Source organism: Lederbergia graminis, from assembly GCF_042655485.1.
Lineage (GTDB): Bacteria > Bacillota > Bacilli > Bacillales > Bacillaceae_C > Lederbergia > Lederbergia graminis.
The window spans coordinates 1-108,557 of sequence record NZ_JBHSMC010000015.1 but is presented as its reverse complement, the minus strand read 5'-3'; the positions used below and the strand labels follow the sequence as shown (position 1 = coordinate 108,557).

The 108,557-nt window shown below is 35.9% G+C and carries 100 protein-coding genes; 72 read left to right on the top strand and 28 right to left on the bottom strand.

What is annotated here, in order from left to right; all coding sequences use genetic code 11:
* Positions 1 to 99: 99 nt before the first annotated feature.
* A complete protein-coding gene (locus ACFPM4_RS12945; RefSeq protein WP_382352394.1) occupies positions 100 to 294 on the bottom strand; it encodes a hypothetical protein in 195 nt (64 codons plus the stop codon).
* A 643-nt stretch (positions 295 to 937) separates the two neighbouring features.
* On the opposite strand from ACFPM4_RS12945, the gene ACFPM4_RS12940 reads away from it, so the two are divergent.
* The 4 genes from ACFPM4_RS12940 (at position 938) to ACFPM4_RS12925 (ending at position 4,997) form a co-directional block, all read left to right on the top strand.
* Positions 938 to 1,939, top strand: a complete 1,002-nt coding sequence (locus ACFPM4_RS12940) for a nuclease-related domain-containing protein (RefSeq protein WP_382352391.1) — start codon at positions 938 to 940, stop codon at positions 1,937 to 1,939.
* Positions 1,940 to 2,569: 630 nt separating this feature from the next.
* Positions 2,570 to 2,794, top strand: coding sequence for a hypothetical protein (locus tag ACFPM4_RS12935; RefSeq protein ID WP_382352388.1), 225 nt, complete (start codon positions 2,570 to 2,572; stop codon positions 2,792 to 2,794).
* A 166-nt stretch (positions 2,795 to 2,960) separates the two neighbouring features.
* Positions 2,961 to 3,686, top strand: coding sequence for a WecB/TagA/CpsF family glycosyltransferase (locus ACFPM4_RS12930; protein WP_382352385.1), 726 nt, complete (start codon positions 2,961 to 2,963; stop codon positions 3,684 to 3,686).
* A 225-nt stretch (positions 3,687 to 3,911) separates the two neighbouring features.
* Entirely contained in the window at positions 3,912 to 4,997 is a 1,086-nt protein-coding gene (locus tag ACFPM4_RS12925) for a glycosyltransferase family 4 protein (RefSeq protein WP_382352382.1), read from the top strand.
* A gap of 198 nt (positions 4,998 to 5,195) precedes the next feature.
* Here ACFPM4_RS12925 and ACFPM4_RS12920 read toward each other — a convergent pair whose 3' ends face one another.
* The 7 genes from ACFPM4_RS12920 to tagD all read right to left on the bottom strand — a co-directional run bounded on the left by ACFPM4_RS12920 (position 5,196) and on the right by tagD (position 9,015).
* Positions 5,196 to 5,501: a hypothetical protein gene (locus tag ACFPM4_RS12920; RefSeq protein WP_382352379.1), complete on the bottom strand. Its 306-nt coding sequence runs from the start codon at positions 5,499 to 5,501 to the stop codon at positions 5,196 to 5,198.
* Complete coding sequence (locus ACFPM4_RS12915) at positions 5,464 to 5,604, bottom strand: hypothetical protein (RefSeq protein ID WP_382352376.1); 141 nt, start codon at positions 5,602 to 5,604, stop codon at positions 5,464 to 5,466. The genes ACFPM4_RS12920 and ACFPM4_RS12915 overlap by 38 nt, the downstream gene beginning before the upstream one ends.
* The gene (locus ACFPM4_RS12910) at positions 5,588 to 5,749 is read right to left on the bottom strand and encodes a hypothetical protein (protein ID WP_382352373.1); all 162 of its coding nucleotides are present in this window, start codon (positions 5,747 to 5,749) and stop codon (positions 5,588 to 5,590) included. Before ACFPM4_RS12910 ends, ACFPM4_RS12915 begins: the two co-directional genes overlap by 17 nt.
* An 86-nt stretch (positions 5,750 to 5,835) precedes the next feature.
* On the bottom strand, positions 5,836 to 5,976 hold the full coding sequence (locus ACFPM4_RS12905) for a hypothetical protein (RefSeq protein WP_382352370.1): 141 nt from the start codon (positions 5,974 to 5,976) through the stop codon (positions 5,836 to 5,838).
* 290 nt (positions 5,977 to 6,266) lie between these two features.
* Complete coding sequence (locus ACFPM4_RS12900) at positions 6,267 to 7,307, bottom strand: LCP family protein (protein WP_382352367.1); 1,041 nt, start codon at positions 7,305 to 7,307, stop codon at positions 6,267 to 6,269.
* Between the two features lie 132 nt (positions 7,308 to 7,439).
* The gene (locus ACFPM4_RS12895) at positions 7,440 to 8,624 is read right to left on the bottom strand and encodes a CDP-glycerol glycerophosphotransferase family protein (protein ID WP_382352364.1); all 1,185 of its coding nucleotides are present in this window, start codon (positions 8,622 to 8,624) and stop codon (positions 7,440 to 7,442) included.
* Positions 8,617 to 9,015: a glycerol-3-phosphate cytidylyltransferase gene (gene tagD / locus ACFPM4_RS12890; RefSeq protein ID WP_382352361.1), complete on the bottom strand. Its 399-nt coding sequence runs from the start codon at positions 9,013 to 9,015 to the stop codon at positions 8,617 to 8,619. Before tagD ends, ACFPM4_RS12895 begins: the two co-directional genes overlap by 8 nt.
* A gap of 270 nt (positions 9,016 to 9,285) precedes the next feature.
* Between tagD and ACFPM4_RS12885 the strand changes: the two genes are divergently transcribed.
* From ACFPM4_RS12885 to galE (ACFPM4_RS12860), 6 genes are all read left to right on the top strand, one after another.
* Positions 9,286 to 11,820 (top strand): CDP-glycerol glycerophosphotransferase family protein, encoded by a 2,535-nt coding sequence (locus ACFPM4_RS12885; protein ID WP_382352358.1) that lies wholly within the window; start codon positions 9,286 to 9,288, stop codon positions 11,818 to 11,820.
* A gap of 81 nt (positions 11,821 to 11,901) precedes the next feature.
* Positions 11,902 to 13,080 (top strand): CDP-glycerol glycerophosphotransferase family protein, encoded by a 1,179-nt coding sequence (locus ACFPM4_RS12880; protein WP_382352355.1) that lies wholly within the window; start codon positions 11,902 to 11,904, stop codon positions 13,078 to 13,080.
* Positions 13,081 to 13,198: 118 nt separating this feature from the next.
* Complete coding sequence (locus tag ACFPM4_RS12875) at positions 13,199 to 14,023, top strand: ABC transporter permease (protein WP_382352352.1); 825 nt, start codon at positions 13,199 to 13,201, stop codon at positions 14,021 to 14,023.
* Positions 14,024 to 14,038: 15 nt separating this feature from the next.
* Positions 14,039 to 14,842 (top strand): teichoic acids export ABC transporter ATP-binding subunit TagH, encoded by an 804-nt coding sequence (gene tagH / locus ACFPM4_RS12870; RefSeq protein ID WP_382352349.1) that lies wholly within the window; start codon positions 14,039 to 14,041, stop codon positions 14,840 to 14,842.
* A gap of 564 nt (positions 14,843 to 15,406) precedes the next feature.
* Positions 15,407 to 18,022 (top strand): N-acetylglucosaminidase, encoded by a 2,616-nt coding sequence (locus ACFPM4_RS12865; RefSeq protein ID WP_382352346.1) that lies wholly within the window; start codon positions 15,407 to 15,409, stop codon positions 18,020 to 18,022.
* A gap of 148 nt (positions 18,023 to 18,170) precedes the next feature.
* On the top strand, positions 18,171 to 19,184 hold the full coding sequence (gene galE, locus ACFPM4_RS12860; protein ID WP_382352343.1) for a UDP-glucose 4-epimerase GalE: 1,014 nt from the start codon (positions 18,171 to 18,173) through the stop codon (positions 19,182 to 19,184).
* 401 nt (positions 19,185 to 19,585) lie between these two features.
* On the opposite strand, the gene ACFPM4_RS12855 is transcribed toward galE (ACFPM4_RS12860), so the two are convergent.
* Positions 19,586 to 20,683, bottom strand: coding sequence for an acyltransferase (locus tag ACFPM4_RS12855; RefSeq protein ID WP_382352340.1), 1,098 nt, complete (start codon positions 20,681 to 20,683; stop codon positions 19,586 to 19,588).
* 441 nt (positions 20,684 to 21,124) lie between these two features.
* Here ACFPM4_RS12855 and ACFPM4_RS12850 point away from each other — a divergent pair, with 441 nt between their 5' ends.
* The 7 genes from ACFPM4_RS12850 to ACFPM4_RS12820 all read left to right on the top strand — a co-directional run bounded on the left by ACFPM4_RS12850 (position 21,125) and on the right by ACFPM4_RS12820 (position 28,131).
* Positions 21,125 to 22,747 carry a C39 family peptidase gene (locus tag ACFPM4_RS12850; RefSeq protein ID WP_382352337.1) on the top strand — a complete coding sequence of 541 codons (1,623 nt, stop codon included), beginning with the start codon at positions 21,125 to 21,127 and terminating at the stop codon, positions 22,745 to 22,747.
* Positions 22,748 to 22,887: 140 nt separating this feature from the next.
* Positions 22,888 to 23,574: an IspD/TarI family cytidylyltransferase gene (locus tag ACFPM4_RS12845; protein ID WP_382352334.1), complete on the top strand. Its 687-nt coding sequence runs from the start codon at positions 22,888 to 22,890 to the stop codon at positions 23,572 to 23,574.
* A 2-nt stretch (positions 23,575 to 23,576) separates the two neighbouring features.
* A complete protein-coding gene (locus tag ACFPM4_RS12840; protein ID WP_382352331.1) occupies positions 23,577 to 24,317 on the top strand; it encodes an SDR family oxidoreductase in 741 nt (246 codons plus the stop codon).
* 13 nt (positions 24,318 to 24,330) lie between these two features.
* Entirely contained in the window at positions 24,331 to 25,656 is a 1,326-nt protein-coding gene (locus ACFPM4_RS12835; protein ID WP_382352328.1) for a CDP-glycerol glycerophosphotransferase family protein, read from the top strand.
* A 174-nt stretch (positions 25,657 to 25,830) separates the two neighbouring features.
* On the top strand, positions 25,831 to 27,030 hold the full coding sequence (locus ACFPM4_RS12830) for a CDP-glycerol glycerophosphotransferase family protein (RefSeq protein ID WP_382352325.1): 1,200 nt from the start codon (positions 25,831 to 25,833) through the stop codon (positions 27,028 to 27,030).
* A 133-nt stretch (positions 27,031 to 27,163) separates the two neighbouring features.
* On the top strand, positions 27,164 to 27,637 hold the full coding sequence (locus ACFPM4_RS12825; protein WP_382352322.1) for a hypothetical protein: 474 nt from the start codon (positions 27,164 to 27,166) through the stop codon (positions 27,635 to 27,637).
* Positions 27,637 to 28,131, top strand: a complete 495-nt coding sequence (locus ACFPM4_RS12820; RefSeq protein ID WP_382352319.1) for a hypothetical protein — start codon at positions 27,637 to 27,639, stop codon at positions 28,129 to 28,131. Before ACFPM4_RS12825 ends, ACFPM4_RS12820 begins: the two co-directional genes overlap by 1 nt.
* A gap of 254 nt (positions 28,132 to 28,385) precedes the next feature.
* Here ACFPM4_RS12820 and ACFPM4_RS12815 read toward each other — a convergent pair whose 3' ends face one another.
* Positions 28,386 to 29,885, bottom strand: coding sequence for a glycosyltransferase family 2 protein (locus tag ACFPM4_RS12815; RefSeq protein ID WP_382352316.1), 1,500 nt, complete (start codon positions 29,883 to 29,885; stop codon positions 28,386 to 28,388).
* A 282-nt stretch (positions 29,886 to 30,167) separates the two neighbouring features.
* On the opposite strand from ACFPM4_RS12815, the gene ACFPM4_RS12810 reads away from it, so the two are divergent.
* Positions 30,168 to 33,560 (top strand): CDP-glycerol glycerophosphotransferase family protein, encoded by a 3,393-nt coding sequence (locus tag ACFPM4_RS12810; protein WP_382352313.1) that lies wholly within the window; start codon positions 30,168 to 30,170, stop codon positions 33,558 to 33,560.
* Positions 33,561 to 34,136: 576 nt separating this feature from the next.
* Positions 34,137 to 35,147, top strand: a complete 1,011-nt coding sequence (gene galE, locus ACFPM4_RS12805) for a UDP-glucose 4-epimerase GalE (protein WP_382352310.1) — start codon at positions 34,137 to 34,139, stop codon at positions 35,145 to 35,147.
* Positions 35,148 to 35,191: 44 nt separating this feature from the next.
* Here the strand turns inward: galE (ACFPM4_RS12805) and ACFPM4_RS12800 are convergent, their stop codons facing one another.
* Positions 35,192 to 35,836, bottom strand: coding sequence for an HAD family hydrolase (locus ACFPM4_RS12800; RefSeq protein WP_382352307.1), 645 nt, complete (start codon positions 35,834 to 35,836; stop codon positions 35,192 to 35,194).
* Positions 35,837 to 36,079: 243 nt separating this feature from the next.
* Here ACFPM4_RS12800 and ACFPM4_RS12795 point away from each other — a divergent pair, with 243 nt between their 5' ends.
* From ACFPM4_RS12795 to ACFPM4_RS12780, 4 genes are all read left to right on the top strand, one after another.
* On the top strand, positions 36,080 to 37,039 hold the full coding sequence (locus ACFPM4_RS12795; protein ID WP_382352304.1) for a DnaA ATPase domain-containing protein: 960 nt from the start codon (positions 36,080 to 36,082) through the stop codon (positions 37,037 to 37,039).
* Positions 37,040 to 37,115: 76 nt separating this feature from the next.
* Positions 37,116 to 37,523: a hypothetical protein gene (locus ACFPM4_RS12790; RefSeq protein ID WP_382352301.1), complete on the top strand. Its 408-nt coding sequence runs from the start codon at positions 37,116 to 37,118 to the stop codon at positions 37,521 to 37,523.
* A gap of 34 nt (positions 37,524 to 37,557) precedes the next feature.
* Positions 37,558 to 37,911, top strand: coding sequence for an RpnC/YadD family protein (locus tag ACFPM4_RS12785; protein ID WP_382352298.1), 354 nt, complete (start codon positions 37,558 to 37,560; stop codon positions 37,909 to 37,911).
* 258 nt (positions 37,912 to 38,169) lie between these two features.
* Positions 38,170 to 39,552: a DUF4309 domain-containing protein gene (locus ACFPM4_RS12780; protein WP_382352295.1), complete on the top strand. Its 1,383-nt coding sequence runs from the start codon at positions 38,170 to 38,172 to the stop codon at positions 39,550 to 39,552.
* Positions 39,553 to 39,985: 433 nt separating this feature from the next.
* Here the strand turns inward: ACFPM4_RS12780 and ACFPM4_RS12775 are convergent, their stop codons facing one another.
* Complete coding sequence (locus ACFPM4_RS12775) at positions 39,986 to 40,204, bottom strand: hypothetical protein (RefSeq protein ID WP_382352292.1); 219 nt, start codon at positions 40,202 to 40,204, stop codon at positions 39,986 to 39,988.
* Between the two features lie 184 nt (positions 40,205 to 40,388).
* Between ACFPM4_RS12775 and modA the strand changes: the two genes are divergently transcribed.
* From modA to modB, 3 genes are read left to right on the top strand one after another with little or no spacing between them, the layout of a single operon-like run.
* Positions 40,389 to 41,138: a molybdate ABC transporter substrate-binding protein gene (gene modA, locus ACFPM4_RS12770; protein ID WP_382352289.1), complete on the top strand. Its 750-nt coding sequence runs from the start codon at positions 40,389 to 40,391 to the stop codon at positions 41,136 to 41,138.
* A 3-nt stretch (positions 41,139 to 41,141) separates the two neighbouring features.
* Complete coding sequence (locus ACFPM4_RS12765; protein WP_382352286.1) at positions 41,142 to 41,963, top strand: GNAT family N-acetyltransferase; 822 nt, start codon at positions 41,142 to 41,144, stop codon at positions 41,961 to 41,963.
* A gap of 17 nt (positions 41,964 to 41,980) precedes the next feature.
* The gene (gene modB / locus ACFPM4_RS12760) at positions 41,981 to 42,637 is read left to right on the top strand and encodes a molybdate ABC transporter permease subunit (RefSeq protein WP_382352283.1); all 657 of its coding nucleotides are present in this window, start codon (positions 41,981 to 41,983) and stop codon (positions 42,635 to 42,637) included.
* 25 nt (positions 42,638 to 42,662) lie between these two features.
* On the opposite strand, the gene ACFPM4_RS12755 is transcribed toward modB, so the two are convergent.
* Entirely contained in the window at positions 42,663 to 42,848 is a 186-nt protein-coding gene (locus ACFPM4_RS12755) for a hypothetical protein (RefSeq protein WP_382352280.1), read from the bottom strand.
* Between the two features lie 970 nt (positions 42,849 to 43,818).
* On the opposite strand from ACFPM4_RS12755, the gene ACFPM4_RS12750 reads away from it, so the two are divergent.
* Genes ACFPM4_RS12750 through ACFPM4_RS12740 form a run of 3 tightly spaced genes read left to right on the top strand, consistent with a single transcriptional unit; the run spans position 43,819 to position 45,337 of the window.
* Complete coding sequence (locus ACFPM4_RS12750; protein WP_382352277.1) at positions 43,819 to 44,310, top strand: DUF2975 domain-containing protein; 492 nt, start codon at positions 43,819 to 43,821, stop codon at positions 44,308 to 44,310.
* An 11-nt stretch (positions 44,311 to 44,321) separates the two neighbouring features.
* Complete coding sequence (locus tag ACFPM4_RS12745) at positions 44,322 to 44,534, top strand: helix-turn-helix domain-containing protein (protein WP_382352274.1); 213 nt, start codon at positions 44,322 to 44,324, stop codon at positions 44,532 to 44,534.
* A 41-nt stretch (positions 44,535 to 44,575) separates the two neighbouring features.
* Positions 44,576 to 45,337 (top strand): isoprenyl transferase, encoded by a 762-nt coding sequence (locus ACFPM4_RS12740; RefSeq protein ID WP_382352400.1) that lies wholly within the window; start codon positions 44,576 to 44,578, stop codon positions 45,335 to 45,337.
* A 71-nt stretch (positions 45,338 to 45,408) separates the two neighbouring features.
* On the opposite strand, the gene ACFPM4_RS12735 is transcribed toward ACFPM4_RS12740, so the two are convergent.
* The 3 genes from ACFPM4_RS12735 to ACFPM4_RS12725 all read right to left on the bottom strand — a co-directional run bounded on the left by ACFPM4_RS12735 (position 45,409) and on the right by ACFPM4_RS12725 (position 46,680).
* The gene (locus ACFPM4_RS12735; RefSeq protein WP_144920604.1) at positions 45,409 to 45,771 is read right to left on the bottom strand and encodes an aspartyl-phosphate phosphatase Spo0E family protein; all 363 of its coding nucleotides are present in this window, start codon (positions 45,769 to 45,771) and stop codon (positions 45,409 to 45,411) included.
* Between the two features lie 263 nt (positions 45,772 to 46,034).
* Positions 46,035 to 46,529, bottom strand: coding sequence for a hypothetical protein (locus ACFPM4_RS12730; protein ID WP_382352271.1), 495 nt, complete (start codon positions 46,527 to 46,529; stop codon positions 46,035 to 46,037).
* Positions 46,530 to 46,533: 4 nt separating this feature from the next.
* Entirely contained in the window at positions 46,534 to 46,680 is a 147-nt protein-coding gene (locus tag ACFPM4_RS12725; RefSeq protein ID WP_186324624.1) for a hypothetical protein, read from the bottom strand.
* A 519-nt stretch (positions 46,681 to 47,199) separates the two neighbouring features.
* On the opposite strand from ACFPM4_RS12725, the gene ACFPM4_RS12720 reads away from it, so the two are divergent.
* The 5 genes from ACFPM4_RS12720 (at position 47,200) to ACFPM4_RS12700 (ending at position 50,721) form a co-directional block, all read left to right on the top strand.
* Entirely contained in the window at positions 47,200 to 47,430 is a 231-nt protein-coding gene (locus ACFPM4_RS12720; protein WP_382352268.1) for a hypothetical protein, read from the top strand.
* A gap of 174 nt (positions 47,431 to 47,604) precedes the next feature.
* Entirely contained in the window at positions 47,605 to 48,852 is a 1,248-nt protein-coding gene (locus ACFPM4_RS12715; RefSeq protein WP_382352265.1) for an ABC transporter substrate-binding protein, read from the top strand.
* Between the two features lie 48 nt (positions 48,853 to 48,900).
* A complete protein-coding gene (locus ACFPM4_RS12710) occupies positions 48,901 to 49,650 on the top strand; it encodes a hypothetical protein (protein ID WP_382352263.1) in 750 nt (249 codons plus the stop codon).
* Between the two features lie 395 nt (positions 49,651 to 50,045).
* Positions 50,046 to 50,414: an AbrB/MazE/SpoVT family DNA-binding domain-containing protein gene (locus ACFPM4_RS12705; RefSeq protein ID WP_382352260.1), complete on the top strand. Its 369-nt coding sequence runs from the start codon at positions 50,046 to 50,048 to the stop codon at positions 50,412 to 50,414.
* The gene (locus tag ACFPM4_RS12700) at positions 50,404 to 50,721 is read left to right on the top strand and encodes a type II toxin-antitoxin system RelE/ParE family toxin (protein ID WP_382352257.1); all 318 of its coding nucleotides are present in this window, start codon (positions 50,404 to 50,406) and stop codon (positions 50,719 to 50,721) included. The genes ACFPM4_RS12705 and ACFPM4_RS12700 overlap by 11 nt, the downstream gene beginning before the upstream one ends.
* 125 nt (positions 50,722 to 50,846) lie before the next feature.
* On the opposite strand, the gene ACFPM4_RS12695 is transcribed toward ACFPM4_RS12700, so the two are convergent.
* On the bottom strand, positions 50,847 to 51,056 hold the full coding sequence (locus ACFPM4_RS12695) for a hypothetical protein (protein WP_382352254.1): 210 nt from the start codon (positions 51,054 to 51,056) through the stop codon (positions 50,847 to 50,849).
* A 544-nt stretch (positions 51,057 to 51,600) separates the two neighbouring features.
* Here ACFPM4_RS12695 and ACFPM4_RS12690 point away from each other — a divergent pair.
* Together ACFPM4_RS12690 and ACFPM4_RS12685 are read left to right on the top strand one after the other, a co-directional pair.
* Entirely contained in the window at positions 51,601 to 52,452 is an 852-nt protein-coding gene (locus ACFPM4_RS12690) for a hypothetical protein (RefSeq protein WP_382352251.1), read from the top strand.
* 1,274 nt (positions 52,453 to 53,726) lie between these two features.
* On the top strand, positions 53,727 to 54,302 hold the full coding sequence (locus ACFPM4_RS12685) for a hypothetical protein (RefSeq protein WP_382352248.1): 576 nt from the start codon (positions 53,727 to 53,729) through the stop codon (positions 54,300 to 54,302).
* A gap of 329 nt (positions 54,303 to 54,631) precedes the next feature.
* Here the strand turns inward: ACFPM4_RS12685 and ACFPM4_RS12680 are convergent, their stop codons facing one another.
* Positions 54,632 to 55,486: a GDSL-type esterase/lipase family protein gene (locus tag ACFPM4_RS12680; protein ID WP_382352245.1), complete on the bottom strand. Its 855-nt coding sequence runs from the start codon at positions 55,484 to 55,486 to the stop codon at positions 54,632 to 54,634.
* Between the two features lie 306 nt (positions 55,487 to 55,792).
* On the opposite strand from ACFPM4_RS12680, the gene ACFPM4_RS12675 reads away from it, so the two are divergent.
* The 19 genes from ACFPM4_RS12675 to ACFPM4_RS12585 all read left to right on the top strand — a co-directional run bounded on the left by ACFPM4_RS12675 (position 55,793) and on the right by ACFPM4_RS12585 (position 76,948).
* Positions 55,793 to 56,533 carry a YveK family protein gene (locus ACFPM4_RS12675; RefSeq protein WP_382352242.1) on the top strand — a complete coding sequence of 247 codons (741 nt, stop codon included), beginning with the start codon at positions 55,793 to 55,795 and terminating at the stop codon, positions 56,531 to 56,533.
* Positions 56,526 to 57,227 carry a CpsD/CapB family tyrosine-protein kinase gene (locus ACFPM4_RS12670; protein WP_382352239.1) on the top strand — a complete coding sequence of 234 codons (702 nt, stop codon included), beginning with the start codon at positions 56,526 to 56,528 and terminating at the stop codon, positions 57,225 to 57,227. Before ACFPM4_RS12675 ends, ACFPM4_RS12670 begins: the two co-directional genes overlap by 8 nt.
* A gap of 122 nt (positions 57,228 to 57,349) precedes the next feature.
* The gene (locus ACFPM4_RS12665; protein ID WP_382352236.1) at positions 57,350 to 58,117 is read left to right on the top strand and encodes a tyrosine-protein phosphatase; all 768 of its coding nucleotides are present in this window, start codon (positions 57,350 to 57,352) and stop codon (positions 58,115 to 58,117) included.
* 696 nt (positions 58,118 to 58,813) lie between these two features.
* Positions 58,814 to 59,710 carry a UTP--glucose-1-phosphate uridylyltransferase GalU gene (gene galU, locus ACFPM4_RS12660; RefSeq protein ID WP_382352233.1) on the top strand — a complete coding sequence of 299 codons (897 nt, stop codon included), beginning with the start codon at positions 58,814 to 58,816 and terminating at the stop codon, positions 59,708 to 59,710.
* A 247-nt stretch (positions 59,711 to 59,957) separates the two neighbouring features.
* A complete protein-coding gene (locus ACFPM4_RS12655) occupies positions 59,958 to 60,626 on the top strand; it encodes a sugar transferase (protein WP_382352230.1) in 669 nt (222 codons plus the stop codon).
* Positions 60,627 to 60,796: 170 nt separating this feature from the next.
* A complete protein-coding gene (locus tag ACFPM4_RS12650) occupies positions 60,797 to 61,711 on the top strand; it encodes a glycosyltransferase family 2 protein (RefSeq protein WP_382352227.1) in 915 nt (304 codons plus the stop codon).
* 50 nt (positions 61,712 to 61,761) lie between these two features.
* Positions 61,762 to 62,820: a glycosyltransferase gene (locus ACFPM4_RS12645; RefSeq protein ID WP_382352224.1), complete on the top strand. Its 1,059-nt coding sequence runs from the start codon at positions 61,762 to 61,764 to the stop codon at positions 62,818 to 62,820.
* Between the two features lie 40 nt (positions 62,821 to 62,860).
* The gene (locus ACFPM4_RS12640; RefSeq protein ID WP_382352221.1) at positions 62,861 to 63,805 is read left to right on the top strand and encodes a glycosyltransferase family 2 protein; all 945 of its coding nucleotides are present in this window, start codon (positions 62,861 to 62,863) and stop codon (positions 63,803 to 63,805) included.
* A gap of 147 nt (positions 63,806 to 63,952) precedes the next feature.
* On the top strand, positions 63,953 to 65,092 hold the full coding sequence (locus tag ACFPM4_RS12635) for an EpsG family protein (protein ID WP_382352218.1): 1,140 nt from the start codon (positions 63,953 to 63,955) through the stop codon (positions 65,090 to 65,092).
* A gap of 126 nt (positions 65,093 to 65,218) precedes the next feature.
* Complete coding sequence (locus ACFPM4_RS12630) at positions 65,219 to 66,292, top strand: TDP-N-acetylfucosamine:lipid II N-acetylfucosaminyltransferase family protein (protein WP_382352215.1); 1,074 nt, start codon at positions 65,219 to 65,221, stop codon at positions 66,290 to 66,292.
* Positions 66,293 to 66,313: 21 nt separating this feature from the next.
* Positions 66,314 to 67,774: a lipopolysaccharide biosynthesis protein gene (locus ACFPM4_RS12625; RefSeq protein ID WP_382352211.1), complete on the top strand. Its 1,461-nt coding sequence runs from the start codon at positions 66,314 to 66,316 to the stop codon at positions 67,772 to 67,774.
* Positions 67,775 to 67,802: 28 nt separating this feature from the next.
* Complete coding sequence (locus ACFPM4_RS12620) at positions 67,803 to 68,750, top strand: 1-aminocyclopropane-1-carboxylate deaminase/D-cysteine desulfhydrase (protein WP_382352208.1); 948 nt, start codon at positions 67,803 to 67,805, stop codon at positions 68,748 to 68,750.
* 27 nt (positions 68,751 to 68,777) lie between these two features.
* Positions 68,778 to 70,232, top strand: coding sequence for a GNAT family N-acetyltransferase (locus tag ACFPM4_RS12615; RefSeq protein WP_382352205.1), 1,455 nt, complete (start codon positions 68,778 to 68,780; stop codon positions 70,230 to 70,232).
* 28 nt (positions 70,233 to 70,260) lie between these two features.
* Entirely contained in the window at positions 70,261 to 71,349 is a 1,089-nt protein-coding gene (locus ACFPM4_RS12610; protein ID WP_382352202.1) for a DegT/DnrJ/EryC1/StrS family aminotransferase, read from the top strand.
* A gap of 10 nt (positions 71,350 to 71,359) precedes the next feature.
* Positions 71,360 to 72,253: a glucose-1-phosphate thymidylyltransferase RfbA gene (gene rfbA / locus ACFPM4_RS12605; RefSeq protein ID WP_382352397.1), complete on the top strand. Its 894-nt coding sequence runs from the start codon at positions 71,360 to 71,362 to the stop codon at positions 72,251 to 72,253.
* A gap of 31 nt (positions 72,254 to 72,284) precedes the next feature.
* Entirely contained in the window at positions 72,285 to 73,304 is a 1,020-nt protein-coding gene (gene rfbB, locus ACFPM4_RS12600) for a dTDP-glucose 4,6-dehydratase (protein ID WP_382352199.1), read from the top strand.
* Positions 73,305 to 73,327: 23 nt separating this feature from the next.
* Positions 73,328 to 74,494, top strand: a complete 1,167-nt coding sequence (locus tag ACFPM4_RS12595) for a nucleotide sugar dehydrogenase (RefSeq protein WP_382352196.1) — start codon at positions 73,328 to 73,330, stop codon at positions 74,492 to 74,494.
* Positions 74,495 to 74,623: 129 nt separating this feature from the next.
* Positions 74,624 to 76,165 carry an HD domain-containing protein gene (locus ACFPM4_RS12590; protein WP_382352193.1) on the top strand — a complete coding sequence of 514 codons (1,542 nt, stop codon included), beginning with the start codon at positions 74,624 to 74,626 and terminating at the stop codon, positions 76,163 to 76,165.
* A gap of 393 nt (positions 76,166 to 76,558) precedes the next feature.
* Entirely contained in the window at positions 76,559 to 76,948 is a 390-nt protein-coding gene (locus ACFPM4_RS12585; protein WP_382352190.1) for a hypothetical protein, read from the top strand.
* A 221-nt stretch (positions 76,949 to 77,169) separates the two neighbouring features.
* Here the strand turns inward: ACFPM4_RS12585 and ACFPM4_RS12580 are convergent, their stop codons facing one another.
* Positions 77,170 to 77,535: a hypothetical protein gene (locus ACFPM4_RS12580; protein ID WP_382352187.1), complete on the bottom strand. Its 366-nt coding sequence runs from the start codon at positions 77,533 to 77,535 to the stop codon at positions 77,170 to 77,172.
* Positions 77,536 to 77,863: 328 nt separating this feature from the next.
* Here ACFPM4_RS12580 and ACFPM4_RS12575 point away from each other — a divergent pair, with 328 nt between their 5' ends.
* The 3 genes from ACFPM4_RS12575 to ACFPM4_RS12565 all read left to right on the top strand — a co-directional run bounded on the left by ACFPM4_RS12575 (position 77,864) and on the right by ACFPM4_RS12565 (position 80,544).
* On the top strand, positions 77,864 to 78,448 hold the full coding sequence (locus ACFPM4_RS12575) for a hypothetical protein (protein WP_382352184.1): 585 nt from the start codon (positions 77,864 to 77,866) through the stop codon (positions 78,446 to 78,448).
* A gap of 13 nt (positions 78,449 to 78,461) precedes the next feature.
* Entirely contained in the window at positions 78,462 to 79,136 is a 675-nt protein-coding gene (locus ACFPM4_RS12570) for a hypothetical protein (protein WP_382352181.1), read from the top strand.
* A gap of 427 nt (positions 79,137 to 79,563) precedes the next feature.
* A complete protein-coding gene (locus ACFPM4_RS12565) occupies positions 79,564 to 80,544 on the top strand; it encodes an NAD-dependent epimerase/dehydratase family protein (protein WP_382352178.1) in 981 nt (326 codons plus the stop codon).
* A 151-nt stretch (positions 80,545 to 80,695) separates the two neighbouring features.
* Here the strand turns inward: ACFPM4_RS12565 and dnaB are convergent, their stop codons facing one another.
* From dnaB to ACFPM4_RS12550, 3 genes are read right to left on the bottom strand one after another with little or no spacing between them, the layout of a single operon-like run.
* Positions 80,696 to 82,015: a replicative DNA helicase gene (gene dnaB / locus ACFPM4_RS12560; RefSeq protein WP_382352175.1), complete on the bottom strand. Its 1,320-nt coding sequence runs from the start codon at positions 82,013 to 82,015 to the stop codon at positions 80,696 to 80,698.
* A gap of 4 nt (positions 82,016 to 82,019) precedes the next feature.
* Positions 82,020 to 82,355: a replicative helicase loader/inhibitor gene (locus ACFPM4_RS12555; RefSeq protein ID WP_382352172.1), complete on the bottom strand. Its 336-nt coding sequence runs from the start codon at positions 82,353 to 82,355 to the stop codon at positions 82,020 to 82,022.
* Positions 82,342 to 83,091 (bottom strand): conserved phage C-terminal domain-containing protein, encoded by a 750-nt coding sequence (locus tag ACFPM4_RS12550; protein ID WP_382352169.1) that lies wholly within the window; start codon positions 83,089 to 83,091, stop codon positions 82,342 to 82,344. The genes ACFPM4_RS12555 and ACFPM4_RS12550 overlap by 14 nt, the downstream gene beginning before the upstream one ends.
* A gap of 380 nt (positions 83,092 to 83,471) precedes the next feature.
* Between ACFPM4_RS12550 and ACFPM4_RS12545 the strand changes: the two genes are divergently transcribed.
* The gene (locus ACFPM4_RS12545; protein WP_382352166.1) at positions 83,472 to 83,972 is read left to right on the top strand and encodes a sigma-70 family RNA polymerase sigma factor; all 501 of its coding nucleotides are present in this window, start codon (positions 83,472 to 83,474) and stop codon (positions 83,970 to 83,972) included.
* Between the two features lie 354 nt (positions 83,973 to 84,326).
* Here ACFPM4_RS12545 and ACFPM4_RS12540 read toward each other — a convergent pair whose 3' ends face one another.
* A complete protein-coding gene (locus ACFPM4_RS12540; protein ID WP_382352163.1) occupies positions 84,327 to 84,977 on the bottom strand; it encodes a competence protein ComK in 651 nt (216 codons plus the stop codon).
* A gap of 299 nt (positions 84,978 to 85,276) precedes the next feature.
* On the bottom strand, positions 85,277 to 85,594 hold the full coding sequence (locus ACFPM4_RS12535; RefSeq protein ID WP_186324781.1) for a helix-turn-helix domain-containing protein: 318 nt from the start codon (positions 85,592 to 85,594) through the stop codon (positions 85,277 to 85,279).
* A gap of 292 nt (positions 85,595 to 85,886) precedes the next feature.
* Here ACFPM4_RS12535 and ACFPM4_RS12530 point away from each other — a divergent pair, with 292 nt between their 5' ends.
* From ACFPM4_RS12530 to ACFPM4_RS12485, 10 genes are all read left to right on the top strand, one after another.
* Entirely contained in the window at positions 85,887 to 87,128 is a 1,242-nt protein-coding gene (locus ACFPM4_RS12530; RefSeq protein WP_382352159.1) for an amidohydrolase family protein, read from the top strand.
* Positions 87,118 to 87,936 carry an ABC transporter ATP-binding protein gene (locus ACFPM4_RS12525; protein WP_382352156.1) on the top strand — a complete coding sequence of 273 codons (819 nt, stop codon included), beginning with the start codon at positions 87,118 to 87,120 and terminating at the stop codon, positions 87,934 to 87,936. The genes ACFPM4_RS12530 and ACFPM4_RS12525 overlap by 11 nt, the downstream gene beginning before the upstream one ends.
* Positions 87,933 to 88,718: an ABC transporter permease gene (locus tag ACFPM4_RS12520; RefSeq protein WP_382352153.1), complete on the top strand. Its 786-nt coding sequence runs from the start codon at positions 87,933 to 87,935 to the stop codon at positions 88,716 to 88,718. Before ACFPM4_RS12525 ends, ACFPM4_RS12520 begins: the two co-directional genes overlap by 4 nt.
* A gap of 39 nt (positions 88,719 to 88,757) precedes the next feature.
* Positions 88,758 to 89,846: an ABC transporter substrate-binding protein gene (locus ACFPM4_RS12515; RefSeq protein WP_382352150.1), complete on the top strand. Its 1,089-nt coding sequence runs from the start codon at positions 88,758 to 88,760 to the stop codon at positions 89,844 to 89,846.
* A gap of 90 nt (positions 89,847 to 89,936) precedes the next feature.
* Positions 89,937 to 91,289: a M24 family metallopeptidase gene (locus ACFPM4_RS12510; protein ID WP_382352147.1), complete on the top strand. Its 1,353-nt coding sequence runs from the start codon at positions 89,937 to 89,939 to the stop codon at positions 91,287 to 91,289.
* Positions 91,290 to 91,433: 144 nt separating this feature from the next.
* Entirely contained in the window at positions 91,434 to 92,156 is a 723-nt protein-coding gene (locus ACFPM4_RS12505; protein ID WP_382352144.1) for a glucosamine-6-phosphate deaminase, read from the top strand.
* A gap of 82 nt (positions 92,157 to 92,238) precedes the next feature.
* The gene (locus ACFPM4_RS12500) at positions 92,239 to 93,714 is read left to right on the top strand and encodes a M81 family metallopeptidase (protein ID WP_382352141.1); all 1,476 of its coding nucleotides are present in this window, start codon (positions 92,239 to 92,241) and stop codon (positions 93,712 to 93,714) included.
* A gap of 347 nt (positions 93,715 to 94,061) precedes the next feature.
* A complete protein-coding gene (locus ACFPM4_RS12495; RefSeq protein WP_382352138.1) occupies positions 94,062 to 94,460 on the top strand; it encodes a DUF6933 domain-containing protein in 399 nt (132 codons plus the stop codon).
* Between the two features lie 6 nt (positions 94,461 to 94,466).
* Positions 94,467 to 95,183 carry a plasmid pRiA4b ORF-3 family protein gene (locus tag ACFPM4_RS12490; protein ID WP_382352135.1) on the top strand — a complete coding sequence of 239 codons (717 nt, stop codon included), beginning with the start codon at positions 94,467 to 94,469 and terminating at the stop codon, positions 95,181 to 95,183.
* A 320-nt stretch (positions 95,184 to 95,503) separates the two neighbouring features.
* A complete protein-coding gene (locus ACFPM4_RS12485) occupies positions 95,504 to 95,743 on the top strand; it encodes a peptidase dimerization domain-containing protein (RefSeq protein ID WP_382352132.1) in 240 nt (79 codons plus the stop codon).
* Between the two features lie 330 nt (positions 95,744 to 96,073).
* Here the strand turns inward: ACFPM4_RS12485 and ACFPM4_RS12480 are convergent, their stop codons facing one another.
* From ACFPM4_RS12480 to ACFPM4_RS12465, 4 genes are all read right to left on the bottom strand, one after another.
* Positions 96,074 to 96,634: a transposase gene (locus ACFPM4_RS12480; RefSeq protein ID WP_382352129.1), complete on the bottom strand. Its 561-nt coding sequence runs from the start codon at positions 96,632 to 96,634 to the stop codon at positions 96,074 to 96,076.
* A gap of 54 nt (positions 96,635 to 96,688) precedes the next feature.
* Positions 96,689 to 97,213 (bottom strand): helix-turn-helix domain-containing protein, encoded by a 525-nt coding sequence (locus tag ACFPM4_RS12475; RefSeq protein ID WP_382352126.1) that lies wholly within the window; start codon positions 97,211 to 97,213, stop codon positions 96,689 to 96,691.
* Positions 97,214 to 97,307: 94 nt separating this feature from the next.
* Positions 97,308 to 97,847, bottom strand: coding sequence for a GNAT family N-acetyltransferase (locus ACFPM4_RS12470; protein WP_144925225.1), 540 nt, complete (start codon positions 97,845 to 97,847; stop codon positions 97,308 to 97,310).
* 5 nt (positions 97,848 to 97,852) lie between these two features.
* On the bottom strand, positions 97,853 to 98,482 hold the full coding sequence (locus ACFPM4_RS12465) for a TetR/AcrR family transcriptional regulator (protein WP_382352122.1): 630 nt from the start codon (positions 98,480 to 98,482) through the stop codon (positions 97,853 to 97,855).
* A 426-nt stretch (positions 98,483 to 98,908) separates the two neighbouring features.
* Here ACFPM4_RS12465 and ACFPM4_RS12460 point away from each other — a divergent pair, with 426 nt between their 5' ends.
* The 3 genes from ACFPM4_RS12460 to ACFPM4_RS12450 form a co-directional block, all read left to right on the top strand.
* The gene (locus ACFPM4_RS12460) at positions 98,909 to 99,538 is read left to right on the top strand and encodes a response regulator transcription factor (RefSeq protein ID WP_382352119.1); all 630 of its coding nucleotides are present in this window, start codon (positions 98,909 to 98,911) and stop codon (positions 99,536 to 99,538) included.
* A gap of 359 nt (positions 99,539 to 99,897) precedes the next feature.
* A complete protein-coding gene (locus tag ACFPM4_RS12455) occupies positions 99,898 to 102,819 on the top strand; it encodes a hybrid sensor histidine kinase/response regulator (protein ID WP_382352116.1) in 2,922 nt (973 codons plus the stop codon).
* A 308-nt stretch (positions 102,820 to 103,127) separates the two neighbouring features.
* Positions 103,128 to 108,557, top strand: a 5,430-nt coding sequence (locus ACFPM4_RS12450; RefSeq protein ID WP_382352113.1) for a SpaA isopeptide-forming pilin-related protein, incomplete at its 3' end; no start/stop codon positions are given.

Genomic DNA, 108,557 nt, shown 5'->3' with positions numbered 1-108,557 from the left:
ATAGGACCATCTTATAGAATTAAGAATCATTTAAAGCCTGATGACGAGTAAATTTGTACATTCTTAAACAATCAAAAGTGTACATAGTATTCTTGACATTTATAGGTGACAGCCAGTAATTGGAGCAGGACCGCCAGTAAAAAAGAGAGAACGGCCAGTAATCAGAGCACGATGGCCAGTAAAGGAGATGACGGCCAGTAATGGAGGCATGATGGCTAGTAAATATGAGGCGATGGCTAGTAAATGAAGCAAGACCGCCAGTAAAACAGTGATGATGGCCAGTAACCGGAGCACGATGGCCAGTAAAGGAGATGACGGCCAGTAATGGAGGCATGATGGCTAGTAAATAAGAGGTGACAGCCAGTAATTGGAGCAAGACCGCCAGTAAAAAAGAGAGAACGGCCAGTAACCGGAGCATGATGGCCAGTAAAGGAGATGACGGCCAGTAATGAAGGCATGATGGCTAGTAAATAAGAGGTGACAGCCAGTAATTGGAGCAAGACCGCCAGTAAAACAGTGAGGATGGCCAGTAAAGCAGAAGACGGCCAGTAATGGAGGCATGATGGCTAGTAAATATGAGGTGACAGCCAGTAATTGGAGCAGGACCGCCAGTAAAAAAGAGAGAACGGCCAGTAATCAGAGCACGATGGCCAGTAAAGGAGATGACGGCCAGTAATGAAGGCATGATGGCTAGTAAATAAGACATGACAGCCAATAATCGATGCATGACAGCCAATAATCGATGCATGACAGCCAATAATCGATGCATGACAGCAAGTAAAAAGAAATGATGGCCAGAAAAGAATACTACAGCCAGTAACAGGCACACGTAGGCCAGTAAAAAAAGGTAATAGACAATAATTTGATTACTAGTAGAAAGAAGGGTTTTGTAGAATAGTGTCGAAATATATTAAGTGACAATTTTAAAATAAAAGAGGTGATTTACATAATTATTAAACACCGAAAGAAGCCAAAGAGGATTTCAATATTAGAAGCAGTATTACAATATATTCCTCCTAACCATCCTAGAAGAAATGATGTAGAAAAGGATTTAGCTATTAGAAGAGCAGGAGTCTACGGCGAACAGTCAGTGGATTATTATTTAAAGCAATTGAACTTTGAAAAGCATGTAATTGTACAGGACCTCAGATTACAGATTGCTCCAGGAATTTATACTCAAATGGATAATTTGCTATTTTCTCCACGTTACTTCTTCAACTATGACAGCAAGCACATAGCCGGTGATATTAAATTAGATGAATATCAGATGACGCGAGAGTTGGATGGTTATGTAGAGACTTTTGCTAATCCCATTGTGCAAGTCGAGAATCAGCAACATCATTTAGAGCAGATAATTGCAAAGCACACCAAAAAACACCTCCCCGGTACTTCGTTTGTAGTTTTTACTCATCCAAAATCTATCATCCATATTGATCAACAATATCCACTTGCTAGGCAAAAGGTAATTCGCCCTCAACAAATTAGACACAGATCAATCTCCTTTATGAAAAAGAATCCAAATAATGTGTTAGATGACAGGCAATTTAATGATTTATTGCAGTTTTTGATAAAAAACAATATACCTGAAGATCCCGATATTTTAAGTGAGTATCAAATCCCCATACAAGATATCTTAACAGGGATGTATTGTGAAAATTGCAAGAGACTTTCTATAGAAAGACGAAATAGGAGTTGGATATGCAGTATTTGTCATAATAAAAGCAAAGATGCACATATTAAAGCACTAATGGCATACTATTTACTTTTTGGACCTAAAATCACAAATAGAGGATGTCGATATTTCCTGAATTTATCTTCCGTATCCATCGCATCGAAACTGCTAAGATCTCTAAATCTAAAGTATGAAGGGAGTTATAGAAACAGGACGTATATTCTTGATTATGAGGGTTTGGAAAAATTACTAGAGGTCAGAAAGTAAAGCATTGATGCTAGCTGTAGATAAAAATAAATCAAATATAGCTGTAAAAAGCTATTTTTCATAATAAAAAGTAACCTTTTAAAAAATATAAGAAATTTGTCACATTTTAGACTTTTAATAATAGGAAAAATTTACTATAATATGTGTAATGTTTGTGAACGATGGGAGGCGACAACAGATGTAATTCATTAAAAGTTTATTTCAAAAATGATCTACTGTTAATAAGACATTGGTGAGACAAATTTAAATTAGAAGAAGGAGGTGTACCTGGAGCTAATTTCTATTTGCCTTATTCAACGTTTTGTTTACATTTCATCTCATTATTGGCGAAAAATTGTATTTTTATAGAATTAGAACCAGGAAAATTTCATGGTAATTTATCTAGAAGTGGAAAGAATTGTGTTGGTAGGAGAATCTATAGATCCAAAGTACAAATTAATATGCAAGGGGGACACCCAGAACGGAAAAGATTTTGTCATAAAGCATGAATTTTCCCCTATCCATCATCTTCAAAGGTCAGCCTCGATTTTATACAATTCATCCATCATCATCCTATCCCCATTATGTGTTTACACCGAGTTGAAAGTTAATATTACTGATAAATGCAGGACATGGGAACAAGCTATTTCCATGGACTTTAAGCAGAGGATTTTTGACATAAAACCGTATGATGGAAATTCACAATCATTACCGCAACCAATTGTACGATTTCTGCTACATACGTTTGGAATCAAAAAAGGAAATAAAATCCTACCACTTAGTTCTTTAATTGCACAAAATCAATCAGAAGTAATAGCAGAACCTCCAAGACGATATCTCGAAGGCGATGAAGAAGATAAGGATTTACTTTTTTGAAAAATTGTCGAATTTTATCATGAAACTTTATTCTTTTACTTACGTCTAATTTAATAGCTCGTTCAAAGCCCCTAATAATACCATTACCACAACTGTATGCGGATTTGCTATAATGGACAAAGCTAAGAAATGAACATAAAAAATCCGCAAACAGGAGTCAATCATAGTGGAAAAGTTAAATATTCTCGGCGTCCCTTTTGATCATACAACAATGGAGGATATGTTTCATCAGTTGCGTCATAACCTTCAGCTAAATAAAAAGACGTTTATTGTGACGGCAAATCCGGAAATTGTTATGTATGCAGTGGAGGACGAACATTATAGGAATACAATTGCACAAGCTAATCATATTATTGCTGATGGGGCTGGAATTATTTTAGCGTCCAAGTTGGTAAAAAAACCGCTACCGGAAAGAGTTGCTGGTTTTGATCTAATGGTGGAATTATTAAAATTGGCTAATAAAGAACAACTACGTGTTTTCTTTCTTGGATCTAGGGAACAAGTGATAGAACGAACAGTTGCAAATGTGCAAAAAAGTTATCCGAATTTGCAAATTGCCGGGTACCATCATGGATTTTTTAAAGAAAATGATGAGACAGTAACAGAAATGGTGAAAAATTCTAACCCAGATATGGTATTTGTAGCATTAGGTTTCCCAAAACAAGAATATTGGATTCAGAATAACTATCACCATTTTGAAAAAGGCATTTTTATGGGAGTTGGCGGAAGCTTTGAAATAATTGCTGGAACGGCGAAACGAGCACCAGATATCTGGATTAAGCTAAATCTAGAATGGCTACACCGTTTATTAAGCCAACCTTCCAGATGGAGAAGAATGCTGGCATTGCCGAAATTTGTCATTCGCGTACTTAAGACTCGTAAAAGACAATAGTTATCTATTTTAACAATAACATCCAATTGTTAAGTGCGCGTAATTCTCCTGTAAAGCTTGTATTAATATTTTAGTTGATTACTAGTATATATTTAGATATGATGTGAGATGAAGAGATTCATTGTAACCATAAGTCGCATATTTCAACATTTTGGCTAATATGTCATCAAAATGTACGGGTAGCTGATGATGAATGTGCAATATTATTGATAAGGAGGTTACAAAATGGAATATGTGTATTTACTCCTTTGTTTTGTTGCCTCAATTTTAATTACACCTTTAGTAAAAAAATTAGCAATACGTTTTAATATTACAGATCAACCAAATCATCGGAAAATTCATCAAAAAGCAATGCCGAGACTTGGTGGCCTAGCCATTTATCTAAGCTTTATCATTGGTCTGATTGTGTCACAGCAGGACAGTCCATATATTTGGCCGATTACAATCGGAAGCTTAATCATCATGGTAACTGGAATTTTAGATGATGCTTTTGAGTTGCGTCCCAAGTATAAACTGATTGGCCAGCTGTTAGCAGCGCTTGTCGTCATTCGCGGTGGACTCGATGTAGAATTCATCAACTTGCCCTTTGGTGGACAGTTAGATTTTGGATATCTCACCATTCCATTAACAATATTGTGGATTGTTGGTATTACGAATGCGATTAATTTAATCGATGGACTAGACGGTCTTGCTGCTGGTGTCTCATCGATCGCGCTTATTACATTGAGCATCATGGCATTTTTACAAGGAGACATTTTTGTTGTCACGATTGCAATGATGTTGTTAGGAAGTACGCTCGGATTTTTAATTTACAACTTCCACCCGGCAAAAATTTTCATGGGTGACTCAGGAGCGTTATTCCTTGGTTTCATGATATCCGTATTGGCAATGCTTGGTTTTAAAAATGTAACAGTAGTATCATTAGTTATCCCGATTATTATTCTCGGAGTTCCAATTTCTGATACATTTTTTGCGATTATCCGCAGACTCATTAACAAAAGACCATTGGCGGCAGCGGATCAACATCACTTGCACCATCGTATTATTAACTCAGGCTTCACACATCGCCAAGCCGTATTAATTATTTACGGTATCGCGATTATGTTCAGCCTTGCAGCCGTCATCTTCTCGATGGCAACTGTTTGGGGATCCATCCTTATTGTCGGAGTGGTTCTCATCGCAATCGAACTATTCGTCGAAGTCGTCGGTCTCGTCAGCAATGACTACAAACCATTGTTGAAATTCCTAAAACCAAAACCATCCAGCAGCGGTACTGGTACCGGAACAAACCGATATGACCGCAACTTATAAAACCCAGGTTGAGCAAGAATGCAACCTGGGTTTTTTGTGTGTATTTTTTGGGAATGTGAGTTACTTGGGGGCGTATGAGATAATGGTGGGTTTGCGCAAAATGGAGGGTGCTAGGAAAAAAGTGGTGCTGTAATAAAACCAATGATAAGCGCAAGAATGTAGGGTGGTGGCGCAAGAAAGTAGTGCGGATCCGCAAGATTAATTGTTTCTGTCGCAAATAAAAGCTGGTCGTGCAAGAAAAAGGAGGGTTTGCGCAAGAATATAGGGTGCAGTTGCAAGAATGTGGGGAGTATCCGCAAGAATATGAGCAGATCCTGCAAGAATAATGGTTGTATCCGCAAGATTAAGTTGTCCCTGAAAAAAATGTGAAGATACCGCAAGAATAAAGCTACTTATCGCAAGAAAGTAACCCACATCCGCAAGAATATGAGCAGATCCTGCAAGAATAATGGTTGTATCCTCAAGATTAAGTAGTTCCTGCAAGAAAATGTGAAGATACCGCAAGAATAAAGCTCTTTATCGCAAGAAAGCAGGCCACATCCGTAAGAAAACGAGCAGAACCTGCAAGAATAATGGCTGCACCCGCAAGATTAAGTTCTACCTGCAAGAATATGCAAAGTATCCGCAAGAATATAGCTCCTTATCGCAAGAAAGCAGATCCCATCCGCAAGAAAACGAGCAGATCCTGCAAGAATAATGGTTGTATCCGCAAGATTAAGTAGTTCCTGCAAGAAAATGTGAAGATGCCGCAAGAATATATCTCCTTATCGCAAGAAAGCAGATCCCGTCCGCAAGAATATGAGCAGATCCTGCAAGAATAATGATTGTACCCGCAAGATTAAGTAGTTCCTGCAAGAAAATGTGAAGTTGCCGCAAGAATAAAGCTACTTATCGCAAGAAAGTAGCCCACATCCGCAAGAAAGCGAGCAGAACCTGCAAGAATAATGGTTGTATCCGCAAGATTAAGTAGTTCCTGCAAAAAAAATGTGAAGTTTCCGCAAGAATATATCTCCTTATCGCAAGAAAGCAGATCCCATCCGCAAGAAAACCAGCAGATCCCGCAAGAATAATGGTTGCACCTGCAAGATTAAGTTGTCCCGGCAAGAAAAACATGAACTTCCCGCAAGAATCCATCAGAATCAGCACGCACGTCCCATTAGAGCCGCAACGCAACCCATCCTCCAATTGAGAATCACCCCCTCATCACTACTACATTCCCCATCCAAACAAAAAACACCGCCCAGATTCTCATCCAAGCGGTGCTTCATATTAGTTTACTGTTCCGTCTTCACCTAGTGGTTTTGCGACATTGCTGGTAGTACCGTTCAATTCTAAGTGTTGTTGGAGTGTTGATTTTACTTCTGCGACGGATTGGTCGTCTAGGCGCCAGTAGTAGACGTTTTGGCCTTTGCTGTTCGGGATGTATTGGTCATATCCGTCAATTGTTAATGTTTCGATGGATAAGTTCCCTGAGATGACATAGTCGGATAGGGATGTGATTTCATCGAATGTCAGGTCTGTTTTCATGTTTTCGCCAATTGCGTCGATGATTTGTCCATATTTGAGTACAGAAGAGGCGGATGCTGCTTTCTTAGCGATTGCTTTCATGATTTCTTGTTGACGTTTTCCGCGTTCTATATCATTATCCTTTTTACGAGTTCTAGCAAGTGCGAGGGCTTCTTCCCCGTTTAAGGTTTGTAAACCTTTTTCAAGGGTGATCGCTCCTGCGCGGTCATTGGAATCTTGTTCTGTGAATGTGTATGGAACTTCCACCTCAATGCCGTTTAATGCATCCACAATTTGCATGAATGCTTCAAAATCAAGGCGAACATAATAATCAACAGGGATTTCCAATAAGTTTTCTACTGTTTCGATTGTTGCTTTTGGTCCACCGTAACTATGGGCATGATTGATTTTTGTCGAATAACCGACCTCATCAATATAGACATAGGAGTCACGTGGAATAGAAAGTAGCTTTACTGATTTTTCTTTTTCATTCAAAGTAGCAAGTAACAGTGCGTCAGAACGGGTATTTGTACCTTGACTGCGCTTTTCACTATCATCAATTCCGATAAATAAAATAGAAATATTATCGATTTTCGGATCCACTTTTTGGTCACGTAAATTGGATTTTCCATCCTCACGATGGCTTTCGAATGAATTGGCCATCATTTTATCTGCCTTAATATATAAGTGCACGCCATAACTTATCCCAGCAGCTAGTACAAGCAAGATGGGAAATGCAATAAACCAAAATATTCTTCGCTTTCGTTTTTTCTTTTGATTAACTGTTAACTGATATCGACCCATGGAGAGTACTCCTTCATTTTAAAAATTTCCTTCAGCTAAAATCTAAAATAAATGTGCTACCCTATATGATACTATGATTCCTTCACTGTGCACAACACAAAATGGTTACAATATAGGTAGAATTTAGTAGTCTTACTGTAACATTGTAACAGGTTGTTCCTCACTTTCAGGGAATAGAGCATGGATTAACTGCTTGCTTGATTGGCCGTTTGAATACATATTCCACTCATTTGCAAACGTAGTAACTCTTTCCATATCAAACTCTTCATACGAAATAATCTCAATCAGTTCCTCTGTATTAGTGACAATTGGTCCAGGGACAAGATCTTCATACTTCTCCCAGAAACCGCGCGCCTCAGCATATTCTTCTAGGTCATAGGCAAAAAATATCATTGGCTTTTCCATTAATGCGAACTCAAACGGAATGGATGAATAATCACTTACTAAAATATCGGTGATAACTAGTAGGTGATTCACATCCGGATAGCTCGAGACATCCACAATAAAATCTGGATAAGAATTTGGTAGTGAAGCTTTTACAGCAGGATGAAGCCGTAGTAACAAAACGTAATCCTTATGTAATGCTTCATACATCTTCGTCACATCAAGTGCGATCTTACCAACGTTAAGTTCGTGATCACGAAATGTCGGAGCGTATAGGATGACTTTCTTCTTATTTATTATTGGGTAGTTTCGCTGAAGTAATTCCCTCGTTTCTGTAATGGCTTTTTCATCAAAAAAGAAATCGGTCCTTGGGATGCCTGTCCGTAACATGCGGTCAGCTTGTAAGCCGAAGCTTTGTTGAAAAATCTCCGCCATCTTTTCACTGCCAACGACTACATGATTAAAACGGTTGTACACTTGCTGGAAGCGTGCAATGGCCTTTGGGGTCCGATTCGCATTGGAAGGATCTTTCAGCCCAAATTGTTTTACAGCGCCAGCAGCATGCCATAATTGCGTGCAAGCGACATTCTCTTTGAATGCACTCACTGCTAAAAAACCAAAATAATTATCGACAAACACGTGGGTAGAAGTGGCAAGGTGATAAATGGAGCGAATCCATTGTAAAAATTGGCGCGGTTCGAAATTCAAGACAATACGGCTCGGCACATCATCAAAACGCACCTTGCATTGCGCTGTTTTTAACACGACCACTTGTACATCTGTGAGCTCCTCAAGCGCTTGCACCGTAAATAAAACATTGTCCCCAAATGAAGCAACAAAGGTTGATTTCTTCTTTTGGGGACATAGTTTACATATTTGAAAAATTAACCGAAAAACGATCAAATATATCGTAATTGCAATTTCTCTAGCCATTATTTGCTTTATTTAAATCCTTTTTAATTTGTGTTGTCGAAATTCCAACCGTCCTTGGCAAGTAAATAACTTCGCAATACTCTTTCAGAAAGTCAAACTTCCCTTTCCAATCATCACCCATTACGAAGACATCGATATCGTACTTTTGTACATCCTCGACTTTTTGTTCCCAAGTATGTTCCGGAATTACTTCATCCACATAACGAATCGCTTCAAGAATCGCCTTACGTTGTTCAAAGCTATAATAAGCTTTCTTTCCTTTTATCGCATTAAATTCATCTGATGAAATTGCTACAATTAAATAGTCACCATACTCCTTGGCACGGCGGAGAATATTAATATGGCCGGTATGGAGCAAATCGAATGTGCCATATGTGATTACTTTTTTCAAGGTTGTTACCTCCTATACTCAATTCAAAGGCAAAAAAATAAAGTGCCAATCGACATTATTATTTAAATAACTACAGATATTTATTATAAGTTGAATAAAAAAGTTTGACAAGCGTGTCATATATTTGTAAAAATATACAGTTTATCGTCATTCATATTACATCTTAGCACATATTTTGACAAAACTAGGGAAAATATTTACTATCTTAATTAGTTCGTACATAATTATGGATATAGTTGATTTCGAATTGGTGTTTAAGGAGAGAATGATGTGAATTTAAAATCGCTTAAAAAGGTATCTAAGAGAAAGCTCGCTTTCTTTATAAAACCGATTATAGATTTTTTCAGAGTCAGAGATATACGAAACCGAACATTATATGCAAAATACTATGAAAAATATTCAGTAGTTGATAATTACGTTTTATACGAGTCAAGAGACGGTCAATCTATGACAGATAGTCCATACGCAATATTTAAATATATGCTACAAAATCCAAAAGGTAAGGATTATGTACATATTTGGTCTCTTTCAAATCGTGAATATTTAAAAGACATGGAAGAGAAGTATCGCCAACATACAAATGTGAAATTTGTCTTGAGGAATAGTAGAGATTATTTAAAATCACTTTCGAAGTGTAAATATTTAATCAACAATTCTACGTTTCAAAATATATATACCGTTAAAGATGAACAAGTATATATAAATACGTGGCATGGAACACCGCTTAAAAATATGGGCTATGATATGGAAGGTGTATTACCAACTGGTCCTAGTAATGTCGTCCGTAATTTTCTTAGCACAGATTATATTTTAAGTCCTAATACTTTTACTACGGAGATTTTTAATAGTGCATTTAAATTAGAAAATTTATATGAGGGACAAATATTAGAAGATGGGTATCCGAGAATTGATCTAACAGTCAATACGACTAGAGATGAAGTGACAGCTACATTAAAGTCAGAAAATATTGATGTTGGAGATAAGAAGATCATTTTGTATGCACCTACTTGGAAAGGGGATACCATTTCTAAGCCACGAAATGATATTGAGCAAATTCATGATGATATAAGTAAAGTGGAAGCTGCTGTTGGTGGAGATTATAAAGTACTCGTGAAGGTGCATCCATTCTTATACAAATATGCTGTAAATAGCCCATTGCTTGAAGGAAGATTAGTTTCAGATACGTTTGAAACGAATGAACTACTTGCGGCAACTGACATTTTAATAACTGATTACTCCAGTATTTTCTTTGACTTTTTAGTTACAAGAAGACCGATTCTATTTTATATGTGGGATTATGATGATTATAAGAGTAATCGAGGTATGTATATTGAGACGGATCATCTACCAGGTCCAATATGCAAAGATGTCGATAGTTTAATTCATAGTATTGAGGATATCGAAGGAGTTCAAGAGGAATATAAGGATAATTACCAATCCTTTATTGATAAGTTCTGCTACCAAGAATATGGAAATGTTACAGAAACAATTATCAATAAAGTATTTAATTCAGCACCAGCAAATGTTTCATCTAATAATAAAAAAGAAAAAATATTAATGTATCCTGGTGGTCTCCGTAACAATGGGATTACTGGGGCTGCTATCGGGTTATTAGATAATATTGATTATAGCCGGTACGATGTTACACTGCTTGTGAACTATACAAACAATCAAGAAATTCTTAATAATATGTTGAGAGTAAATCCAAATGTAAGATTTGCTTTTAAAATTGGGCGTATTAATCAAACCATTTACGAGAACTATTGTAATTACGTAACTCGCAATCGCGGTATATCATCAACCTTCTTGGAGCGTATATTCCCTTGGAACATGTATAAACGGGAATATAAACGTATAGTCGGGAAATCCAAATTTGATTATATTATCGACTATAGTGGATACTCCATGTTCTGGCCAAACATCTTGCTAGCTGGTGAAGCGAAGAAAAAAATGATTTTCATGCATAGTGATTTATATTCAGATATGAATCGTAAAGTGAATGGGAAAAGGCCACACTTTATTAATTTAAGAGGAGTATTTTCATTATATAAATACTTTGATGAGCTCGTTAGTGTTTCAGAAGCAACAATGGAGGTAAATAAAGAGAGACTGAAAAGCTATATTGGTGATACGAAAATTAGCTATGTCATTAACTCCATTAATCCTAAAAAGATAAAACAACTCTCCCAGGATGATACGGAGCTCTACTACAAAGATAAGCAACCTGTTTTAGTGAATGCGAGAGTTAATCGACAAAGAAGACTAGAAATAGAAAATATACCTGTGCCAGTTGAAGGTGAGGGGTATACAAACTATATAAATATGGGGAGATTATCTCCTGAAAAAGGCCAAGATCAGTTGATTGAAGCTTTTGCAGAGGTCCACAAAAAATATAAACATACTCGTCTATATATTGTCGGTGAAGGACCAATGAGGCCAGTATTGGAAAGACTAATACAAACACATCAATTAGAGGACTCTGTGTTTTTAACAGGGCATAAATCAAATCCCTTCTATTTGATGAATAAATGTGATGCTTTCATATTATCTTCTCATTACGAAGGACAACCACTAGTGTTATTAGAATCACTAACACTTGGGTTACACACGATTGGAACCGATATTGTTGCGAATAGGTATGTGTTAGAGGACGGCAAGTACGGAATGTTAGTAGAAAATTCAGTTGCTGGAATAGCAGGAGGAATGCTTGCTGTTATCGAACAAGACCTACCACGTCCAGAATTTGATGCCGAAAAATATAATGAAGCTGCAATGGCAAGCTTCTATGAAAAATTAGATAAATAAAGCAAAATAAAAGGGGGGAGAAACATATGGTTGTATTTCTCCTTCCTTTTTTGCCCTATATTATTTGATTGTGGTGAGAAAATGAAGAAAATAATAAAAAGCATCGGATTTACTGTCTATCGTCTTCTGTATCGTATAGTAGGTTTATTGACTACAAAAGATGACAAGATGGTTATGTTCGAAAGCTTCTTGGGGAAACAATACAGTGATAATCCAAGGGCGATTTATGAATATATGCTAGAACACTACCCAGAGTATAAATTGTATTGGAGCTTTGACAGCAGGAAAGAAAAAGAATTAGAGAATACTTCGATTCAATCTGTTCGTAGATTCTCTTTTCAATGGATGTTGTTGATGAATAAAGCTAAATATTGGGTAACAAATAGTAGATTACCTTATTGGATTCCGAAGTCAAAAGGGGTAGTTTATTTACAAACATGGCATGGAACGCCGTTAAAGCGTCTTGCAGCAGATATGAATGAAGTTCATATGGCAAAAACAAACACAGAAGAATATAAAAAAGGCTTCCTAAAAGAAGCGAAGAAATGGGATTACTTAGTATCTCCTAATGCATATTCAACTGAAATATTCAAAAGGGCTTTTCAATTTAATGGTACAATGCTAGAGACTGGATACCCGAGAAATGATTTTCTATTCACCAGCAATGATGAGGAATCCATCAAGGAGATAAAGCAGTCAGTAAACTTACCATTGGATAAAAAAATAATTCTCTATGCTCCTACATGGCGTGATAATCAATATCACGATTTAGGTAAATATAAGTTTGACTTACAAATGGATCTACAAAAGATGAAGGATGAACTTGGTGAGGACTATATTATTTTGCTAAGGCTCCATTATTTAGTAGCAGAAAATCTTGATATAAAAGAGTTTCAAGGGTTTGTGTATGATTTTTCCAATCATAAGGATATACGTGAATTATACGTAATAGCAGACTTATTAATCACGGACTATTCATCTGTATTCTTTGACTATGGTAATTTGAGGCGGCCAATGATTTTCTTCGTTTATGACTTAGAAGAGTATAGGGATCAAATAAGAGGCTTTTATTATGACTTTGAAGCAAAGGCTCCAGGCCCTTTAGTACGTACAACAGAAGAGATTATTCGTGTTATACAAGATATCGATGAAAATGGATTTAGCCCATCTGCTAGTATAGAAGCATTTTACGAGAAATTCTGTTACTTAGAAGATGGAAATGCAACAAAGCGTGTAGTAGATGCAGTATTTAAACAATGAATTGGGTCTATAAGAGGTCTCGGGAGTTTTATTGTATTTTGAATACTGTACTTGTATAATTTAATGTGATTATCGGCGAAAGAGAATCGAGTTTATATAGCCCTGAAAGGACATATATATGAAAGCAGCTATTAAAGTTTTACAAGAACAAATAAATCATTTTTATTTAATTAGAAGATTATCCTTATATGAACTAAAAAGTACTAACCGAAATAATTATTTAGGGATGGCCTGGGAAGTAATCAACCCAACTATTCAGATACTTATATATTGGTTTGTATTCGGTGCTATTCGAAAAAGGGCAGATGTGGAAATAGCACCAGATGTAGAAGTGCCATTCATACTTTGGCTTTTGGCCGGCTTTATATTATGGATATTCTTTTATCAATCTACCATCCAAGGTTCCAAATCAATTTATAGTAGACTTGGTATGCTAGCCAAAATGAACTTTCCAATGAGTGTAATTCCGAACTTTGTCATTTTCTCGCAGTTTTATATTCATTTATTTATGCTAGGTATTACCATCGTCATTTTCAATTTGGCTGGTTATTTCATTAGTTTTTATTATATACAGTTGTTTTATTATATCTTTGCTACGTTTGCCTTACTATTCTCGATTGCATTGATAACATCTACATTATCGACAATAATAAGGGATGTTCACATGTTCTTAAATGCAACATTAAGGATGCTATTATATTTATCGCCAATTTTATGGCCGATTACAGCATACTTCGAGGACCCGTTATTAAACGCAGCAATGAAGTTAAATCCACTATTTTATATAATTGAGGGATATCGAGCATCACTATTTGGTACAGAATGGTACCTCATTACGAACTGGGAATATACTCTATATTTCTGGGGATTAGTTATTGTTCTGTTCTTATTTGGATCTATTTTACATGTGAAATTTAGAAGACATTTTATCGATTACTTATAAAGGTCTGTGATTATCATGGAAAAGGCAATTATTGCAAAAAACGTTACAAAGAAATATAAACTATATAATGGTACAAAAGAACGTTTATTAGACTTACTCACACCTAAAAACTATGGTGAAGACTTTTACGCATTAACAAATGTTAATTTTGAAGCGGAAAAAGGTGATATTGTTGGATTCATCGGAATTAACGGTTCAGGCAAATCCACATTATCGAACATCATTGCAGGAATTGTACCGGAAACTGCAGGAACAGTGGAAGTAAACGGACAAACTGCCTTGATTGCAGTTGCATCAGGGTTGAAGTGGGACTTAACTGGTCGAGATAATATTGAATTGAAATGTTTAATGCTTGGATTTAGTAAAGAGGAGATAAAAGCACTTGAACCAGAAATCATAGAGTTTTCTGAGCTTGGGAAATTTATTGACCAGCCAGTAAAATCATATTCAAGTGGGATGAAATCTCGGTTAGGATTTGCGATTTCAGTTAATGTGGATCCTGACATATTAATTATTGATGAAGCATTATCTGTTGGTGACAAAGCGTTTGCTGAAAAGAGTTTAGCGAAAATGAAGGAATTTAAACAAAAAGGTAAAACAATGATTTTTGTCAGCCATTCCCTTGGTCAAATGAAGGAATTCTGCGAGAAGATTCTTTGGTTAGAATTTGGGACTGTTAGAGATTATGGGACTGTTGATGAGGTTATACCGAAATATGAACAGTTTTTAAAACAGTGGCAGAAAATGTCTAAAGCTGAAAAAGATGCATATAAAGAAGAAGCGATTAAACGAAATCAAACTGCAAATGCAGTAAATTAATTTTATACATTGTAAAGGGCTGGGACATAGCGATTTGAATTAGATATAAATCCGAACGATTTAGATGTAGCTATATACGCTTCGGAAATACACTTCGCTTTCCGCGGGCGGTTCGGAAGCCTCCTCGTCGCTGTCCGCGCCTGCGGGGTCTCCCGGCTACCGTACTTCCCGCAGGAGTCTTCGTGTATTTCCTCCGCTGATAACTTTAAATTCCTATAGATGATAGAAAATGACCGAACTATCTTGATATATTCAAGTTGTAGTTCGGTCTTTGGCTTTTATCAATATTTCTTTTTCCCAGCCAATTTTGTCAATAAATGTTATATAGCTCATTATTTTTTGTTTGTAACTATTAATTTTTAAAACTTTCTTGACGATATGACAAATAGAGACTATTTTCTCTGTAGATTTTTTGATAGTCTAGTAGAATAGGGGTTATATTCTATTATAGAAAAGAGGTGAAGAAACTTCGTGCGGATGATAGATAATTGTCAAAACAGAAAGATATGGTAGTTATCAATGTACAAAAGATGACAGAAAACTATTAAGCATGGAGGATCAGAATTGAAGAAAAAACTAGGGATAATTATTTTAGCTTTATTCATGATTGGTTTAACACTCCCACAAATATCTCTAGCTGCGGACGTGCAAAGTACTAGTAAGCTCGGTCGTCTAGACGGTGCCAATGTCACTATTTTTTCAGAGTTGTCCAACAATGCATCTACTAGTAAAGCAGGCTCCACATATACCGACAGAGTCCTATATATAAAGCAACAAGCTAATTGGAATGGGGAACTTTATTACCGAATTAGTCTTGAAGCAAGAAGTGGTGTAATAGGTTGGGTAAAGGCTTCTGATATATGGGCGCAAAACCATGTTGGTGTAGATAAAAGGCAAAAGACGTTCTATTTAAAAGGAACTGGATGGGCTTATACGGATGCATGGGGAGCAAGTAAAGATGTTGTGTATCGAAACCTATCTCTTTATAAAGATCAGGAATTTAAAGTTAATTTAACTGAAAAAGTAGGAAATTATATTTGGTATCGTGGAACAATTGATGGGAAGACCGTCTGGGTACAATCCTATAATGTTCTTAATCAACCAACAGGTAAAGTGAATTCTACTAGTAAACTAGGAAGAATTCAAAATGTGAATGCCCAAATTTACGAAAGCTATAATAGTACAGCAAACAGTAAAACAGCGGGTTCCACATATACAGATAAGATCTATTATATTAAACAACAAGTTCAGTATAACGGACAGCTCTATTATCGAATTAGCACACATCCAAGAAGTGGAGTAGTTGGCTGGGTTAAAGCCAATGATATGTGGGCACAAACTCATGTTGGTGTAGATAATAAACAAAAGCTCCTTTACCTTAAAGGAACAGGTTGGGCTTATACAGACGCATGGGGCGCAGGCAAAGATGTTGTGTATAAAGATTTAACGCCATTTAAAAACCAAGAATTTATCGTTAATTTAACCGAAAAAGTAGGAGATTATACTTGGTATCGCGGTTATATTAATGGACAACTACTGTGGATACAATCTTATAATGCAACTGCTGAACCACCATTTAAAATAAGTTCAACAAGTATGCTAGGTAGAATTGAAAGTGCCGATGCGAAAATTTATGAAGAAGTAAATAATACTTCTAAGTTCATTACAGCAGGGGACACTCATACAAATAAAGTGTTCTATATTAAAAAACAAGCTGAAATTGATGGGAAACTTTATTATCAAATCAGTACTGGCCCTAGAAGTGGCGTAATTGGTTGGGTGCAAGCAGTTGATATGTGGGCTCAAAACCATGTAACACTAGATAGTCAGAAGAAGACGTACTATCTAAAAGGGACAGGCTGGGCATATACAGATGCTTGGGGAGCAACGAAGGATGTTGTATATTGGGATTTAATGCCGTACCAATACCAAGAATTCAATATTAATTTAACGGAACGAGTAGGAAACTACGTTTGGTACCGAGGTTATATTGATGGTCGCTTAGTATGGGTACAAGCAGGAAATGTTAATGAAACAGATAGTAGATATACTACGTATAATATGACATTCCAAGAAGCTTTAAATAAGCAAATGGGTGCAAACCCTCCACCACAAACGGATGAATTCCGTAATAAAAATGCATTTATTTCTGCAGCGTATGTAGAAATTGAAGAAACAGGTGCGATTACTGGTAGTCCTGTAAACCTGCGAACAGCACCAGTTTTTGGTGATAATGTAGCAGATCAAGTAGGATTAGGAACTAAAGTTACTATTTTAGAAAAAGTAAAAGGTGACTTGCACGAGGGTACAACTGATTGGTATAAAATTAAATATAATAATCAAACACTCTATGTTCATACATCATTAGCAAACCCAAATGCAAAAGTTGCGAAAACAACAACTAGAGTTAATATTAGAGAATCAGCTTCTGACACGAGTCATGTGTATGCAACGGTAAACGCAGGTACAACTGTTAATATCGTCAAAGAAGGCTCCGAGTGGCATGAAATTAGCTTTGGGACTTGGAGAAATGCGAAACGTGCAGATGTTGAGTACCTACTCAATCCGAATAACCTAGATCAATTCCAACACTTAGTTTTATCTGGTAGAGCAGGTGTAACGGAGGCAGAGTTAAAAGGTATTTTACAAGGAAAAGGTACACTCAGTGGTACAGAGAAGAGCTTTATTGAAGCAAGTAAGTCTTTTAACATTAATGAAGCTTATTTAGTAGCGCACACACTGTTGGAAACAGGAAATGGTAGATCAGAACTTGCGACAGGTGTGGAAGTTGGTAAAAATAAAAATGGTACACTTGTATTAGTTACATCTAGCAATAGAAGTAGCCTTACAGATATTAAGAAAGTGTACAATATGTTTGGAATTGCTGCGTACGATAATAGTGCTGTAAGTGGAGGAGCTACGAAGGCTTACCAAGCTGGATGGACATCTCCAGCCAAGGCTATTATCGGTGGTGCAGAATGGATATCTTTAAACTATGTTAATCATTCCACTTATAAGCAAAATACATTATATAAAATGAAGTGGAATCCAAGTGCTCCAGGAACTCATCAATATGCAACAGATATCGGTTGGGTACAGAAACAATTACCTAAGATTAAAGAGGTATATGAAAGTCTACCTAATGCAGTATTGCGTTTTGAGATTCCTAAATACAAATAATAATAGAGTAAGAGCTTGATTCACAAGGTGAAAATGTGGATCAAGCTTTTTTTATATATAGAAAATTTTTGGTGATTTTCCACAGGTCTGTTATAGTATGAAGTGAAAGTAAGTCGACAAATAATACATTTATTAGGAGTAGAAGTGTATGACAAAAAAAATTTTAGTAACCGGTGGTGCAGGATATATAGGGTCTCACACGATTGTCGAACTTCATAATGCAGGATATGAAGTAGTCATCGTAGATAACTTTATCAATAGCAATAAAAAAGTATTAAATCGACTAGAAGAAATTATCGGATATCAGCCACCTACATATGAAGTAGATTTAACGAATAAAGAAGCTATATACGAAATATTTAAGGGTCATGACTTTTCTGGAGTAATTCACTTTGCTGCATTAAAAGCTGTCGGAGAATCCACTCAGATTCCTTTGCAATATTATAAAAATAATCTAATGTCCACGATTAACTTATGTGAAGTAATGGCTGAGTTTAATGTGAAAAACATTGTGTTTAGTTCTTCTGCAACTGTTTACGATATGAGTAACACGATGCCTGTGAATGAAGAAGGTAAATTAGGAGCCATTAACCCGTATGGACGGACAAAATTATTTATTGAGGAAATACTGCGCGATGTTTATCAATCTGATGCGGAATGGAAGATTACATTACTACGCTATTTTAACCCAGTAGGTGCACATGAGAGTGGCTTAATAGGTGAAAGTCCGAATGGAATTCCTAACAATTTAATGCCGTATATTACGAATGTTGCTACAGGAAAACTGGAGAAACTAAGAATTTTCGGTGCAGATTATGATACGAAGGATGGTACCGGTGTAAGGGATTATATCCATGTTGTCGATCTTGCAAAAGGCCATGTAAAAGCGCTGGATAATAATGAAGCACCAGGTGTCAGGACGTATAATATGGGTACTGGTAATGGATATAGTGTATTAGAAATGGTTGCTGCATTTGAAAAAGCAACAAATAAGAAAGTTCCTTATGAGATTGTCGATAGAAGACCAGGGGACTTAGCTGTTTGCTATGCAGAAGTTACAAAAGCGAAGGAAGAACTAGGTTGGCAAGCGGAAAAAGACCTCAATGAAATGTGTAAAGACGCATGGAATTGGCAGTCTAAAAATCCAGAAGGCTACAACTAAATTTATAAAAACCGGGACAAAACTTTTTATCCATACAATGTAAGTTTACTATACCGCTACGGAAATACACTACGCTTTCCGCGGGCGGTTCGGAAGACTCCTCGGCGCCAATCGCGCCTGTGGGGTCTCCCGGCTACCGTACATCCCGCAGGAGTCTCCGTGTACTTCCTTCGCTGGTAATGTTTAAATCCTGTTAATTATGACTGCTAAAATAAATTTTATTTGTATTTTAAATAGTGCCTCCTGTGAGAACAGCATGTTAAAGACACTACACAGGAAGCGCTTTTCCCATATATCTATAGAAAAAAGCCAAACTATCTTGATATTAAATCAATGAATAGTTTGGCTTTTATCCATTCTACATTCTTTCAGTTTCAAATTTTTTATTTGTAGTGTATGTGTCAGCTGTTGCTAACTTTCGGTTTAGAGAGAATCCTTGTAAGATAGTAGTATATAGAGCTTAGGACAAGGGAAGCTAGCCAACATGCAAGAAATACAACAATGCTAACGGTTAAATACTTTACTAATATATAATTGGTTTTTGTTGAAATAACATTTTCTATAATTCCGAGCTTTTCCCATAATACCTGCCTCATACTAGGTTGTTCATGAATTAAATAAACTCCGAAAACGTATGTAGCTGAAAAGTTGATAATTCTTGATGTAATGTTCAGATGTTTAAAGTAAAGAAACAGGCAATAAGACATAGCTAAAACAATTGGTGAATTATAGTCGAATAAATCGGTTTTTTGAATTTGTAGAAAGTGTATTTCATTAATAAAATCCATTACGTTACTTTTTCCCAGTTGCAGAAACAAGAAACTATTAAGCAAGGCTAATAAAACAAATGAAATTAAGTATATATTCTTTTTAAAATCCTTAAAGATAAAATCGTAAAATCTAATATATGCTGCAAGAATGTAAAGAAAAATAAAATATACAATACTATAGCCCGACATGATCGCTAAAAAGTTATTAGAAAAGAAAAATTGCCAAACAGCAGAAATAACAAATAGTATTATTAATAAGTTTCTGTGGTCTCTCTTACTCAAATTTTCAATCAGTAAATTTAAAAATGGTGAAATTAAATATAAGACAAAATATACAGTTACAAACCAATATTGTCGAAAATAGATCGAGAATAAAGATTTAATAAAGTTTTCAAATGTAAAAGTTTCAAATTCAAACCAAACTGTACCTAAGTAGATGATGGAAGAGATAAAACTTGTCTCTAAAAATAAAAGAAGTAACCTTCTCCATTTGAACTTTGATTTTACTAAAAAATATCCACTGATGAACACATATACATTTACTGCAATAATAGCTAAAGATCGAATGAAGTAATAAAAGAATTCATTATAAGTTCCTAGAGTTTCTACGTCTACATACTTCGATAACCCATGTGTACCTGTATGCAATACTACAATCATTAACATGGAAATGATTCTCAGTAATTCGAAATTGGACTTTCTAACTTTTTGGGTCCCATTCGTCGACATGGAAAACCTCCATATATAATATTTTCTGACAGATATTAAAAGTATCTTTCCACCATATGCTAAAAAATATAAGAAACTCAGTTAAGAATAGGTTTACGACAATATTTGAACATGTGCAGTGCAAACTAAAAGGTAAATACTTAAGAGTGACATTGCCAAATTAGCAATATATTTTAATTTTATGTTATTAAAAATAGACTGAAAACCGACGATAGTATTGGTTTCCAGTCTATATATATTTAACTAGTTTAATTTTAGATATTAGTAATTCCTTCTAACAATCATTCAGTATAATTTGTCAATACACCATTTTTAATTCTAAAATACTTATTAGTAATACCAATTATATGAAAAAAGAACTACTTCTTCCTGAAATAAGTGTCTTATTATAGTATATTAGTAGTGTGGTAAATATAAAAATTCAAAAAAGGAGGGGAAGAAATGAAGAAAAGAATATTAATTATGCTAGCTTGTTTATTGGTGGTTACCACTTCTTTTGTGCCTACAATTCAAGCCAATGGAAATGCGGTGGGTGCTAGTAAATTTATTGACAAAGGAACGGATGATAAGTTCCAATCAGAAGTTTCTAATGATGAAGATCCTAATGATGAAGTTCCTCCATCCTATGATCAGCCCGAATTGCCTATCGAGGATACAGTGAATAAAATACACTATTTCGATGAACAAGGAGGATTAACTTATACTGAAGTATTTTCTAGTAATAATCTAATAAAGATTATGGAGTATCTTCCGGGAACAACCATTGAAAACGTAGATAATAGTGTCAAGTTTATTTACAATATTAACAGCCAAGGTTATATAGAAGACGCTACTGAATTAAATTCTAATCAAGAAGTGATTAAGAAATATGAGTATTATCCTTCTACAACATACGGGACTCATGAGCAATATATACAATATGTTTTTAATATTGAAGACGAATACATAACAGGTGCTATGAAATTAGAAGCACAAAGTCAAAGAGTGTTGTCGAGATATGAGTATTATCCTAATACAAAATACGGCGCACATGGTAATCATATTAAATTTACATTTATCCCTAGTCCATCAGGTCATGTAGTAAACGCATACAAGAAGGAGAATGAAACGAAGAGAATTATAACAAGATATGAATACTATCCTAATACAGAATATGGTTCTCACGGGAGTAACATTAAGTTTACTTTTAATATAAGTCCCGATGGTTATGTTGAAAGTGCATACAAGAAGGAGAATAAAACGAGGAAAATTGTAACTAGATATGAATACTACCCTAATACGGTCTATGGAACTCATGGTAATCATATCAAATTTACTTTTAATATTAATTCATCAGGTAATGTTATTAATGCTCATAAAAAGGAAAATGAAACTAAGAAAATTGTTAGTAGATACGAATATTATCCAGGAACCATTTATGGGTCTCATGGAAAATACATAAAGTTCATGTTTAATTTAAATTCTGATAGTTATATAAATAATGCTTATAAAAGAGAAACAAAAACACAACGCTTACTAGCATCATATACATATGTACTAAATACTAAATATGGGCAACACGGATCTAAGATTACAGGTATTACATTAAACGTTCCTATTATTAGTCAACTACCTGAATTACCTACTGGGTGCGAAATTACCGCTGTAACAATGATGTTACAGTATTTGGGACTTGATGTAGATAAAATTACACTAGCGAATGAAAAGCCAAAACATCCATGGAATCCTAATTTAGGATATGTTGGGGATCCATATAAAAAGAATGGTTGGACTATTTATCCTACAGCTTTAATGGGACTAGTTCAAAAATATGCAGGAAGTGCAACCAATTTAACTAATGTAAGTAATTCAAATCTAGAAAGACAATTATTAAGTAATAAACCTGTTGTAATTTGGGGTTCACCAATACACGGGTTTAAGGTACATGCTCTAGTACTTACAGGATTCGATAATGCCTATTATTATTACAACGACTGCTGGACAGGAGAGAAAAATGTAAGAATTACAAAGCAAGAATTTAATAAGTTATGGAGTAGTCAAGATAGACGAGCACTAACAAATTAAACTATTAATCTAGCAAAATTCGAGCGGGGACTTACCGTTCGAATTTTTTTGTCGGACATTCTCCTAGTGACAGCGCTTACCAATAATAGTATAATAAACTATATTAAAATTTTCTGAATTTTGACCAAAGGGGGGTCATGATGTCTGAGTTTAGTTTTATTTTACTATCCGGTGGTGTAGGTAAGCGGATGCAGTTGAATATGCCGAAGCAGTTTCTGTTGTTAGCCGGGAAACCAATTTTTATTCATGTGTTGGAAAAGATAGATGGCATCAGTGAGATTAAGGAGATTATTATTCCGTGTCCAGCTGATTTTATTGAGAAAACGCAGGAAGTAATCCGAGACTATGGGTTTTCGACACCAATTCGTTGTGTTGAAGGTGGGGAGACACGCCAGGAATCCGTGTATAAGGGATTACAGGAGGCAGCGTTTGATCAGGTCGTCATTCATGAAGCGGTGAGACCATTTGTGTCGCGAGAAGAATTTGAAGCGTTACTTGCGGCAGGTAATGAAAGCGTTATCTACGGGCTCGATATTCCTTTTACGGTGTTACAAGGAAAAGACATTGTCGAAGGGAATTTGCAACGTGATCGACTTGTGAATGTACAATTGCCACATAAATATAATACGAAGAAGCTACTTTATGCACATGAGTGTGCACGAGAGGACAGGCTCGAGTTTACAGAGGATGCGAGTCTCTATTTTCATTACTATCAATCGGAGATTACCATTTTACAAGGATCTGAGTATAACATCAAAATTACGAAGCCAATTGATCGCAAAATAGCAGAAGCCATATATAAAGAAACGATTTTAATGGAGGGTTAGGATTGGGGAAAACTTGTGTAATTACCGGGGCAAGTCGTGGAATTGGAAGAGCAATCGCCATATCTTTGAGTGATAGAGAAGACATAACGAACTTTATATTAATTTCGAGAAGCGAGGCTGGGTTACAGGAAACAGCGAGTTTCATGCATCCAGGAAAAAATGTCCAAGCCTATGCACTTGATCTGACAGATTATACAGCAGTCCAAGATTTGATTCAATCGGTTGGCGAGCGCTATGGAACGATTGATATGTTAATCAATGTAGCGGGATATGCGAATCCAAAGTCATTATTGGAAACGTCGATTGATGATTGGGAAAAAACGTATAGCATTAATGTCCATTCGATTTTTAACATTACGAAAGAAACGGTCAAATGGATGAAGAAAACAGGTGGGCAAATTTTAAATGTTGCCTCGACTGCGGGTAGTTCAGCTCGACCTGGTTGGCTTGCGTATGCATCATCCAAAGCGGCCATCATTAGTATGTCACAAACATTGTCAGAAGAGCTGTCGGAGTACGGTATCCTCGTGTATTGTATTTCTCCAGGTCGTTGTGCAACAGAATTACGAAAAGTGTTAGCACCTGACGAAGATCCGAGTACAATTATGCAGCCAGAGCATGTTGGCGAGGTTGTTAAGCAGCTTTTATCAGAAGATGGCGTATGCTTGGATGGACAAAATATTGTCGTTCGTAAGCAAGTAACGAAGAGACCAGTGAAACAGGTGACAAAGCAAACTTCATAAGAGGCGGTACAAAATGAGTAATGAAATTTTGCAATGGATACAAATTATCCTATTAATCTTAATTTTTATAGCTGTAAGCTCTAGCCTAGTGAAAAGAGTGAGATTGCTAGGAAAGCGCGCATTTGTCGTAACCATTCACTTTTTATCAAAATTAGTGCCGAAATCGCGCAAGCTTGTCGTGTTTGGTGGTGAAAATGGGTTAGGCTTCCGAGGTAATACGAAATACATATTTTTGGAAATGGTCAAAAACCCAGATTACCGCTGTGTGTGGATTTCAAAAAATAATCGTGTTATCACGATGCTAAGAAAACAAGGGTATGAAGCATATAAGCACCATTCGCTGAAGGGAATCATCTGCCAAGTGCGGGCGAAGTTAGTCATTCATTCGCATTCTATAAATGACGATTTCAGTAAAGCATTTGTTGGTGGAGCCATCTCCTATCTTACGTGGCATGGTGTTGGTTTGAAGAAGGTGTGGGGTGCTAATCGAAACACATTCTCTTATAAAATTGTCCATGAAAAGAGCTGGGTGAAGCGATTTTTCGGGATGTTTGTCGTGAAAACAAATCAAGCAAAAACAAACTATGTCGTATCAACTAGTGATGCGGTTAGTTCCTATTATCCAGAGACATTTTTAGTGCCAAAGGAAAATGTGTTACAGCTTGGACAAGTTCGCAATGATGTGTTTTTCAAGGACACAGAGGAGGACTTGGAAATTCCTGATTGGATTCGTAACGAGAAAGTGATTTTGTATATGCCGACACATCGGAATTTCGGAAAATTAGAGACGGATATTAACCTCGTTTTTGATTTTGCCAAGTTGAATGAACTGTGCGAACGGACGGGTTATAAATTCCTTGTAAAACGGCATATGTATAGCAGTGGCATGGTGCCAAGTATATATGAGCACATAATCGATATTAGTGAAGAGACGTATGATCCGCAATTACTATTGAAATATAGTGATATTTTATTAACGGACTACTCTAGCTGCTATACCGATTATTTATTACTAGATCGACCAGTGCTGTTTTATAGCTATGATTTGGATTTGTACTTACGAAAATCCAATGAAATGTATTTCAATTATTTTGATGTAACACCAGGTCCAAAGGTGAACGAATTCAAGGACTTATTAGTAGAGTTGGAACGCGCGATGGATGATCCAAGCTTGTATGCAGAAGATCGCGAGCGCGTATTGAACATCTTCTACTCCAAAGACAACCAAGAACCTGTACTAAACAAACAACTACAATACATTTACCAACACATTCTCGGAGAACGAGAAGTGGTAGTGGACGCAAGACGGGACGAGGGGTCAGGAACACCGTCCCAGTGACCGTGCGGGACATGGGGTCAGGAACGTCGTCCCAGTGACCGGGCGGGACGAGGGGTCAGGAACACCGTCCACATTGAACGGGTCATGGCAGTTACTAGTCCTGCTATAGGTTGGGACAAGGAGTCTGACCCCGTGTCCCATTCTAAAAAATTTAAGATGAGAGGTAGGTAGTATATGAGGTTTCTCAAGTTAATACCTACTATATTAGTGAAATATGTAATGAGAGCTTTCTATTGGCTATTTTGTTTGCTGTGGAAAGTGAATGAGAAGAAGGTAACGTTTGCGTCGTATCGGGCAGATAAGTTGAAGGATAATCTGGCTTTTGTGCATGATGCGGTCGTGGAGCGGTACCCGCATTTAAAACGACAGTATTTGTTTAAGAAATTTGATAGTACGATTGCTGGAAAGATAAGCTATATATTTCATATGATCCCGGCTTGCTACCATTTGGCGACATCGCGGTATTTTATTATTGATGATTATTATTTTCCTGTCTATGTGATTAAGCCGCGGAAAGAGGTTGAAATTATCCAGTTATGGCATAGTGCCGGTGCGCTGAAGAAGTTCGGCCTCAGTACTGTGGGGAAGCCATTTGGTCCAAGCCCGGATTATTTAAAACATGTGCCAATTCACGGCAATTACACAAAGGCATATGTGAGTTCGTCGGAGGTAGTCCCATTTTTCGCAGAAGCCTTTAATATGCCAGAGGAGCGCATTTACCCTCTAGGTGTACCACGAACCGATTATTTTTACGAGGGAAAAGTAGCGGAAGAGATTCGGGAGCGCTTTTTAGAGACGTATCCAGGTGCAGTAGGGAAAAAGATTTTACTATATGCACCGACATTTCGCGGTAAAAGCCATTATCAGGACTATTTTAAATTGCCTTTTGATGCAGGAAAAATGGCTGCGGAGTTGCAGGATGAATACACGTTAATCGTTCATTTACATCCATATATGCAAGGGAATGTGAATCTAGGGACGTTTGGGTACCAAGTGAAAAATGCATTTACGATCGAAGAATTATTAACGATTACGGACTTATTAATTACCGATTATTCTACCGTGTTCTTCGATTATAGCTTGCTCAATCGCCCAATGATTTTCTATCCATATGATTTGGATGACTACAAACGACAACGTGATTTCTACTATGCTTACGAGGAGATTATCCCTGGCCCAATCGCGATGGACACAAATGCACTAATTGCAATTATTCGCAATGCTGAAGCAAGCATCGACGAAGTCAGCCACTTCCGAAATCGCTTCTTTGACTATCAGGATGGGAAAGCGACGGAGCGGATTGTGCAGCATATTTTTGAAGACAAAGAATTTAGGATTGAAGAGTTACAATCAAGTAATAGAGAAATTGGCTAAATAATGCTAAGCTCTGCAAGGAACAATTCTTGCAGAGTTTTTTGCATTTTTTAAGCAATTTATGGTGATAATAAATTGATAATACTTGGGACAAAGTTGTGACCTTCAAGTCCCATCATAAGGGTTGATATATGTGGAACTAGTCATTTTTATAAACTTAACATTACTAGTAATGATTGCTTTTTTTCTGCAAAGTAAACGATTGCATATATTAGAGAATATTTTCTTGTATATGATGTTAGTATTTTTTTTAACTGGTTATATGGGGATACTTTATGTGAACGTTGGATCATGGAAGGTTTCAAGTAGCATCGATCTATTTATTATTTTTCGACTATATGAATTCATTATGAGTCCGCTATTATATTTAGCATTTTTTAATCTCTTTGAAAAGATGGATACAAAAATGAAAAAATTCATCGTGTTCATCGCTTTTGTTGCCATTATTTCCTCGGCTCAGTTTTTATTAGTGAAATGGGAAGTGATTACATTTATGGATTGGCATATAATACTTTCTAGCATCACGATCGTCATGATGATACTAGTGATGTATGTGGCACTTCTTTTATTTAGAAAGGTGCTCAGGAGAGAAGGGATAAGAGAATGATGCCACTACCGCAAAAATTCGACCAAAATGAATGGTTTATTATCATATCTCTTGCTGTAGGGATTGCGATTGTCATCCTTCTTCCACGCCGTTTCCCGTTAAGTGTCACGATTCTCATGATGGTTTTTGCTGCAACCGTTGCAAGAACATTGGACCATCTATTAGCGGGCCCGACAATCGATGTATACAATATTACCGATACTGGGAGATATGATCTGTTTGATTTAATCACCTACACCTTGTATGCACCATTTGCTTATATTTTTGTATACATATTCGATCGCTTTAATATTAAAGGCTATTGGATATTACTATACCTAGTTTTTGCTTCCTTACTGGGGACATTGTATGAATGGTTGTGTGTCCTATTTGACGTATTTAACTACAAAGGCTGGAATATAAAATACTCCTATGGATTTTACCTGTCCACTCAACCACTTACACTACTGTTTTTCCGCTATATAATGGGCAAAGCAGAGGGAAAAAAGGGTTAAGGGACATGGGGTCAGGAAAGTTGTCCCAGCTTTCATCTTGGTGATGGGAAACGAAAACGGGACATGGGGTCAGGAAAGTTGTCCCACTTTTCATCTTGGTGATGGGACACGAAAACGGGACATGGGGTCAGGAAAGTTGTCCCGCCTTTCATCTTGGTGGCGGGAAACGAAAACGGGACATGGGGTCAGGAAAGTTGTCCCACCTTTCATCTTGGTGATGGGACAAGAAAACTGACCCCATGTCCCTCATGTCCCTATTTTATTCTCAGTGCGACATTGGAGTACGCTGTATGGCAGAAGTTGAATTCGCGGTTACCGTAAGGGTAGGTCATCTCATTTTTGTTTAATTGGCGAATATTCGTCTTCATATAATCGTTATACCGGACAAAAATCGAATAGTATGCAGGTGGAAGTTCCTTTAATACATCGAAATTGCATTCGAGCACACCTTCTCCTTTTTCATTCACTGTAACTGGTAACACAAAGTCATTGTGTGCGTTTTTCCCGTCACGAAATAATACATCAGTAATTGCTGACGTTTGTTCCCCGAACACTTGGAAATGGAGTACATACTTACCCGCTTCACAGTAATGGTCTTGAAAGGTAATGTACATCGGAACCGGAATGTATTTATATTTCTCCTCGGAAAAGGGGGTGACATAATAAGGTTGCTCGTTTTGAATGATTACTTCTTTTACTTTTGTTTTTTCTTCCCATTCCAACAGCTTTGTCACTGCCCCATACTTTCCTTCCAGAATCAATTCGTATATTACTTTGTGTAAAGGTTGTAAAAAATTTTCCGATATGTCATACGGCAACTTTTTCGTTGTTTTCAACATTTGTTTAATTAAATAGTAGTAAATCAATTTTAGTTTCGTATTTTTAAAGTGTGCCGTCGTAAACATCCTTCTCATTAAATCAAACTCAATCATTCTGTTCACAATCATTTTCTCGACTTCAACATCCAGTTCACGCTTTAAAATATAACGGACGATTTGGAAATTATAATTTGTCTTTTGTAAAATATTCGTTTGATTTGTTAAACGCGTTTTTACCGTATCATTCAGCCGATTCGCATAATAAATCGGCTTTTTCGTGGTGGAAATTGTTTTACACTGTGTGAGGACATCGATGAAAAATTGCTTATCCTCCGCAAACTTCATCTCAGGAAACTTAATTTGTTGTTCTCGAATAAAACTAGTGCGCATCATACGTGCGGTTGGGCCAAGATGGTGAAAAATATGAGGAATCGAGAATGGAGAAACACTTCTCCTTTCCTTACAACATTGATGCTCCCCAACAACGGATAAGCCGTTACCATCAACTTTTAGCGTCCGGCCAACGACATACGGGTCCCCAGTTTCTTCTAAAATCTCATACAAAGCCTGTATACCATTCGGGTCGAGCCAATCATCCGCATCTAAAAACGTGATGTATGGAGCGCTAGCAAGTTCAACGCCAATATTACGCGGCCTCCCTGGCGACCCCGAATTACAATCCAATGAAACAACGATAATATTGTCATATTTAGTGGCATATTCAGAGATGATTTCCTTCGACCGATCTGTAGAACAATCATCAATGAGAATGTACTCTATTTTATCAAAACCAATCGATTGCTCTATCACGGAATCAATCGATTTTGATAAAAACTTTTCGCCATTGTAAACAGGCGTAATGACAGTTACGGCATACTCCATTTCTTCAGAGGTAGGCTGCCGAAACACCGTATATGTATTCTTTGTTTTCTTCAACTCCAAAAACTTCTGGATCATCTTCACGTCATTCCTTCACCAAAATCGTCCCATACTACCGCACCTATTATGTATCTTTCAAAGGGAAATTATTCAGTGGGTCGTGGGGTCAGGTCCGTCGTCCCACTCTCCGTTTGGGTCATGGGGTCAGCTTCCTTGTCCCACTAGCAAACTGGGACAAGGAAGCTGACCCCATGACCCGCATCTTTTTTTGAATGATTTTTTTGTAATTGGGGATACTTGGTGGTGATTAGTCTAGTTTTTTTGAAGGGGTTGTCGGTTGTGAATAGGAAGGTTTTGAAGCGGAGATTGAAGTTTGTGTTGGAGCCAATCGTCAATGTGGTGATGCGGGATAATCACCGTCGGGTCCAGCTGTATACGCGTTATTATGAAACGCAGTCAATCCAGAAGAAGACAATCTTGTATGAGAGTCGTGATGGGAATAGTATGACAGATAGCCCATATGCGATGTTTACATATATCGTAGATCACCCGGATTTTAAGGATTATGTGCATATTTGGTCCATTCAGGATATCGAGAAGCTGAAAAATGTGTTGATGAAATATAACAATCATCCTAATGTGATTTTTGTTCAGCGCAATTCGAAACAGTACCTCAAATACTTGGCATCGTGCCAATATGTCATCAATAATTCCACATTCCAATCCTTTTATATTCCGAAAGAGGGACAAACTTATATCAACACGTGGCATGGGACTCCACTGAAGAGAATGGGGTTCGACATTCCGGGCAACCCATCTGGAGTGCAAAATGTGCTACGTAATTTCCTATGCGCAGATTTTCTGTTGAGTCCGAATGCGCATACGACAAAAATGTATACGGATAGCTATAAATTAGATGGATTATATAAAGGTGAAATCATCGAAGAGGGCTATCCGAGGATTGATTTGACGTTAAATACCGACCGTGACACGATGATAGACGAGTTGAAGCAATACGGTGTGAAAATGAATCGTTTAAAAGCGAATATTTTATATGCTCCGACATGGAAAGGGACAAATGTAGGGCGAGTAAATAATGACCTGCAACAAATTATTGCAGATATGAGCTATTTGGAGCAGGAAATTGGAAAACAGTACAATTTGTTAGTAAAAGTTCATCCATTTTTATACAAGGAAGCGGAGAAAAATCCGGAAATAAGTAAGTGGCTTATTCCTGATTATGTTGATACAAATGAATTGCTTGCCGCAGTTGACCTGCTAATTACCGATTATTCTAGTATATTCTTCGATTTTCTTGTCACCAATAAACCAATTCTTTTCTACACTTGGGATCTTGATGTATACAGCAGTCAGCGAGGTCAATATTTTTCTAACAGTGAGTTACCAGGTCCGTTGCTCTTCAACGCCCAGGAACTCGTTGCAGCGATTCGCGACCTGAAAACTGTTCAGGAGACTTACCAGGAAAAATATGAAACGATGAAACGCAATATCACGAACCATGAAGATGGAAAAGTGACGGAACGAATTATCCAATATATTTTTAGGGACAAGGGGTCAGCTTCCTCGTCCCAATCCAATCTGGGACAAGGAACCCGTCCCCATGTCCCACTGAATATCATCAAGAATCTGGATGCTAAAAAGCAAAAAATGCTTATTTACCCTGGCGGATTACGTAATAACGGGATTACAGCGTCGTTCATCAATTTGTCCAATAACCTCGATTATGACAAATATGATGTGACGTGTTTTCTGCCGACGTCGAATTCTGCTGAAGTGTTGAATAACATTGCCAAAATCAATAAAAATGTACGTCTCGTTTTTAAAGGTGGTCTCCCTGCGTACCTTTTCTTCGAGCAATACAAAGATAAATTCATTCATAATCGCGGAAAAAACGGCAAATTAGGGGAGCGCTTGTATCCAGACGAAGCTTTTGCCCGCGAACATAAACGTCTGTTTGGAAAAACGAGCTTCGATTATGTGGTTGATTTTAGTGGCTATAGCCTATACTGGGCGAAGCTGCTTCTTGCAGCAGATGCGAAACAGAAAATTTGCTACTTGCACAGTGATATGAAGGCGGATAGCGAAAGACTTGTCGATGGGAGAAGACCGCATCGCATCAATTTACGTGGATTATTCTCCGTGTACGACCAGTTTGATAGGCTTGTCAGTGTTTCGGAGGGAGCGATGGCAGTCAACAAGCAAAACCTTGCCGAGTACGCGGCCGAGCATAAGTTTGACTATGTGCTCAATTCGATTGATCCGAGTAAGATTTTAGATGGAGATACGACATCCATTTCTAGCGAAGAGGAAATGGTTAGCGACTATAAGGCAAGGGCATTGTTGAAAAATTCGCAAGCAGTTTGGAATACACTCCCACTGAATGAAGAGGCGCGCTCTTTTCAGTTAGGAGCGGATTATAACAATGCTGAAATTTTTATAACTAGAAAAGCGGTTGTCGATGAGAAAACGTATTATAAATTTAGCCATCAAAACCGTGTCATTGGCTGGATTGAGGCAAACGGAATAGAGTTTTTACCTGATAAAATAATCGCCGAGGACACTATCGATAAAATTGGCACAATCAAAGCAGGCAGCTGTATTTGGTCACGACCGTTTAAACTGCCTGCTTGTGAAAAAGTGTGTAGTAGCACGGATTATAAAGGTGTTATTGTAGACGTTGATAAGGAAGTCGAGACGGGACGCGGCCTTTCCTATCGCATTGCGGTGAATGGAACGGTCATAGGTTGGATCGAAGCTTCTGGATTAACATTAAATGAGGCATATACAATCCATCCGGGGCTAAGTAAAGTAGATCGTGCTCGTGTCGACATGAAACGAAAAGTACTGAAGGCTCGGAACTATATAGAAAAACGGGAATTATTACAAAAGAGAGAAGAGCGTCCATTAGGTGTAGTGAAAATCATGAACCCTGTTTTTGTAAAAGTATCGAAATCAGGAGATTACAATATATGGAACCAAGTCCCTGCCAATGAAGATGCGATTATCGTTGCACCTTCCGCAGCATTTGCAGGTGATACCGTCACAATCAGAGCAGGTGTGAAAACAAGAGGCGGATTCTACTATTTATTTTATAAAAACAACCAGAAAATCGGCTGGATGAATGCGGCTGCCTTCGAATCGGTGAAAAAGTATCGCTTGAAACGAGTAGAGCGGGCGCAGGAAGTACCGGAGCCAAACCCCAATGAGCTTAACTTCGTGCATATGGGCAGGCTTTCACCTGAAAAAGGGCAAGACAACTTAATTCATGCATTTGCAAACTTTCACCAGCAGCATAAAGCGAGCAAGCTATTCATCATGGGAGACGGGCCACTGCGCCGGGAGCTAGAGGACTTAGTAAAAGAATTAGGCGTTGAGGATTCCGTATTCTTATTAGGACAAGTGGAAAATCCATTCGCCCTAATGAAAAAATGCGACTGCTTCCTCCTATCTTCCCATTACGAAGGACAACCAATGGTACTACTTGAAGCGATGACACTCGGCATGAACATCATCGCCACCGACATCGTCGCCAATCGTACCGTCCTCGAAAACGGCAAATACGGACTACTCGTCGAAAACAGTATCACCGGCCTCGAACAAGGCATGCAAACCATGCTCAAAAAAGAAGAACGCCACACACCAGCCGAATTCAACTACAAATACTACAACGAAATGGCCATGGAATCGTTCTATAATAAGTTTGAGGAGTAGATATGTGGGACAAGGGGTCAGGTTCGTCGTCCCGATATTGGGGTGGGACGAGGGGTCAGGTTCGTCGTCCCACTTTTTGTGTTTACAAGCGGATGATGCTGGTTTACTGGCGGTTGTGATGAGCTTACTGTCCATTGAGTTGAGATTACTGTCTGTCATGGTTGATTTACTAGCCGTTAACATGAGAATACTGTCCATCATGCCTGATTACTAGCCAATATCAACGGAATACTGTCCGTCGTTGTGAATTACTGTCCATGGCACACTAAATAAACTAGAGATCGGATGTACTTTACTGTCTGTTAATCCAAGTCCAAGGGCGAAGAAGCAAATAAACCTGCGCGAGCATCGAAAACAGCACCCCTAGCGACGAATAAGAGCTGCCCAGCATGCAAAACAGCTACCTGAGCGTCCAAAAGAACAGCCCCAGCGTCTAATAAAGACCCATATCAGTTAAATATCCCCATCCAATAAGCACAAATCCAGTAAATAACATTTCAACCACCCCAGCATTCACTTCTAAACACCCCACTTCAGGCATATATATACCTCGACCAAGCTTAGGAGGTAGTGTATATGCCGATTCTTGTTACGGGTGGTGCTGGGTATATTGGGAGTCATACGTGTGTGGAGTTGTTGAAGGCAGGAGCGGAGGTTATCATTCTCGATAATTTTGCGAACAGTAAAGCGGTGCTTCTGGAGCGACTCCAACAAATAACTGGCCAGCAAATCCAGCATTATCAAGTTAATCTACTAGATAAAGCAGAGATTAACCGAGTTTTTACTGAAAATAAGATTGAAGCTGTTATTCATCTTGCAGGCTTGAAGGCAGTTGGGGAATCGGTCGCAAAGCCTCTTTATTACTATCATCACAACTTGGTGAGCACAATTAATCTTTGTGAGGTTATGAGCAACCATAATGTGAAAAATCTTGTATTCAGTTCATCTGCAACGGTTTATGGCACTCCTGATGAAGTCCCGATTCCAGAAACGGCACGGCTACAAGCTACAAATCCATATGGTCGCACGAAGTTAATGATTGAGGAAATTCTTCGCGATTTATATGTCGCAGATCCTGAGTGGAGCATTTCTTTACTGCGTTATTTTAACCCAATTGGTGCCCATGAAAGTGGCTTGATTGGTGAGGATCCAACCGGCATTCCAAATAATTTAATGCCATATATTACACAAGTTGCGGTTGGGAAACGGCGGGAGCTGCAAGTGTTTGGGAATGATTATCCAACGAAGGATGGTACTGGTGTCCGCGATTATATACATGTCGTCGATCTGGCAAAGGGGCATGTTGCAGCATTGGAAAAAGTGATGCACTCCACTGGAATCGATGCCTATAATCTCGGAACAGGTCATGGCTACAGTGTCTTAGAGCTTGTTACAGCTTTTGAAAAAGCCTCTGGAGTAAAAATCCCGTACAAAATCGTCGAGCGCCGTCCTGGAGACATTGCCACCTGCTATGCAGATGTGGAAAAAGCACGCACACATCTCAACTGGCAAGCAGAGAAAGGCATAGAGGAGATGTGCAAGGATGCATGGCGCTGGCAACGAAAAAATCCAGATGGATATCGGTAATTTTACATCCGAGATATTTGGAAAGACCCCCTTGAAAGCTCTATTTATATCGCAATCTTCCCACCAGGACAGAAGCTTTCTACGAATTCGTGGAAATTGAAAAACGTGCCATGTGTGGGATTTTTCGTGATGTAACTTGTTTCTTCGTAAAATTTGAATAAAATGCTTTTTACGTATGCTTGACTCGCAGAAAGCATATCCACATTTGTATCTCCTACCATGATCACTTGCTCGGATAGCATATTTAACTTGTTAATGGCTTGAAAAATAGGGATGGGAGATGGTTTTACCTCCATGACATCATTTCTCGTCACAATCACATCAAACATATCCTCCATGTTGTGTACTTTTAATGATAGCATCACTAAATCTTTCAGTTGATTAGATACAATGCCAAGGCGAATGCCCTGATTTTTAAAAATGGCCAGCCCCTCTTTTACATAAGGAAAAAGTTGATGATGATGGTACGTTAAACTTTTTTCATTGATAAAAAAGTTCCATGCGTCTTCTAAGCTACAATCCATTCTCGCAAAAATGCTGGAAAAGTCAGTGCCATAATGGTATTGAACATCTGAAAATGGAATCGTATCCGCCTCAAAATGCTGAATGGTTCGGTATGCGGCATATACAAGACCATCACGGCTATCGAGCAAAGTTCCGTCAAAATCAAACAATATCGTGTTTATCAAAGTCATTTCCTCCTTTTCATTGCTTATTACCAATATAGTCAGGCTTTTTTAAGAACTCCTTAACAATTTGTTAAGCTTTTATTATACTTTTGTATTTGCTACGAACATGCCTCCTAATCAAACGCTTGTTTAAGCGAAATCCGCACAATATGGCGATTTTTGTCACAATCTAAATTTGATTTTCCTAATGTAATCGCATACTATTGTGGTACGAAATTTCACCTTATCGGGAGTGAGATCAGGATGAAGGAGCAATGGTTGCAAGTATTGAAATTACTGGAAAGTCGCATTTCCAAGGAAACCTTTTATGTATGGATAAAAGGGACAAGTGCTCACGTTGAGGATAACAACTGGACAATTGTTGTCACGAATGAATTTGCCCGAGTTTTACTAGAAGAAAATTACGTTGAACTGATCAAGGAAGCAATCTTTGAGATTACGAATGAGCGGCCGAATATTTCGATCATGACGGAAAAATCTTCTTCTCTTAACACGATTATTCAGCTAATTGATACATTATCTACTGCCGATAGAGAACATCTTTTTTCCCTTTTAATACAGCGCTACACGAATGAACCTCTAAGAATCCCTCTACAAATACACTACACCTTTGACGATTTTACAGAAAAAGAAGGAAATATCATTGCTTTACAAGCAGCGAAGACGATCGCCAATTCGCTTTGTAATGCCTATAATCCGCTACATATTTACGGTGAATCCGGTGTGGGGAAGACGCACTTGCTCCATGCAATTGGAAATGAAGTGCTGGCAAAAGATGCGTCCAAAAATGTCATCTATACAACCGCCGAGCAATTTTCTAATCATTATTTGGAAAGCGACCGTAAAAATCAATTAGATCAATTCCAAGCATATTATGCTAGTTCCGATTTGCTCCTATTTGATGATATCCAAGATCTAGATGGAAGAGAAGATACTCAGGAACAGTTTCTGCGCATTTTTAAACAGCTCTTGGATAATTCCAAGCAAATTGTTATCGCGAGCGAACAGAATCTAGAACAAGTAGCGAACATCAGTGACACCTTGCGCACACGCTTCAAAAGAGGACTTGCCGTTGATATAACAGCTAACGAAACGCAAGACGCCCGCATCGAGCTAAAACAAGTCGAAAAAATGGAAAAAGACCTAAAAAAGCTTAAGGAACGCATCCTGGAATTCGAATCTCGGACGAAAGGGATGAAGTGAACAAGGAAAAGTCTACAACCCAGTTGCAGCGGCATTACTTTGTAAAATGGGATATACTGAAAGGGAAAGAGTACACGTGAAAAAAGAGTTTTTGCGGATGCTGCTGAAGATGGAAATAGATCCTGCAAAAGCAGAGTTAATTAATGGTTTTTTTGATACTTATTTAAAATTAACAGAAAGCGAGGAAGAAGAACTTTTGAGTTATACAAAGGAATTTACTCAAGAGGAGTTAGATTTCATTGAAATTTTACCGAACTCGTGGAAGGAAAGAGGATGGAGAGAAGGTCGTCAAGAAGGCCGTCAAGAAGGAATACAAGAGGGAATACAAAAGGGAATAGAAAAAGGAGTGCAAACAGGAGTGCAAAAAACAACAAAAAAAATTGCACTAAAATTATTAAAAGAAGGATTACCTTTGGATAAAATTGCACAATTAACAGACTTAAACGTTAACGAAGTTGTGGAATTAAGCAAACTTTATAAATAAATGCCTCATATTAACAAAAAGCGAGGGAAAACTGATGAGCTACAAAAAGGAATTCACTCAGGAAGAGTTAGATTTCATTGGAAGTTTACCGAACTCGTGGATGGACAGAGGGAGAAAAGAAGGCTATCGAAAAGCTCAAATCAATATCGCCACCAAGATGTTAGATGTCGGATTACCTAATGATATTATTGCCAGGTTATCTGAACTTGACATAAGTGTAGTAAAAGAAATTTCAAAAGGCTTCCAGCAAGGACTTCAAGAAGGTCGGCAAAAAGCAACAGTTAATTTTGCACTTAAATTACTAAAAGAAGGCTTCCCCTTAGAAAAAATTGCAAGAATCACAGCCCTGGACTTAAGCAAAATTGAGGAATTGAGCAAAAGGCAATAATTACCCCATAGATGAAACTTCCATTATAAATCCCTCACAGCGAAAAAACAAAACTATAATCGTAAGTGCTTCCTTTTGAGCAAAGAAAAGTGGAAAACGGTAATCAGAAACGGGATCTGATTGCTTCCTTACAGAAAAATATCACCCTACAGTGTTTTACCTCCTCTCCCTGTTAAAATATGGTTATGTCAGCTGAATGTATGTTTGTGTTATATTAAGATGATGAGTTTTTTACATACAGGAAGAGGAGCAGACATCATGAAATATTTTGCTATATTACTATTTTCCTTCATTTTATTGACTGGCTGTGGTTCGAAGGATGCGGACAAGCCTAAGACAGACGAAACAGCGAAAGCTCCGGTAGAGAAGACAGAGACAAAAGCAATCCCAACTCTTGAAGAATTAATTGCCGAGTCTAAGTTAGATGAACAAATGCTAGCAGCTTGTGGCGATATGAAAATTGAGTACATAGAGGCAAAACTTCGTGCCGGAGACACAAAGCCGGCAATCGTAAGTATCTGCCATCACGGTGGGGACGTTAGTTTAGAAGGGGAAACTGCCCACACTATGGTCGCAATGCCTGTTGAAAACAGCGACAAGTGGGACATTCAAGACATTGATCAATCAGAAATCGTGCACCCTGCTGCATTTCTAGGCACTATCCAAAATACGGATGGTAGCGAAATCGTTATTATCGAACAGTACGAATCCCCAGCTGCATTCGGCGGCCGTGGTTTCCAATATGTGTATTTCGATGAAACACCAAAAGTAGACACTCAATTTACTCAACACACTCTCTCAGGTGACATGACACTTGATAACGGGAAAGTGTTAGTACAAGACGAATCGGTTCTCGAAACTTTTACTTTTGAAAAAGGTGAATTCCAACATCGTTCTGAACTGAAAAACTTGGATAACAGTGCCAATGTTGTGATTACCTACGACAAGAACGCACAAGGAAAACTAATCTTTTCGGAAAATAACTTCACTACATTAGATGTAAAAGTGGGAGACCGCATTAGTTTTCGTAGAGCAAAGCCAATTCCATTAACGGATTTCCAAATTCGAACAAATCTAACTCGTGAAGAAAATAACGTCGATACTTTCGTAGTAACAGAAGACATGCTCGGTAAAACAATCGAAGCAGGCGAGTATCCATACGATGCGAGCACCATGTCCACGTTTATTATAGGAAAAGGTGGGCAACCAGACTTATTATTACACGGATATTTTGACCTTTTAAAGACTGGAATCATGCCAGGATCCAAAATTCAACTCACAGATTCCAATAAAAACATCGAAAAAACACTTGGTACACCAATCGAAACATTTGGTTTCGCTGGCGCAAATTATTTAAACTACGGTAAATTTGCTTACGCCGTCCCGTTCCTAGAATCAGAAGGGGAAAAAATTTACGGCATCGCTAGAATCCTAGACGATTCCGAAAAAGTCAATACAATGGACCTCCGTAGCGCATGGGGCGAACCAACAAATGAAGCAATCGACGAACTCGGCGACCCAGCACTCCTTACATGGACGTACGAATTCTCACCAGAATACAGAGTCCGAGTCAGCTTCGACAGCGACAAATGGAACGCCAACGTAACCGAATTTACACTACTACGAACTTATAACGAATAAGGGACATGGGGTCAGGTCCCTCGTCCCAGTAGTCTCTTAAAGAAAAAACTCGCCATTTTATTAGAGAGAAATGGCGGGTTTTTTTAATTTAATAGACAGTGTTGTCGTTACTGTCCGTCTTCATAGTATTACTGTCCATTGTACTGAATTTACTGTCCATCATGATAGAAATACAAGCCATCTTTACCTAGTTACTGTCCGTTAACCTTGTTTTACTGTCCGTCAGCAAAATACTGTCCGTTATCCCCGTCTTACTGTCCATGGCTCTAAATTTACTGTCCATTATGATAAAAATACAAGCCATCATTATCTATTTACTGTCCATCAACGTCGAATTACTGTCCGTCAGCAAAATACTGTCCGTTATCCCCGTTTTACTGTCCATTGTACTGAATTTACTGTCCATCATGATAGTAATACAAGCCATCTTTACCTATTTACTGTCCATTAACCTTGTTTTACTGTCCGACCGCAAAATACTGTCCGTTATCCCCGTTTTACTGTCCATTGTACTGAATTTACTGTCCATCATGATAGAAATACAAGCCATCATTGCGTAGTTACTGTCCATCAACGGTGTTTTACTGTCCGTCAGCAAAATACTGTCCGTTATCCCCGTCTTACTGTCCATTGCTCTAAATTTACTGTCCATTATGATAAAAATACAAGCCAACATTACCTATTTACTGTCCATCAACCTCGAATTACTGTCCGTCATTAAAGAATTACTCTTCTTCATCCCAACCACGCCAACCCCATCTGTGATTTTTCGCATTTCTTTTCTTCTTGCACTCTCTTATAATATAAATATCAACAATGATGCGAGGAGTTACTTCATGAAAAAGGTTTTTGCTGTAATAATGTTTGTTTCACTTCTAGTTGCGGGTTGCTCACAGTCCAATGATGAGCAGGTGGAACTCATTATTTCTTCAGCTGCAAGTTTGCAACATGCCCTCAATGATATTCAAGATAACTTTGAAAAAGAGCATCCGCATGTCAAAGTATTTTTTAACTATGGCGGCTCAGGTTCGTTGCAACAACAAATTTTATACGGGGCGCCAGTGGATGTATTTTTTTCTGCATCCGAGACGAAATTCAACACGTTAGTTGATAATGAAATCATTGAAATAAGCGCTGATCTCGTAGGCAATGAAATTGTGCTCGTAGTCCCTCACGAATCCAACATTGCGACATTCACAGATCTTCACAAGACGAACACGATTTCCATCGGGACCCCAGAAACGGTGCCTGCTGGAAAATATGCGCAGGAAGCTTTGACAAGTATGGAATTATGGGAGGCCGTCTCTGAAAAAGTCGTCTATGCAAAAGACGTGCGCCAAGTGCTTACATACGTTGAAACCGGCAATGTTGACGCCGGCATCGTCTACAAAACAGACGCACTCAGTTCCGACAAGGTGAAGGTCGTCGCTACAGCGGATCAACAATTGCACACACCAATCATCTACCCAGTCGGTATTATCAAAAGTGCCATTCATCAGGATGAAGCGAAGCTGTTTTTCGATTTTATTCAAAAAGAAGAATCTATTAAAATCCTAGAAAAATACGGGTTCAAAGGGTTGGATTAACTTATGATAATGGAACTTCATAAAATGGATTTTTATAAGTGTAAAAGTTTAATAAATCCGCAGGGCCAATTGGAAGTTAAAGCAGTAGTCGAAGGGGTTAATCCTGGTCGTATTTTCGTAGATAATCTTACTTCTCCCAAAACGGGACTTGTCTGGTTAGGCAATAATGACGGTTTTATTTTTATTGGGAATGAAGAAAATGAGCGATTCAATGAGCAAATAGATCATTTTATTGAGACCGCCATTCAACCCGAGGCTTTAAAAGTTGGTTTACATTGGTTCGAAGCGATTGGCAACCATCCCAACTGGAACAAGACAATTGAAAATATCTTTCAGCACCGTAAGTTAGGCAGCTGGAATCAGAAAGTGTATATACTGGAAAAACACGACTACCGAGACGAAAATGAGCCTGTGATAAAACAGGAGTATTCAATCAAGAAGCTAAATAAAGTATTATTTGAATCCCCCATCGAAAACATTGATTTTTTACATGCAAAAATTTCAGAGTTTTGGTCTTCTCCTGAAAGTTTTTTCCAATGGGGGATTGGCTACTGCGCTGTTCATAACGAAAAAATCGTGAGTGTTTGTTTATCAGGGTTTTTCGTCGGAAACGTCCATTGCATTGATATTGAAACACTGGAGGATCATCAAGGGAATAAGTTGGCGCAAAAGATCGCGCATCATTTTGTGCAGGACTGCTTGAAGCACGGCATGGTTCCTTATTGGGATTGCATGGAATCAAACAAGCCCTCCATCGCAGTTGCGGAGAACATCGGCTTTACGAATACATTTAACTATGTTGGTTATGAATTTCCATTTGTATAAAGAAAAGGTTGAATAACATGACAATAGACTTCTGGTCACCTATCAAACTATCTATAGAAATTGCACTTGTTTCGAGCATCGTCGTCATCATCCTCGGAATTTTTCTCGGGAAAAAAATGTCCAATTCCAAGTTCAGAGGCAAATCGATTCTAGAGACGATGTTCTTGTTACCGCTTGTGCTACCACCTTCTGTCGTCGGCTTCCTATTAATTGTCATTTTCGGTCGCAATAGCCCGGTAGGAAGAGGGATTGAATGGCTCTTCCAACAACCGATCATGTTCACTTGGTGGGCTGCCGTCATCGCAGCCATCGTCGTCGCCTTCCCACTCATGTACCAATCCGCCAAAACTGGATTCCAAGGCATTGACAAAGACATCGAAGACGCCGCCCGCGTCGATGGAGCGGGAAAACTCAAATTGTTACTGCTCATTTCGATTCCACTCGCAGCCAAATCCATCATCGCCGGCGCCATCCTTAGCTTTGCCCGGGCACTCGGCGAATTCGGCGCCACCCTCATGTTTGCCGGCAACATCCCCGGCAAAACCCAAACAACCGCAACCGCCATCTACATCGCCATCGACACCGGCAACATGCAACTCGCCTGGGCCTGGGTCGGCAGTATGATTGTGATCTCATTTATTATGCTTGTTTGCGTGCAACTAGTACGGGACTGAGTGCTATGTAAATGTGACGGCTTGTTTATGAGGGGGGACGGCCAGTAAACAGTGCATAATGGCCAGTAACTCTTGTATGACGGCTAGTAAACTTTGCACGATGGCCAGTAACTGAAGTAGCATGGCTAGTAAACCGTACGAAGGCCAGTAAATGTAGTAGCATGGCTAGTAAAGCTTGTACGATGACGATGGCTAGTAAATGAAGTAACATGGCCAGTAAACTGTGTACGACCGCCAGTAAAATTGGATCAACGGCCAGTAAACCGTACAATGGCCAATAACTGCAGTAGTATGGCTAGTAAAGCATGTACGATGGCTAGTAAATGAAGTAACATAGCCAGTAAATTTAGCATGACGGCCAGTAACTGTAGAGTCACGGCCAGTAAACAGCACGAAGGCCAGTAAATGAAGTTTCACGGCCAGTAAACATTGCACAACCGCCAGTAAAATCGGATCAACGGCCAGTAAACTAAGAATCTATAAATAAAAAGAGCCCAGCATCCAAAAGAAAGCCGCCAGTGTCGAAAAGGAATCGTCCAACGTCGAAAAGAGAGTGCTCAGCGTTTAATAAAGAGTATTCAACATCCAAAACAAAATGTAACTTCAAATAAAAAGTGCTGAGCATCCAAAAGAAAGCCTCCAGCGTCGAAAAGGAATCGCTCAACATCGAAAAGAGAGTGCTCAGCGTTCAATAAAGAGCACTCAACGTCCAAAAGAAAAAGCATCATCAAATAAAAATTACTCAGCGTCGAAAAGGAAGCGCTCAGCATCCAAAAGAAATCCCCCAGCGTCGAAAAGAAAGCCTCTAACGTCCAAAAGAAATTACCCAGCAACTAAAAAAGCCTCAACGTTCCAAAAGTGCACCGATACCATCAAAAAGAACGACACCTATCCAACAACCACTCCCTCTTCCCAGGTAAAAAAACAGCACCCCAGCAATTTTTTCGGTCATGTGGCCCTCCACCCAATCCTCTAAATACGAAACACCCTCCAAGCCTCCACTCCTATCCCCATTCCACCCAAATCTCAAAACCCAACCGCCACCAAGCTTGGAGAAGTCCCCAATGCCTCCCCATTCCCCCTTATCAACAAATAAATAACCAAAAAAGATAAATTTTTATTGATAAACGATAAACTGTATGATAAAATCAAAACGAAATTAATGGAGTGAGGTGTTTGTAGTGGAACGAGGGTCGACTACGTTTTTGAAGATAGCAATATTTTTGATTGGGGCTCCTGTGCTTGCTATATGTGTTTTATTATTGCCGAAGATAGCAATGGAAGCATTTGAGCATGCACAGGATGGGGCACAGTTAGCTTATGTAGTCTTTACGATTTTATTTATTTTATATGCGTCGGCGGTGCCATTTTATATTGCGTTGTTTCAAGCATTCAAACTTTTAAATTACATTGATAAAAACGAAGCTTTCTCCCAAATGTCGGTAGATGCACTTACGAAAATAAAAACATGTGGAAAAATAATTTTTGGCTTGTATATCGTCGCTTTACCATTTGTCTATTTGGTAGCCGAGTGGGATGATGCACCAGGCCTCATCGTAATCAACTTGGTCATTGTTGGTGCCTCCTTGCTTGTCGCTGTATTTGCCGCTGTTCTCCAAAGGCTATTACAACAAGCGATTAATATAAAATCAGAAAATGATTTAACGGTCTGAGGTGAAAAACAATGGCAATCATTATTAATATAGATGTGATGTTAGCAAAAAGGAAAATGAGCGTTACGGAACTTTCGGAAAAAGTAGGAATCACCATGGCGAACTTGTCGATTTTGAAAAATGGCAAGGCAAAAGCGATCCGATTTTCCACATTAGAAGCAATTTGTAAGGCATTAGATTGCCAACCGGGAGATATATTGGAATACAGAGAAGATGAAGAGTAAATGTTTCGTTCGGTAAAAACAGAAATTTGGAGGTGGTAAAAATGGCAATGAAAATACCTTTTATCCATCACAAACAACCACAAGAAGCATTGCAAATTCCGGGGGACGGTACACCGGAGCACGTCGCCATTATTATGGATGGGAATGGACGTTGGGCGCAAAAGCGCGGCATGACGAGGGCTGCTGGTCATAAAGAAGGCATGTCGACGGTTGTAAAAATTGTGAGAGCAGCGGTTCAATCGAAGGTAAACATTCTCACGCTTTATACGTTTTCTACGGAAAATTGGAAACGTCCGAAGGCGGAAGTAGAGACGATTTTGCGACTGCCAAAGCAGTTTATGAAAACATATTTGCCAGAACTAATCGCGAATAATGTTCGTATTGAGGTTATTGGTGACATGGGGAAACTGCCGATTTATACTCGGGAAGCGGTGCAATATGCGATGGACCGTACTCGTAAAAATGATGGTCTGCAGCTGAATTTTGCGCTTAATTATGGCAGTAGACACGAGATACTTCGTGCGATGAAAGAGATGCTGGGGGATCTTCAAAATGAGAAGTTGTCACTAGATGATCTAGATGAACAGCATTTTTCTTCTTACTTGGATACAGGTGGTTTAAAAGATCCAGACCTCCTCATTCGTACAGGAGGAGAGAAGCGGTTAAGTAATTTCCTGCTTTGGCAGCTTGCTTATACAGAGTTTTGGTTTAGCGATGTGTTATGGCCAGACTTCTCCGAGCAGGAGTTTTTGCAGGCATTGGATGAATACCGGCAACGAAAAAGAAGATACGGAGGCATATAGTACGGGAAGGATTTCTAGTGTAAACCTAGAAATCTTTTTTTAATTTAATGTAAAAAAAAAGACGCCCTATATCAAACAGAACCTAACGTACTAGGTTCTTTAGTGTTATGGGTGTCATACAGATAACCAATGAAATTCTTTTTTATATATTGAAATTGAATAATAAGTCGATCTAACCTTTCGCTAGCTTCGATTGTATCGGGATGCTCCAGTCCTCTTGTATTCGCAATATCAATGAGCTCCTTCTTTTTCATACTAATAAGGTTGAACAGAACTTCCTCATAGTTTTTTTCTAAAAGATATATAGTAGGCTCTATGTATTCCGGATTGGTAGAACTCAAACGTATAAAAAGATCATTTAATTTGTTTTTTAAAATCTCTAATTCCTCTTGAAGACTTAATTGATTTATGGGACTAGCCTTCATGTCTGACATGTACTACACCTCGACTTCTAGATGATAGAAAGAAAGAACTATTTGTAAATTCCCGATGTTTCCCTAAATATAACATAATAATAACAAATTATGTAAGATTTAATAGACTTTTTACATAATTTTATTATTTAATTTTACCTATTTGCCTAAAAGAAGACAAAAATAGATAATATGTTTTGGTAGAAGGTGTTAAGTAGTGAAAAAACGCGCAGAGGCACTGTAAAACCTAAGTGAGAAAGCCGACTTACCCCATACGCAAACAGCTAATAATCAATTATACTATCCACCACATACACCCCGCCCATGAATACAATCCACACCATAATAGGTAGACATAAGGATTTCAAAGCACTTTTCCATGACGCGATATCTCTCCGTGCCAACACACGATCTACTAGAAAAAACAAGACCGCAGCTAATAAACTGTAGCCAAGTAATACCAAACCAAAAAGTACATGGAAAACGAAGGACAGATAGATTTCTAGTTTCGCGGACGTAAATTTTACAATGAGAGATGCAATGTAATCACTTATAGTAGAGGTGACAGTGCCATACACTAAAATAACCGGAAAGCTATACATGAGGTACACCGGAGTGGAGAGCAGAACGCCATGAAAGTATTCCCCAATAGAATTAATTTCCTCACCAAATGGGCTCGTAATCATAAGCCCTAGCAAAATAGCAAACAAAGAACCAGAAATAGAAGCAGAGATTATTTTTCGTGAAAAAATCGGACCTAACTGAAAATGATTATTCAAAAACTCACACCTTTACATTATTCATGTTAAAAGCTATATATAGAAGTACACCAAATGTAGCTCCGCCGAGTAAAATTAAACCTGTTACACCAAGCATCATAGCAAAAACCGACATAATTACACCTAGAATCATAAATAAAAGTACTTTCATATATTACATGACCTCCCTAGACTTTACATATAAGACTTTATTACTAATTCACTATTTACCAGCACTTCTCCTGTTTTCAAAACAAAAAATCCGTACACACCTCACAACCACGAGATCTCTATAAAGCGCAATCCTTCACCAGATAGTTCTCCTAGCCTACATAAATTCATATACTCTTTATAAAATAAAGGATTTTCACAAGGAAAAAAAGAATATGTTTAGTAACTTTTAAGAATTTTTCATCATCTATGACTTTATTTTCCACATATAATCACTTCAGACTTATTCCATACAAAAGCTAAATCCTTAGGGGGAGGTACTGTGTTAAAAAAAGCTTTTTCGAGCTTTCGTTTTAGAAGTGTGTTTTTGAAGATCTCCCTTTGTTTATACTTAAAATGATGTATATCAGAAGTTGGTGATAATTTTTGAAATTTAAAGAATATAATTATTCCATATTTAGACAATTTTTGATATGTTTGTACTATGAGGAAAGTCTAATAGAAAAGTAGGAGATTATTCATGGCTAAAAGGAGCGTTTTTTATGTCATTTTAGGGATTTGTTTAGTTGCGGTTACTATAGGCTTATTTTTATGCTTTTCACCGAAAAAAGTACGAAATACGTCTACTGAAACAACTACACTAGAAGAAGAATCCGCAGATACAGATAATGATGATCAAACTCCAGAAATCCCCCCACACAAAGTCACTTTAGAAGAAGTTAGTGGAGATGGTTTTGTTATCCAGGTATAACCCGCAACGATGTGTTTGTATCAGGTATATTTAAAGTCGTGATCATTCCGAGGCCGGAAGATAATTAGGCTAATTTTAGAGAAGTCTATCCAGCTCTTTCCTGCGCTTTTGCACATGTTGCTAGAAAACCAATCAATAAAAATCCAAAAAGATAATAAGGTTGAGGGAAAGTTTGTGAAAAAGAATATTTTTAAGAAGTTTAATATTGTGTTAGCTGGAGTTCTTTCTTTAACTTTCCTGCTATTTGTCGCTGGTTGTTCTGTTAAGGAGACTCAAAAGGATAAAAATGTTGTCAAATTGGCGGCCTTATTACCGCTGAGTGGCGAGTTAGAATCAAAAGGGGAAATTCGCAAACTAGCAATTGAGATGGGTGTGGAAGATACAAATAAAAATTGGGAAGAAGAAGGATTGGAGCTGCAATTCGAACTTACAGTGGAGGATAGTGAAAGTGATCCAGAAGTTGTTCTATCTAAAGCTAAGAAATTATGGTCTGAAGGACATAAAATCTTTATTGTTGGTTCAAGTGCAGAAGTAGAACGAATCCAACCTTGGGCATCTGAAAAAGGTGCTATCGTTATCAGTTATAGTAGCACTTCACCTGCCCTTGGAATTGCAGGTGATAGTGTCTATCGAATGGTTCCTGATGATACGGAACAAGCAAAAGCATTAGCAGATTTATTGGTATATGAGGGAATATATGGGGTTGTTCCCGTCTATCGAAATGATATTTATGGCAGTGAATTAACGAAACTGTTTACAGAGGAATTTGAGTCATATTATGGATTGGTTACAGAGCCAATAATATATCAACCAAAGGAAACAGATTGGGAACATGTTTTGAAAAAAATGGCAGACGCAGTGGATAGTTTTGATATGGAAAAGGAACGGATTGCAGTTGTTCTTGTTGCATTTGATGAAATAGCTGGCATGCTAGAACAAAGTGACCAAGAAGATAGTATGGATGAAATCCGTTGGTTCGGAACGGATACTGTTACACTCAGTCCGGTCATTTTAGAAGATAAAGAAATCGCCAAAAAAGCATCACAAGTAAACTTAACAGGAGTGACATTTGGTATTCCTGATTCACCCCTGTTTAATACGATTCAATCTGAATTGGAAACTGTTACAGAAGGAACCTTTCTTCCAGATGCACTGTTTGCCTATGATATTCCAGGCATGTTAGCATCTGTAATCAATCAACTGAAAGATCCGTTTGACAGGGAAGAATTGATGAATCATATGATAAAAGGATCAGCCACTTATGCAGGTGTAACAGGATGGACATATCTAAACGAAAAAGGAGATCGCCAATACTATCATTATGATATCTGGGAAGTCCAGGAAGATAGTTCCTTTAATTGGATTCAAACTGCAAAATATGTAAGGAATCCAGGCTTTCCGGGCTATATAGCACCAAAGTAGTTCTTGAAATCGATGTTTTTTAAATAATCGGGAAAGGCGATGTAGAAGATGAACAAGTGGATTCGCAACATAGGGATAGGCAGTATGAGTATAGCTATCATCTTATCAGTCTTTTTAGGCGTAAGAAATGAGAATAGTTATGCAGTTGAAAACGACAGGTATGAAGATGAAATGATGGGAGCAATTGAAGCTTACAAAAAAATGGATTCCCAATCACAGCAACAAATGTTGGCCAGTGTTAATGGCCTTACTCCAATCTATTTAAGAGGAGAGGACATACAAACTACGATAATGCGGGTTCAGACGGAGCGTGTTCGAGTAATTGATAGTCAATTAGTAAAACAACTGAACTTAATAAGTGATGGAGACCAACGTTTACAAGAATTAAATGAATTAATGAAAGCTACGCAAGCAATAGATGAAGCAATCCGAAATGACCAAGACATAGTATCAGTGATGGCACTAATCCAAAAATTAGGTGCGGAAGTGCGAGCTGAGGCTCGAGAATCTCGCCTACAAGAGCTTAATAAAACAGTCGCGGAGCTACAAGCAAGAGCAAATAAAATGCGGGAGGAAGCAAATCAGCGACTGGCTGCAGCATATGCCCAAGGAAGTTTATCATTATTGGAGGATGTTAGAGCAGTTGTTAACTCTGAAATTAATGTCCAACAACATAATAAGCAGATGGACATGCTCAGGTTTCAATCCTTAGCCAATAAGCGGAATAAAGCACTAGATACGATTGGAAAATCAAACGAATTATTAAAGTTAACGATTGAAGATAAGATGAAGAAATAGCAACATTGGAAAATACGAGGAGTGGATTTGCAACCTTCCCGATAATAAAATCCCTTGAAGGTATAACGGGATTCCTTGCCCTTGCAGGTTTAACCCAATCAAATAGGCAATTATAAAAGACAATCACAAAAAAATCGCAGTCCTCATAAGGGGGGCTGCGGTTTTTTAAATTATTACCGAGAGATATTTTGAAGTGATAAGTTCAAACTATCTGGTAGTTTCATCACTAGGTGCTCTATATACGGCGCTTCATTTAGTCTAGATTACTTGAATAGAAGTCATTTAAACTTTATTATAAAGATACAAAGTAATAAAACATTAAAGAAATTGTGTTTTTTTATAAAAAAGGGGCATAACTTATGGTAACAGATACTTTACTGAGAGGGAGAGAAACCATGAGTGAATTGAATAAAAAGTCTATTAGGCGTGTAAAGGTTTCTAAACAAAGACAGATCAATATCCCGAAGGATTTTTATGAAGCTTTGAATATTAGTGATGAGGTCCTAGTTGAATTTACGGGGAAGGAGATTGTAATTCGACCAGCTGAATATGAAACGGTTGACTTTTCCGCGGATATTTTAAAGGATCTTGTTTCTGAGGGCTACAGTGGTGATGAATTAGTTCATCGTTTTATACAAATTAAAGAAGAGATTCCACATGCACTCAATCGTATGAAATACGAAGCATTGAAGAGTCCATCCATCACAGGAAGTTTAGATGATTATCTAGATTCATTGGAGGACGACGAAGAAAATGAGTCGTAATGATTTGTTACCCTTCAAATTAAGTAATATTGCAGCAAAGCAACTTAAAAAGATAAGAAAAACAGATCGGATCTTATATGATAAGATAAATAGTACTATAACTGATATACGGATTGATCCAAATTTAGGAGAACAAAAAAAAGGAGATTTAAAGGGTTACTCTTGTGTTGATATTAATCATCTGAGAACGAATTATGAATTGTGCTATACATTGGAAGAGGATGCAAATGGGCAACTAGTTCTTGTTATAATGATGGGTCCACGAGAAAATTTTTATAAGGATTTAAAGCGATATTTGAACTTCTAAAAAGCTAATGATAAATAGAGAGGCAAGTGGCGGAAAAACAAAATTTTCGGCCACTTGTTTTTATTTCAGATTCCTATTAAGCCCCTTCAGTAATCAATTTCCTTATCTTTTTTTTAATCGCTAACCTATTGTTTACCTTTTATAATTGCAAATAATAAGGAACCGATACTGAATATACAACTAACCATAAAATGAAGCTTAATCTCTGTTGTGACTGTAATTCCTTCAAATAGTATAGATTTCACTACACCATATACAAATACTACAGTATATTTGTTACTATCTTCTACTTTTAAATAACTGTCTAAAATTAAACTAAGTAATAGAACAATCACACTTAAGGGTATAGTTCAATATACAAGCACGGTGATAATATTCCCCACACCATTATAATAGAGGTTAAAAAAGCTATAAATAGAAGCAAACCAAATGTAAATCCACCTAGTATAAATAATCCGAAATTCTCTTAAAACATGATAAGATATGACACCCCTATACCGAGCATCATAAAATCCTCTGTTATAACATGCCCGTCACCATTGACCTTGTTTGTTGTCCGTGTTCGGTGAGGCAATGCTGGTGGGCGGGAATATAGCATAACTGCTCACCAGCTAGCAAGTATAACACGGACAAACCGATTCTAAGTATTCGCAGGCAGGGCCCCGACCCCTTCCAGCGAATACAAAGAATCGGCACTGTGGTCAATGGCAAGCAGCTGCGCTGTGACTCAGTAGTTCTTCAATATAGTGCTATCGTAAACAAAAGGAAAATTAAATTTTCTACATTTTTCTTCCAATTTCAAACCAATCTGCCAAAAATTACGCTATACTTAAATGTAAGGAGATTCAGAGAAAAAGGGAGCTGTAATTTGTGAGAGGGATGACGAAATGGGTGGTAGCACTAGTTCTTAGTGTCCTTATTTTGCCGGCATTCGTTAGTGCACAGGAGTCAACGGAAAACAAACCACCAGGAAATACGGAACAACCATCACCGGATAATGGTGAGAACAATGGTAATGGACAAACTCCTCCAAAGGACGAAGAAACTTCTCCAGATGAAGAGGAAACGGAACCAACACCGCCACCCGAGACAGAGGAGCCAGGTACGGGTGAGGAGAACCCTCCGGTAAATGAAGAGGAAGAACCTGTAGAACCAAAACAACCTGAGAAGCCAGAGCCAGGGAAGGAAAAACCTATAGGTAAAGAGCCTGAAGTGAAGGATCCACCTGGAAAGGGAACAAATCCTCCGAAAACGGAGAAACCAACTGAGCCTACGAAACCAGACAAAAAGCCAAATGATCCGAAACCGACAACACCAGATAAGCCAAAAAGTCCAACTACTACTACACCGGTTGAAAAGAAACCAAATCCAAAACCAACTTCACCATCTACTTGGCAACCATCGAATAATGATCAACCATCCGTATCAACTGATGTAGAAACAACAACGAATGTTGAGGGAGAAGATGAAGAAGAAGTAGACGAGGAAGTTGATAAAGAGGACGAAGAGGCTGAAGAACAAGAAGAAGAGGAAGAACCTGTGGATTTCGAGGATTCTTCTAATCATGATGAACAGGTAGAATCCAAAGAAGAAATAGTAGAAAATCCTACAGAAGTTGCTGCAGAGATAGATACAAATAATCGCAAAACTTCCTATTATATAGGAATGACGATTATCGTTATTACACTATTAACAACAGGCTTCTTTGTTTGGAAGATGCGTAAAGTATAATACATAAGAAAAAGGGGAATCCTAGGCCTAGGATTCCCCTTTGATAAGAACACAGGTATTAATCAAACAATTGATTAATACCTGTGTTCGTTTTTGTTTAAGGATAGTAGTGGAAATATAATAGTCGCTGCAAGAATATCGTAAAGTCTCGCAAGAATATAATCTTTACTGCAAAATTATTAGTTTATTGTGCAAGAATATAATCTAATCGCGCAAGAATCAATCTGTAATTCAGACGCTTCTGCAAGATTATCGTTTTAAGTTACAAGAATATCAATCTGTCTCACAAGATTTTCAATCCGTTACGCAAGATTAAATATACTTTCTGCAAAATAATTTTCAAGAGCAGTAAAATAATAGTACAGAGCGATATTGGACTCATCGACTTCAACTTTTCGACAAAATCTGCGTCATGTTTCATTTGAAAACTGTAACGGTATTCGACAAATTCCTATATGGGACAAGTTATTTTGTTCCTTAAAAACAATAGCACTCCAGATGTATATTGGAGCGCTAACGTGTAATCTTCGTGAAATTTAGTTTAAAGTATAGAACCAAGTTTTGATATTGAGCCATTACTTTGTTATAGTTTATGAGTTTTTCTTTTGTTTTGTGTAGTGTTTCTTTGAGAGTTTGGACGCTTTTTTCTAGCGACTTTTTTTCGTATTCAAGTTTGTCGAATCTCAGTTGGAGTTTGTATAGCTTTTCTTCTGTTTCGGATAATTTTATTAATAATTCCATTTCTCTTTGACGCGATGACCATCTCTCTTTGATTTGGTGGGTTATCATTGCGTTGGTTAGATCTTTGTTTCTTTGCTTTTTTCTCATTAAATAAGGTGTTGGCTTTAACGGTGTTCTCATTATGGTTGAGAGGGACGTTTCACCGGCGCTGTCGAAGAAAATAATACCAACTATTACAGAACTGGATATCTCACCAAGCTCTAAAAAGGATATGGTATTAGGATTGAAGAAGGGATCCTATTACATAAAAATGTAACTATTTAATCCGAACATACCCATCAATCAAATATTTGATTGATGGGTATGTTCGGTTTTTTCGGTTATTTCGGGGTGCTGGACAGTAAAAGAAAGAATATAGGAAAAGTCGAGTTATGGGGCCAAGACCTGACATTCAAAAGGTCACTAGCGAAAGATGCCTTCATTCCCAGAAAGAATCATCATGAATGCAAGTGCTGAGAACAAGAGAATCAGATAGAGACGAATAAATATATCAATTTCACCAAGAATAAAACACTAAAAGGAGAAATGAAATCATGAAAAAAAACAAAAAGAAATGGATAAAATGGGGAGTCATCGGCTTTGCAATCCTAATTGTGCTCTCGCTAATGTTCGGAGGAGACACAGAGGATAAGGATAATCAGCCGTCTGAATTGGAGAAACGTCAAGCAGAAAGAGCAGCCGAGCGGGAGGAACGTCAACAAGCGTATGAGCAAAAGCAAGCGGAACGCAAGAAAGAGAAAGCGGAGGAAGAGGCCAAAAAAGCCGAGGAAGAGGCACAAGCGGCCAAGGAAATGGAACAATATGTCGCAGACTTTGAGGCCAGATTTGAGGATTTTGTCTCCAAAAATGGAGAAGGCGTTATATTAGGGATAGGTCCTGTCAATGGTACGTATACGCAAATGAAGATGGTTGTCTCCGATGCCTGGTATAATTCGCCAGCACATGAAAAGGAGCGCTTTGCAAAGTCCATGAAACAATACACGCTCGGAATGTTAAGGCAAACAAAAGTGATTGATACAGACGACGACATCGTTTTCCGAATCGTGGATGCCTACGGAAAAACAGTAGCAGAAAGTACCTGGACCGGAGAAATGAAAATCAAAAATTAATATGAATAGGAAAATTGAAATAAACGTGGAGATTCCGACTGTCAAAAGATAAGAAGGAAATCATCAATGGAAACAAAGTGACGCGACACCAGTTAATCGAGATAAAGGAAAATCACGAGGCACTAGAGCTTCTTTCCAAGACATAACAGAGCTCTACTAAATGGGGTAGTGACAGACATCCAAACAAGTCTAATGCCTAAGCTTAACCAAACAGAATATCAATAGTGTAACTATAAAGTAACTGTCACCTCCCCATTTATAAAAAAAGAGCACTGCCTATATCAGCAGCACTCTTAATAGTGGGACGAGGAAACTGACCCCATGTCCCGCTATTTCTCCACAAAATATTCTAGCAAATATTCAAACCAAACTTGGTGTCCTGCTTCACTTGGGGCACTTTGGCCTTCTTCTAAGTAGTCGAGAATTTCTTCGGATGCATGATCTGGCCAGTCACTCCAATGATCTAAGTATTCAAACCCTTCGCTCTCGGCAAATTCTTTCAGCTGATCAATTTGCCGTGGGTAGCCTGTTGCATTGTAAATTGGATGTGCTGGTTGCAACATCACTACTGCATCTTGAGCATCTTCGGCACGTGCTTCATTTAACGCATCGACGAATGTCTGGATATTTGCCTGATTCATCTCAACAGAAATCCAGCCACTATTATCATTTAACGGAAATGGCTCTAGTAAAACTAAATCAGGTGTTGCTGCAACTACTTCTTCCATATATTCACCTTCGACAAATTCCTGTGAAGTTGCACCTTCATATTTATATATCTGTACATCCATAACGCCAGCATATTCTTCTTCTAAGGCTTCCTCTAACATCGAAGCCCAGCCTTCGTCACCACCAAGAGATTGGGAACCAACGATAGCTAGTACAAATTCTTCGCCAGCTTCTGCAGCAGTCACCAATGCATTACGAGCATCTTCTGGCCAATTGGCTGCTTTTAATGTAAGAGAATCAACATCGGCTTCCTCTTCCGAGGCATCTCCATCCGAGTTGTCATCCTCATCTTTATTCTTCTCTTCTGATTGTTTCTGATCTTCATCAACTGTGTCCCCAACTTTTTCATTTCTGGCAAATGAAGATATATCGGTTTTTTCTTTCCAATAAAAATTTCCCAGTACAAGAAAGATGACACATGCGATAACCGCAAGTGCTGTAACTAATCGACGCACTTTCAACCCTCCTATAAAAATACTATTTTCACATAAAAGTAGCAGTATTTCCCATTCTATACATAGATTGACTGTTAAAAACTCTAAAACTACTATTTAAAAACGAAAATCTTATGCTACAATAATACTTAGTTCGACATAAACGTAGTAAAAAAGTCCAGTATTACAATTCGGATTACAAAGGAAATTATATGCTAAATTGCGTAATTTGACAAAAGTATGGTAATGATTTCCTTTAGCGTGCTATAATCATGCTATAATAATACACAACATTGAAAAAATCGACAATCATCCAGGGAGGATATTATGGAAGAATCTATCAGCTTAAAAGAACTCATGCAAACCCTGAAGAAAAGAATGAGTTTAATTATACTTATAACAGTGGCAGCAGTCATCATTAGTGGAGCTGTCAGCTTTTTTGTGATGACACCAATTTATCAGTCTTCGACACAAATTCTCGTCAACCAATCACAATCAGATGAAATGGCATATAACACAAATACAATTCAAACAAACTTACAATTAATTAACACATATAAAGAAATAATAAAAAGTCCGGTCATCCTGGAAGATGTTATTAAAGAATTAGATTTGGATTTAAGTACAGGTGCATTAGCAAGTAAAATATCTTTTCGAAGTGCCAATGATTCACAAATCGTGACTGTATCCGTGCAAGATCCAAATCCAAATCAAGCAGCAACACTTGCGAATAAAGTAGTCGAAGTGTTCCAAACCAAAGTTGTTACTTTAATGAATGTAGATAATGTAAATATTATTGCGAAAGCAGAAGTTGGAGAAAATCCATCTCCAGTAAAACCACAACCAGTATTAAACATCGCAATTGGATTCGTTGTTGGTCTTATGCTTGGAGTCGGACTAGCATTCCTACTAGAATACTTAGATAACACAATCAAGAATGAACAAGATGTCGAACGTTTATTAGAACTACCTGTACTTGGTGCAATTGCCCAAATTGAAGATCAAGAATTAGAGCGTCCAGTACGTTCAGAAAGAAATGCTAGATTAAGAGGTGAGACGATTGGCTAGAAAACCTTTCAGACAAGTAGCGCAATCAGGAAAACGGAAATTAATTACGAAGCTAAATCCGAAATCACCTGTATCAGAACAATACAGAACGATTCGCACGAATATCCAATTCTCAGCAGTGGATGAGGAAATTCGTACATTAATGGTTACATCATCTGGTCCTGGAGAAGGAAAGTCAACAACAACTGCAAACATTGCGATTGTGTTTGCACAACAAGGGAAAAGAGTCTTATTAGTAGATGGAGACTTACGTAAACCGACAGTTCATTATACATTCGGAATGACAAATGCTGCTGGATTAACGAACGTTTTAACACGTCAAATGAGTCTAACGGAAGCGACAAAAGAAAGTGATGTTTCTGGCTTAAGTGTATTAACATCAGGTCCTGTTCCACCAAACCCAGCTGAATTATTAAGCTCAAAGTTAATGACAAGCTTCATAGAAGAAGCAAAGGAACATTTCGATACGATTATTTTTGATACACCTCCAGTATTAGCTGTAACAGATGCTCAAGTGTTGGCAAACCAATGTGATGGCACTGTACTAGTTATTTCTAGTGGTAAAACGGAAATTGAAAGTGCTCAAAAGACGAAAGAACTTCTTACAGCTGCAAAAGCAAAACTATTAGGTGTTGTATTGAATCGTAAGAAAATGGATAATAGTAGTTACTATTATTACTATGGAACGGAATAGGTTTTTTGTCGGAATTTGTCAAATAAACCATGTCTATTTCCCTTGATAGGCTAATAGGTATATAGTACTATTGAACTACTGAATAACGAGCAAGTAATGTCGTTTAAGGAGGAGATGTGCAAGTGATTGACATCCATTGTCACATTTTGCCGCGAGTTGACGACGGTTCTAGTAATTTTACTGAGAGTCTATTAATGGCAAAACAAGCAGAAAGTGAAGGAATTCGCACCATTGTCGCAACACCTCATCATCAGAACGGAAAATACAATAATTTCAAGGTAGATATATTACAAAAAACAGCAGAACTGAATGAATATTTACAGTCAGAAAAAGTCGATGTCACTATTCTCCCTGGACAAGAAACACGAATCTACGGAGAATTTGTTGAGGGCTTCAAAGACGATGAAATCATGACACTTGGAAATGTGTCTAGCTATGTATTTCTTGAATTACCAACTTCTAGTGTTCCGCGTTATACGGATCAACTATGCTTTGATATTCAAATGCTAGGTTTAACTCCAGTCATTGTACATCCGGAGCGGAACACAGAATTACTAGAAAATCCTGATAAGCTGTACCGACTTGTTAAGAACGGTGCGGCATCGCAAATTACTGCAGCAAGCTTGACTGGCTATTTCGGGAAAAAGATTCAGAAATTCACCTTTGATTTAGTAGAAGCAAACCTTACTCATTTTCTAGCATCTGATGCTCATAATACAAAATCACGCACATTCAAAATGGCAGAGGCACTTGATTTGGTAGAAAAGAAATATGGGACAGATTTACTCTACTACTTTATCGATAATGCAGAACTAATTCTCGATGGACAAGATATTTATCGAGAGATTCCAGAGAAAGTAAAGAGAAAGAAAATATTCGGGTTATTTTAATGGACAACTTCTAAGTTACAACATAAATATGTCACATTGGCTATGCCTCCTACCCGTTATCAATTGGAGGCACTCGGCCATCCTGTGGGTGGGAATTCCTACCTTAGACACGTTTGTTGTCGAGAGGATGGTGTGAGGATGGGTTAGATGCCCAAGTTATTTAAAATATCAAAATATATGTCTAATGAAAGCGTATTTTCATAAGTACGTTTTCCTTAGACATTTATTTTTTACAATAGCGACATATGACTTTCGTCATTTAAGGAGTGAACGAACTTTAGAAAAATCAAGAAAGCGGGGATATTTCTCCGCAATATGAAGTTATGTGCTGATTTAATCCTACTGAAAAAGTAGGAATATAATATCAAATAAAAATCTATTTGAATGGAAGGGACTAATCTTGAGGTGTCAAAAACTGTTCTTTTATGGATGTTATTAGACACAGATATTATGATGTCCATAGATTATTTTCAATTTTAATTCGTTAATCAATTATCAGACTTTTATATTTATCGATAACAGTAATATGGAAGCTTGATTATCATCTTAGTAAACAAACATTTATTAGATTCTTTGAATTTACCATAAAAGCATGAGGATTTGGTAGAATAGAAACCATCATTAATTTATAGTATTGGCTAGATCCAAGTGTCATTAAAAGTGATAAATATAGAATGGAAATATTTGGAGGTTATCATGAAAACAGTGAAAAAAGCAATTATTCCTGCTGCGGGATTAGGTACAAGGTTCTTACCAGCTACAAAAGCTATGCCAAAAGAGATGTTACCAATTGTAGATAAACCGACGATACAATATATTGTTGAAGAAGCAATTGAATCTGGAATTGAGGATATTATTATTGTAACAGGTAAGGGTAAACGGGCTATTGAGGATCACTTTGATCATAACTTTGAGTTAGAAGATAATTTAATAAAAAAAGAAAAATTTGAATTGTTAGAAAAAGTTAATCACTCTTCTAAGGTTGAAATCCATTATATTAGACAAAAAGAACCTAAAGGACTTGGACATGCTGTTTGGTGTGCCCGTAAATTTATCGGTAATGAGCCGTTTGCTGTTTTATTAGGAGACGATATCGTGCAAGCAACAACTCCTTGTCTTAGACAATTAATTCAACATTTTGAAAAAACACAGAGCTCTGTAGTGGGTGTACAGCAAGTTCCTGATGAAGAAACACATCGATATGGTATTGTAGAACCTTCGATTCAGGATGGAAGAAGCTATGAAGTGAAAAATTTTGTTGAGAAACCTGTACAAGGTAAAGCACCATCAAATCTAGCAATAATGGGACGTTATATTTTTACTCCTGAAATCTTCGGTTTCTTAGATAAACAAGAAATAGGAGCTGGTGGGGAAATCCAACTTACTGATGCTATTCAGATGTTGAATGAGAAACAAAAAGTCTTTGCGTATGATTTTATAGGTAAACGATATGATGTAGGCGAAAAGTTAGGATTCGTAAAAACAACAATTGATTTCGCCTTAGAAAATGAAGAAATTAATGAAGATTTATGGCAGTACCTAGAAAAAAAAATCTTGGATAGAAAAATAACGAAGGAGATTTTTAGAAATTAATAGACTTGAGTTGATTTTTGAGATTCTAGTTTAATCCTTATTTACTAATCTAATAAGATGATATTATATCGAAACAAACAATATGTAATGAAGCGATGGTAATAGATGAATTATATTTGTTAAAGTTGAACATAGATTGAGACGAGTATGGACGTGCGGATTTGTCTATTGGATTTTTATACATTAGGAATATGCCTAATAAGTATCTAGTTGTATAAAATTTATATATTTTATAGAGGTGAGTTTAGTGTCACTTAGAAATTCTCATAATAATTTACATGAAGAATATGCGGTAACCCTTGATACAAGACTAGAACAAAGGTATTCATACCCACAATTATTTTATCCTGTACTTAAGCGATCAATGGATATAATATTAGCTATCACTGGATTAATGTTAGCTGTTCCTTTGTTATTGTTTTTTTGTATTGCAATTAAATTAGAAACTCCTGGTCCAGCATTTTATGTACAGGAGCGAGTAGGTCGTAATGGTAAGTATTTTAAAATAATTAAATTGCGTTCAATGGGTGTTGACGCTGAAAGAAAAGGGGCTCAATGGGCAGATAAAAACGATCCTAGAGTAACAAAGATTGGTGCATTTATTCGCAAAACGAGAATAGATGAAATTCCACAGCTAATTAATGTTTTAAAGGGAGACATGAGTATTATTGGTCCACGCCCAGAACGTCCGATATTCACAGCGCAGTTTAATGATGAAATTCCAGGGTTTGTTCAGCGTTTAACAGTTAAACCTGGTATAACTGGATGGGCCCAAGTAAATGGTGGTTATGATATCTCACCTGAAAAAAAGTTATATTACGATTTATATTACATAGAGAATAGGTCTTTATTATTGGATTTTAAAATAATATTAAAGACAATTCGCATTGTAATAACTGGAGAGGGAGCTCGCTAAGAGTTGGTTATCATATAAAAAATACTTGCAATCATCAATTAAAAAAGTCGATAGATAATTTAAGTATTGAAAATCAACTTTTATGTATTAAGTTGTTCAATATTACAAAGATATATTTTATTGCGAATGAATTAAGAGATATATGAATCTTTAAAAGTGAAGTGATTGTAATGTCTAAAAAAGTAAGTATTATTGTTCCCACATATAAGAGAAGTGATTTTTTAATTAGAGCAATAGATTCTCTTTTGAATCAAAATTATAATAATATTGAAATAGTTGTTGTTGATGATAATGGTAATAATTCAAGATATCGATATGAAACGGAACAGAAAATGGAAAAGTTTAAAAATAACCGTAGTGTTATTTTTATAAAAAATAAAAGAAATATGGGTGGTGCCCTTGCTAGGAATGAAGGTATATCTAGGGCAAGCGGAGATTATATAACATTTTTAGATGATGATGATATATACTTGCCAGAAAAAGTATCCTTACAACTAGAATTCATGATAAAGAATGATTTGGATTTATCGTTCACAAATGTAAGTATCTATAACATTAATAACAAGTTAATAGATTTTAGGGAACATCCATATGTAAAAGATTTCTCAAAACAAGAACTTTTAATTAAACATTTAATGCACCACTTAACACCTACAGGAACTTACATGTTTAAAAAAGAAGCCATTAATAAAATTGGTAGATTTGATGATGTCCAAGTAGGTCAAGAATTTATGTTAATGTTAAAAGCAATAGAACAAGATTTGAAGATAGGCTATCTACCGGTTTCTAAAGTTATTCAGTATGTACATCCCGGTGAAAGAATATCAGTTGGACAAAATAAACTTAATAAAGAAATTGAATTATTTAATTTAAAGAAGAAGTACTTTAAGTATTTAACATTTAGACAAAGGCAATATATTAAGTTTAGACATCATGCTGTTATGCTTGTCGTAGGTATAAGAAGTGGTAAATACTACGTAACTATTGAACATTTGTTAAAGGCAATAATTACTTCTCCTGTTGATTGTATTTTAGAATTAGTAAAACATATAAAAAAAATAAATCAACATAAAGTTGAGTTCTGATATCTTAATTATCTAGTTTTATATAAATTTATATAGAAGAGGTGAATTAATTGCAACGAATTGGTATCTGCGGAAATTTTGGCTTCAATCAAAATATAGCTAATGGTCAAATAGTAAAAACTAAAGTTATTAGAGATAAATTGACAGCTCATTTTGGTAATCAACATGTGTATACAATTGATTCATACTTGTGGAAGAAAAGACCTCTAAAAATATTAAATGAATGTGTAAGATTAGCATACAAATGCGATACTATAATAATCTTACCTGCACATAAAGGTATAAAAGTGTTTGCACCATTATTTAATATACTTTGTAGAATATTTAATTGTAAACTTCAATACTCAGTAATAGGCGGTTGGTTGCCCGAATTTTTGAATAATAATAGAAGACTATTAAAAAGTGTTAAGAATATGGATACAGTTTATGTAGAAACAAAAACAATGCAAAGTAAGCTAGTAAATCTAGGATTGGATAATGTTGTTTACATGCCAAATTTCAAAGATATAAAGCTAGTTTCTTATAATGATTTACCTATTAAATATGAGGAGCCGTATAAATTATGTACCTTTTCCAGAGTAATAAAAGAAAAAGGAATAATTGATGCTATCTCTGCGGTTAATGAAGTTAATAAAAAGTTAGGAAGAAAAGCATTTGTATTAGATATTTATGGGACAGTAGACAATAAATTTGAAAACGAATTACAAATAGCTCTTGAAAAAAGTAATGATAACGCAAAATATATGGGCCTTGTAGAATTTGATAAATCAACAGAGGTGCTAAAAAAGTATTTTGCATTGTTGTTTCCAACATATTATGAGGGTGAGGGTTTTCCTGGAACTATTATTGATGCATATTCATCGGGATTACCTGTAATTGCAAGTGACTGGCGGTATAATAAAGAGATAATTAAAAATGATGTTACCGGCTTTATTTATAAATTGGATCCAGCAAATAAATCTAAAGGACTTGAAGAGATATTAATGTATATCTATAGTAATCCTGATTCCATAATAACAATGAAGCGTACTTGTATAGATGAAGCTAAAAACTATGCTTCTTCAGTTGTAATGCAGCAAATGATTAAAAGGATTAATAAAGAATATTAACATATTAAAAAAAGAAGTTCTTAGAGGAAGAGGAGAGTAGATGGGAAACCTGCATTATAAAATAAGTGTTATTATTCCTACATTTAATAGGGAAAAACTAATAATGAAGGCAATTGAAAGTTTGACAAACCAGACTTATAAAAACTTTGAAATAATTGTTGTAGATGACTTTTCAAATGATAACACACAAAATTTACTGGAAAATGATGTCCGTATTAAATATATTAGGCATGATGAAAATAAAGGTGCAGCAGAGGCTAGAAATACAGGAATAAAAGCATCTAGCGGAGAGTTCATTGCATTTTTGGATTCAGATGATGAATGGTTACCAACAAAATTGGAAAGACAGCTGAAAGTGTTTGAAAATAATAGTAATACTGGTGTCGTGTATACTGGCTTTAGAAGTATATTAAAGGATAAGGATGAAAGAGAAGTACTACCCCAAAAAAAAGGGAATATATATATAGAATTGTTGAAGGGTAATTGTGTAGGTACTACATCGACTGTTATGGTTAGAACAGATCTTTTGAAAAAAGTTGGTGGTTTTGACACTGAACTTTTAAGTTGCCAGGATTGGGATTTATGGATAAGACTGGCTAATATTACAGAATTTGATTTTGTAAGTGAAGCATTAGTTTTGTTTAATCAACATGAAGGTGCTAGAATATCTTCCAATGTTTCATCGGTAGTCAAAGGACACATAGACTTTTATAATAAATATATTAGCATAATAAAAAAGTTGAAGAAAAGTGAAAGTAGACACTTCTATTATAAAATTGCTAGAAAAGTAATAATCTCAGGGATTGTTGATAAAAATAAATCAACTATTAAAAAAGGGAGAATCATATTAAAGGATTCAATTTTTCCGTTTCCAAATTCCTTGAATGCTATATTATTATATTTATCTACCTTTCTAAACAGAAAGGTACTTAATAAATTATATTTTTATATTAAAAAGAATAAAACTTCATATCAAGCTAAATAAGTAACGACAAATGGTTGCAAATAAGTGAATTTGAAATTTTATTTAAAGAAAAGATGAACATACATGATTAGAAGAGATAAACTAAAATATTGTAAAAAAATATGGTTAGTAGGATTAAAAATGTTTTGCGCAAGGGAGTAAGGTTTTATGGAAAAGATAATAAATGTACTTATTTTTGTTTTTATTATATTAATCTTTATACTACTAAGTTTTTTTGAAAAGAAATTTAATTACAATACTAAAAAGAAAATAATATTATTTGGTATATTCCTTACTTCCATTATAGGCGCTTTCAGAGTTGTCGGATCTGATTTAGAAAATTACAGGTTAATTTTTGAGAATAGTCCAGTAATAACATCTTTCAATTTTTTTGAAAATATTTTTTATTATAATTATGAACCAATGTTCTTAATTTTAATTTCAATTATTAAACAATTTGGGTTAGGATTCAAAACATTTTTATTTATTTTCCTATTTATCCCTTTGTTTATACTTTACAAAATTATTGTGAATAAAGAAAAAGATTTACCACTAACCACTTTCGCTCTTTTCTTGTTTCTATATTTGTTCAGTTCCGATATAATTAGGCATTTTTTTTCTGCGATTATATACTTAAGTGCCCTCTATTCATTGTCCAAAAACAACAACGTGAAATTTTACTTTAAAAGTTTCATTTCAGTTACAATGCATTACTCAAACATTGTAATATTTTTTATTAGACCATTTATAAAAATGCGATGGACCGTATCTAAGTATATTCTGATTATCATAACATGTATAATAGTATCATTTATTACTAGGGATATTCTGTTTAACTACTTTGAAACAAAAACTTTTACTAATATTATTTTTAGAAAATTTCAAAATTACTTATTATATTATAATAATAGATATGAGTATCTGAGTTATTCTCATGTTATATTAAAATTCCTATTGCAATATTTAATAGTATTTCTATATTTCCTTATAATAATAATTACCTTTAAATACAGCGAAATTGTACAAGATAAATTTTATAAACTTCTTTTAAATTCACAAATTATCGGTAGTATTATACTATTAGTTACAATTATTTTTGATGCAAGTCAAATGGGACTAAGACTTAATTTTTTATTAAGTATTGGAAGTTTTTTGTTACTTAAAGAAATTTTATTTAAGTACTACAAGGGGAAAAAAATTATAATGTACTCTTGGCTATTAATATACTTAAGTTTTAATATCTTTATTAGAGCTTTATATAATATGGGTGTGTATAATCCTAATTATGGATATTACTTAGGCTTTTAATGTAAACCTTGTTATTACATTAAATATGAAATTGACTTTATAAAATACTAACTGGATTTTGCATATATGAGATTGTAATAAAAAGTATTAATACAGGAATTATAAAGAGAGATGATAATTTAAAATATGAAGTATTTACATGTTACCAATACGGATAAGTTTGTACTACCATATATAAAATTTATTAATAAACACTTTGATCAGAATTCACATAAATTTGCAGTTATTATTAACAATAGAGAAGAGAGCTTTAATCAAGAAGTCTCAAATATTGAATATTTTAAAAATAAAAATAAGCATTCAATAATTTCTTTGAGTAAATTATTTTATCAATACGATGGAGTTTATATACATGGGTTATTTAACTCGAGAGTTATTTTATTGTTATTCTTACAACCGTGGTTATTAAGAAAATGCTCATGGATAGTCTGGGGTGCAGATCTATACTCATATAGAGAACCTAAAAAGACTATAAAGAGTATATTGAAAGAAATAACAAGAAAAAAAGTAATTAAGAATTTCCGTCATGTTTGCACACTTGTTAAAAAAGATTATGAAATAGCAAAAGAAGTTTATAACGTGAGAGGCGAGTATCTACCAGCAATGTATCTTAGTCAGGACAGATACATTGCTATTTGTCGTCAGCTAGAAAATGCAACTAGGAGAAAAGACAATATTGTAAAAATATTAATAGGTAACTCAGCAACTAAGTCTAATCATCATATTGAGGTCCTAGAACTACTTAAGAGATTCTCTCACCAAAATATTGAAATATATTGTCCTTTATCATATGGTGATTCTTCATATGCAAACGAGGTAATAGAGTACGGTACCATAACATTTAAAGAAAAGTTTAAACCAATAATAGAATTTATGAATATGGATACCTATATAGAATTATTAGATTCAATGGATATTGGAATATTCAATAATGATAGACAGCAGGGGCTTGGAAATATTAACTCACTCTTACATCTAGGCAAAAAAGTTTACCTTCGTGAGGGAACAACAATGTGGAATGAAATACATGAAGAAAAAAAATTCGTAGTCTATCCTGTAGAAATGATAAAGAGTATAGAATTTGAGGAGTTAAATGAGTTTAGCAATGAAGACCGAATTAAAAATAAAATATTAATGGAGGAAAATTATAGCGAGAGATCTGCAGTTGATATTTGGAGGAGAATATTTAATGAAAAATAGAAATAATTCGGTAGGTATACTATGATAGAAAACAATCAGCTTAAAAAAGATACTACTAAAGGTATCTTTTGGACTTTTGTGGATTTTTTTTCATCTCAAGGAATTAAGTTTATCATACAGCTACTATTAACGCGAATTTTATTACCTGAGCACTTTGGCTTGATAGGAATGATATTAATAGTTGTAGCTATATCACAATCTATCGTTAATAGTGGAATGCAAAATGCTTTGATTCGGGAGCAAAATTCAACTCAGGTAGACTATTCTACGGTTTTCTATTTTAATCTATTTGTTTCTATTGTTATATATGGAGTTGTTTTTATTTTTGCGCCAATTATAAGTGCATTTTATGATGAACCAATTCTAAAAGAATTACTTAGAGTATTGGGGTTAATTATCATAATTAACGCATTTGGCATTGTTCAACGAACTATTTTGACAAAAAAAATTAACTTTAAAACGCAAACACTTATTAACATTATTTCAACTGTCTTTTCTGGAGTAACAGCTGTTATTTTGGCCTTAGTTGGCCTAGGCGTTTGGAGTTTAGTAGTTCAAAACGTAATGGGGCAACTTATTCAGACAATTCTTCTATCATTGCACAATAGATGGAAGCCCTCTTTTATCTTTAGCGTTTCATCATTTAAACGACTATTTGGTTTTGGCTGGAGATTACTTGTATCAGGCTTAATAGATACAACTTATAAAAATATATATAATATCATCATAGGAAGAACCTATTCAACTACAGTATTAGGGTATTATACACAAGCAACAATGTTAAGAGATATTGCGTCTAACTCTATTACATTAGCCGTACAGAAAGTTACCTATCCTGTATTAAGCAAGATTCAAGATAAAGAGAAACAATTGTTAAATGGATATAGAACTATAATTAAAAATTCCGTTTTTGTCACATTTCCATTAATGATTGGTCTTGCAGCAATAGCGAATAATTTAATTCCTTTCTTATTTGGTGAAAACTGGAAAGGAACAGTGCCATACTTTCAAATACTATGTTTGGCAGGCATGCTTTACCCATTACAGGCAATTAACCTAAATATTCTTCAAGTTAAAGGTCGATCAGACTTGTTTTTGCGGTTGGAAATCATTAAAAAAATAATTGGGGTTTGTTTAATCATATTTGTAGTCGTGCTTAAATTAGGAATGATATGGTTAGTCTGGACGTTAGTAATATCTTCAATAAGCAGCCTTTTTATTAATACTTATTTTTCGGGAAGGTTAATTAATTATCCAATTAAATCTCAATTTTTAGATATTATAAAAACATTTATATCTGCCGCAATAATGGGAATATTAGTCTTTTTTATTGGATTACGATTAAATTTTTTATTGGATATATATATATTGATTTTACAAATATTATTTGGGTGCGTAGTATTTATTGGCTTGTCAATTATTTTGAAATCTTATGAACTGTATAATTTTACAAAGTATATTAAGAATTTCGCAAAAAAATAGCTCGTTTTTTTAAACAGGAGGGGAAAAATTGGAAATAAAGAATTTCAATACACCAATATATAAACTAAATTATTCTATTAATAATAATAGATTATTTATTAAGCGTGATGACTTGTTACCTTTTTCCTTTGGTGGAAATAAGGTGAGAATTGCACAAAAGTACTTTGAAGATATGAATCGAAATAACTACGACTGTATAATAGCTTATGGTAATAGTAGGTCAAATCTATGCAGAGTTATTGCGAATATGAGTAAATCTAAAGGTATTCCGTGTTATGTAATATCTCCTGCAGATGATTCTGGAGAAAGACATGAAAGTAATAATAGTATTATTGTAGAAAAAATGGGTGCAAGAATAATCCCTTGTTTAAAGACTAATGTATCTCAAACTGTTACAGCGGTTATTGATGAGTGTAAAAAAGAAGGGTTAAATCCATATTATATATATGGTGATATCTTCGGAAAAGGTAATGAAAAAGTTGCTGTACAAGCCTACGCGGAAGTATTTTTTGAAGTAAAAAAACAAGAGCAAGAATTAGGCTTGGAATTTGATTATATCTTTCTTGCATGTGGTACTGGAACCACGCTAGCAGGATTAATTTGTGGTAGTTATAACTTTGGAAATGAATGTGAGATAATTGGTATTTCTATCGCTAGGGAAAGGCAACATTCCTATAAGGTGGTTGAAAATTATATCGAGAAATATTTTGGAGAAATCACAAGTGAATTAAGAGAAAAGGTAAAGATTGAAGATAATTGGAGATTAGATGGGTATGGCCATTATAATAATAAGATTCTTGAAATAATCAAAGAGATTTTAACTACTGATGGAATTCCAATGGATCCAACATACACTGGGAAGGCGTTTTGGGGAATGAATGAATTGTTGAAGAAGCATCAAATAATAGGTAAAAATATATTGTTCTTACATACAGGGGGTACTCCTTTGTTTTTTGATAATTTGAAAAAAATCTAGTGCAAATAAATGAGAGTGAGGATAGATATGGACACTAATATTTCAATAAGTATAATGGAGAAAACAGATGGTAATCTTACGAGAATAACAAAATTTCTACATGTTATAGGTGATGTATTTTATATTCCTTTACATACTACTGTGAGTATAGAAAGTTATGCAAAAAAAATACATTCAAATGGAGTTATTGTAATTGCTGAACATGAAGGCCAGATAATTGGAGCACTATTAGGATATGCCAATGATCAAATTAACAAGAATGCATATATAAGTGCTTTTGGAATCTTAAAAGATTATCGAAGTAAAGGTATCGGTAGTCAATTATTATCTACAATGAAGGAATTTTGTAGAAAGAATGGTATGCATAGAATATCTTTGTATACACATAAATCTAATAAATCAGCAATTAGGTTTTACCAAAGAAATTATTTTACAATTGAAGTAGAACCAAAAGATAGAGATAACGAGATATATTTGGTTTGTGACCTAAATATCAACATGGAAAAAGGTAGTGAAAAGTCTGAAAATGTATTAATAACAGCAATTGGATCTTTCTCAGCTGATATAGTAATAAAAACACTAAAGTCCTATGGTCATTATATAGTGGGATGTGACATTAATCCGAAAGAGTGGGTTGCAGAAGCATATGATGTTAATCAATTTTATCAAGCTCCATATGCAAGAAATAAAGAGGAGTATATTACATTCATTGAAAAAATATGTGACATGCATAAAATAAAATTTATTCTTCCCTTAACTGATCCTGAAGTTGATCTTCTTGCTACTGAAAAGAATAGACTTCAACAAAAAGGAATTAAAGTATGTATAGCAGATGAACAAACTATTAAGTTGTGTAGAGATAAGTACATGTTATCGCAATTTCTAATTAATCAAGAAATAAAAAATGTAATACCTACAAGCTTATTACAGGATACTGAAGAAACAACATTCCCGCTATTTATTAAGCCTAGATCCGGAAGAAGTAGTGAAGGTTGTCAACCAATTCTAGATCAAAAAGAGTATGGAAACATAAAAGAAGAACTTGAAGGAAGTAAGTATATTATTCAACCATTAATTGAGGGAAGAATCATAACGGTTGACGTAATTAGAGACCCTAAAACAGATAATGTCGTTTGTATCTCTAGGAGAGAATTGTTACGGAATAAATCAGGAGCAGGCACCACTATTGAAATCATAGACAATGAAGAACTAGAGCATTTATGTAGCTTAATTGCGAGAAAAGTAGGTATTATTGGGGCTGTAAATTTTGAATTTATTGAGACGAGTAAAGGTGAATACTATTTTCTTGAAATTAACCCCCGTTTTTCAGGAGGGGTGGAATTTAGCCACATAGCTGGTTATGATGTAGTAGGTAATCATTTGAATTGTTTTAGTAATAAAGTAATTTCCGAGAAAGGTACTATTAAAAAAGTAATTATAGCAAGGAAATATGAAGAATATGTAACACGAATAATAAAATAATTAGTTTAAACTAAAGGAGATATCAATCATGATAGTCCCGGTAACACGTACATCAATGCCAGATTTGGAGGAGTATATCGCTGAAATAAAAGACCTATGGGAAAGTCGATGGCTAACAAATATGGGGGTAAAACATGACAGATTAGAGGTGCAGTTGGCGGAATACTTAGATTCTTCTAACATTTCATTATTTACAAATGGCCACCTTGCATTAGAAACTGCGATTGCAGCGTTTAACTTATCAGGAGAGGTAATTACAACACCTTTCACTTTTGTATCAACTACACATGCTATTGTAAGAAATGGCCTTAAACCGGTATTTTGTGATATAAATGAGGAAAATTATACAATTAATATAGATAATTTAGAGAGCTTAATTACAGAACGAACATCAGCAATTATTCCAGTTCATGTATACGGGAATATATGTAATGTAGACGAAATAGAAAGAATTGCCAGTAAATATAACCTTAGAGTAATTTATGATGCAGCTCATGCTTTTGGAGTGAAAGTAAATGACAGAGGAATAGGAAGTTTCGGTGATGCATCAATGTTTAGTTTCCATGCAACTAAGGTTTTTAATACTATTGAGGGTGGTGCACTTACATTCAGTAATTCTGAATTAATAAGTAAACTAAATGCATTGAAAAATTTTGGTATTACTAGCCAAGAGACTGTTGACTTTATTGGTGGTAATTCTAAAATGAATGAATTTCAGGCTGCTATGGGACTTTGTAATCTTAGGTATATTGATGTTGAAATCATGAAGAGAAAAGCTATTGTAGAAAGATACGTAGAGAACCTTGCGGGTATTCCTGGTATTAAGTTAGTACAACCACAAATTGGAGTTAAAGGAAACTATTCATACTTTCCAGTTGTTTTTGATGGGTATAAACTAAAAAGAGATGAAGTTTTTGAATTACTAAAAGAAAATAATATTATTGCTCGTAAGTATTTTTACCCATTAACTAGTAGCTTTGAATGTTATAATGGGATGTTTAATACGGATGAAACACCAATTGCAAAATATATAGCTGATAGGATACTGACACTCCCACTTTATGCGGATTTAGAGTTTGAAAATGTTGACAGAATATGTAGGATTATTAAGGGATGAGGTGAGTAACGTGAAAGGTATTATTTTAGCTGGTGGATCTGGGACACGTCTTTACCCATTAACAAAAGCGATGTCTAAACAAATGTTACCAGTATATGACAAACCAATGATTTACTATCCATTATCTGTTTTAATGTTAGCAGGTATTAGGGAAATATTAATAATTTCTACACCAAGAGATGTAGATGGGTTTAAAGAATTATTAGGTGATGGTAAACAATTAGGGATGACATTTGAATATGCTGTGCAAGAAAATCCCAATGGACTAGCTGAGGCATTTATAATTGGAGAAGAGTTTATAGATAATTCTTCTGTAGCGCTTGTCTTAGGAGATAATATTTTTTATGGTTCTAATCTAAGTAATAGGTTAAAAAGAGCTTCTTCCTTAGCTAATGGCGGGGTAATTTTTGGTTGTTATGTAAAAGATCCAAGAGCATATGGAGTTGTAGAAGTTGACAATGATATGAATGCAATTTCTATTGAAGAAAAACCAGAAAATCCAAAATCATCTTATGCGGTGCCTGGATTGTATTTCTTTGATAATAAAGTTGTTGACATAGCAAAAAATGTAAAACCTTCTGACCGCGGAGAAGTTGAAATTACATCTGTTATTGAAGAATATCTTCAACGAGGCGAATTAAAGGTTGAAATAACAGGACGTGGGTTAGCTTGGCTAGATACTGGAACTCACGAATCATTACTGGAAGCATCCAATTTTGTTGAAGCTATACAAAAAAGACAAGGTTTATATGTTGCTTGTATAGAGGAAATTGCATTTAGAAGAGGATATATTAGCAGAGATCAACTATTAAATCTTGCCGAACCCTTAATGAAAACAGAATATGGAAAGTATTTAGTTGAAGTGGCTTTACAAACAAATGAAAGTGTATTAACTAAAGTATGATTTATTTTTTTAAATAGAAACGGGTGGAACAATGTTTAAGAAAAAAGTGTTAGTTACTGGTGGTGCAGGATTCATAGGTGGAAACTTTGTGCAATATATGGTTAACAAATATCCAGAATATGCTATTTATAATTTAGACCTCCTAACATATGCTGGTGATTTAACAAAACATCGTGAGATTGAATCAAAAGATAATTATTATTTTGTAAAAGCGGATATTGCTGATCATGAAAAGATTGATGCTCTTTTTGAAAAAGAAAAATTTGATTTTGTAGTCCATTTTGCAGCGGAAAGCCATGTTGATCGTTCAATCACAGATCCAGGTGTATTTGTTCGTACCAATGTATTAGGAACTCAGGTTTTATTAGATGCTGCAAAAAAAGTGGGTGTAACAAAATTTGTTCATGTATCAACAGATGAAGTGTATGGAGAACTTGATTTCGATCCAACAACATTTTTTACTGAAGAAACACCATTAGAACCAAATAGTCCCTATAGCGCTAGCAAGGCTTCTTCTGATTTACTTGTTCGTGCATATCATGAAACGTATGGTTTACCTGTCAATATTACACGTTGCTCTAATAACTATGGACCATACCATTTCCCTGAAAAGTTAATCCCATTAACTATATCCCGTGTTTTAAATGACCAAAAAGTTCCTGTATATGGTGATGGAAAGAACATTCGTGATTGGTTACATGTTCTTGATCATTGTACAGCAATTGATTTAGTAATGCATGAAGGCGTTAATGGTGAGGTTTATAATGTTGGGGGGCATAATGAAAGAACAAACTTAGAAGTTGTTAAAACTATTATTAGTACTCTAGGTAGATCTGAGGAATTAATAGAGTTTGTTACAGATCGTCTAGGTCATGATAAACGTTATGCAATTGATCCTACAAAATTAGAGCAATTAGGTTGGAAACCAACATATACATTTGAAACTGGAATTGCACAAACTATTCAATGGTATCTCGATAACAAAGAATGGTGGGAGCAAATTATAAGTGGAGAATATCAAAGTTATTTTGAAAAACAATATAACGTATAAATGTAGGGAGAGCGCATAATACAATGAAAATAACAATAGCAGGTACAGGCTATGTTGGATTATCTAATGCAATCCTACTGGCCCAACATAACGAAGTAATTGCACTTGATATAATTCAGGAAAAAGTAGATATGATTAACAATAAGCGATCTCCAATTATTGACAATGAGATTGAAGAATATTTAGCTACAAAAGATTTAAATCTTACTGCTACTACTGATAATTATAAAGCATATAAAGACGCAGATTATGTAATCATATCAACACCTACAAACTATGATCCAGAATTAAACTATTTTAATACCCGAACTGTAGAAGCAGTAATAGCAAATGTTTTATCAATTAATCCGGATGCAGTAATGGTTATAAAATCAACGGTTCCAGTAGGATACACTGAGAAAGTAAGAGAGAAATTTGAAACAGAAAACATTATCTTTTCACCAGAGTTTTTAAGAGAAGGTAAAGCACTTTATGATAACCTATATCCATCAAGAATTATTGTAGGTGAACAATCTGAGAGAGCTAGAGTATTTGCTGATTTATTAGCTCAAGGTGCATTGAAAGAAGATATTGATGTTTTATTTACTAATTCAACAGAAGCTGAAGCTATTAAGCTTTTTGCTAACACTTATCTAGCGATGAGAGTCGCATTTTTTAATGAGCTTGATTCATATGCAGAAGTAAGGGGATTAGACACTAAACAAATTATTGATGGTGTCGGACTTGATCCTAGAATCGGTACTCATTACAATAATCCATCCTTTGGCTATGGTGGCTACTGCTTACCTAAAGATACAAAACAGTTATTAGCTAACTATGCTGATGTTCCAAATAATATAATGACAGCAATTGTTGATGCAAATAGAACTAGAAAAGACCATATTGCTGAAATGATTATTAAAAGGAACCCTAAAGTTGTAGGTATTTATAGACTTACGATGAAAACAGACTCCGACAACTTTAGACAATCAGCAATTCAAGGTGTTATGAAGCGAATTAAGGCTAAAGGTATTGAAGTTGTAGTATATGAACCAGCACTACAAGAGGAAACATTCTATAACTCTAGAATCATTAATGATTTTGAAGAGTTTAAGAAAGTATCAGATGTTATTGTTGCTAATAGATTATCTGAGGATTTACAAGAAGTAAGTGATAAAGTATATACTAGGGATTTGTTTAGTAGAGACTAACTCAAAACAAGACATCTAGCAGGGATATTACTGCTAGATGTCTTGTTTTTATCACAGTAAATGTAAGCGTTTTAATAACGTATTTATTATAGTATAATTAATAATAAAACTATAAAGAGAGGGATTTAAATGCTTTTTTACTCAGACAAACTTAATAAGAGTATTCTTGACCCAATTCATGGGTTAATCAGAATGACAGATGAGGAAATGAAAATAATTTCCCATAGGTTGTTTAATCGTCTTAGGAGAATAAGACAAAATACCTTTCTATACAATGTATTTCCTTCGGCAAATCATACACGATTTGAGCATTCCATAGGTGTAATGCATCTTGCAAGTGAAATGTTCCTAAATGCTTTTCATAATGCTAGCACCCATAAGAATAAACAAGCAAAGTATAAGATAAAAGGCAATGCAAATATTCTTAGTATAGAAATGGTACAAAACTTTGAAATGCTCTTTTTTGATTTAAGAATTGCAGCATTAATGCATGATATTGGTCACGGTCCTATGTCACATTTATTTGATAAATTTGCACCAGCGAATAAGGACTTTTTTGAAATGATTAGAAACAATGATGGGCTAACTATAGATAATCAAAACCTTGGGACGTATCTAGTAGATGCATTAGAGAGATTAGTTATAAAAAACAGTAATCTGGATCATCATGTAGAGCATGAATTTGTTTCATACTATTTTGCATTAATTGTATTAAAGGATTTGAACTTTAGTGCTAATAGAATAAAAAGAATCCTTTCAATTATGAATAGTGATTTAGAACTTTCTAGGATAGAAATTGAATCGGAAGGTAAAGTAATCGATATTTTACCATTTCTAAATCATATTGTAGCTGGTGCCCCATTAGATTGTGATCGAATGGATTATCTATTAAGGGATAGTTACTTCTCAGGAGTAAAATATGGGACGTATGATTTACATAGACTATTAAAGTCACTTTTGCCTTTTATAGATTTTAAAAATGGAATAGTAAGACTAGGAATTAAAAAAAGCGGCTTACCTGCTATTGAAAACTTTATACAGGCTCGATATGAATTGTTTAAACAAGTTTATTTCCATAAAACAAATCAAGCGTGTAACACAATGTTATCAGAAGCAACAGAGAAGCTAAGGGAAGAGAATTATAAATTCATTGAATGTGATTCTGCGGAAGGTTTTTTTAATAGGTACATAGAATTATCAGATGAGCAATTTTTAATAGATGTCAAAAATAATCTTCAAGGCGAGAATGAAAGGACAATAGACGATTTAATGAATAGAAGGTTATGGAAAAGAGTAATTGAAGTTCATCCAGAAAAGGGACGTGAAAGAAAGGAAGATATTCACGACATACTAAAAGATGCTAAGAATTTCGTTTTAGAGAAATATGATTACCCTAAGTATGTTATTGGAACGAACTTCCTATCAGATAACCCTTTAAAGGATTTAGAAAATGAAAAAGCAGTCTTACTAAGAAAGGATGAAAATGAAAATTATACAATTGCAGGTTATGAACATTGGGTTAGAGAATCGAAGATTTTTAAAGCTTTAGCTAGTAATTACCAAATTGGTAGAATTTACATGAGGGTCGATACAAATGATCAAAATGCTAAAGACCAGTTCAGGAAAATAAAAATAGATTTAGCAAAAATGTTACATGAGAAAAAACCTTGATAACAGAATTATTTTATAGAGAGGAAAGAACTCATGAAGGGATTCTTTAGTCGATGTTCATTTGAACGATATAAGGATAGTATACCTGACGTAGAAAACTCATTGGATTTCTTTCAGAGTTGGACTGCAGAGCTTATTTATGCGGAAATGTAAAATCGTAAAACTGATAAGATAAACTGATTAAATATCTGTCATTTATAGAAATGGATAAACTTAAGATATAACGCTGAATATTACATTTGATTCTTTTACAATACTTTATAATCATCTGTAATAACAGACATCAGTAAAAACAAGTAACTAGGCATTAAGTTTTTTAGAGGATTAGATCTAATCCCTTGAATATATGTAATATAGTAAACTTTAGATAAGTTTGTTGTGGGGTGCATCTCAATGGAAAACAATACTAGTATGAATAAAGTGAAAGATGGAATTTTAGAGGCTAGACAAATTACGCATAATAGGGGATTTGTAGCTAAAGAAATATTGTTGTTAGGAGTAATTAGTTTCATTACAATTTTAATTCTAAATTCAAAAGAAATAACAATGATAGACCCCACTTTAGTTATTCCTGTCACAATAATTCTAATGGTTTTAATGAGATATCAGAGTTTTTATAAAATGTATTCCATTATAATGAGCATCATCTGGGGACTTGTATGGTTAGTACTGGGTTTTATTCTAACATTGTCACTTCATTTTGTATTAAGCGTACTTTTTGCAATTTTCATGTTTATTTTAGGCTTTCGAATCTCTATGAAAAAACATATGCATATCAACTAAATTAGTTATTTCAAAAATCACATTTATTATTGCAGGTGAATAGAGTCACTTATACATAGTTTTATTGCGAATAAAACAGGACTATAATTATGTGAATATTAGAATAATGGATTAAATTAGAACGCAAAACACAGCCGATGAGAGAAAGTCCTTTCTAATGGCTGTGTTTTATATTTTTTTTACTGCTAACAAGATTTCTTTGATTATCCCATATTTATTCATTAATCCCCCACCTGCGAAGGATCTTCCTTTTCATCTTCATCTTTACCATCTTGCTCTGGAAGGAACATAGCAAATTGAACTAGAGCGTTTGTTTTCGGATTCTTCGAGTACCAAGTGACTAATCTTTCTTCCTCTATTTCTTTAAATAAGTGTTTGATAGCGCCCTTAACTGCTTCACGAATTGAGATGATGGGTCGTTTTTTTATAAGTGACACTTCGTGATATCCTACAATACTATCTTCATGCCAATAATAGTAATTTGCATGGGCAGATACGTATTTATTATATACCGCGACTTCGACTTCAATATCCATTCCATTTACATGTACCCAAAAATTCTTCCACTCATTATGCATTTCCATCATTTTACTCTACCTCTATTCTCTATATATTAAGCGAAACACTCTTCTAAGTAATAGGGCAAAGATGTATGTAGTGTTACTTTTTGCTTAGTGATATAAAAATTACCGAAAGTATCTATTAGGACACTAATCATCATGTCTATAATATCATAAAAAGCAGAAGGGGCAAGGGCGGATCAACGATGAAATGCAGTTTAACAATTACACTTCTCTTATAAAATTCATAAACTTTAGTAAATTATACATAGGTGCTATATAATAGAATGATAGGAAAACTTCCTTAAATCTAGTTCTTTATATTTAGAAAGCTATTTTATTGGGGTGAATTATGATGAGAAATGTAAAAAACATAATTGTGATGATTCTTCTAATTGGATTATCTATATTTATGTTTATTCAAAACAACACACTTAATGAGCTAGAAAGCGAGATTTCAAAGAAGCAGTCATTAATAGATGAAATCGAAATGAAACTAGAAGAAGCTGGAGAAACAGTGGATTCAGAACAGATTGTTCATGAAGTAAGAGAAAGTATAATATCTGCTAAAGAAATAGGTGCAGAAATGATTGAAGTGGATAATACACTAACCGAATTCTATCAGTCTTGGGATCCAGTTCCAGAGGATGATGGTTATCTTCGGAAACTAGAATCGGCTCAAAAGAAAAATACGGAATTAACAGGCGCTGGTGAACAAAATCATATTGCAACATGGCAATTAAACCCTGAATGGACACTAACATTAGAAACAGTAATTAATTATGGCGATGTGGAGCAAATCCCTGTGTTATTTAAAATGACAACAGCTGAAGGCGAACTTGCTGGTATTGTACGTGCTACATATATTGTAAGTGAACATAAGTTAACCGATATTAAAAAGCAATATACACCAGCAGGGGAAAGAGATCGTGTCGTATAAGGAGGTAGAACAAATGAAGGCATCAAATAAAAGAGCTAATTACATATTTATTGGTGGCATTGTTGTTCTAATCATACTTCTTGTCATGCTATGGTTACAACACAATGAGAAAAACGAGTTGAGTGACCAAAACTCTAAGCTCTCGGAACAAATTGTTGTGCTAGAAAAGAAAGCAAAAGAAAAAAACATAGATGTAGATATGGAAGATGCTGGGAGCTTAACGGAAGCGAAAGAGGAAGAAATACTAATCACTACGGAACAAATCGAACAAGATACGGAACTAGCAAAGGAGTTTTTCAGCCCTGCTTTCGATTGGGAAAGTGGAGAGCAGTATGATGACATGCGTGAGCGTTATATCAGTTTATTAGGTGAAGATAGTTCATTTGTAGAATCATATATTGTAGAAAATACGAAAATTGACACCAATGACGGAGAACTATCTTTTATCGATCACGAAAGCTTAAAAAGTAAGTTCCATACACTTACAGCCATTCCCCTTGAAATGGAAGGGAAAAATCGGATTCGTTATGTTGCTTTCATCGTCCATTATATGCATCAAAATAAAGAGGACCTAAACAATCTAGATGCACTAAATGCAAGTGAAGCAATCGTGGAATTTACGATTGTTGGTGATGGAACAAGTGATGAACGAGAGATTGTTGATGTGGAAGCGTGGAATTTATCTTAATTTCGTCTGCATTAGCTAGGTTCGAGTAGGGATGAGGCAGGTTTGTCGTTCGGAAATTGTGGATAAGCTTTAGGACGAGACCTGCCTCTTTTTCCATACGTCAGTCTAAACACTCCCCATATGTGGTTCGATTTACCTGTCATAATCTAACATTGAAAAATACAGATAAGTAGATTCCAGTTCTTTCTAGATGATAAAAAAGTTCATTATGCTTTTATTAGTCTAGTATTTCCCAACTATGTTATAGGAGCGATATAGAAGCCACCAGAATAGTCCATCTGTCTCCTTATAAAATAATGTGAAAACATGAACAAAGTAGTTGTGTTTTATGTAAAACTACGCTATATTAAAGATAACAACTATGTGAAATTATTCACAATTAATGGTTGTTCATTCATTACTTCAATTATTACAAGGAGGTCTTGTCATGAGCAGTGTATTTATTTTAGGTGGGACTGGATTTTTAGGTTATTATACAGTGAAAGAATTATTGAAGAGAGGGTATGAAGTTTCAACTGTAGCTTTACCTCCAATGCCAACAGCAGATTTACTACCTCCTGAGGTGGAGTGTCATTTAGGCAATATTCATGAGATGACAGATGAGCAAGTATTGGAAATGTTGCAAGGGAAAGATATGTTTGTCTATGCTGCAGGTGCAGATGAGCGGATTGTTCCGGAAATTCCGGCAGCGAAGTTTTTCTATGATGAGAATGTTCTTCCTACACAGCGCATGGCAAGATTGGCAAGAAAAGCAGGTGTGAAGAAATTCGTTGTATATGGTTCTTATTTCGCGCATTTTGCAGAAAAATGGGAAGATCTAGAGTTAAGAAAACAGGCGTATCCACGTACTAGATTGCTTCAAGAACAAGTTGCATTTCTAGAAGGAGAAGGAGAAATGGTCGTTACATCTCTCCGCTTACCATATATATTTGGTACGATGCCAGGACGCGATCCACTTTGGACGATGTTTCTCCCTCAAGTTAAAGGAAAAGAGTTTGTTCCAGTTCTCGGAGGAGGAACGGCAATGGTCACGGTGCAACAAGTAGCGGAAGCAACCATTGGAGCACTTGAATATGGAATACATGGGGAAGCATATGCTATTTCTGATACAAATATGAAGCACCAAGAATTTTTCCAAATCATTGCAGAAGTGTTGGGTCAAAAAGATACGGTAGTACAAGTGGTACCAAAGGAACAAGTAAAAGCAGCTTACGAGCAAGTTGATAAACAAGAGGCAGCAAATGGACGAGAACATGGCATTCACCTCGCTCTAAAGGCTGAAATGGATGACCGTGATGCCTATATCGATCCGGAAGAAACAATGAACATCTTAAAATATAATAAAGCAGATGTAAGAGCAGCAATATATGAAACAATTGAAAGATGCGTAAAAGTATATAATAACTAAAAAATAACCATGTGATGGATCCCTTAAACTGTAGAGCATACTAAGGGGAAAGAGATAATTGTTCCCTTAGTGATTAATAGATTTTAATTTCATAATAAAGATGGCCATTGGCGCGTAACCCTAAATCTGAGGGACGGTTTTCATTACTTTTCTAGGAAGAGATCATAGAACCGTCCCTGTGATTCACATCCTCTATCCTCCCAACTTCCTTCTCAAACGCTAGTTTAATCGTTCCAATTGGTCCATTTCGCTGTTTTGCCAGGATGACTTCCAGTATATTGTTTTCGGGAGTTTTCTTTTCATAATAATCGTCACGATAGAGAAAGGCGATTACATCTGCGTCTTGTTCAATTTGGCCGCTTTCTCTTAGGTCGGATAGAATTGGCCGTTTATTCTCACGGCTTTCGACACCTCGGCTGAGCTGCGAAAGTGTAATAACAACGACGTTTAGTTCACGGGCCATGATTTTGAGTAAGCGACTGATCTCGCTGATTTCTGCTTGGCGATTGGCACGGTGCTTTGGATCACCCATGATCAGTTGTAAGTAATCGACGATGACAAGAAGTTTCTGATCGGGACCATATTCTCTGCGTAACTTTTGCACCCGTGACCAAATATAGACCATGTCGATACCGCCTTTGTCGAATAGATGTAGGTTTGCTTTGGAGATAGATGCGATTGCTTTCGTGAACTTTGGCCAATCTTCGTCTGTAAAGTTACGCCGTGGGTTGCGCATTTTGATAGAGCTAATTCCCGCTGTTGCACTTATGGCTCTTTTCAATAGTTGCTTTTTTGACATTTCGAGGGAAAACATGATGGAGACGTGTTCTTTTGCTGCATGTAATGCGAGATTTAAGGCAAAGGCTGTTTTACCAACACTTGGTCTAGCTCCAATCACAATGAAGTCCGAATCTTGAAAGCCCCCTGTCAAAGCATCTAGTTGCTCCAACCCTGAGGATATCCCCGTTATCTCACCCAAGTCTGTTTCGCAATCATCATAAATTTCCGTGAGGCTAGGGGAAATGTCTCCTAGGTCTGTATCTTCTAAGTTGACTTCTAGCATCATTAATTGCTGTATGCCCTCTCTTAGTGAATCTGTTATTTCTCCTTCTACTACATCATCCTGAATTTTCCCAGCAACTTTTAATGCCTCACGTTTAGTGGCAAATTCCTTTACAACAGATTGATAGTAATGGAAGTCCTCTGAAGATTTGACACTAGCTACAACATCGTAAATATAGCTAATCCCACCAGCATCCTTGATGCTTTCATTTAATTCAATCGTAAGTGTAACGATGTCAATTGGGCTACCTTTTTCCGCCATGTTTAATAGTGTGGAAAATAAAAACTTAAGCCTATGCGTATAAAAATGTTCGGGACGTATTGTGCATTCTTGAATTAGTTCGGGTTCTAAAAATAGACATCCAATTAGCGCTTCCTCAGCAGCTTGATTGTAAAGTTGGGGTTCCATCTTATTATTCCCTCCTGATATCGAGGATACTTCGCATTTTTTCTAGTTCCATTTCAATGACGGAAGATTGTGCAGGTTTTGTTTCCATTTGAATCAGTTGACTTGTCTCTTCTAAACTAGGAATAGCCCTTGAATCTACTTGCTTCTTTTGAATCAGTTGGGCAACTTTTGGCGGGTAGGGAGATGCTGCGACATGAGCAAGTAAGTTCTCCTCAAGTTCTTCATATGAATATTGCTTTAATGCTTTATGCCATGTATCTATTTTTTCTTGGTTCACCTCAAATTGTTCGTAATAGACAGCTATTAAGGCAAGTAAAGTAAAGGTTTCACGCTTCGTCATCTAAATCAAAATCCTCCTCACGTAATTTGGATTCCTTTGGTTTTTGGTTTAAATAAGCTTCAAATTTTGTGCCAAACAGTGTTTCCGGTCGTAAGTATTTACTCCAGTAGGCATCCTGTAGCCACTCCGTAGCTTTTATATCGATTACTTGATAGAAATCAACTAAACGAAACCCTTCTTGCCAACGAGCTCGAATCAATTGTTGTGTTTTCTTCGTTGTTGCTTTGTATGTTGCATTTGTTTTTGCATTTAAATAATCGATGATCTCCGAAAAGGGAATATATACATCTTCTTTTGTAGTCTTTGTAGTAGTCTTTGGTATTGCTTTACTCAAATTGACCTCATGGGTAGGGCAGTCTGTGTTATCCAAGAGCTCAATTTGTTCCTCCATAGGTTCAAGTTGTGCTGCTTTTTCAAACTCACGAATTTTATCGTAATTGATCGTATACCATTTCGTTTGGTCCATTCTGTGCTTATTGAATGTAGCAGTAATTATAAAGCCTTGCTTTTCCAGTGATCTCATTGCCCGTTTAATTGTTCCTACTGAACAAAATTGAATCTGCTTTTGCCATTCCTCATATGTGTTATACACCCACTTACGACCGTTCTTTACCGTGGAATAGGTTTGCAACCAGTAATGAATTTGTTGTAGCAAGATTGCCTCGTTTAACCCTATTTCTGCAGCTAGCGAGGGTTGTACCATAAACGCATAATCATTCACCAATAACTTACTCATCTTCAATTCCTCCTGATTTTTTAAGTAAGAACTATGAGATGCACTGAGTTCATCGATGCGCTCAATGTTCTCACCTTTTATATAGAAGAAAGGTGCAAAAAAGGACACCTTGCTGGGAAAAGATTTTTAAGAAGATAGAAATGGGGCTGGTGCTGTTTTCCAATGAGACAAGGGAAATATCCATAATTCTTTGCAAAAAATAATAGGATTCTGCCAAAATCTCTTAGGAATTTTGACAGAATTCGTTATTTCTTAGGAAATATTTAAGGTTTTTCTAAGGGAATTTGTCAAAATCCTCATTCGCTCTACTCTATGAATCTCGATATCTTGAAAGTACCCGGGAATATAAGAGAGAGCGCGCTTTCCAGGAAGGGTTCGGAATGGAAAGTTTTGAGGAGCTTGTAGAGCAGTATAAGCCGATGATTTATAAAGTGATTCATACGTTGCATATATACAAGGATGAAGAGGAGTATTTTCAAACAGGAGTGATTGGACTGTGGGAAGCAAAGGAGCGGTATGATCCAGAGCGGGGAAATTTCAGTACTATTGCCTATACCTACATTCGAGGTCGAATTCTGGATGAGCTGAAAAGGAAAAATAGGATAGAAGAAAGAAGTGCATATCCAGATGAAGAATTCTGGCTAATGAAAATAGACGAAAATGCGGAGCATCCGTTTGAATTAGCAACATTATTATCTTATTGCAATGGCCTTACTCCAAAGCAGAAGCAATGGGTAATAGATACGTTTTATCTTGGATTGACACTGAAGGAAATTGCTAAGAAGGAAAATGTTTCTGAATCAGCTGTTAAAAAGTGGAGGAAGCAAGCGATGGAGAAAATAAAGGAGAATATTGAAAAGAGGGATGAGAGTATAGATTGAAAACGAAATTGCGAAAACTTTTGAGCTACTGTTGGCTGGGCATTTGTAATTGCACAACCATTTATCAACAAACTTGCAGCCACAGCGAAGCTGCTTGCCATTGACTGTAACGTCCGATTCTTTGCATTTGCTGGAAGGGGGCGGGGCCCCGCAGGCAAATGCTTAGAATCGGTTTGTCCGTGTTATCATAAATTGCAGGTGTGCCTTTAGGCATTATTTAGACAGACATGCATTGCTTCCAAAACACGGACAATAGTAAGTCAATGGTGGCGGTCCATATAATATGCACAATTTATAAAAATATTGGTTGATCGCCCAAACGTTAAATAGTAAGCAAAGGAATAAGTACTGAAATCAAGATGTATATGCGTCTCGATTATTCAATCGTTCTAATGAAAGATATTCGTTATGATTAGTTAAATTGTCATCTCCACTTTTGTATTTATTCATAATGAAATAGCTATATAGAATATTACTTAATTCTTTTATCAAACTAGCATTGATTTCCAGTTTATACTGAATTTTTCTTGATCTATGTTCCATTGTTCTCTGTAAGTGTTCAGCTTGATATATTTTTCTCTCTGTTGTTTTTTGACTGTATGGTAGCGAGATTTTATCATCATTATAGAAAAAAACATCTGTTTCTGTGGATGTCTTTGGGGAAGTATTAGATATATGGTGAGCCGCTATCCATATACAAATATCCTCTTTGGAAGGTGATTGCGTAGGAAACCAATAAAGTCCATGTTGACGACTAATCATAATTGGTGGCATATCCACATTTTTATTTAGTGCGGATCTTGATACTTTCGTTGCAGCGTTCAGGTCACCTCTCCCATAATAGAGTAAACTGTCTTCAATAATCTCCTTTGGTTTTTGAGTAACAATAAAGGAATGTCTCCATTCTCTTACTTGTGTCCATAAAGAACCATACTTGTTGAACACAGGTTCTAGCAATACTGTTTCATACTTAATAAGATATTTCTTCTCTTTCTTCAACTTCATGCCTCTTCCCTTCTAAATTAATCATGTTGAATTAATCAATTTGAAAGTAATAAGCAATGATGTATGGATTAATTGCATACGCCAACTATTGTAATTCTCTAATTTGCAAAATTCACCACCTTTCATTTTTTATAATAAAAGCAGGCGTATAGGTATAGTTTCCTATATTTTGGTTGTTAGTTCAAGGTAAAAAGTAGCAGATATATAATTTGATAGGTAAAAAAATAAAACATCTCATCTTTGGAAATAGCCAATTAACCAACAACAAAAAACCACCCAATTAAAAATTAGAATGGCTTTTATTCTTTATTATGATTTCGTTCTATCATTGCCTCTAGAAAATTAGAAAGATGGTTTATCTCTTTTTCCGACAATTTTTGTGCGTTTTCTACTAACCGAATTACTTCTTTCGATAATGCTGGAACTTCCCCAAAAAATTCACTTAATGAAATTCCTAATGCTTCACATATACTTGATAACTTATCAAGAGAAGGTGCTGTTCGCCCTTTTTCAATATCGCTTAAATATGATTGTGAAATATAGGCTTTCTTTGCCAATTCTGATACTTTCCAGTCCTTTGCAATTCTTAAATTTCGAATACGACTTCCAATATCCATTAACATCACCTTCCTCTATTATAGTATTTCTAAATACGTAAAAATTACAAAAAACAACAATAAATTACGTAAATAACGATAAAATATGTTGACAATTACTTTATTTACGATATTATGTATGTAAATGGAATATCATAATGAAACAACAAAGAACGACAATATTCCATTTACAGAAAGAACAACAGCGGAGCTACTACATAGATATTTTTTTGGGGGTGAATTGATTAGAATTTGAGATTAATAGACATGGACACACGCATTTCAAAGAAAAATTGGAAAGGAAGGAAAGATGTTGAAAGTTCTCAAAGCAAAGACGCTTATAGATGGGACAGGAAAACCCGCTAAAGAAAATGTAGTAATTGTGATAAAAGATAATATAATCGAAGCCATTGTTAGCCAAGAAGAATACGACGACCTTGAAAATAGTACTATATATGATTTAGGCGACAAAACGATTATGCCAGGATTAATCGATTCTCATATGCATTTCTTTGCAGTTCCAAGTCACCAATTACACAAGTTAATTAGTGATTCTGATGTTGACCGTGTACTCCGTGGAGCAGGAGAAGCTGCCAAAATGCTCCAAGCAGGAATTACATCCGCACGTTGTTTAGGATCCAATATCTCACCAGCGTTGCGAAGAGCAATCAATGCTGGCCACATACCTGGGCCCCGACTAGTTGTATCAGGTCAATTCATTGTGTCGTCTGGTGGTACTTGGTATGAAATTATGGAAGAAACAGATGTGGCAGATGGACCTGATGAAATTCGCAAATTAGTGCGTGAACGCATTAAGCAAGGAGCAAATGTAATTAAGGTAGGGTTATCTAAAGGCAAAATTGATGATTTAAATAGCTCGTGGGGAGATGATCCTTATCAAACTCTTCCTTCTTATACATTGGATGAAGTGAAGGCGCTAACAGATGAAGCTCACCTTCACGACATTAAAGTAAGTGCACATTGTATTGGGAACGCAGCTGTTAATCTAGCTTTAGATGGAAATGTTGATGTTATAGAACATGGATATGGGATTACGGAAGAAACAAGAAAAAGGCTAGCGGAAAAGCAAATTCCTGTTGTGACAACGATATCCCAATTATTTTTCCATGAGCAAGCAGCAAAGCCCTTTAACTATTCAGAGATGGAAAGTAGTATCTATTCTGCTCATGCGAAAGTGATGAAAGCAGATTTTCAAAAAAGTTTGAAAGCGGGCGTGAAATACGTTATTGGTACGGATTTAATCGGATATCCAACCCACCCCCAAGATCAGGCAGCGAAGGAATTTGAATTAGCAGTAGAGTGGGGAATGGAGCCATTACATGCAATAGTGGCAGGTACGAAGTTAGGAGCAGAAGTGCTCGGATTGGATAAAGAGATAGGCACGATTGAGGTTGGTAAAAAGGCGGATTTGATTGCATTTGATGGTAATCCTCTTGATGATATTACCGTTCTTCAGCAAGTGGATTTTGTTATGAAGGATGGACAACTAGTCAAATTTGACACAAAGAAAGGAAAAAAGGTGTATGGAAGCTAAAGTAAAGAGTTTAACAGAAGTAACCGAGCCTTTAATCGAAATAAATGATCTTTCTGTTGAATTTCAAACGAGTACAAATGATAAGGTTATTGCCTTAAATAAGGTAAATCTCACCGTGCATAAAAATGAGTTTATTTGTGTAATGGGCCCTTCAGGTTGTGGAAAGACAACATTACTAAATACAATTGCTGGGATGCAAAACATTACCTCTGGCTCAATTACCATTGGTGGTAAAAATATTGAAAAGCCGAGTCCAGAACGAGCGGTTGTTTTTCAAAATGATGCAGTATTTCCTTGGATGACAGTAGAAGAAAATATAGGTTTTAGTCTTAAAATGCAAAAGAAATCAAAGCAGGAAATTCAGCAGACAGTGAATCAATTTTTACATCTAGTGAAGTTGGAGGATTTCAGACATGCTTGGCCAAAGCAATTATCCGGGGGAATGAGAAAAAGGGTAGACATTGCTCGAGCCTACGCCGCTAATCCCAAGGTTTTGTTATTAGATGAACCATTCGGCCCGTTAGATATTATGACGAAGGAACATTTGCAGGAAGAACTAAGAAGACTATGGATGCAAGCACCTAGAACGGTTATTTTTATTACTCATGACTTGGAAGAGGCATTGTTTCTTGGTGATCGGATTGTTGTAATGACACCTAGACCAGGTAAAATTCATTCTGTTTATAAACCGAATTTCCCTAAGAATAGGGATATGTCGATTAAAACCTCTTCTGCTTTTGTTGATTTTAGAAAGCGGATTCACGCAATATTAAAACAAGAAGAAGCAGAGGGGAGTGAAACTAAATGAATGGTAATTCCTTAAAACAGGGAAAAGGTTGGTTTAAAGATTCATATTTAAGTATTTTCTCGATTATGGGTGTATTTGTTTTCTGGTTTTTAATTACACGAGATGGTTTAGGAATAGTAAAGCCAGTTATTTTCCCATCTCCTTTAATGGTTGTAGAAGCTGCTGTTTCCACAAGCTCACTTATTGGAACAGATGTATTTTTTACTATGTACCGTGTTGTTTGTGGATTAGTAACAGGTACAGTCTTAGGGGTAATAATTGGGATGCTCGTTTGTTTTAATAACAAACTATATTATTTACTAAACCCACTCATAGAAAGTTCTCGACCTGTACCGGTTATTGCCATGATTCCATTCTTCTTGATGTGGTTTGGAATTGGAGAGCTTGGAAAGTTTTTACTCGTAACACTAGGTGTGTTCGCCATAATCGTCATTAACACAATTGAAGCAATTAGAAATGTGCCGCCGATATATGTTAAGGCAGCACAAACATTGGGTGCAAATAAAGGAAATATTTATCGAAAAATTATATTACCAAGTATCATTCCAGCATTAATTGGACCAATCCGCGTGTGTGTAGCAATATCTTTTACGCTAGTAGTTGCTGCAGAATTCATGGGTGCTCAGGCTGGAATGGGCTATCGAATTTTACAGGCAAGAAAAATGTTTAATACAGATGTAATTTTCTTAGGAGTAGTCATGTTTGGTATCTTATCTGCGCTCGTTGATACAGCTGTTCGTAAAGTTTTGCAGCATGTGACGAGATGGACGGAAAGAGCGTAACACAAAGGGACTAAAACGAGAGAAAAGGGGGAGTTAGCTATGAAACGCTCTAAGGCTTTAATTGGCTTATTGATTGTAATAATAGCAATCATATTTGCAGGATGTAGTAATGATGAGAATGTTTCTAGTAACGGAGGTTTACAAAAGGTAAAACTAGCCATAAGTCCTTTCCAAGACGTGTATTCTATCCATGTTGGAGTGGAGAAAGGTTTCTTTGAAGAGGAAGGTATTGAGTTAGATATCCAAGAAACAGATTGGGCTGGAGGAAATGATCTTCTTGTTGGAGGGAAAGTCGATTTAGCTACAGCAGGTGATTCCGACATTGTATTGCAAAATTCTAATGGTGTTGATACTACTTTAGCCTTTCCCATCTTTTATTTTGCTGGTGCGGCTCTGATGTTTGACGGAGATAAGCATGATTGGAAAACATATGATGAGTTCCTTGGGGAAACGAATGATGATAAAGAGGCTATGCGCCTAACATTAGAGCAAGCTAAAGGAAAGAAAGTTGGATTGAATACTAGTGTAAGTGAATATACAAGCTTCATCTCTATGTTAAATCACGCTGGATTAGATTCGGATGATTATACAATTGTTGATATGTCACAGGAAGATTTACCTCCTGCTTTGTTGTCGGGGTCTATAGATATTATGATTAGTGGAATTCCGCAGCGCTTAGCTGTACAAAAGGAAGGGTATGACACGCTGATTGACCAAACAACTCTGCCACACACCATCTCTCACAATGGATTTGCAGCGCGTAGAGATTGGATAGAAAAAAATCCGGAGTTAGCAGCAAAGCTATTAAAGGCGTTTTTCAAAACATTAAACTATATTGAGCAAAATCCAGATGATTCTTTTCCGATCATTGTGGAACAAATGAAAAATGTTGGAACTGAAATTTCAGTAGACCAACTTAATAATGTCTGGAATAAGATGGAGTTCTTCCCTAGTGGCGTTGAATTCTACGAAAAAGAGGTTCTTCATCCAGATGGTGATTTTTACTGGAAGGACCGTTTCCAGGCAGTAATAGATATTATGGAAGCAGAAGGAAAAATTGAAAAAGGTGTTGTTACAGATTTAGAATCTCTTCACTATACCGTGAAGCTGGTAAAAGAAATAGAGTGATAGATTCTCTTCGGACTTAGAAGATCTGGGAGCTGGCCACTTTATATGTACATGTGATTGAAAATTCCCAATATTATAGGAGGATGGAAGATGAATATTAATTGGAAGAAAGTTGAACTACCTGATTTTGGTGTACCTGAAGAGATTCCGGTCATAAGCAAAGAAGAACATGAGATGCGTTGTACAAAAGCATACGATAGAGCTGCGACTGATTGGTTAGTCGTATATGGAGATCGCGAGCATTTTGCAAATATACATTTTCTATCAGGATATGATCCACGCTTCGAGGAGGCACTCTTAATTTTAGGACCGAGAAATGCTAAATACTTGTTAGTTGGAATGGAAGGTCTTGATTATAGTGTGGATAAACAAATTGAGGCAAATGTTATTCTCTATCAATCATTTGGATTATTAGGACAAGATCGTACGAGTTCACCTAAATTAGATCAAATATTGCTAAACATAGGAATAAAAGAGAACGATACAGTCGGTTTATGTGGATGGAAGTATTTTGAGGAGAATGAAATGGTTTCGGATGCACCTCATTTCTTTATCCCGGCCGCAATTGTAGATAGTATTCAGAAGGTAGTTAGGCAACCATTACAAGATAAAACACCTGTGTTACTACATCCAACTGAGGGATTACGCTCTCGTAATAGTGTTGATCAGATAGCTTTATATGAATGGGGTGCTTCGAGGGCATCTGCAGCTGTTATGAATATTATGAAAGGCACGAAGGTGGGGATTTCAGAGTTAGAAGCTGTTTCTCATATGAGATATGCTGGTGAACCATTAACCGCACATGTCATGTTTTCCGCGAGAAAAGAACAGATGGTAGGGTTACGTAGTCCTTCTGCGACGAAGATTGCTTTAGGGGATGGAGTAACAACAGCGGTAGGCTACTGGGGTGGACTTAGCTGTCGAGCGGGAATGATAGACTCGAAGAACGACGAGTTTATGGAGAGGTTTGCTAAGCCTTACTATAAAGCAATTGCAACATGGTATGAAATGACAGGTATTGGAGTGCGGGGTGGAGATTTGTTTGAGAAATGTGCATCTGTACTAGCAGAAGGTGGGTTAAAACCGGCACTCAATCCCGGCCATCTCACTAGTACAGACGAATGGATGCATACTCCTGTAAGGCCAGATAGTAATGAAGTTATTGTGTCGGGAATGGCTTTTCAATGTGATATTATTCCAACTCCACTTCCAAATGGGGTAGGGTTGAATTGTGAAGATACCGTAGTTATTGCAGATGAAGCATTACGGAAGGAGTTAAAGGAAAAATATCCAGCAGTCTGGGCACGAATAGAAGCGAAACAATCATTCATCAGAGAGAAGCTGGGGATTAATATTAAGGATGAACTACTGCCATTATCTAGTAACCCAGCATATTACAATCCTTTATGGCTTAATCCTGAAATGGTGATGGTAGTGGAATAATACACTTGTAGTAGAGTTGAAGAGAATATTGCCATAGAAATGAACATGGACAATAGTCCATGTTCATTTTTGAAGGATATATAAATGATAGTTACAAAATGAAGGAATGGATGAAAATTTTAAAGGAAATGGAGATTGCATTAGATGAAAATTATTCAAACAAAAAACTATGAAGAATTATCGAAAGAGGTTTATAAAATTATCGCCGATACTCTTCAGCAAAATGAGCATGCTGTTATAAATACAACAACAGGTGCTAGCTATGACGGCACTTTCGAATTGTTAGTAGATGCAATAAATAACGATGTAATTAACATCGAAAATGCTGTTATCACAAATTTAGATGAGTATGTTGCGGATAGGGGTAAACCTTTTACTGTTTACACCTATATGCATAAGAAATTCTACAACTTAATTAAAACTCGCCCCAAATATATTGGTTTATTAGATGGTAGTGTAATAGATATTAAGAAAGAATTAGCTCGTTATTCAGCGGTATTGCAAAAATATCCAAGAGATTTGCAGTTAGTGGGCTTAGGTGTAAATGCGCATTTGGCAGCAAATGAACCGGGAACACCTTTTGATTCACGTTTATTTCTTGCCGACAGCGATGAATCCACTATTTTAAGTACGATGAAATATTGTGGTTTAACAAGGGAAGAGGCGCCAACCCAAATGTTAACGATGGGTCTTGCAGATATTATGGATGCAAAACATATTGTAGTCGCATCATCAGGTGAAAGAAAGGCTGCAGCAGTAAAGGCAACACTGAAAGGGCCAATTACTGATGAGTGTCCAGCGTCCATTTTGAGATTGCATCCAAATGTTACGTTCATTATGGATGATGCGGCAGCTTCATTATTATAGTTCACCTGAAGTTGTATTCAGTTGGATCTAGCTGGACAGATAATGTTATAAAGAGAAAGTTTTACAAGTGGGATGTGATTAGATGGAAAATTTAAGAATTTTAGTAGGTTGCCTATATCATGAGTCAAACACTTTTAACCCTTTTTATACTACAGAGAAAGACTTTGTTCTAGTAGAAGGGGAGGATATGCTAGAAAGAGTTGCTAGCACGGAAGTGTTTCAGGAATACGGCGTAGACATTATACCAAGTATTTATGCAGTGGGATTATCATCAGGTACAGTATTGGAGAGTGCGTATCGCTTTTTTGCAGATAAGATTCTTGAAGTGATTAAACGTGAGGGCAATTTGGATGCTATTTGGCTCCATCTTCATGGCTCGATGACTGTGGAAGGTGTAGGATCAGCTGAATTGCAACTTCTGAAGGAAATACGGGAGATTGTAGGAAGTGACATACCAATTGCAGTCTGTCTCGATATTCATGCAAATAATTCATTGGAATTACCGAAATATGCCAATATTATTCGTTCCTATCGCACTGTACCACATATTGATCAGCGTGATACAGAAATGATAACAGCAAAGTTATTGGTAAAAAGTGTGATGGATAGGATGAGGGTTAGGCCAGTATTCAAAAGGTTACCATTAATTATAGGTGGTGACAGTGCTGTCGGGGCAAGAGAGCCCTTAAAATCTATATTTAAAAGGCTAGAGGAAATGGAAAAGGTCGAAGGGATTGTATCAGCATCCTTTTTTATTGGATTTTCTTGGGCGGATACCGAAAATACCGCATCTTCGATTGTCGTAATTCCACAATCAGAGGACTATGAGGAATTAGCTGATAAGATGGCAGAAGAACTTGCTGGCTATGTATTTTCTAGGAGATATGATTTTGAGTTTGATGCATTAGCATTAAATCCTGAACATGCAGTTAGAGTAGCGTTGGACTCAGGTGCTTCTCAGGTATTTATATCGGATACAGGTGATAATACAACGGGTGGTGCTCCAGGAATCAATACAATATTGCTAGAATCATTGCTCAATCAACAAGATCTTAGAAGGAAAAAGGTATGTATAGCATCAATTTTAGACGATGAGGCATATACGCTTTGTGATAGGAAAGAAATTGGCGATACTGTTCAAGTAAACATAGGGATTGGATATGACGAGAATAGTAAAAGTATAAGCGTTAGAGGACGCATTAAGGCAAAAGGAGATTTGCTGGGATACTTAGGAAGTACCAATGATAAAGTAGGGAAAGTATGCACGTTGACGATAGGAGACAATGACCAGTTGGATGTAGTGATTGCTAATAAAGCCGGATCATTTATTTCCCTTCAACATTTTATTGCTGCTGGATTAAATGTTTTTGATTATGATGTGGTAGTTGTGAAACAAGGCTACTTATTTGATGAACTAAGCAAAATATCAAAGTTAGATATTTTTGCCCTCACATCTGGAGCAACCTATCAACACTTTGAAGAACTAGAGTTTAAAAATATACCAAGGCCATTGTTTCCGTTTGATACAGAGGTTGCATTTTCCACGATGGGGGTGTAGGGGAATAAAATCATTATTATAGATTGAGCCAGCAATGCGAATACACAGAGAATAATTAATAAAGCAGACTGTACAACACAGCCGGTAATTGAAATTCGTTTCAATGGCTGTGTTTAATTTTTATCTATTGAAAAGCAACTAGAAGGAAATACATTCTCCTCACTTATTTTTGGCAAAAACCTAAATGTCCACCTAGCTACCGGAAACATTGAGGGCATCGTCGGAATGGTACTAGCCGTTCCAGATTTTTTAATTCATAGGTTTTCAATTATGATGGAGTAAGGATGTGTTACACTAAAGAAAATGTTGATTATACGATAACATCAACTTATCTGAGGTGGTTCATGATGCTTATTCAATGCACAAAAAAGGTGCTCGATGAATTAAAAATAAAGCCGTCCATTGTGGAAGAAGAGGATCCGCTTTTTTCTTTTCATGCGAATGTTATTACAATTAATAGACGGAAAGTGCTCGTTCTAATGAATGATAAAAATCGCTATGTGATTGTATTATACGGAATGAAGGCGAAAGATTGGAAACGAATAGATAAACTTATCATTGAAGCGGTGAGGGAAAGTTTTAAAATTGAATTTATTAAGGAAGAGGTGATGGAACAATATATTCAAACTGCCTCTACGATATCATTCACGAAGACAAAGAATAGATCGTTCGTAGCCCAATTAAATAAGGCGTGTGATCATGTTTATTTTTACGAAAGAGATCTAGAGCCAGATAAATTAATCTAAACGGAAATGGGAAAAAATGCAAGTCGGCTACTTGTTGGTGTTGGGAATAATCAACATATTCATCCCAACGAGGAGTTGTATAAAGATTTAGCCGTTTATAGTGGACAAGAGATTTTTCAATGCAAGGCCGTAAAGTTAAAAGTAACTTTACTTCTAGAAAATCATTCTATTTGGCGGAGGATTATTGTTCCATTAGACATTACTTTTGAAAAATTTCATAAAGTACTGCAAATCTGCTTTGGGTGGCAAAATTATCACCTTCATGAATTTTATATTAATGAAGAAGCTAAAGATGAATTAGGGATACATATAAATCATTCGGCTTTTCATCCTCAAGGATATCAGCCTATAGTAAATCTAGTTTCCTATGAAGAATCACTATCCTATGCTTGCGAAGATATACCGTGCAAAATGGAAAATGGTATTAAGTTAGCAGAATACTTACCAGCCAACATGAAATATATATATGATTTCGGGGATAATTGGGAACATATCGTGGAGTGTGAAGAAATAATTGCTGATTTTAATATGAATCATCCAATCTGTTTGGATGGAGCAGGAGCAGCACCACCTGAAGATGTTGGTGGAGAATACGGATTTGACGAATTTTTAGCTACCATTGCCGACAGCAATCACCCCGATTATCATATTATTTCCTCTTGGGGTCGTCAACAAGGATACCAAGAATTTGATAAAGAACAGATAAATCGGCTATTGAAGTAATAGTCAACACCAATCTATAGTCATAGTAACCCAATAAAAAAAGAAGTAATCTCGACATCTCACGGCAGAGAGGTCCAAATTACTTCTTTTTTCTGGGGTCAGGAAAGTTGCCCTAAGAGGAAACGAACCCCATATCAAAATTTACTATGTATATGCCAAAATCCCTAAAGAATTTAGCATAATATGCTATTTCTTAGGAAATAGCAAGTAATTTACTAGCGGATTTTGTCAAAAAGCTCATTCACTCGAATCTGAAATCTCGGTATCTTAAAGTTATCCGGGAATAAAGAAGAAATAGCGCTTTCCAGCAAGGGTTCGGAATGGAAAGATTTGAAGAGAAGATTATTCATGCATTGCAGGATTTCGAGCGCGAATATGCGATAAGGAAGCGCCATCCGTTCTTGCCACCGCCAACGTTTAATTTTGGAGCGATAAAGGGAGGCATGGCGGGAATAATAGTCCCAGATTATTGCATGCTCGATTTTGGACTGCATTTTTTACCAGAGGATGGATACGAAGATGGATTAGGGTCCTTGGTCGACACTTTATATCTAAAATAAATATCCATAAAATAAAATAGATTTTTTATTTCTTCTTCTGCTTTTGTAATTTTAATTGGTAATCGGAAAATAGTGTAGAAAGAGGGTTAAAAAGTACCCTCTTCCATAGCTTTAATCAGTGTGGAAAAATCAGCACCATAAATTTCTTCACACACCCATTTATAACCAGTTTTTGGCCAATTTGGAAGTTGATCGGGTAACATTTTTCCGAAAGTAACTTCAACTTCTTTGAATTTCTTTTTCCTTTTAACTTTACGATAGCCCTGTGTAAACAAAATCTTGGCTCTGAGGGATTCGAAAGAGTAACCACGACCAACATGATTTATCGTCTTAATTAAGCGATTTAAGGACTCTGGCGTTTGTGATAGGTGAAGTGAAATAATTGAATATCTCTTCTTCCCAATTGGTCATAGCCCTAATGAGATCCTCGAAGTAGATCATTAACTCCTTAGGTACATTTGAAAGCCATTCTTGATAAAGTTTATATGCTTCATCGACTGTTTTAGCTTCATAAATGTCAAAGAACTGTTCTTTGAGTTCGTAGGCTTGACCAAGTAATGGGAACATATCAGTCAATACTTGCAGTTTTATTTGGTCATCAAAGTCATTGAGGTTTTTACGCCTTATCAGAAGCACATAACGGTCTCTCATGAGTTGCCTACGTTCTTTGGCAGATACATTTTGACGATTGGCCTTTCGTATCTTCTCTAAGGTTTCATTTGCTAATTTAACAACGTGAAGCTTGTCGATAACTATTTTGGCGTGAGGAATTACCATGTTAACCGCATCTTTGTATGGTCTCCACATATCCATTGCTACAAGTTCAATTTTATCAATGTCTTTGAGCTTTGAAAGGTAACTGATAACCACATCTTTATTACGTTTTCGCAAAATGTCTATTACCGATTTGTTTTCAACATCTGTAACGACAAAACGATAGTTTTTTTACAAATGGACTTCATCAAGACCAAGCCATTTAGGAGTTCTAAACTCTGTTTGTACTTCAAGTTCAGCAACATAGTCATTAAAGATGTTACGTACAGTTTTTTCATCAACACCTATATCATCTGCAACGCTGGTAAAAGTCTTTTCAAGACTTGCTTCTTGAATCCAATCTATAAGTCTATTAGTAACCGAACGATTAACATCCATATCCGGAAGATTTTCAAAAAACGCTTCGTTACATTCCCTACATTTATAACGTTGCCGTTTTACATAAAAACCGACACGTTTGGCGTGCATTGATAAATCGAAAAATAACTGTTTCTTTTTACCATGCTTATTTAAATTTGCAATAGTACCACACTTTGAACAGTGGGTAGGAGGCGGTAAAGCAGTCTCAACTAAGAATCTATAATCAGATTCACTCTCATGCATATCAATAATTTTAAGGCTTGGTAGGTTGAGCATATTATTTATCATTTTGTCATTTTGCTTTTGCAACATTTTAGATAAAAAAACAAAAAGCATTACCTGATGATTAGAGTAATACTTTTTCTGATAAAGTACTTAATTTTTACGAACGCTGTTCCTCGCTATTATGGCCGGATAATTTTATATATCTTTACTTGTTTCTCAAGTATTCATTTTGTAAAATTCCCATATGGATGATGTCATGCCATTCACCATTTCTAAATAGACTTTGTCTACTATTTCCTTCCTTCTGAAAACCGATTTTAGTGTACAAACGAATAGCTCTATCATTAAATGAAAATACCTTAAGGGAAACTCGATGGAGGTTCATTTCGCAAAAAACATAATTCAACAGTAATTTTAAACTCTCTGAACCATAGCCTTTTCCCCAATAATCTTTTTCCCCGATATCAATAATACATTCAGCATTTCTATTCTTATAATCTATGTTGATTAATGATACAATTCCAATTGGTATTTCCTTACTTTTTTCAACAATGATATAACTTTTGGCTGTAGGTGATCCCAAAATAACATGACTAACAAACTCTTTAGTTTCTTCCATAGGATAAACATCCAAAGATGGGTTGGTGGAATGCATAACTTCCAAATCATTTCTCCACTTGTTATAAAGTTCAGTATCTTCTTTTGTCATCTTTCTTAATCTCACTCTTAATGATTCAAACAACATAACAATCACTCCTCATTTGCAGAATTTGGATTAATTAATATTTCTAAAGTAAAAAGAAAAACAGATAATTGCTCCTTTCCTTTTGTCTGTTCATGTCCCAGTTGAAAAGAGTCTAACATTAAGCCGTTTATAAATGATATAAGGTACCGTGCAATAGAACGAGTAGATTGTTGAGGTCTAAATTCTCCCTTACGCTTGCCTTCATTCAATACTTCTTCTATAGCTTCAACAATCCTATTGTAGCGTTCAGAAATGTAAGGAAAATTATCTTTATCATTTGCGTAATTAGATGACAAAAAGAATTCTGCCCTTGCATAAAGCAATGTTTGGTCAATTCTTTCAACATAAGATCGTTGTTCTTCAACCCAGTTTTTTAATTGTAGCCATATTGAACCTTCATCAGACGGTACTAAATATTGAATGTCTTTTTGATCATCATATTTTAAGACTTCGAGAAAAACGTCTTCAATATTATCAAAGTAACTATACAATGCACCCCTTGAGATTCCTGCGTTGTCCATAATATCTTGCATAGATGTGTGAACAAACCCTTTTTTGATAAAAACCTTCCTGGCTATTTCTACTATTTCTTTTTTTCTTTCCCTTTTGTATTCTTCGCTAACTTTAGGTGCCATGTAGCCACCTCCATAATAATTGATAAAAAGACACACAAAAAACTATACACTAATGTCGTTTTCTAATATAAATTATAACGACATTAGTGTATAGTTTCAAGAGCCGTGAATATTATTTATGTAAATAAAGTGGGGAATTCATTCATTATTGGCGTGTTTAACTTAGCAAAACAATTGGGTTGCTATATGTAAGTTACTTATTTTCGATTTCAAAAATTCTATAGTGCTTCCACACGATAATCCGAAATAGCACTTAAATGGTCCTTAGTTTAATAAAATGTGTTTCCACACTAAATTCCGAATACCCATTTTAATAATAGTCTAATCGTCTAGTGGGTTGTCTGAACCTAATTCTGTACAGTTTTTGTACATATCAATTTCATAAATTTACTTAGAAAGTAATTGTAAAGGTGTGTATGATAAACAATGCAGAATATTAGTGTAATTATGGAGTCCAAACTGCTGAGAGAAGTGTTACTAGACATAATTAAAGATACAATTTCAAATGTAGTTGTTTCGACCATTAGCTCTCTAGAACAACAGAAAATATATCAGCCTGAAAATATAGGGGATCTCCTTTTTATCGATGTTGAGGCAAATGTTGATGTTTTAAAAGCTATCAAGTTTTATCAAGATCATCAAAAAAAAGTAATTGTATGGACCTCGGGTAACCCCAAAGATAGATTGCAGAATCTATTTCTACAGCGAGTGGATGGCTATTTTTATTCCGGAATGGAGAAGGAGGAAATTATCTCTGCAATACTAATGGTTCAAGAGGGAGAGGTTTACATCCATCCTAGGTTATCTCCTATTCTATTAGATGCTTATATCAAAAAGGAAAGTACTCTAGTTGAGAAGCCGAAAACACTCTTAACACAGCGTGAATGGGAGATATTGGAGTTATTGACGAAGGGATACAGTAATGATGAGATTTCTTATCACTTAGAAATCAAGAATAGAACAGTAAAAAATCATGTAAGTTCATTGTTGAAAAAGTTAAATGCTACTAGTCGGACGAATGCTGTTTCGATTGCATTAAAAAATAGATGGTTCTAATGTAAAGCAAATCACACAAAAAGGCTCAGGCTATTTCATTTTGATTAATATAATAACTATGTTGTTGTGCTCATTGGTACACAGCACTTGTAGGTATTAACCTAAATATTTGGAAGTGCTGTTTTTGTTATCGTATGAAAGAGTTGTAATAGTTTGAGAAGTATTCGATGAGGAATGATATAATAGGCTAAGTTTACTAGAAGATTTTAGAGAATAACTTTTCGGGGGATTACGATACTGTGTCTATTAGAAAAATAACCTTTATAATTGTAGCCTTTGTCATATTTCTTCTGACACTTCGAATACTTTGGATTAATCATCACTCATTTCCTGATCATCCAAGGGTGTCGCATGGTAAATTGGACTTGCGTGAATGGGGGTTTATTACTAATTCTCCGCTAATACTTGATGGTGAGTGGGAGTTTTACCCTGGGGAATTTATCATAAAAGAAAATGTTCATCCATCACAAATAGACAGTCAGGAATATGTTCAAGTTCCAGGTAATTGGAATGTTTCCACTGGTAAAAAAAATAACTACGGTTATGGATCGTACCGATTGAGAATATATATCGATCCATCTTTTGGAAGTACATATGGAATAAGAGTCCCATATATTAGTAGCTCGTCAGAAGTGTATGTAAATGGTGAGTTGTTGTCGAGTTCAGGAAAACCGGCAGCGACAAAAAATCAATACAAGCCATCGAACTCACCATATACAGTTTATTTTCCTATAGAAAATGAATCTGAAATTGAACTTGTTATTCAAGTTGCTAACTTTGACAATCTCGGAAAAGGCGGAATAGCTCGTTCTATTAAGTTTGGCCTTGAAGAGCCACTACGGAAAAGTATTAATTTCACAAAAAATATAACATTAATTTCCTGTATGTTGTATTTAATTCATGCATTATATAGCTTGATTTTATTTTTTATTGGAAATCGTGACAAAAGGTTTCTATATTTCTCCGTAACCGTAATTTGTATCATTCTAGGTACATTAGTAGGAGAGCGATTATTATTCGAGTGGTTTCCATTGAACTTTGAATGGGGAATTAAAATAAAATATCTTACCGTTATATTCGGTGGCTATTTTTTATTGCAGTGTATAAGACAGCAATTGCCAGAATTTCTTCATAGAAAATTCGTCCCTATATACAATTTGATAAGTGGTATGCTAGTTTTCCTTATCCTAATATTATCAGCAGAATACAATTTGAAGTTTACTCTTTTCTATACGATGGTGATGCTTATTCCGTGTTTCCTAGCTCTACTCTTAATGTACAATGTTACAAAACATATTGATAAGAATAATATTTATTTGTTGTTGGCACTGATTGCTGGAGTAGGGAGTCTAATTTGGTTGATTATATTAACACGTCTACAGATTGAAATGGAGCCGTATCCGTTTGACTTAATGATAGCAATGATTTGCTTTGCTATATACTGGTTTAAGCGATATTTTTATATATTAGAAGAATCTAGAGTTTTAATGGGTGAACTTCAAAAGGCTAATGAGCAAAAAGACGAATTTCTCCTTACTGTTGCTCATGAAATGAAAAACCCACTGCATGGTATATTAAATATCTCACATGCTATTACAGAGCGAGAAAAGGATAATCTGCAGACAAAAAGCTTACGAGACTTAAAATTACTAAATGCAGTAGGAAGGCGCATGTCGTTAATGTTAAATGATTTATTGGAATTAGAAAGGTACAAAGAAAATCTCATTGTCATTAAGCCCATGGATATATCAATTTATTCTGTTACAGAAGCGGTTATGAATATACTTCGTTTTATGACAGATGGAAAGAATGTCAAACTAGAAAATAAAATACCGAAAAACTTTCCAAATGTGAGAGCGGATGAAAATAGACTAAATCAAATATTATTTAACCTGCTTCATAATGCGATTAAACACACTAATGAAGGGGAGATATCTGTTTATGCAACTATAAAGGAGGAATGGGCAGAAATTTATGTGTGTGATACAGGGCGAGGAATTGATGAAGAGATTCAAGAAAAGTTATTTGAACCATATGTCCAATCTACTTCTGGGCATGAAGGTGGATTTGGTCTAGGTCTCAGTATTTGTAAAAAGCTAGTTGAATTACATGGGGGGAAAATGAGTGTTTCATCCATACCCGAAAAAGGATCCATCTTTTCTTTTTCTCTTAAATTATCGTCATCAACCCAAAATCTCAATTCTGTTATGAAGGAACCATTTCAATTCCAAGAAGAGCACCTAACTTTAAACGAGATGGCTGCTTCAATGGCTGAGAGAAGGCAAAGTAAATCTGTAGAACCAATAAGAATTCTCGCTGTGGATGATGATCCTATAAATTTAAAGGTGCTTGAAAATATTTTTGAATTGGAAATTTATCATATATATACAACACAGAATGCACAGCATGCACTTTCCATGCTAAGTGCTCATGAATGGGATTTAATGATTGTGGATGTTATGATGCCGTATATGTCCGGGTATGAATTAACAACTAATGTTAGGAAGCATTATTCAATATTAGAGTTGCCAATTTTGCTTTTGACAGCTCATCATAGACCAGAGGATATAGAAATAGGATTCCAAGTGGGTGCAAATGATTATGTAACAAAGCCGGTAAATTCTCTTGAACTAAAGGCGAGAGTGCAATCCCTCACTAAAGTAAAAAAATCGATTAGCGAACGCTTGAGGATGGAAGCCGCATGGTTGCAAGCTCAAATCAAGCCCCATTTTATAATAAATACTTTTAATTCAATTGCATCATTAAGTAGATTGAATTTGGACAAGATGGATGAATTAATTCATGAACTTTCTAATTATATTCGCCTTAGTATCGATTTTCAAAATATAGACGGTTTGTCACCATTAGAGGATGAACTTCAGCTAGTTCAATCTTATTTGTTTATTCAAAAGCAGCGTTTTGGGGAAAGACTACATGTAATTTGGAATACAGATGAACAAATTCAATTTCTTATCCCACCTTTAACGATTCAGCCACTTGTAGAAAATGCGATACATCATGGACTAATGAAGCGCATAGAAGGTGGAGAAGTTCGGATATCTATTAAAGATGTTGGGGAAAAAGTGCTAATTTCTGTAGCTGATAATGGCGTAGGGATGAGGAAAGAAAAAGTCGCACAGCTTTTAAATGGGGATCCCGCGAACTCTGGAATTGGTATTATTAACACGGATAGACGATTAAGGCAATTGTATGGTCAAGGGCTACGTATTAAAAGCAAGGTAGGAGAAGGGACGGAAATTTCATTCTTAGTTAATAAGTAGTTTTAGGTAAATTAACCTACTGAAAGCAAAAATGAAGAAAATAGTCATAAAGAACTAGGTGTTGTGTGTTAATGAGGTGAGTGGAAATACAAATTAGAAAAAAGATCTTAATAAAGTGTTAATGTAATTAATCGCTTACATCCATATAGCAAAAGGTTCTAGGTACTTTGAGAATAAAGTCCTAGAACCTTTTTTATGCTCAGTTAGCAGTTTCACTCGTTCAGAAATTGTTTAGATATAGTCATTACAATATTTATTTGGAGTTAAGAATGACATATTTATCTTTATAAAGGAGTGGGGGTTCTTAAATGCGAAGAAAATTGAGCATGATCACTTTAATCATCGTTATCGTTTCAAATTCAATTTTTACGAATCTTGTTCCGTTAGTAGCGAAAGCTGAAGAAACAGGAACTGCTATTTTTTCAAATGTTACTTTAACAGATGATAAAGGGAATATTCTCGATGTTAATCAAAATCCGGAATATCGTCCAGAAGTTGATGTCGAAGTGAATATAGATTTTGATTGGTCGTTGAATAAAATTGATGATGCAGATGACAAAACGTATTCGTATACTTTACCATCAGAAATAAAAATTGCAGAAGAACAAAATGGAAAGCTGCTAACAAATGAGGGAAAGGAGGTTGGAACATTCCAGGTCACTACTGATGGTGAGTTAGTATTTTCAATTCAACAACTTGAAACTGATGGCACTGCTATTGGGAAGCTTAGATTTAAGGCTATATTCAATAAAGAGGCTATCGTCGACAATGAAACTATTGATATTTCATTCCCTTTAACAGATCAAGAGAAGCATATCATTATTAAGTTTCAGGGACAATCAAAGGTAGAAGTAGAAAAAACGAAGGAAAGTCTATCATTAAATAATACCAAAGAAATTACCGAAAATATTATCACCGGAGTGAAGTTATCGCAAAAAATAGGAGAAGGGGAATTTGAATATTTACCTCCTGGGTCGGAAGTTGTTGTTGATAATCCCTATGATGAATTTAAGGTAAAGCTAGAGTATAAGTTTGCCCTTCCAAATGGTCATAATTATGGAGATGGTTCTACTTTTACAATCGAAATCCCTGATGAATTTAGTTTGTTAGCAAATCCAGAGTCAACACCATTAAAAAATGAAAGTGGAGTGGAATTTGCTGAATTTATCGTAACACGCGATAACAAAATTGTGATTACTTTTAATGAAAACATTGAAAACAACTCTAATGTATCAGGGTACATCAATTTGGAGTCAGAGTTTAAAGCACACTATGCTGGATTAGCGGAAACAGAAATCACTTTTCCAGTGGATGGGGAAGGAACTGTTACGTATCCGATTACATTTATTCCAAAAGGAACATCCATTGATAAACAAGGTGTAGCAGATCGAGCATACAACACACAAACGATTACATGGACGGTTGATTTTAATAAAAATTTACAAAAAATAAAGAATGCAATTTTGAGAGATGAGACAGTAGGCAATCACAAATTTGTAGCTGATTCGCTGAAAGTATATAAGCTTCATATGAATGCTGACGGTACGATAGATGAAAGTAAGACGGAAGAGTTGGAGAATCACGAATTTGGTTCAGAATTCCCTCTTGAACTAGGCGATATTGACTCTGCCTATCGCGTTGTTTATGAGACTGTAATCTCAAGTGATGATAAGGGAACAAGTTACTCTAACACAGCAACATTAGATGGTGATAATACAAATCCAGTACGCGCATCTGCAACTGTTGGTGTTAAACGTGGAAAGCCACTTGAGAAGAGCTCGACAGATTATAATAAAGTTACACAAACGATTACGTGGGAAGTGAAATATAATTATGATGAAAAAGTTATTTCTCAAGAGAAAGCGAAATTAACAGATATTTTTGGTAAAAACCAACAATTGGTGAATGGTAGTTTCATAGTTTTGGAAGTGGAGATTGATCCAGATACAGGTGAAGAAAAAGGGACGAAAGAAGTTAGCGCCGAAGTTTATACACCCATACTTCATGATGACAAGAAAGGCTTTGATTTTCAATTTAATGAAGGAATTAAAAAGGCATACAAAATTATTTATCAAACTACCGCGGTTGATCGTATTGATGAGGATGGTAATATAGAAAACACTATTACGGATGAATTTGAAAATACTATAAAAAGTGGTCGATATGTAAACCAAGGTATTTTCATTAAGTCACATGATAATAAGCCGAAATACAATACGAAAGAAACAAGCTGGACTGTCCTCATTAACAGAGATGAACACGTTATGAGTGATGTTGCATTCTTCGATACATTACCGGAAGGCTTCACACCGAAAAATGTAGTAGTAACACATGATAGTCAACCTTTAGTGAAAGATACACATTATACGTATCATTTTGATCAGAACACAAGGAAAATAGCAATCGAATTCAAAAATAACATTACAAAAAGGGTGTATATCACCTATACAACCGAAATTGATTTTGATTATGTAAATCCGAAAGATGTGAAATATACGAACCATGCAGTTCTCGAATGGATCCCGGAAAATGAAACAACGAAAATTAAGAAAGAAGGAACCGCTACGTTTGATCCGGATACGTATACAAAACAGAATGGTTTTAAAGGGGCAAAGTATAACCCAGTAACAAAAGAAATAACATGGCAAATAGGTGTTAACTATAACAAAGCAACCCTTAATAATGCGATTGTGGAAGACATTATATTAGGGGAACAAAACTTTAATGTAAATAACGTAAAAGTGTATCACATGGAATTAACAGGTGGAGCGAATGGCGTTATAAAAGGTGCTGAGGTTGATCCAAAAGATATCCGTATTGTAAAAGATGTCGATGGTAAACCAGGATTCCAAGTCTATCTAGGTAATATTACAACTCCATATTTGATTGAATACACGACTGACCTTAACGAATTACTAGTAGAGAAAACATATCATAATACAGCTACAGTAAAAAGTGATAATCGTGATGGTTTTGACTTAAATGCTTCCGTTTCACCAATTCATGGGGGCGAGTATACGAAGAAAAATGCATCACAGAATAACGAAAACCCACGAATTGTAAACTGGCGTGTCAATATTAACTATGCGCAATCAACGGTATCCAATGTCTCTATTTCCGATACTCCGGGCATAAATCAGTTGTTACTACGTGATACGATTAAGCTTTATGATACAGAAGTTACGGAAAGTAGCATCAACAAAGGTAAGAACCAACTTACCGAGGGTGAGGATTATACACTAGACATTATTGAAAACGAAGATGGTACTGAAACCTTTACCATTACCTTTATCGAAGAAATAATAGATCTCGCATATGTACTCGAATATGATACGCGGATTATGTATAAAGGTGATGGCTATCTAGAAAATGTTGTGAAGTTTAATGGTACGCAAACAGAAGGGAAAGATACTAATAATTCCATCAGAAAGCAAATTCAATTAGGTAATATCGGTGGTGGAATTGATGGTGAAGTCGGAAGCCTGGAAGTAACGAAAGTGGATGCCGATGATCAGAAAGTTTTATCAGGAGCAACATTTGAACTTTTTGATACAGATGGGAACTTTATTCGCAGTTACACAACAGGTGAAGATGGAAAGGTAACATTCAAGAATCTACTTTATGGTGACTATATTTTAAAAGAAACAAACGCTCCAGACGGATATGTGGTTGGAATTAATGATAAGAAACAAGTTAAAGTAGATGCTGAAGTTTCAAAGGTTACAATCAATAATAAGAAAATTATTCGTGCAGTAGAACTTTTGAAGGTAGATGCGGAAACTGGTGACCCATTATCGGGTGCCACATTTATGTTAAAGAAAAAAACTGGTGGGTTTGTTGATATTCTAGTTACTGATAATAATGGAGCCATTTATAAAGATGGTTTAGAGCCAGGAGAATATCAATTTATAGAACTAATTGCACCTGAAGGTTACCAAAAGATAACGGAGCCAATAGATTTTATAATTGATGAAAAACAAACGGTCGTTAGAAAGGTAACAGCCGAAAATTTAAAACTTGGTTCTGTGGAGTTAATAAAATTTAATGCTGATGATCCAGCCGAATTTTTAGCCAATGCAGAATTTAAGTTACTTCGTGACAATGGATCAATTGTACACCCAATTTTAAGAACGAATGAAGATGGACGTATCTTTGTATCGGACTTACAACCGGGAAAATATCAGTTCGTTGAAATAAAAGCACCTGACTTTTTCCAACTAGACAAGACTCCATTGACATTCGAACTTAAAACTGGAGAATCAAAAACAATCACAATTGAGGCGCCAAACAAATTAATTACTGGTAAAGCCCAGTTGATTAAAATAGATAAAGATGATAATGAAACTAAATTAGCGGGTGCAGAATTTAAACTTGTGGATGACCAGGGGAATGTTATACATGAAAATTTAATCACCGATAATGAGGGTGAAATTTCCGTAGATAACGTAAAACCAGGTAAATATAAGTTTATTGAGACGAAAGCACCAGAACATTATCAGTTAGATAGTAAGGAAATTGGATTTACAATTGAAAGAAGTAAGACGGAAGCAGATGTTAATGTAGTTTCTCTCACTGCTGAAAATGAATTAATTCCAGGTGTTGTGGAATTAGTAAAAGTGGATAAAGACAATACTAGCACTAGTCTTGAGGGTGCAGAATTTACTTTACAAGATTCAGAAGGGAATATCCTTCAAGAAGGTTTGACAACTAATACTGATGGTAAAATTGTTGTTGAAGACTTAAGACCGGGAAGCTATCAATTCGTTGAAACAAAGGCACCAGATTATTACCAACTGGATGCAAAACCAATTGCTTTCGAAATTGTAAAAAGCCAAAAGGAAGAACTTGTAGTCACGGTAGAAAACGAATTAATTCGTGGTAAAGTCGAGTTAACTAAGGTGGATATTGATAACAATCATGCTCCATTAGCAGATGCAGTGTTTACATTGCTAAATGCAGATGGTGAAGTGATTATCGAAGGATTTAAAACAAATGAAGCAGGGAAAATAATTGTTAATAACTTAAAGCCTGGTGACTACCAATTCGTTGAAATGGCTGCGCCATTTGGCTATGACTTAGACCCAACCCCAATCAATTTTACGATTGAAAAGGCTAAAACTGTGGATGATGTGAAGCAGATAGAAGTAACAGCTAAGAATGAATTATCGACTGGGTCTGTTGAACTAACAAAAGTAGATACAGATAATAAAAATGTACCAATTAAAGATCCTGCAGTATTTGAATTACAAGATGGAAACGGCAAGACATTACAAGAAAACTTAACAACGAACGAAGAAGGAAAGTTAGTTGTTGACGACTTAAAACCAGGAAACTATCAATTTGTTGAAACAAAAGCACCATTTGGTTATGACCTAGACCCAACCCCAATTACATTCACGATTGACAAAGGTCAAACGGAAATAACGAAAGTGATTGCTGGCAATGAATTAACAACTGGTTCTGTAGAATTAATTAAAATTGACAAAGACAATAATGAAATCTTTCTTGAAGATGCAGAATTTGAACTTCAAGATGCCGAAGGTAATGTGCTGCATAAGGATTTAGTAACAAATGCCGATGGTAAACTTGTCGTAAACGACTTAAAACCAGGTGTTTACCAGTTTGTTGAAACGAAAGCACCGTTTGGTTACGACCTAGATCCAAGCCCAATTGCTTTTACAATTGAAAAAGGTCAAATCGAAATGGTAGTGAAGCAAGTAGAAAATGAATTAACGCCG

Excerpts from the sequence above, each read along its gene's own strand:
- ACFPM4_RS12495 (WP_382352138.1), top strand. The coding sequence starts at position 94,062 with ATGCTTATTCAATGCACAAAAAAGGTGCTCGATGAATTAAAAATAAAG.
- galE (WP_382352310.1), top strand. The coding sequence starts at position 34,137 with ATGCCGATTCTTGTTACGGGTGGTGCTGGGTATATTGGGAGTCATACG.
- ACFPM4_RS12690 (WP_382352251.1), top strand. The coding sequence starts at position 51,601 with ATGACGAAATGGGTGGTAGCACTAGTTCTTAGTGTCCTTATTTTGCCG.
- ACFPM4_RS12510 (WP_382352147.1), top strand. The coding sequence starts at position 89,937 with ATGAATATTAATTGGAAGAAAGTTGAACTACCTGATTTTGGTGTACCT.
- ACFPM4_RS12520 (WP_382352153.1), top strand. The coding sequence starts at position 87,933 with ATGAATGGTAATTCCTTAAAACAGGGAAAAGGTTGGTTTAAAGATTCA.
- ACFPM4_RS12545 (WP_382352166.1), top strand. The coding sequence starts at position 83,472 with ATGGAAAGTTTTGAGGAGCTTGTAGAGCAGTATAAGCCGATGATTTAT.
- ACFPM4_RS12745 (WP_382352274.1), top strand. The coding sequence starts at position 44,322 with ATGGCAATCATTATTAATATAGATGTGATGTTAGCAAAAAGGAAAATG.
- ACFPM4_RS12490 (WP_382352135.1), top strand. The coding sequence starts at position 94,467 with ATGGGAAAAAATGCAAGTCGGCTACTTGTTGGTGTTGGGAATAATCAA.
- ACFPM4_RS12565 (WP_382352178.1), top strand. The coding sequence starts at position 79,564 with ATGAGCAGTGTATTTATTTTAGGTGGGACTGGATTTTTAGGTTATTAT.
- modB (WP_382352283.1), top strand. The coding sequence starts at position 41,981 with ATGACAATAGACTTCTGGTCACCTATCAAACTATCTATAGAAATTGCA.
- ACFPM4_RS12610 (WP_382352202.1), top strand. The coding sequence starts at position 70,261 with ATGATAGTCCCGGTAACACGTACATCAATGCCAGATTTGGAGGAGTAT.
- ACFPM4_RS12675 (WP_382352242.1), top strand. The coding sequence starts at position 55,793 with ATGGAAGAATCTATCAGCTTAAAAGAACTCATGCAAACCCTGAAGAAA.
- ACFPM4_RS12525 (WP_382352156.1), top strand. The coding sequence starts at position 87,118 with ATGGAAGCTAAAGTAAAGAGTTTAACAGAAGTAACCGAGCCTTTAATC.
- tagH (WP_382352349.1), top strand. The coding sequence starts at position 14,039 with ATGGAAAAGGCAATTATTGCAAAAAACGTTACAAAGAAATATAAACTA.
- ACFPM4_RS12880 (WP_382352355.1), top strand. The coding sequence starts at position 11,902 with ATGAAGAAAATAATAAAAAGCATCGGATTTACTGTCTATCGTCTTCTG.
- ACFPM4_RS12650 (WP_382352227.1), top strand. The coding sequence starts at position 60,797 with ATGTCTAAAAAAGTAAGTATTATTGTTCCCACATATAAGAGAAGTGAT.
- ACFPM4_RS12550 (WP_382352169.1), bottom strand. The coding sequence starts at position 83,091 with ATGAGTAAGTTATTGGTGAATGATTATGCGTTTATGGTACAACCCTCG.
- ACFPM4_RS12615 (WP_382352205.1), top strand. The coding sequence starts at position 68,778 with ATGGACACTAATATTTCAATAAGTATAATGGAGAAAACAGATGGTAAT.
- ACFPM4_RS12515 (WP_382352150.1), top strand. The coding sequence starts at position 88,758 with ATGAAACGCTCTAAGGCTTTAATTGGCTTATTGATTGTAATAATAGCA.
- ACFPM4_RS12935 (WP_382352388.1), top strand. The coding sequence starts at position 2,570 with ATGGACTTTAAGCAGAGGATTTTTGACATAAAACCGTATGATGGAAAT.
- ACFPM4_RS12555 (WP_382352172.1), bottom strand. The coding sequence starts at position 82,355 with ATGACGAAGCGTGAAACCTTTACTTTACTTGCCTTAATAGCTGTCTAT.
- ACFPM4_RS12505 (WP_382352144.1), top strand. The coding sequence starts at position 91,434 with ATGAAAATTATTCAAACAAAAAACTATGAAGAATTATCGAAAGAGGTT.
- ACFPM4_RS12900 (WP_382352367.1), bottom strand. The coding sequence starts at position 7,307 with ATGGGTCGATATCAGTTAACAGTTAATCAAAAGAAAAAACGAAAGCGA.
- ACFPM4_RS12780 (WP_382352295.1), top strand. The coding sequence starts at position 38,170 with ATGAAATATTTTGCTATATTACTATTTTCCTTCATTTTATTGACTGGC.
- ACFPM4_RS12875 (WP_382352352.1), top strand. The coding sequence starts at position 13,199 with ATGAAAGCAGCTATTAAAGTTTTACAAGAACAAATAAATCATTTTTAT.
- ACFPM4_RS12710 (WP_382352263.1), top strand. The coding sequence starts at position 48,901 with ATGAACAAGTGGATTCGCAACATAGGGATAGGCAGTATGAGTATAGCT.
- modA (WP_382352289.1), top strand. The coding sequence starts at position 40,389 with ATGAAAAAGGTTTTTGCTGTAATAATGTTTGTTTCACTTCTAGTTGCG.
- ACFPM4_RS12830 (WP_382352325.1), top strand. The coding sequence starts at position 25,831 with ATGAGGTTTCTCAAGTTAATACCTACTATATTAGTGAAATATGTAATG.
- ACFPM4_RS12465 (WP_382352122.1), bottom strand. The coding sequence starts at position 98,482 with ATGGCACCTAAAGTTAGCGAAGAATACAAAAGGGAAAGAAAAAAAGAA.
- ACFPM4_RS12765 (WP_382352286.1), top strand. The coding sequence starts at position 41,142 with ATGATAATGGAACTTCATAAAATGGATTTTTATAAGTGTAAAAGTTTA.
- ACFPM4_RS12795 (WP_382352304.1), top strand. The coding sequence starts at position 36,080 with ATGAAGGAGCAATGGTTGCAAGTATTGAAATTACTGGAAAGTCGCATT.
- ACFPM4_RS12925 (WP_382352382.1), top strand. The coding sequence starts at position 3,912 with ATGGAATATGTGTATTTACTCCTTTGTTTTGTTGCCTCAATTTTAATT.
- ACFPM4_RS12460 (WP_382352119.1), top strand. The coding sequence starts at position 98,909 with ATGCAGAATATTAGTGTAATTATGGAGTCCAAACTGCTGAGAGAAGTG.
- ACFPM4_RS12595 (WP_382352196.1), top strand. The coding sequence starts at position 73,328 with ATGAAAATAACAATAGCAGGTACAGGCTATGTTGGATTATCTAATGCA.
- ACFPM4_RS12720 (WP_382352268.1), top strand. The coding sequence starts at position 47,200 with ATGGCTAAAAGGAGCGTTTTTTATGTCATTTTAGGGATTTGTTTAGTT.
- ACFPM4_RS12735 (WP_144920604.1), bottom strand. The coding sequence starts at position 45,771 with ATGTCAGACATGAAGGCTAGTCCCATAAATCAATTAAGTCTTCAAGAG.
- ACFPM4_RS12820 (WP_382352319.1), top strand. The coding sequence starts at position 27,637 with ATGCCACTACCGCAAAAATTCGACCAAAATGAATGGTTTATTATCATA.
- galU (WP_382352233.1), top strand. The coding sequence starts at position 58,814 with ATGAAAACAGTGAAAAAAGCAATTATTCCTGCTGCGGGATTAGGTACA.
- ACFPM4_RS12755 (WP_382352280.1), bottom strand. The coding sequence starts at position 42,848 with ATGTTACTTCATTTACTAGCCATCGTCATCGTACAAGCTTTACTAGCC.
- ACFPM4_RS12725 (WP_186324624.1), bottom strand. The coding sequence starts at position 46,680 with ATGAAAGTACTTTTATTTATGATTCTAGGTGTAATTATGTCGGTTTTT.
- ACFPM4_RS12500 (WP_382352141.1), top strand. The coding sequence starts at position 92,239 with ATGGAAAATTTAAGAATTTTAGTAGGTTGCCTATATCATGAGTCAAAC.
- ACFPM4_RS12705 (WP_382352260.1), top strand. The coding sequence starts at position 50,046 with ATGAGTGAATTGAATAAAAAGTCTATTAGGCGTGTAAAGGTTTCTAAA.
- ACFPM4_RS12540 (WP_382352163.1), bottom strand. The coding sequence starts at position 84,977 with ATGAAGTTGAAGAAAGAGAAGAAATATCTTATTAAGTATGAAACAGTA.
- ACFPM4_RS12580 (WP_382352187.1), bottom strand. The coding sequence starts at position 77,535 with ATGATGGAAATGCATAATGAGTGGAAGAATTTTTGGGTACATGTAAAT.
- dnaB (WP_382352175.1), bottom strand. The coding sequence starts at position 82,015 with ATGGAACCCCAACTTTACAATCAAGCTGCTGAGGAAGCGCTAATTGGA.
- ACFPM4_RS12700 (WP_382352257.1), top strand. The coding sequence starts at position 50,404 with ATGAGTCGTAATGATTTGTTACCCTTCAAATTAAGTAATATTGCAGCA.
- ACFPM4_RS12635 (WP_382352218.1), top strand. The coding sequence starts at position 63,953 with ATGGAAAAGATAATAAATGTACTTATTTTTGTTTTTATTATATTAATC.
- ACFPM4_RS12585 (WP_382352190.1), top strand. The coding sequence starts at position 76,559 with ATGGAAAACAATACTAGTATGAATAAAGTGAAAGATGGAATTTTAGAG.
- ACFPM4_RS12575 (WP_382352184.1), top strand. The coding sequence starts at position 77,864 with ATGAGAAATGTAAAAAACATAATTGTGATGATTCTTCTAATTGGATTA.
- ACFPM4_RS12625 (WP_382352211.1), top strand. The coding sequence starts at position 66,314 with ATGATAGAAAACAATCAGCTTAAAAAAGATACTACTAAAGGTATCTTT.
- ACFPM4_RS12535 (WP_186324781.1), bottom strand. The coding sequence starts at position 85,594 with ATGGATATTGGAAGTCGTATTCGAAATTTAAGAATTGCAAAGGACTGG.
- ACFPM4_RS12470 (WP_144925225.1), bottom strand. The coding sequence starts at position 97,847 with ATGTTGTTTGAATCATTAAGAGTGAGATTAAGAAAGATGACAAAAGAA.
- galE (WP_382352343.1), top strand. The coding sequence starts at position 18,171 with ATGACAAAAAAAATTTTAGTAACCGGTGGTGCAGGATATATAGGGTCT.
- ACFPM4_RS12835 (WP_382352328.1), top strand. The coding sequence starts at position 24,331 with ATGAGTAATGAAATTTTGCAATGGATACAAATTATCCTATTAATCTTA.
- ACFPM4_RS12630 (WP_382352215.1), top strand. The coding sequence starts at position 65,219 with ATGAAGTATTTACATGTTACCAATACGGATAAGTTTGTACTACCATAT.
- ACFPM4_RS12895 (WP_382352364.1), bottom strand. The coding sequence starts at position 8,624 with ATGGCTAGAGAAATTGCAATTACGATATATTTGATCGTTTTTCGGTTA.
- rfbB (WP_382352199.1), top strand. The coding sequence starts at position 72,285 with ATGTTTAAGAAAAAAGTGTTAGTTACTGGTGGTGCAGGATTCATAGGT.
- ACFPM4_RS12845 (WP_382352334.1), top strand. The coding sequence starts at position 22,888 with ATGTCTGAGTTTAGTTTTATTTTACTATCCGGTGGTGTAGGTAAGCGG.
- ACFPM4_RS12570 (WP_382352181.1), top strand. The coding sequence starts at position 78,462 with ATGAAGGCATCAAATAAAAGAGCTAATTACATATTTATTGGTGGCATT.
- ACFPM4_RS12850 (WP_382352337.1), top strand. The coding sequence starts at position 21,125 with ATGAAGAAAAGAATATTAATTATGCTAGCTTGTTTATTGGTGGTTACC.
- ACFPM4_RS12685 (WP_382352248.1), top strand. The coding sequence starts at position 53,727 with ATGAAAAAAAACAAAAAGAAATGGATAAAATGGGGAGTCATCGGCTTT.
- ACFPM4_RS12855 (WP_382352340.1), bottom strand. The coding sequence starts at position 20,683 with ATGTCGACGAATGGGACCCAAAAAGTTAGAAAGTCCAATTTCGAATTA.
- ACFPM4_RS12475 (WP_382352126.1), bottom strand. The coding sequence starts at position 97,213 with ATGCTTTTTGTTTTTTTATCTAAAATGTTGCAAAAGCAAAATGACAAA.
- ACFPM4_RS12485 (WP_382352132.1), top strand. The coding sequence starts at position 95,504 with ATGGAAAGATTTGAAGAGAAGATTATTCATGCATTGCAGGATTTCGAG.
- ACFPM4_RS12785 (WP_382352298.1), top strand. The coding sequence starts at position 37,558 with ATGAGCTACAAAAAGGAATTCACTCAGGAAGAGTTAGATTTCATTGGA.
- ACFPM4_RS12590 (WP_382352193.1), top strand. The coding sequence starts at position 74,624 with ATGCTTTTTTACTCAGACAAACTTAATAAGAGTATTCTTGACCCAATT.
- ACFPM4_RS12775 (WP_382352292.1), bottom strand. The coding sequence starts at position 40,204 with ATGGACAGTAAATTTAGAGCAATGGACAGTAAGACGGGGATAACGGAC.
- ACFPM4_RS12640 (WP_382352221.1), top strand. The coding sequence starts at position 62,861 with ATGGGAAACCTGCATTATAAAATAAGTGTTATTATTCCTACATTTAAT.
- ACFPM4_RS12740 (WP_382352400.1), top strand. The coding sequence starts at position 44,576 with ATGGCAATGAAAATACCTTTTATCCATCACAAACAACCACAAGAAGCA.